This window comes from Pseudomonas sp. 25 R 14 (assembly GCF_900004755.1).
Classification (GTDB): domain Bacteria; phylum Pseudomonadota; class Gammaproteobacteria; order Pseudomonadales; family Pseudomonadaceae; genus Aquipseudomonas; species Aquipseudomonas brenneri.
This window is the reverse complement of sequence record NZ_CVTS01000051.1, coordinates 115,343-230,685: the sequence shown is the minus strand read 5'-3', so window position 1 is coordinate 230,685 and position 115,343 is coordinate 115,343. Positions and strand designations below refer to the sequence as shown.

General features: G+C 61.6%; 98 protein-coding genes and 2 pseudogenes (2 of these 100 running past the window's edge). 54 read left to right on the top strand and 46 right to left on the bottom strand.

The annotated features are described in order from the left end of the window. Positions 1–87, bottom strand: the 5' portion of a protein-coding gene (locus tag BFQ03_RS18455; protein ID WP_032861048.1) for a hydroxymethylglutaryl-CoA reductase, degradative. The gene continues 1,200 nt to the left of window position 1, outside the view; only the first 87 of its 1,287 coding nucleotides appear in the window; its start codon is at positions 85–87; its stop codon lies beyond the left edge, outside the window. Positions 88–221: 134 nt separating this feature from the next. Between BFQ03_RS18455 and BFQ03_RS18450 the strand changes: the two genes are divergently transcribed. The 6 genes from BFQ03_RS18450 to BFQ03_RS29910 all read left to right on the top strand — a co-directional run bounded on the left by BFQ03_RS18450 (position 222) and on the right by BFQ03_RS29910 (position 5,940). Then, positions 222–1,601, top strand: coding sequence for an aminotransferase-like domain-containing protein (locus BFQ03_RS18450; RefSeq protein ID WP_065943719.1), 1,380 nt, complete (start codon positions 222–224; stop codon positions 1,599–1,601). 78 nt (positions 1,602–1,679) lie between these two features. Beyond that, positions 1,680–2,399 (top strand): response regulator transcription factor, encoded by a 720-nt coding sequence (locus BFQ03_RS18445; protein ID WP_065943718.1) that lies wholly within the window; start codon positions 1,680–1,682, stop codon positions 2,397–2,399. Beyond that, positions 2,396–3,736, top strand: coding sequence for a sensor histidine kinase (locus tag BFQ03_RS18440; protein WP_065943717.1), 1,341 nt, complete (start codon positions 2,396–2,398; stop codon positions 3,734–3,736). Before BFQ03_RS18445 ends, BFQ03_RS18440 begins: the two co-directional genes overlap by 4 nt. A 110-nt stretch (positions 3,737–3,846) precedes the next feature. Continuing rightward, the gene (locus tag BFQ03_RS18435) at positions 3,847–4,134 is read left to right on the top strand and encodes a DUF3649 domain-containing protein (protein ID WP_065943716.1); all 288 of its coding nucleotides are present in this window, start codon (positions 3,847–3,849) and stop codon (positions 4,132–4,134) included. After that, positions 4,131–5,669, top strand: a complete 1,539-nt coding sequence (locus BFQ03_RS18430) for a PepSY-associated TM helix domain-containing protein (RefSeq protein WP_065943715.1) — start codon at positions 4,131–4,133, stop codon at positions 5,667–5,669. Before BFQ03_RS18435 ends, BFQ03_RS18430 begins: the two co-directional genes overlap by 4 nt. 1 nt (position 5,670) lies before the next feature. Next, a complete protein-coding gene (locus BFQ03_RS29910) occupies positions 5,671–5,940 on the top strand; it encodes a DUF3325 domain-containing protein (RefSeq protein ID WP_065943714.1) in 270 nt (89 codons plus the stop codon). Between the two features lie 673 nt (positions 5,941–6,613). Here the strand turns inward: BFQ03_RS29910 and BFQ03_RS18420 are convergent. From BFQ03_RS18420 to BFQ03_RS18390, 7 genes are read right to left on the bottom strand one after another with little or no spacing between them, the layout of a single operon-like run. Continuing rightward, positions 6,614–7,120, bottom strand: a complete 507-nt coding sequence (locus BFQ03_RS18420) for a GNAT family N-acetyltransferase (protein WP_065943713.1) — start codon at positions 7,118–7,120, stop codon at positions 6,614–6,616. A gap of 59 nt (positions 7,121–7,179) precedes the next feature. After that, a complete protein-coding gene (locus BFQ03_RS18415) occupies positions 7,180–8,202 on the bottom strand; it encodes a PLP-dependent cysteine synthase family protein (RefSeq protein WP_032861056.1) in 1,023 nt (340 codons plus the stop codon). A 37-nt stretch (positions 8,203–8,239) separates the two neighbouring features. Next, positions 8,240–9,361: a histidinol-phosphate transaminase gene (gene hisC, locus BFQ03_RS18410; protein WP_065943712.1), complete on the bottom strand. Its 1,122-nt coding sequence runs from the start codon at positions 9,359–9,361 to the stop codon at positions 8,240–8,242. A gap of 14 nt (positions 9,362–9,375) precedes the next feature. Continuing rightward, positions 9,376–10,767 carry an MATE family efflux transporter gene (locus tag BFQ03_RS18405; RefSeq protein ID WP_050593377.1) on the bottom strand — a complete coding sequence of 464 codons (1,392 nt, stop codon included), beginning with the start codon at positions 10,765–10,767 and terminating at the stop codon, positions 9,376–9,378. Further along, a complete protein-coding gene (locus tag BFQ03_RS18400; protein ID WP_065943711.1) occupies positions 10,755–11,759 on the bottom strand; it encodes an ornithine cyclodeaminase in 1,005 nt (334 codons plus the stop codon). Before BFQ03_RS18400 ends, BFQ03_RS18405 begins: the two co-directional genes overlap by 13 nt. A 30-nt stretch (positions 11,760–11,789) precedes the next feature. Beyond that, entirely contained in the window at positions 11,790–13,136 is a 1,347-nt protein-coding gene (locus tag BFQ03_RS18395; protein WP_032861059.1) for an alanine racemase, read from the bottom strand. Between the two features lie 4 nt (positions 13,137–13,140). After that, positions 13,141–15,303 (bottom strand): TonB-dependent siderophore receptor, encoded by a 2,163-nt coding sequence (locus BFQ03_RS18390; protein WP_065943710.1) that lies wholly within the window; start codon positions 15,301–15,303, stop codon positions 13,141–13,143. A 179-nt stretch (positions 15,304–15,482) separates the two neighbouring features. On the opposite strand from BFQ03_RS18390, the gene BFQ03_RS18385 reads away from it, so the two are divergent. Beyond that, positions 15,483–15,851, top strand: a complete 369-nt coding sequence (locus BFQ03_RS18385) for a cupin domain-containing protein (protein WP_090293103.1) — start codon at positions 15,483–15,485, stop codon at positions 15,849–15,851. Here BFQ03_RS18385 and BFQ03_RS18380 read toward each other — a convergent pair. Continuing rightward, a complete protein-coding gene (locus BFQ03_RS18380) occupies positions 15,848–16,411 on the bottom strand; it encodes a helix-turn-helix domain-containing protein (RefSeq protein WP_032861061.1) in 564 nt (187 codons plus the stop codon). The genes BFQ03_RS18385 and BFQ03_RS18380 overlap by 4 nt on opposite strands. Before the next feature lie 92 nt (positions 16,412–16,503). Between BFQ03_RS18380 and BFQ03_RS18375 the strand changes: the two genes are divergently transcribed. From BFQ03_RS18375 to BFQ03_RS18345, 8 genes and pseudogenes are all read left to right on the top strand, one after another. Then, complete coding sequence (locus BFQ03_RS18375; RefSeq protein WP_032861062.1) at positions 16,504–17,427, top strand: DMT family transporter; 924 nt, start codon at positions 16,504–16,506, stop codon at positions 17,425–17,427. Further along, positions 17,408–17,494: pseudogene (locus BFQ03_RS31090) on the top strand (outer membrane lipoprotein carrier protein LolA); the annotation flags it as partial. The gene BFQ03_RS18375 and the pseudogene BFQ03_RS31090, both read left to right, overlap by 20 nt. Positions 17,495–17,609: 115 nt before the next feature. Then, positions 17,610–20,534, top strand: a complete 2,925-nt coding sequence (locus tag BFQ03_RS18370; protein WP_065943709.1) for a monovalent cation/H+ antiporter subunit A — start codon at positions 17,610–17,612, stop codon at positions 20,532–20,534. Next, positions 20,534–20,878, top strand: coding sequence for a Na+/H+ antiporter subunit C (locus tag BFQ03_RS18365; RefSeq protein WP_005789164.1), 345 nt, complete (start codon positions 20,534–20,536; stop codon positions 20,876–20,878). The genes BFQ03_RS18370 and BFQ03_RS18365 overlap by 1 nt, the downstream gene beginning before the upstream one ends. Beyond that, a complete protein-coding gene (locus tag BFQ03_RS18360) occupies positions 20,875–22,557 on the top strand; it encodes a monovalent cation/H+ antiporter subunit D (RefSeq protein ID WP_065943708.1) in 1,683 nt (560 codons plus the stop codon). The genes BFQ03_RS18365 and BFQ03_RS18360 overlap by 4 nt, the downstream gene beginning before the upstream one ends. Further along, a complete protein-coding gene (locus tag BFQ03_RS18355) occupies positions 22,554–23,042 on the top strand; it encodes a Na+/H+ antiporter subunit E (RefSeq protein ID WP_065943707.1) in 489 nt (162 codons plus the stop codon). Before BFQ03_RS18360 ends, BFQ03_RS18355 begins: the two co-directional genes overlap by 4 nt. Next, entirely contained in the window at positions 23,039–23,317 is a 279-nt protein-coding gene (locus BFQ03_RS18350; protein WP_032861066.1) for a K+/H+ antiporter subunit F, read from the top strand. The genes BFQ03_RS18355 and BFQ03_RS18350 overlap by 4 nt, the downstream gene beginning before the upstream one ends. Then, positions 23,314–23,682 carry a Na+/H+ antiporter subunit G gene (locus BFQ03_RS18345; protein ID WP_065943706.1) on the top strand — a complete coding sequence of 123 codons (369 nt, stop codon included), beginning with the start codon at positions 23,314–23,316 and terminating at the stop codon, positions 23,680–23,682. Before BFQ03_RS18350 ends, BFQ03_RS18345 begins: the two co-directional genes overlap by 4 nt. A gap of 41 nt (positions 23,683–23,723) precedes the next feature. Here BFQ03_RS18345 and BFQ03_RS18340 read toward each other — a convergent pair whose 3' ends face one another. Further along, a complete protein-coding gene (locus BFQ03_RS18340) occupies positions 23,724–24,161 on the bottom strand; it encodes a DUF3995 domain-containing protein (protein WP_032861068.1) in 438 nt (145 codons plus the stop codon). Positions 24,162–24,251: 90 nt separating this feature from the next. On the opposite strand from BFQ03_RS18340, the gene BFQ03_RS18335 reads away from it, so the two are divergent. Next, entirely contained in the window at positions 24,252–24,641 is a 390-nt protein-coding gene (locus tag BFQ03_RS18335) for a DUF2946 family protein (protein WP_032861069.1), read from the top strand. 95 nt (positions 24,642–24,736) lie between these two features. Continuing rightward, positions 24,737–26,851, top strand: coding sequence for a TonB-dependent receptor (locus tag BFQ03_RS18330; protein WP_065943705.1), 2,115 nt, complete (start codon positions 24,737–24,739; stop codon positions 26,849–26,851). Positions 26,852–26,982: 131 nt separating this feature from the next. Here BFQ03_RS18330 and BFQ03_RS18325 read toward each other — a convergent pair whose 3' ends face one another. The 3 genes from BFQ03_RS18325 to BFQ03_RS18315 form a co-directional block, all read right to left on the bottom strand. After that, positions 26,983–27,999 carry an ABC transporter substrate-binding protein gene (locus BFQ03_RS18325; RefSeq protein ID WP_065943704.1) on the bottom strand — a complete coding sequence of 339 codons (1,017 nt, stop codon included), beginning with the start codon at positions 27,997–27,999 and terminating at the stop codon, positions 26,983–26,985. 116 nt (positions 28,000–28,115) lie between these two features. Beyond that, positions 28,116–28,313, bottom strand: a complete 198-nt coding sequence (locus BFQ03_RS18320; RefSeq protein WP_032861072.1) for a hypothetical protein — start codon at positions 28,311–28,313, stop codon at positions 28,116–28,118. Then, positions 28,313–28,762, bottom strand: a complete 450-nt coding sequence (locus tag BFQ03_RS18315) for a hypothetical protein (protein WP_032861073.1) — start codon at positions 28,760–28,762, stop codon at positions 28,313–28,315. Before BFQ03_RS18315 ends, BFQ03_RS18320 begins: the two co-directional genes overlap by 1 nt. 385 nt (positions 28,763–29,147) lie before the next feature. Here BFQ03_RS18315 and BFQ03_RS18310 point away from each other — a divergent pair, with 385 nt between their 5' ends. Next, positions 29,148–29,402, top strand: a complete 255-nt coding sequence (locus BFQ03_RS18310) for a hypothetical protein (RefSeq protein WP_065943703.1) — start codon at positions 29,148–29,150, stop codon at positions 29,400–29,402. A gap of 32 nt (positions 29,403–29,434) precedes the next feature. Here BFQ03_RS18310 and BFQ03_RS18305 read toward each other — a convergent pair whose 3' ends face one another. The 12 genes from BFQ03_RS18305 to iolC form a co-directional block, all read right to left on the bottom strand. Continuing rightward, positions 29,435–29,638 carry a hypothetical protein gene (locus BFQ03_RS18305; protein ID WP_032861075.1) on the bottom strand — a complete coding sequence of 68 codons (204 nt, stop codon included), beginning with the start codon at positions 29,636–29,638 and terminating at the stop codon, positions 29,435–29,437. A gap of 125 nt (positions 29,639–29,763) precedes the next feature. Then, entirely contained in the window at positions 29,764–31,359 is a 1,596-nt protein-coding gene (locus BFQ03_RS18300) for a methyl-accepting chemotaxis protein (RefSeq protein ID WP_065943702.1), read from the bottom strand. A 268-nt stretch (positions 31,360–31,627) separates the two neighbouring features. Continuing rightward, positions 31,628–32,032, bottom strand: a complete 405-nt coding sequence (locus tag BFQ03_RS18295; protein WP_010564800.1) for a TraR/DksA family transcriptional regulator — start codon at positions 32,030–32,032, stop codon at positions 31,628–31,630. A 318-nt stretch (positions 32,033–32,350) separates the two neighbouring features. Continuing rightward, positions 32,351–33,388: an ABC transporter permease gene (locus BFQ03_RS18290; protein ID WP_032861077.1), complete on the bottom strand. Its 1,038-nt coding sequence runs from the start codon at positions 33,386–33,388 to the stop codon at positions 32,351–32,353. Between the two features lie 21 nt (positions 33,389–33,409). Continuing rightward, positions 33,410–34,948 (bottom strand): sugar ABC transporter ATP-binding protein, encoded by a 1,539-nt coding sequence (locus BFQ03_RS18285; protein ID WP_032861078.1) that lies wholly within the window; start codon positions 34,946–34,948, stop codon positions 33,410–33,412. A gap of 62 nt (positions 34,949–35,010) precedes the next feature. Next, entirely contained in the window at positions 35,011–35,946 is a 936-nt protein-coding gene (locus BFQ03_RS18280; RefSeq protein ID WP_032861079.1) for a sugar ABC transporter substrate-binding protein, read from the bottom strand. A 366-nt stretch (positions 35,947–36,312) separates the two neighbouring features. Then, a complete protein-coding gene (locus BFQ03_RS18275; RefSeq protein ID WP_065943701.1) occupies positions 36,313–37,359 on the bottom strand; it encodes a Gfo/Idh/MocA family protein in 1,047 nt (348 codons plus the stop codon). Between the two features lie 159 nt (positions 37,360–37,518). Then, a complete protein-coding gene (locus tag BFQ03_RS18270) occupies positions 37,519–38,529 on the bottom strand; it encodes a bifunctional inositol 2-dehydrogenase/D-chiro-inositol 1-dehydrogenase (protein ID WP_065943700.1) in 1,011 nt (336 codons plus the stop codon). Between the two features lie 19 nt (positions 38,530–38,548). Continuing rightward, positions 38,549–40,480 (bottom strand): 3D-(3,5/4)-trihydroxycyclohexane-1,2-dione acylhydrolase (decyclizing), encoded by a 1,932-nt coding sequence (gene iolD, locus BFQ03_RS18265; RefSeq protein ID WP_065943699.1) that lies wholly within the window; start codon positions 40,478–40,480, stop codon positions 38,549–38,551. Between the two features lie 33 nt (positions 40,481–40,513). Then, a complete protein-coding gene (gene iolB, locus BFQ03_RS18260) occupies positions 40,514–41,308 on the bottom strand; it encodes a 5-deoxy-glucuronate isomerase (protein ID WP_032861085.1) in 795 nt (264 codons plus the stop codon). After that, positions 41,305–42,198, bottom strand: coding sequence for a myo-inosose-2 dehydratase (iolE, locus tag BFQ03_RS18255; RefSeq protein ID WP_032861087.1), 894 nt, complete (start codon positions 42,196–42,198; stop codon positions 41,305–41,307). Before iolE ends, iolB begins: the two co-directional genes overlap by 4 nt. An 87-nt stretch (positions 42,199–42,285) precedes the next feature. After that, on the bottom strand, positions 42,286–44,223 hold the full coding sequence (gene iolC / locus BFQ03_RS18250) for a bifunctional 5-dehydro-2-deoxygluconokinase/5-dehydro-2-deoxyphosphogluconate aldolase (protein WP_065943698.1): 1,938 nt from the start codon (positions 44,221–44,223) through the stop codon (positions 42,286–42,288). 241 nt (positions 44,224–44,464) lie between these two features. On the opposite strand from iolC, the gene BFQ03_RS18245 reads away from it, so the two are divergent. The 3 genes from BFQ03_RS18245 to BFQ03_RS18235 all read left to right on the top strand — a co-directional run bounded on the left by BFQ03_RS18245 (position 44,465) and on the right by BFQ03_RS18235 (position 47,555). Next, entirely contained in the window at positions 44,465–45,376 is a 912-nt protein-coding gene (locus BFQ03_RS18245) for a MurR/RpiR family transcriptional regulator (RefSeq protein ID WP_032861090.1), read from the top strand. A 129-nt stretch (positions 45,377–45,505) separates the two neighbouring features. After that, positions 45,506–46,189 (top strand): response regulator transcription factor, encoded by a 684-nt coding sequence (locus BFQ03_RS18240; RefSeq protein ID WP_032861091.1) that lies wholly within the window; start codon positions 45,506–45,508, stop codon positions 46,187–46,189. Continuing rightward, positions 46,167–47,555: a sensor histidine kinase gene (locus tag BFQ03_RS18235; RefSeq protein WP_065943697.1), complete on the top strand. Its 1,389-nt coding sequence runs from the start codon at positions 46,167–46,169 to the stop codon at positions 47,553–47,555. The genes BFQ03_RS18240 and BFQ03_RS18235 overlap by 23 nt, the downstream gene beginning before the upstream one ends. A gap of 26 nt (positions 47,556–47,581) precedes the next feature. Here BFQ03_RS18235 and BFQ03_RS18230 read toward each other — a convergent pair whose 3' ends face one another. From BFQ03_RS18230 to BFQ03_RS18215, 4 genes are all read right to left on the bottom strand, one after another. Continuing rightward, complete coding sequence (locus BFQ03_RS18230; protein ID WP_032861127.1) at positions 47,582–47,998, bottom strand: SRPBCC family protein; 417 nt, start codon at positions 47,996–47,998, stop codon at positions 47,582–47,584. A gap of 133 nt (positions 47,999–48,131) precedes the next feature. Further along, on the bottom strand, positions 48,132–49,451 hold the full coding sequence (locus BFQ03_RS18225) for an Nramp family divalent metal transporter (protein WP_032861093.1): 1,320 nt from the start codon (positions 49,449–49,451) through the stop codon (positions 48,132–48,134). A gap of 38 nt (positions 49,452–49,489) precedes the next feature. After that, complete coding sequence (locus BFQ03_RS18220; protein ID WP_032861094.1) at positions 49,490–51,046, bottom strand: DUF726 domain-containing protein; 1,557 nt, start codon at positions 51,044–51,046, stop codon at positions 49,490–49,492. Positions 51,047–51,215: 169 nt separating this feature from the next. Then, on the bottom strand, positions 51,216–61,826 hold the full coding sequence (locus tag BFQ03_RS18215) for an autotransporter-associated beta strand repeat-containing protein (RefSeq protein ID WP_065943696.1): 10,611 nt from the start codon (positions 61,824–61,826) through the stop codon (positions 51,216–51,218). A 314-nt stretch (positions 61,827–62,140) separates the two neighbouring features. Here BFQ03_RS18215 and BFQ03_RS18210 point away from each other — a divergent pair, with 314 nt between their 5' ends. Then, positions 62,141–63,949: a monovalent cation:proton antiporter-2 (CPA2) family protein gene (locus BFQ03_RS18210; protein ID WP_032861096.1), complete on the top strand. Its 1,809-nt coding sequence runs from the start codon at positions 62,141–62,143 to the stop codon at positions 63,947–63,949. A 73-nt stretch (positions 63,950–64,022) separates the two neighbouring features. Continuing rightward, positions 64,023–64,607, top strand: coding sequence for a DcrB/PsbP domain-containing protein (locus BFQ03_RS18205; RefSeq protein WP_065943695.1), 585 nt, complete (start codon positions 64,023–64,025; stop codon positions 64,605–64,607). A 47-nt stretch (positions 64,608–64,654) separates the two neighbouring features. On the opposite strand, the gene BFQ03_RS18200 is transcribed toward BFQ03_RS18205, so the two are convergent. The 6 genes from BFQ03_RS18200 to BFQ03_RS18175 form a co-directional block, all read right to left on the bottom strand. After that, a complete protein-coding gene (locus BFQ03_RS18200; RefSeq protein ID WP_065943694.1) occupies positions 64,655–66,916 on the bottom strand; it encodes a hybrid sensor histidine kinase/response regulator in 2,262 nt (753 codons plus the stop codon). Beyond that, positions 66,885–68,048, bottom strand: a complete 1,164-nt coding sequence (gene nosP / locus BFQ03_RS18195) for a nitric oxide-sensing protein NosP (RefSeq protein ID WP_032860167.1) — start codon at positions 68,046–68,048, stop codon at positions 66,885–66,887. Before nosP ends, BFQ03_RS18200 begins: the two co-directional genes overlap by 32 nt. A gap of 185 nt (positions 68,049–68,233) precedes the next feature. Further along, entirely contained in the window at positions 68,234–69,409 is a 1,176-nt protein-coding gene (locus tag BFQ03_RS18190) for a porin (RefSeq protein ID WP_032860168.1), read from the bottom strand. Positions 69,410–69,649: 240 nt separating this feature from the next. Then, complete coding sequence (locus tag BFQ03_RS18185; RefSeq protein WP_065943693.1) at positions 69,650–70,453, bottom strand: sulfite exporter TauE/SafE family protein; 804 nt, start codon at positions 70,451–70,453, stop codon at positions 69,650–69,652. Between the two features lie 9 nt (positions 70,454–70,462). Then, positions 70,463–71,707 (bottom strand): NAD(P)/FAD-dependent oxidoreductase, encoded by a 1,245-nt coding sequence (locus BFQ03_RS18180; protein ID WP_032860170.1) that lies wholly within the window; start codon positions 71,705–71,707, stop codon positions 70,463–70,465. A gap of 50 nt (positions 71,708–71,757) precedes the next feature. Further along, entirely contained in the window at positions 71,758–72,093 is a 336-nt protein-coding gene (locus tag BFQ03_RS18175; RefSeq protein ID WP_032860171.1) for an ArsR/SmtB family transcription factor, read from the bottom strand. 94 nt (positions 72,094–72,187) lie between these two features. On the opposite strand from BFQ03_RS18175, the gene BFQ03_RS18170 reads away from it, so the two are divergent. Then, positions 72,188–73,051 carry an MBL fold metallo-hydrolase gene (locus tag BFQ03_RS18170; protein ID WP_065943692.1) on the top strand — a complete coding sequence of 288 codons (864 nt, stop codon included), beginning with the start codon at positions 72,188–72,190 and terminating at the stop codon, positions 73,049–73,051. A gap of 122 nt (positions 73,052–73,173) precedes the next feature. On the opposite strand, the gene bkdR is transcribed toward BFQ03_RS18170, so the two are convergent. Continuing rightward, the gene (gene bkdR / locus BFQ03_RS18165) at positions 73,174–73,659 is read right to left on the bottom strand and encodes a Bkd operon transcriptional regulator BkdR (protein ID WP_032860173.1); all 486 of its coding nucleotides are present in this window, start codon (positions 73,657–73,659) and stop codon (positions 73,174–73,176) included. A gap of 196 nt (positions 73,660–73,855) precedes the next feature. Between bkdR and BFQ03_RS18160 the strand changes: the two genes are divergently transcribed. From BFQ03_RS18160 to BFQ03_RS18140, 5 genes are all read left to right on the top strand, one after another. Next, positions 73,856–75,091, top strand: a complete 1,236-nt coding sequence (locus BFQ03_RS18160; protein WP_032860174.1) for a 3-methyl-2-oxobutanoate dehydrogenase (2-methylpropanoyl-transferring) subunit alpha — start codon at positions 73,856–73,858, stop codon at positions 75,089–75,091. A gap of 1 nt (position 75,092) precedes the next feature. Next, positions 75,093–76,151, top strand: coding sequence for an alpha-ketoacid dehydrogenase subunit beta (locus BFQ03_RS18155; protein ID WP_032860175.1), 1,059 nt, complete (start codon positions 75,093–75,095; stop codon positions 76,149–76,151). Continuing rightward, complete coding sequence (locus tag BFQ03_RS18150) at positions 76,152–77,423, top strand: dihydrolipoamide acetyltransferase family protein (protein ID WP_065943691.1); 1,272 nt, start codon at positions 76,152–76,154, stop codon at positions 77,421–77,423. Between the two features lie 3 nt (positions 77,424–77,426). Next, positions 77,427–78,806: a dihydrolipoyl dehydrogenase gene (gene lpdA, locus BFQ03_RS18145; protein WP_065943690.1), complete on the top strand. Its 1,380-nt coding sequence runs from the start codon at positions 77,427–77,429 to the stop codon at positions 78,804–78,806. 230 nt (positions 78,807–79,036) lie between these two features. After that, on the top strand, positions 79,037–80,056 hold the full coding sequence (locus BFQ03_RS18140; RefSeq protein WP_065943689.1) for a branched-chain amino acid aminotransferase: 1,020 nt from the start codon (positions 79,037–79,039) through the stop codon (positions 80,054–80,056). 135 nt (positions 80,057–80,191) lie between these two features. Here BFQ03_RS18140 and BFQ03_RS29185 read toward each other — a convergent pair whose 3' ends face one another. After that, on the bottom strand, positions 80,192–81,082 hold the full coding sequence (locus tag BFQ03_RS29185; RefSeq protein WP_082445576.1) for a GNAT family acetyltransferase: 891 nt from the start codon (positions 81,080–81,082) through the stop codon (positions 80,192–80,194). A gap of 224 nt (positions 81,083–81,306) precedes the next feature. Between BFQ03_RS29185 and BFQ03_RS18130 the strand changes: the two genes are divergently transcribed. The 7 genes from BFQ03_RS18130 (at position 81,307) to BFQ03_RS18100 (ending at position 87,253) form a co-directional block, all read left to right on the top strand. Then, positions 81,307–82,233, top strand: a complete 927-nt coding sequence (locus tag BFQ03_RS18130; RefSeq protein WP_032860179.1) for a citrulline utilization hydrolase CtlX — start codon at positions 81,307–81,309, stop codon at positions 82,231–82,233. Positions 82,234–82,244: 11 nt separating this feature from the next. Next, positions 82,245–83,291: an ornithine cyclodeaminase gene (locus BFQ03_RS18125; protein ID WP_032860180.1), complete on the top strand. Its 1,047-nt coding sequence runs from the start codon at positions 82,245–82,247 to the stop codon at positions 83,289–83,291. Between the two features lie 257 nt (positions 83,292–83,548). Beyond that, positions 83,549–84,328 carry an ABC transporter substrate-binding protein gene (locus BFQ03_RS18120; protein ID WP_032860181.1) on the top strand — a complete coding sequence of 260 codons (780 nt, stop codon included), beginning with the start codon at positions 83,549–83,551 and terminating at the stop codon, positions 84,326–84,328. Positions 84,329–84,483: 155 nt separating this feature from the next. Continuing rightward, positions 84,484–85,185, top strand: a complete 702-nt coding sequence (locus tag BFQ03_RS18115) for an ABC transporter permease (RefSeq protein ID WP_065943688.1) — start codon at positions 84,484–84,486, stop codon at positions 85,183–85,185. Next, a complete protein-coding gene (locus tag BFQ03_RS18110; RefSeq protein ID WP_065943687.1) occupies positions 85,182–85,895 on the top strand; it encodes an ABC transporter permease in 714 nt (237 codons plus the stop codon). Before BFQ03_RS18115 ends, BFQ03_RS18110 begins: the two co-directional genes overlap by 4 nt. 3 nt (positions 85,896–85,898) lie before the next feature. Next, complete coding sequence (locus BFQ03_RS18105) at positions 85,899–86,741, top strand: ABC transporter ATP-binding protein (RefSeq protein WP_032860184.1); 843 nt, start codon at positions 85,899–85,901, stop codon at positions 86,739–86,741. 14 nt (positions 86,742–86,755) lie between these two features. Next, positions 86,756–87,253 carry an Lrp/AsnC family transcriptional regulator gene (locus BFQ03_RS18100; protein ID WP_029296543.1) on the top strand — a complete coding sequence of 166 codons (498 nt, stop codon included), beginning with the start codon at positions 86,756–86,758 and terminating at the stop codon, positions 87,251–87,253. A 150-nt stretch (positions 87,254–87,403) separates the two neighbouring features. Here the strand turns inward: BFQ03_RS18100 and BFQ03_RS18095 are convergent, their stop codons facing one another. The 3 genes from BFQ03_RS18095 to BFQ03_RS18085 all read right to left on the bottom strand — a co-directional run bounded on the left by BFQ03_RS18095 (position 87,404) and on the right by BFQ03_RS18085 (position 89,911). After that, positions 87,404–88,237 (bottom strand): TIGR03915 family putative DNA repair protein, encoded by an 834-nt coding sequence (locus tag BFQ03_RS18095; RefSeq protein WP_032860185.1) that lies wholly within the window; start codon positions 88,235–88,237, stop codon positions 87,404–87,406. After that, positions 88,234–89,454 carry a putative DNA modification/repair radical SAM protein gene (locus tag BFQ03_RS18090; protein ID WP_032860186.1) on the bottom strand — a complete coding sequence of 407 codons (1,221 nt, stop codon included), beginning with the start codon at positions 89,452–89,454 and terminating at the stop codon, positions 88,234–88,236. The genes BFQ03_RS18095 and BFQ03_RS18090 overlap by 4 nt, the downstream gene beginning before the upstream one ends. Before the next feature lie 112 nt (positions 89,455–89,566). After that, complete coding sequence (locus BFQ03_RS18085; protein ID WP_065943686.1) at positions 89,567–89,911, bottom strand: FKBP-type peptidyl-prolyl cis-trans isomerase; 345 nt, start codon at positions 89,909–89,911, stop codon at positions 89,567–89,569. A 181-nt stretch (positions 89,912–90,092) separates the two neighbouring features. Here BFQ03_RS18085 and BFQ03_RS18080 point away from each other — a divergent pair, with 181 nt between their 5' ends. Further along, complete coding sequence (locus BFQ03_RS18080) at positions 90,093–90,980, top strand: nitrilase family protein (RefSeq protein WP_065943685.1); 888 nt, start codon at positions 90,093–90,095, stop codon at positions 90,978–90,980. Positions 90,981–90,994: 14 nt separating this feature from the next. Beyond that, complete coding sequence (locus BFQ03_RS18075) at positions 90,995–92,164, top strand: hypothetical protein (protein ID WP_139115706.1); 1,170 nt, start codon at positions 90,995–90,997, stop codon at positions 92,162–92,164. Positions 92,165–92,202: 38 nt separating this feature from the next. Here the strand turns inward: BFQ03_RS18075 and BFQ03_RS18070 are convergent, their stop codons facing one another. The 3 genes and pseudogenes from BFQ03_RS18070 to BFQ03_RS30735 form a co-directional block, all read right to left on the bottom strand. Then, entirely contained in the window at positions 92,203–92,829 is a 627-nt protein-coding gene (locus tag BFQ03_RS18070) for a transglycosylase SLT domain-containing protein (protein ID WP_065943684.1), read from the bottom strand. A gap of 81 nt (positions 92,830–92,910) precedes the next feature. Next, positions 92,911–93,879 (bottom strand): hypothetical protein, encoded by a 969-nt coding sequence (locus BFQ03_RS18065; protein ID WP_065943683.1) that lies wholly within the window; start codon positions 93,877–93,879, stop codon positions 92,911–92,913. A gap of 172 nt (positions 93,880–94,051) precedes the next feature. Further along, positions 94,052–94,159: pseudogene (locus BFQ03_RS30735) on the bottom strand (outer membrane lipoprotein carrier protein LolA); the annotation flags it as partial. A gap of 32 nt (positions 94,160–94,191) precedes the next feature. Between BFQ03_RS30735 and BFQ03_RS18060 the strand changes: the two are divergent. The 3 genes from BFQ03_RS18060 (at position 94,192) to BFQ03_RS18050 (ending at position 96,332) form a co-directional block, all read left to right on the top strand. Next, entirely contained in the window at positions 94,192–95,688 is a 1,497-nt protein-coding gene (locus BFQ03_RS18060) for a PAS domain S-box protein (protein WP_032860205.1), read from the top strand. Positions 95,689–95,820: 132 nt separating this feature from the next. Beyond that, the gene (locus BFQ03_RS18055) at positions 95,821–96,072 is read left to right on the top strand and encodes a CsbD family protein (protein ID WP_032860206.1); all 252 of its coding nucleotides are present in this window, start codon (positions 95,821–95,823) and stop codon (positions 96,070–96,072) included. 11 nt (positions 96,073–96,083) lie between these two features. After that, positions 96,084–96,332: a DUF1652 domain-containing protein gene (locus BFQ03_RS18050; RefSeq protein ID WP_032860207.1), complete on the top strand. Its 249-nt coding sequence runs from the start codon at positions 96,084–96,086 to the stop codon at positions 96,330–96,332. Between the two features lie 106 nt (positions 96,333–96,438). On the opposite strand, the gene BFQ03_RS18045 is transcribed toward BFQ03_RS18050, so the two are convergent. Next, positions 96,439–97,644 carry an MFS transporter gene (locus BFQ03_RS18045; RefSeq protein WP_032860208.1) on the bottom strand — a complete coding sequence of 402 codons (1,206 nt, stop codon included), beginning with the start codon at positions 97,642–97,644 and terminating at the stop codon, positions 96,439–96,441. Positions 97,645–97,820: 176 nt separating this feature from the next. Between BFQ03_RS18045 and BFQ03_RS18040 the strand changes: the two genes are divergently transcribed. The 5 genes from BFQ03_RS18040 (at position 97,821) to BFQ03_RS18020 (ending at position 105,246) form a co-directional block, all read left to right on the top strand. Beyond that, positions 97,821–99,986, top strand: coding sequence for a WG repeat-containing protein (locus BFQ03_RS18040; protein WP_065943682.1), 2,166 nt, complete (start codon positions 97,821–97,823; stop codon positions 99,984–99,986). 111 nt (positions 99,987–100,097) lie between these two features. Then, the gene (locus tag BFQ03_RS18035) at positions 100,098–100,655 is read left to right on the top strand and encodes a helix-turn-helix domain-containing protein (RefSeq protein ID WP_065943681.1); all 558 of its coding nucleotides are present in this window, start codon (positions 100,098–100,100) and stop codon (positions 100,653–100,655) included. Between the two features lie 22 nt (positions 100,656–100,677). Then, positions 100,678–102,024 carry a glutamine synthetase family protein gene (locus BFQ03_RS18030; protein WP_032860211.1) on the top strand — a complete coding sequence of 449 codons (1,347 nt, stop codon included), beginning with the start codon at positions 100,678–100,680 and terminating at the stop codon, positions 102,022–102,024. 113 nt (positions 102,025–102,137) lie between these two features. After that, positions 102,138–103,235, top strand: a complete 1,098-nt coding sequence (locus tag BFQ03_RS18025; RefSeq protein WP_065943729.1) for a DNA alkylation repair protein — start codon at positions 102,138–102,140, stop codon at positions 103,233–103,235. A gap of 151 nt (positions 103,236–103,386) precedes the next feature. Further along, complete coding sequence (locus tag BFQ03_RS18020) at positions 103,387–105,246, top strand: DUF3857 domain-containing transglutaminase family protein (RefSeq protein WP_065943680.1); 1,860 nt, start codon at positions 103,387–103,389, stop codon at positions 105,244–105,246. Positions 105,247–105,318: 72 nt separating this feature from the next. On the opposite strand, the gene BFQ03_RS18015 is transcribed toward BFQ03_RS18020, so the two are convergent. Further along, positions 105,319–106,209 carry a LysR family transcriptional regulator gene (locus tag BFQ03_RS18015; protein WP_032860213.1) on the bottom strand — a complete coding sequence of 297 codons (891 nt, stop codon included), beginning with the start codon at positions 106,207–106,209 and terminating at the stop codon, positions 105,319–105,321. 129 nt (positions 106,210–106,338) lie between these two features. Here BFQ03_RS18015 and BFQ03_RS18010 point away from each other — a divergent pair, with 129 nt between their 5' ends. From BFQ03_RS18010 to BFQ03_RS17990, 6 genes are all read left to right on the top strand, one after another. Then, positions 106,339–107,985, top strand: coding sequence for a GMC family oxidoreductase (locus tag BFQ03_RS18010; RefSeq protein WP_065943679.1), 1,647 nt, complete (start codon positions 106,339–106,341; stop codon positions 107,983–107,985). A 172-nt stretch (positions 107,986–108,157) separates the two neighbouring features. After that, positions 108,158–109,783: an MFS transporter gene (locus tag BFQ03_RS18005; protein ID WP_032860215.1), complete on the top strand. Its 1,626-nt coding sequence runs from the start codon at positions 108,158–108,160 to the stop codon at positions 109,781–109,783. 229 nt (positions 109,784–110,012) lie between these two features. Beyond that, positions 110,013–111,962 (top strand): DNA topoisomerase III, encoded by a 1,950-nt coding sequence (locus BFQ03_RS18000; protein WP_032860216.1) that lies wholly within the window; start codon positions 110,013–110,015, stop codon positions 111,960–111,962. A gap of 125 nt (positions 111,963–112,087) precedes the next feature. Continuing rightward, positions 112,088–112,528 carry a CBS domain-containing protein gene (locus BFQ03_RS17995; protein WP_032860217.1) on the top strand — a complete coding sequence of 147 codons (441 nt, stop codon included), beginning with the start codon at positions 112,088–112,090 and terminating at the stop codon, positions 112,526–112,528. A gap of 88 nt (positions 112,529–112,616) precedes the next feature. Continuing rightward, on the top strand, positions 112,617–112,922 hold the full coding sequence (locus BFQ03_RS30285) for a hypothetical protein (RefSeq protein WP_156356797.1): 306 nt from the start codon (positions 112,617–112,619) through the stop codon (positions 112,920–112,922). Positions 112,923–113,148: 226 nt separating this feature from the next. Next, positions 113,149–113,478: a hypothetical protein gene (locus tag BFQ03_RS17990; protein ID WP_029296579.1), complete on the top strand. Its 330-nt coding sequence runs from the start codon at positions 113,149–113,151 to the stop codon at positions 113,476–113,478. Between the two features lie 60 nt (positions 113,479–113,538). Here the strand turns inward: BFQ03_RS17990 and BFQ03_RS17985 are convergent, their stop codons facing one another. Next, complete coding sequence (locus BFQ03_RS17985) at positions 113,539–114,441, bottom strand: LysR family transcriptional regulator (protein ID WP_032860218.1); 903 nt, start codon at positions 114,439–114,441, stop codon at positions 113,539–113,541. A 132-nt stretch (positions 114,442–114,573) separates the two neighbouring features. Here BFQ03_RS17985 and BFQ03_RS17980 point away from each other — a divergent pair, with 132 nt between their 5' ends. Together BFQ03_RS17980 and BFQ03_RS17975 are read left to right on the top strand one after the other, a co-directional pair. Then, positions 114,574–115,272, top strand: a complete 699-nt coding sequence (locus tag BFQ03_RS17980) for a CoA transferase subunit A (RefSeq protein WP_010211319.1) — start codon at positions 114,574–114,576, stop codon at positions 115,270–115,272. Positions 115,273–115,303: 31 nt separating this feature from the next. Continuing rightward, on the top strand, positions 115,304–115,343 hold the 5' portion of the coding sequence (locus tag BFQ03_RS17975; RefSeq protein ID WP_032860219.1) for a CoA transferase subunit B. Its footprint extends 620 nt past the window's final position; 40 of the gene's 660 nt are visible here — the first part of the coding sequence; it begins with the start codon at positions 115,304–115,306; its stop codon lies beyond the right edge, outside the window.

The window sequence follows — 115,343 nt, the reverse complement described above, 5'->3', positions numbered from 1 at the left end:
GCTGAGGCCCAACAGTTGCTGGAGGTGGTCAAGACGCTGGCGGGGGGACAGGCTACGAAAATTGGGCAAGCGCGAATCGATTGGCATCAGGGGCTCCTTGGGGAGTCATTTGTTATTGGATGACGCCAAATTGCCCGATCTGTAGCCTTGAAAGAAGGTACAGTTTTGCCGGACAGTTACGCGACTGTACCCATAACAAGCACCCCACGAGGAAATGCCCCATGGCGCGCTCGACCCTCGCGCAGCAGGTAGCCAGCGCCATCGCCCAGCAAATCACCGATGGCGCCCTGAAAGCCGGCGAAAAGCTGCCGTCGCTGCGCGAATACATGCGCCTGCACGGTCATTCGAAAAATACCGTGATCACCGCCTACGAACACCTGGCCGCCGAAGGCTTGGTGGAGGCCCGCCACGGCCAGGGTTTTTTTGTCATCAAGCGCGTGGCCCAGCCCCGCGAAGAAGACGACAGCCTGCCCTACAACCGGGCGCTGGATACCATCTGGATGATGCGCCAGCAGTTCCTGCGCGACCCTGGGCATTCGCCCCTGGGGGAAGGTTTCCCGCCGGTCGAATGGCTGATGGATATGCGCCTGGACAAGTTCCATCGCCAGGTGGTGCGGGCCGGTGTCACCACTTTGTTTCGCTATGGCACGCGCCTGGGCAACGCCGGGCTGCGCGCACGCCTGGTCCAGAAGCTGGCGGACTACAACATCAAGGTCTCGACCCGCCAGTTGGTCACAACGCTTGGGGCCAACCATGCCATGGACCTGATCATCCGCCGCTACGTCAACCCGGGCGACCCGGTGCTGGTGGAAGACCCGGGCTACTACCCGCTGTTCGGCAAACTGCAATTGCAAGGCGCGAGCATGCTCGGCGTGCCACGCGAGCCCGACGGGCCGAACCTGGAGGTGTTGGAACAGTTGCTCAAGGCCCATCGCCCCAAGCTGTTCTTCCTGCAATCGATCGGGCATAACCCCACGGGCTCGGACTTGTCACCGGCCAAGGCGCACCAGTTGCTGCGCATCGCCGAGACCTATGACCTGCTGCTGGTGGAAAACGACGCCATGGCCGATTTCAAACCCAGCTCGGCGATCAAACTCTCGGCCCTGGACCAACTCAACCGTACGTTGTACCTGGGCAGTTTTTCCAAGTCGGTGTCGGCGGCGCTGCGGGTGGGGTTTATCGCCGGCAGCAAGCAGCGGATCGAAGAGTTGGCCGATATCAAGATGATCCTGCATAACAGCGGCGCCGAGTACAGCGAGCGGACCATCGACGTGATTCTCGGCGAAGGTCAGTTCCTGCGGCACTTGTCGCGCCTGCAAGATCGCCTGCGCCAGGCCACCGCCCGCGGCCTGGCCTTGCTCGACGAACTGGGTGCCGAAGTATTTTGTCGCCCCGAACAAAGCCTGTACCTGTGGGCGCGTTTCCCCCAGGTCGACGACGCCAACCTGCTGACCCGCCTGTGCCTGGCCGAGGGCGTGATGCTCGCACCAGGGGCGATTTTCTCCACCCAACCCAAGAGCGTCGTGCCCTGGACCCGGCTCAACGTGGCGTATCTGGATGACCCGGTGTTCTGTCGGATCATCCGGCAAATGCAGCAATAAACCGCAATCAATAGGAATGTGCCGAAAGATTTGCCAGAATGCGTGACTTAGAAACATTCGCATTCGCAGGATATTCCCATGCACGCCCACCCTTCGCTCCCCGCTGCGCGTCGCATCCTCGCCGTCGAGGATGACCCGGTGCTCGCCGCCCATCTGGACAGCCACCTGGGCCAACGTGGCTTCGAGGTCACGTTGCGCCAGAACGGTGGAGAAATCGTCGAGTTGGTGCGCGCCCAGCCTTTTGACCTGATCCTGATGGATATCATGCTGCCAGGCAGCAGCGGCCTGGAGGTGCTCGCGCAACTACGCCGGCATCAACGGGTGCCGGTGATCCTGATGTCAGCCCTCGGCGCCGAACAGGATCGCATCACCGGGTTCAGCCAGGGGGCCGACGATTACCTGCCCAAGCCGTTCAGCATGTTGGAAATGGATGTGCGCATCGATGCGATCCTGCGCCGCGTGGCCTATGAACATGAGGTGCCCGGCACGGCGCGCAATGAGGACCCACAGCTGACGTTCGACGAGCAACGCAACGATGTCAGCCTCAATGAGCAGTGGGCCGACCTGACCACGACCGAGTATCGGGTACTGGAAACCCTGGTGACCCATGTCGATGAGGTGCTGACCAAGGCATTCCTGTACCAGCAGGTGATGCACCGCGCCTATTCGCGGCATGATCGCAGCCTGGACATGCATGTCAGCCGCATCCGCCGCAAGTTGCAGGCCATCGGCTACACCGCCGGACGCGTGGAGACGGTCAGGAGCACCGGCTACATCCTGACCCGGCTGGCGCCATGAGGCTGCCCCACCGTCATTCGCTGTTGTGGAAACTGATCGGCCTACTGGCGGTGCTGTGCCTGCTGGTGGTCAGCCTGCAAGTGGATGTGAGCCAGCGTATCCAGGAAGCCACTGCGCGCTTGCCCGCGCCCACCCGGCAGATTCTTACCGATTATGCGCAGCAGGCCGAAGCCGCCTGGCATGAGCGCGGCGCGGCGGGCGTCGACGAGTTCCTGAATACCTTGCGCGCCAGGGAGCAGGTGTGGGCGGTGGTGGTGGATGAGCACCATTCGCTGTCTTCCCAGGCACTGACCAGGCTTGAACGGCGCAAGTTGGATTTCGTGCGCCGGATCGACTGGCCGGTGGGTCGCCCCGGTGGCCGGCCAACGTTTTATATCCCGTTCAGCGATGGCCAATCGCGGCTGGTGATGGAGTTGCCCTTGCACCTGGACCCGCGCAAGGACAATGGCCGCTGGAACATCCTCTTGCAACACGTACTGCCGGCCTCACTGGCGCTGTTGTTCGGCGTGCTGTTGTACCGGGGGCTGATTTCGCCGCTGGTGATCCTGCGGCGCCAGGCCAATGCGCTGAGCGCCGGTGACCTGGCGTCACGGGTCGGGCCCCAGGTGACACGCCGCCGCGATGAGCTGGGCGAGTTGGCCCGGGCCTTCGACCATATGGCCGAGCGCCTGGAGAGCACCGTGGTCCTGCAGCGGCGCTTGCTGCGGGACTTGTCCCACGAACTGCGTACGCCCTTGAGTCGGTTGCGGGTGGCCGGTGAGCGCGAGCCCGACCCAACGGCATTGCGCCAACGCCTGGAGCGCGAAGTGCAAGGCATGGAACGTTTGATCGGCAGCACCCTGGAGCTGGTCTGGCTGGATACCGAACGCCCGTCGATGCCGGTGGAAGCGGTGGAGATGGAGCCGTTGTGGGACCTGTTGCGCGAAGACGCCTGCTTTGAAAGCGGCTGGTCGAGCGAGCGCCTGCCTTGCGAGCTGCCCGCAGGCGTTTGGGTGCTGGGCAACCTCAATGGCCTGGCCCAGGCCCTGGAAAACATCCTGCGCAATGCTATCCGCCACTCCCCAGAACAGGGTGTGGTGCGCCTGACCGGTAAGCTTGAGGGCGATTTCTGGCACCTGTGCATTCAGGATCAGGGGCCGGGGGTCGAGCCGGACAAGCTGGAGCAGATCTTCCTGCCCTTCACCCGCCTCAATGCCGCCCGCCCGGGCGGTGACGGTTATGGCCTGGGCTTGTCGATTGCGCGCAGCATCGTGCAGTTGCAGGGCGGCACGTTATGGGCGCAAAACACCACGCCCGGCCTGTGCCTGCATCTGCGGCTCAAAGTGTATAAGTTGTAAATTGCGTTTACTCCCATATGAGAATCACTAGCATTGGCGCCATGCATTACTTGTGACCAACTCGATCCCAAAGGGGTTGTGTTGCCTGATCTGGCCCCGATGAGCCCACCATGAAAAGCAAATCCCCTGCCTGGCCGACACTCTCGCGGATTGTCGCCGCGCTGATCGGCGGCTACCTGTTTACCTATGCGTTTACCGCCGCCCTGGCGCGCCTGTTGCCCATGGACAAGGTTGATGCCCTGGTCGTCGCGACCCTGCCTTCTTTCCTGATCTACACCCTGGTAATCCTCTGGGCCTTTGGCTGTCGCAACGCCTGGCGCGCCTGGGCCGGAGTGGCCCTGGCGCTGCCATTGGCCGCCATCGGGTTCTGGCCACAATGGCGCGAGGTGCTGGGATGAAACACAAGACCCTGACCCAGGCCATGGCCTGGCTGCATACCTGGAGTGGGCTGGTGTTCGGCTGGCTGCTGTTTGCGATCTTCCTCACCGGCACCCTGGCGGTGTTCGACAAGGAAATCGACGGCTGGATGCACCCGGAAGTCCCCACCACCAGCCTGTCGCAAAGCGCTGCCGCGCAGCAGGCCCTCGGCTACCTGGCGCGCCAGCATCCCGAGGCGAAGACCTGGAACATCGGCTTGCCTGGCGAGCGTTCCGACACCCTGACGGTATCGGCCGGCGAGCAACGCCGTGGCGGCGGCACCGCGCTCGACCCACACACCGGCGAGCCCCTGGCCGTGCGCGAAACTGCCGGTGGCGGGTTCTTCTTCCGCTTCCACTTCACCCTCAACCTGCCGCGTGACCTGGGGATCTGGACCGTCGGCCTGGCGGCCATGGCAATGCTGGTGGCGCTGATCAGCGGGATTGTGATTCACAAGAAGTTCTTCAAGGACTTCTTCACCTTCCGCCCCGCCAAGGGCCAACGCTCCTGGCTCGATGCGCACAATGCGACGGCGGTGCTGGTGCTGCCGTTTCACCTGATGATCACCTATACCGGGCTGGTGATTTTCTACCTGATCTACATGCCGGCGGCGGTGGATGCACTGTTTGATGGCGATCGCGACAACCTGGGCCGGGCCCTGCGCGGTGCGCCCGCCGAACAACAGGCGCGCGGCGAACGCCCCACACGTAGCGAAGCCGCCGAGTTGACGGCGCTGGAACCGCTGCTGCTCGCAGCGGAGCGAGCCATGGGGCCAGTGTCCAGTCTGTCGATCCACAACCCGGGCCGCAGCGACGCGCGTATCGAGGCGCGCCCGGTGCTGGGCAACCGCATCGAACTGACCAAGGGCCAGAGCATGCTGTTTGACGGGGTCAGCGGTGAGATTCTGCGCCAACCCGCCGTCAGCCGGCCGAGCCTGCTGACCCAAAAGGTCATGGCCGGCCTGCACTTCGCCCAGTTTGGCGGCTACTCGATGCGCTGGTTGTACTTTGTCTGCGGCCTGGCCAGTTGCGCGATGCTGGCGACCGGTGTGGTGCTGTTTACCGTCAAGCGCCGCCGTCGCCACGATGGCGAAGGGGCTGTCGGCGCCCTGCTCTACCACGTCGCCGAACGCCTGAACGTGGCGGTGGTGGCCGGTTTGACGGTGGCGTGCGTGGCCTTCCTGTGGGCCAACCGCTTGCTGCCGGTGGAACTGGCCCAACGCGGTGGCTGGGAGGTGCGGGTGTTTTTCCTGGTGTGGTTGTTGAGCCTCGGCCACGCCATTGTCCGTCCGTGGCGCAGTGCCTGGCGTGAACAACTGGCACTGGCGGCTGCGCTGTGTATCGGCCTGCCGGCGCTGAACCTGCTGGGGGGCAGCAAGGGTGATTACTTCTACCTGGAATTGACCACCGTCGCCCTCGGCCTGATGCTGGCCTGGCCGTGCTGGAAGCTGTGCCAGGCGCCCAAGGAACGTGCCCCACGGCGCGTAGGCAAGCAACCTGTGGCAGAGGCCAACTGAGATGGCATTGATAGCAGCGTTGTTGCTGGCCTGCGGTGGAATGCTGGGCTTATGCCTGGGCTTGGAACGGCACTACAAACAACTCTGGCAACGCCTGCCTTCGCCCATGCTGCGGCGTGGCTTGCGGGGGATGGGTTGGGTGCTGCTGGCGGCCAACTTTGCCGTGAGTGTGCAGGTGTGGGGCTGGGCCATGGGGCCGGTGGCGTGGTTTGGGTTGATTTCACTGGCGGGGCTGAGTGTGGCGTTTTTGCTGCCTTACAGCGCCCGCTGATTGCACGAGCTGGCTTGCCTGCGATGCCATGGGTATCTACACAGCTCTGTTCTTCTTGGCGTTGTGTACCTATCCGTTTTTTGTGTAACGGCGGCTAAGATCAACAGCAAGAGCAAAAGCAAAGTGCGGAGCTACTTACCTGTGGGAGCGGGCTTGCTCGCGAAAGCGTCAGTAAGAACGCCGCAGAGTGTCAGATACCCAACGTCATCGTTAACGACCATCGCGAGCAAGCCCGCTCCCACAGGGGTACGCGCACGATTCGACGATCAGGCCGGCTGTCAGGCCGCCTCGCTTTGTTTTTGATTTTGATCTTAGGCGCCCCGTTAAACCACGCTGGCCGTCATCCGACATTGATTTGGGGGCGCCCCCCCCCAAATCAATATCGGATGACGGGCACACCGAGCCTAGGCGAGGTGCCGAGTGGTGGGGCAAGAGCGTTTTGCTTACTTTTGCGCTGTTCAAAAGTGAGCCGCTGTAAAAGCGGAACCATTAGCCGCCGTTACACAAAAAACGGATAGGTACACAACGCCAAGAAGAAAAGAACTGTGTAGATACTCATGCCGCAATAGCGGCGGATCATTCAGCACATGTGTCGACTGACACTCTGCCATCGCGAGCAAGCCCGCTCCCACACAAGTCCTTCCTACAGGGAAAAATAACGCTTTGGGTCGGCTCAGTGAACGACAGCCCGGGTCACCAAAAAACTCAACAACTGCGGCTCGTCTTCCAGTTCAATCGCCTGCACCGGGCGCGGCAGGAGGTCCAGCACGCTGCGCCAGAACGCCTGGGAGGCCTCGTCCTGGTCGTAGAAACGCACCAGCCAGTCAGCCTCGCCGCTGGTCAATACCTGAGTGGCCACGGCACGGCCAATGCCCTTGCGGCGATAGCGCTTGAGGATAAACAGGTCCGCCAGCTCCAGGGCGTTGATTCCCGCCAGCTCGCTGCGTTCGATCAATAGAAAACCGGCGATATAACCGTCGACCAGCAACAGATTGGCGCTCCATTGCGGGTCTTGCCAGTAGCGCGACAGGTGTTCTTCGTGAATATAGAAACGGCCGTCAGCCTCGACGTCTTCCTGTTCCCAATCCGAGGATTCATAGGCATAGAACTGGTAGAGGTTGCGGATCAGCTCGGCCTGTTCAGGGCCGGTTTGGATCAGTTCAACGGTGGTGTCACTCATGGCAGGGCTCACGCGGGCGGGGCGCCACAGTAGCGAAGGGCGGCGCCCCAGGCAAGCCGCTAGCCCCCGGCGACGGCCTGCTGCCTGGCCTGGGGCGCTGCGCTCAACCACTGCTCCAACTCACGATGGACCTGTGGCGCCAGCAGTTGCCGGTCGGCCATCCATTGGTCGTTGAATACCGTGTCCAGGTACTTTTCACCGCCATCGCACACCAGCGCCACGATCACGCTGTGGGCCGGCGCGTGCCGGGCCTCGCGCAGGGCCTGGTAGACCACGCCGCCAGCCGAGCCACCCAGTAGCAAGCCGTAATGCCGGGCCAGGTAGCGTGCGGTTTCAAAGGCCTGGGCATCGCTGACGGTCAATCCTTTATCGATCAGCGCATAGTCGACCACGGCACCGATTTCCGCGCCTTCGGGGGTGCCGGTACCGGATTGGTGATACGGCGCACCGGGGCCGCCGAAGATCACCGACCCACAGGGTTCGACACCGATCACCTGCAGGCCGCGGGCATGGCGTTTCAAGGCGCGCGCAGTGCCGCACAGCGAGCCGCCGGTGCCCACGGCGCCCACCAGATAGTGGATTTCGTCCCCCAGCGCCGCGCGCAATTCCGCTGCCAGCGCCGTGTAGCCATTGGCATTCGCCGGGTTGTGGTGCTGGCGGGTCCAGTAGGCGCCCTGCTCGCTGGCGATACGTTCGGCGGTGGCATCCCGGTCGGCAGTAGCCAGCCCGCCACCGGGATCGCCAACCCGCACCAACTGCGCACCAAAGGCCTGCATGGCCCGCAGTTTGTCGGGGCTGGCGTGTTCGTCAACCACTGCGGTGAAGCTATAACCGCGCTCGGCGGCGAGCAACGCCAGGCCCAACCCGGTGTTGCCCGAGGTCGACTCGACAATCCGTCCACCCGGCTTGAGCTGCCCCGAGGCCTGTGCCTCATCGAGCATCTGCCGGGCCATGCGGATCTTGGCGGTGCCGGTGGGGTTGAATTGCTCCAGCTTGAGCAGCACGCAGCTGCCGTTTTCAGTGACGCATAATTTGAGCAGCGGCGTATCGCCGATCAGTTCGGACAGGCAAGTCTTGATCATGACAACCTCTGGGCAGTATGAAAAACAGGCGCGGCGCTTAGCCGGCCAGGGCCGCGACGGCACGTTGCAAGCTGGCGAGAAACGCCTGGTTTTGCTCGACCAGGCCCAGGGACACGCGAATGAAACCGGTGTACCCCGGCTCGCGCCAGGCCTTGACGATGATCCCGTCCTTGAGCAGTTCTTCGACCACTTCCAGGGCATTGCGGGCGGTATCGATAAACAGGAAATTGGCCTGGGACGGCGCCACGCGAAAACCCGCAGCCTGTAGTCCCTGGGTCAGGCGCTGGCGCTCGATCGTGATGAATTCGCGGCTACGCACCACGTGCGCCTGGTCAAGCCAGGCGGCCTGGGCAGCCTCCTGGGCCGGTTGATTGACGTTGTACGGCGTACGCACCCGGTGCAGCGCGTCGATCAGGCTGGGGTGCGAGGCAATGCCATAGCCGATCCGCAGCCCCGCCAGCCCGTAGGCCTTGGAGAATGTGCGCAGGATGATCCACGGCCGCGTCTGCGCGCCCAGGATCGCCAGGGCGTCGGCGCCGTCCTCGACGAATTCGAAGTACGCTTCGTCGATCACCAGCAAGGTATCGGGATGGGCGGCGGCGACCAGCTCAGTCAGTTCAACCGGCGATAGCGCTGTCCCTACCGGGTTGCAGGGCGTGCTCAGCATCAGCATCTTCGCCGGTGGCTGGAGGGCCGCAGCCCAGGCCGGCAAATTGAGGCTGAAGTCATGGTTGAGCGGCACCTTGTCCACCTGCGCCCCCATCATCAACGGCAGGCTTTCATGCAGGCTGAAACAAGGCTGCTGGGTGACGACCCGATCCTGGGGATCGAGCAGTGCCAGGCACAGCAATTCGAGGATGTTTTCCGAACCGTTGCCGAGGATGATTCTGGCCGGATCGATATCCAGCTGCCCACCGATCAGTTGCCGTAACGCCCGACCGCTGGGGTCGGGATAACGCTCCAACCCTGCCCCGCCCTGACGCGCAAGCATGGCAGCGGCGGCCGGCGACATGCCCAGGGGGTTTTCGCAGTTGGACAGCTTGGTCACCGTTGGCGTACCGAGCTTACGTGGATCGGCGCCCGGATCGTACAGGGGCAAGCGCCGCACACTGGGCCGCACCAGCGCCTCGATGCGGTGGGCGGGGTTGTCTTGATGCATTGAACACCTCCTTGTTATGACAGTGCGATGGCGCCTGCGCGGTCCAGCGCCTTGAGTTGCCGTTCAAACGAGACGATCAGCAGCAGCGCCGTGGCCGCCAGGCCTATCGCCAGCCCGGCCCATACGCCAAAGATGCCGTAGGGACTGACGATGCCCAGCAACCAGGCGGCGGGCAGCCCCACCAGCCAGTAGCCGAACAGCGAAATACGCAACGGCCCCGCCGTATCGCCGATACCGCGCAAGATGCCGTTGCCGATGTTCTGGCTGGCATCAAAGATCTGCAGGACGATGGCGATCAGCAAACCGGTAGCCATCAGGCTCACTGCATCCTGGTTGTTGGCGTGTTCGGTGCTGATAAACAGGCCGATCACCTGTTCGGGCAGCAGTGCATAGGGAATCGCAAACAGCAGCATGACCACCACTCCGAGCCCCAGCCCCAGGCGCCCCAGCTGCCGGGCGCGCTGATACTGCCCGGTGCCGCAGGCCTCGCTGATATGGATCGAGGCCGCGTGGGAGATCCCCGCCGAGAACATGAACACGATGTAGATGATCTGGTTGAGCACGGTCTGCGCCGCCAGCGCTTCCATGCCCAGGGTGCCGATCAGCAGGGTCAGCACGCTGAAGAACCCGGCCTCGCTGGCATAGGTCCCGGCAATCGGCAGTCCGAGCTTCCACACGGCCTTGATCGCCGTCGGCGAAAAACTCAGCTGTGCAAGCTTGAAGTAGCCGGCCAGGCGCCGGTGGGTCAGCACCACCACGAGGAACATCAGGAACGACAGCAGGAACACCACCGCGCTGGTGATTGCCACCCCTGCCAGCCCATAGGCCGGCAGGCCCAGTTTGCCGAACACCAGCACGTAGTTCAGTGCCGCCGTAAGAACGATCGACACCAAGGTGATTGCCAGCAACGGGCCGGGGAACTTGAGGCCGACCGTGAAGTGGCGCAGCGCCTGGAACCACAGGCACGGCAATAGGCCTGGGGCAATGATCAACAGGAAGTCCATGGCCCCCGCCACGACGCTGGCGTCCTGGCCCAGCCATGTCAGTGGTTGACGCAACGCCAACAACACGCCCATAAACACCAGGCCACTGACGGTGGCCCAGAACAGGCCCGCCACCAGCAGCGCACGCACTTGAGCTTCATCGCCCCTGGCGTTGGCTTGCGCCACCAGATTACTGACGCCCGTGACCAGCCCGGTGCCGGTGGTGCGCAACTGGTTGAACAGGGCGAGTGCCAGGCCACCGGCTGCCAGCTCCTTGGCGCCCAGGGTGCCAAGCACCACGATATCGATGGTGGTCAGGGCCACATACGCCAGGTTGGTCAGGATCAGCGGCAGTGCCAGTAGCAACAGTGCCCGGCTGTCAGCGCGCCAGGCGCCAGGTTGCGCGGTATTCAAGCCGACCATAGCTGGACCCTCTGCCCACGGTTCTGCGCCAGCGCGCGATCGGCCATCAAGCGACCGAGGGCGACATCGGTCACCACCATGCCGCTGTTGTAGGCAAACACCACATCATCGCGATGGCGCCGTGCGGGTGCCAGGCCCAGGAGGATATCCGGCAGTTCGGCGTCCACCTCGGGCAGGCTGCCGTCAGCCGCCGCCAGGTCGGCGCTGGTGACCTGCATCTGCGCGATGTCGGTGGCGATGCGGTAGTCAGCGCCATGCAGCACGTCGGCATCGATGCCATAGCCGACCAGCACTGCCACGGCGCCCGGCTTGAGCCAGGCCCGCTGCACTTGCTGGCGCGCCGAAAGCCCGGCGACGCCGAGGATGATATCGGCCTCGCCAGCCGCCGCCTGCAGGTCGTCGACCACGATCACATCGCGCAACGGATAGTGTTTGTGCAGGTTGTCCCGCACCGCGCGCAGACCCTCGGCGTAGTGCCCATAGACATACAATCGCTCCAGGTCCGGCATGGCCGCCAGCAGCATGGGCAGCGCCACCTGGCCCTGCACACCGGTGCCGACCACCAGGGCGCTGCGGGCATCCGGGCACGCGGCCCTGGCCATCAACGCCGAAGTAGCCGAGGTGCGCAGCGGCCCGAGCTTGACCACATCCATCAAGGCAATCGGACGGCCGGTGCGGTCATCACACAAGAAGATAAACGAGTGGAATTGATAGGCATCGCGGGTGCGCTGCGGATCATGTTCGTAGACCACCTTGAAACCCACGGTTTGGCTCGCGCCATCGCGGCCGACCATCGAGTAGCTGATGGAGCGCCGGTCTGTCGGTTCGACAATGGTCTTGAGCGGGTTCTGCGAGTCGCCGCTGCGCAAGGCCTTGTACGCCTGCTCGACCACCTGCAGCACTTCGCGGTAACTCACCCCCAGGTCTTCGAGCGCGGCTTGGGGCAGCACCCATAGATCAGCGGGGGCAGCGGGTTTGTTCGAACTGTTCACTCAAGGCTCCTTGTGCAATGGTTTTAACGCTCACGCCAGGCTGTCCAGCTTCCAGCGCAGGTGTTGATTACGCAGCTCCACCACCACTTTGTGGGGCAATGGGGCTTCGTGAAATGGCGACTCGTTGGAGTCCATCTGATAGCCGGCAGTATTGAGGTAGATCAGCAAGTCGCCGGCCTGGATCGGGCAGTCGAAGGCGACTTTGCGCCAGGTCAGCATGTCCGACTCCAGGCAGGTGGCTCCGCCGATACAGGCGACAAAGGGCGACGGCGCCCGTGGCGTTGCCGGCAGCAGCAGTGGGTCAGGCAGGAACTCGCTGTTGAACCATTGTTCGGAGAGGCTGAAGCTGCTGCCCTGCACGGTGACCAGTGCATACCCGTCGCTGGCGCTGCGGTCCTTGACGCCCTGCACGCGGAACACACTGATGCCGGCCTGGTCGAGCAAGGCGCGGCCAGGTTCAATGATCAGGCGCACCCCGTGTTCGATGACCTTTTGCGCCAGGCTCAGGCCGGGGCTGACGGGCGTGGCGAGGATATCGTCGAGGGCCTCGGCCCCGGCGCGCAACGCACCATAGGGATAGAACCCGGCAAACCCTTTTTCCCCGTGATAACCCTCGGCACAGTCCTCGGCCATAAAGGCCCGCCACTGCGCCGGGTCGACATAACGCACGGCAAAACCACCCCCCAGGTTGACCGTGCGGCAGTTGTCCAACTCACTGGCCTGGCACAGATCGATCAAGTGGCTGGCGACTTGCGCCCGCTGCTCGGTGTCATAACCGCCCAGGTGAAAGGAAAAGCCTTGCAAGTCCAGGTTCGCCACATGCTGGCGGCAGAACACCAGGGCCTGGTCGCATTCCCGGGCATTCAAGCCGAAGCGGCTGTGGGGCTGGCTGCTGGGGCAATAACGCAACAGCAGGTGCGCCCGTTGTCGCATCGATTGCGCCAACTGCTGGATACGCATCAGTTCCTCCAGCGAATCCACCGCCAGCAAGCACTGGTGGCTCAAGCCCAACCCCAGCAACTGATCACTCTTGCGCGGGCCGGACACGCCGATATCACCGCCGGCAACCCCGCCCGCCAAGGCCTTTTGCAGCTCACCGACGCTGGCCACATCCACGCCAATCGCACACTGCGCGCAGGCCTGGATAAAGCAGTTGGCCTTGTTGGCCTTCTTGGCAAATAACAGGCTGCCGCGCACCTGGGCGTCGGTGAAGCTGTGCTGGAAGGCTTCGACATTGGCGTGAAAGATCTGCGGGCACAGCAGATGCAATGGCGAGCCAAGGCCGTCGACCAGTTCGGTCAATCGGGTGCGGTGCTGATCGAGCAGCCGCTCGACCCACAGGTGGCGCAGGCCGGGCAATGAGCTGGAATGGGTCATCGGTCTAGAACTCGAATTTGGCCGAGAGGAACACTTCGCGCTCGCGCCCCACATCCAGCCCACCCTGGTAATAGGCGCTGGCGTAGTAGTACTTGTTGGTCAGGTTCTTGCCGTGCAGGCGGTAGGTCACCGGGGTATCCGCCAGTTTCGAGCGGTAACTGACGCCGGCATCGAGCAAGGTGTAGCTGGGGATGTAGCCGCTGTTCTGTGGATCCACCGGGCGGCTGCCGACGTAGCTCAAGGTGCTGTCCAACGACAGGCCGGGCACGGCGGCCACGCTGTACAAGGCACCGACCGCACCTTTCCACTTGGGCACACTTTCGGTGCGTTTGCCTTCTACCGTGACGTCATCGACATCTTCCATGCGCGTGGACAGATAAGCCGCATTGGCGGTGAGTGTCAGGGCATCGGTGACGCGGTTGGACAGGGTCAGCTCAGCGCCACGATGGTGAAATTCACCATCGCTGACGTAAGTGTTGCTGGTATTCAGGTAACTGGCCTTGCGCCGGATATCGAACACCGCCAGGCCCAGGTTCAGGCGATCATTGAGGTCCAGCTTCAGGCCGACTTCGTACTGCTGGGACTCGATGGCGTCGGTGGGCTGGTTGGCATTGGTCGCGTTGTAGGGTGCGTAGTCGCCCTTTTCAAAGCCTTTGGAGTAGCTGACGTAGGTCATCAGGCTGTCCCAGGGCCGATAGATCAGCGCGGCGCTGGGCACGAATACGTTGTGGCTTTGCGCCGGCGCCTTGGCCGAAAGATGATCGGCGCGGTACCAGATATAGCGCCCACCGAGCATCACCTGGAACTGTTCGTTCAGGGAAATCAGGTCGCTGGCAAAGACCGAGGTTTCCTTGATGGAGGACACAAAGTCGGTGGGCTGCTCCGGGCCGAAATGCCATTTCGGCGGGTTGACCGGGTGCAGGATGTTGCCTACCGAGACGTCACCGATGCTGATGCCCGGAGTGCCGCTGTCCACCGAGTCCCAGAACGGGCTGACATCCTTGAATTGCTTGTAGCCGGTGCCGAAGAACACGTCGTGATAGATGTTGCCGGTGGCGAACTTGCCGGCCAGGTACGACTGCAGTGACCAGGTGCTGAACACTTCGCCACGGGACACATAAAAGTCCGCCGAGCCAATATCACCATTGGGCTTGATCCCGAACAGGTCGTTGTAGCCGCCGTGGCGCTCGACCCGCGAATAGTTGCCCTGGGTCACGGACGTCCAGTTGTCATCGAGTTCGTACTCGAACTTGGCGTCGAGGTTGGCGCCTTCGGTCTGGTGGCGGAACCAGGAGCCGGTCAGCAGATCCCGGCGATTGATCTTGGGCGGCAGTACATAGCTGGACGGATCCAGCGGATTGGCGCGGCCGCTCTGGTCGGCACGCAGCAATGGGTCGGAGACCGTGGATTTGCGCGACCAGTCCGCGTTGAGTTGCAACAGCGCACGATCACTCAAGCGAAAATCGGTGGCCAGGCCAATGAACTTGCGCTCCATGTCGCGGGCGTGATCGAAGTCACCGTTTTTTTCGTAGCCCGCATTCAGGCGATAGCCAAAGGCGCCGTCGTTGAATGAGTCACTCGTATCAATCGCCACGTAGCGGCCGAGCAACGACGAGCCTTGCACGCTGACATTGAGCAGCGGCTCCAGGGTCGGGCGCTTGAGGATGTAGTTGATGGTGCCGCCCGGCGAGTTGAAACCGTAGAGAAAGCCCGACGGGCCCTTGAGCACATCGATGCGCTCGACGTTTTCCAGGGGCACATCGTGGTGCGGTGCCAGGGTCAGGCCGTCGCGGCGGATGGTGTTGAAGTTGTCCATGGCAAAGCCGCGCAGGCGGAAGTTGTCAAACCCACTACCGCCTGAAGCACTGAGCACCGAAGGGTCGAGGCTCAACACGTCCACGGCGGTGCGCGCGGAGCTGTCGGCGATGGTCTTGCTGGAGTAACTCTGGATGGCCAGGGGGATTTCCATGGCGTCCTTGGCGCCAAAACCACCGGCATTCACTTCCAGCGCCTTGTTCAGCGGTGCGCTGACCCGGGTGGCTTCAAGCTCGGTGACCAATTCTTCGCGATCTTCTGCTGCGACGGCGGGCAAGCCAGTGAGCGAGGACATCAGCCCCACTGCCAACAATGTGGGAAACCGTGGAGCAATCCCGTGCAACTGGTTCATCTGCAATCCCTTGAGCCAAAAGTAAACGAGCCGACCTCAGGCATGGAGACACATGAGAATCGTTATTGATAGATACAATATAACATTTCTATTTGCCAAACAATCGCACAATCATTCAATACCGGCTATCGCGCCGCTACTAAGCTCAGGCCTTTCCTGGATCACCTGAGATGACTGCCATGCCCTCCTACACCGCCATCAACCTTGCGCACAAATACAGCCTGTTCAGCGAGCAATGGACACCCAAGGTCGTCGCGCAGATGAACGACTACCAATTCAAGGTGGTGAAGATCGAGGGGGATTTTGTCTGGCACAGCCACGCGGATACCGATGAGACCTTCATTGTCCTCGACGGCGCGCTGCGTATTGATTTTCGCGATGGTGCGGTACAGATCGGCGCCGGTGAGATGTTTGTGGTGCCCAAGGGCGTCGAGCACAAACCGTATGCCGAGGGTGAGGTGAAATTACTGCTGGTCGAGCCCTGCGGTGTGTTGAATACCGGTGATCAGGGCGGCGAGCGGACCATGCTCAATGATGTGTGGATCTAGATCACCACATTGCGGATAAAGCGCACCGCCACGGGCCCCTCATTGCGATAGGCATGGGGCTGGTGGCTGGGGAACATAAAGAACTCGCCGGCGGCGATGGTGGTTTCGACATCGCCCACCACCAGGGTCAGGCTGCCCTCGAACACAAACAATTGCGTGCTCCAGCCTTCCAGGTCGGGGTCCGGGCAATAGCGGTCGCCCGGTTCCAGGCGCCACTCCCACAGTTCAACCTCACGCCGGGCGGTAGCCTTGGCCAGTAGCACGGCTTTGCTGCCATCGATTTCCCCGGTCCAGGCCAGTTCGTTGATGCGGCTGTGGTCACGGGCATCGGGCGCCTGGATCAGGTCGCTGAAGGCCACGTCCAGCGCTTCGGCCACACGGTCGAGGGTGGACAGGCTGACGTTCTTTTCACCCGCCTCGATGGCCACCAGCATGCGCCGGCTGACCCCGGATTTTTCCGCCAGGGCCGTCTGGCTCAATTCGGCCGCGTGGCGCAGGCGACGAACGTTCTGGCTGACGTGCTGCAGGACCGAAGCCCGTTGCGGATTTTCTTTGTGCACTATATTGCTCACTCGATGGATTTGCGCAGTATACTGCCCAGCTGCGGCGCATTGTGCGTTCCGCGCCCCTCCTGTGCAAGACCAGAGCCGCCATGACCACCTCGACCTCCTCCGCACTGTTTTCCCGTTTCAGCAAAGCCGAATGCGTGCTGGTGCTGATCACCATGATCTGGGGCGCAACCTTTATCCTGGTGCAACATGCCATGACCGTCAGCGGGCCGATGTTCTTTGTCGGCCTGCGTTTCGCGGCAGCGGCGCTGGTGGTGGGCCTATTTTCCCTGCGCAACCTGCGCGGCCTGACGTTGTTTGAACTCAAGGCCGGGGCCTTTATCGGCACCGCGATCATGTTTGGCTATGGCCTGCAAACCATTGGCTTGCAAACGATCCTCAGCAGCCAGTCGGCGTTCATCACCGCACTCTATGTGCCCTTCGTACCGCTGTTGCAATGGCTGGTGCTGGGGCGGCGCCCGGGCTTGATGCCGAGCATTGGCATCATGCTGGCGTTCGCCGGCCTGATGCTGCTGACCGGTCCCGCCGGTGCATCGCTGAACTTCAGCCCCGGTGAAATCGCGACCCTGATCGGTGCCATTGCGATTGCCGCCGAAATCATCCTGATCAGCGCCTACGCCGGCCAAGTGGATGTACGCCGGGTGACGGTGGTGCAACTGGCCACCGCGTCGCTGCTGTCGTTCCTGCTGGTGGTGCCTATGGGCGAATCGTTACCGGGCTTTTCCTGGTTACTGCTGTTCATCGCCATGGGCCTGGGCTTGACCAGCGCGGTGATTCAACTGGCGATGAACTGGGCGCAGAAAAGCGTCTCGCCGACCCGCGCCACCTTGATCTATGCCGGCGAGCCAGTCTGGGCCGGGGTGATCGGGCGGATCGCCGGTGAGCGCTTCCCGCCGATTGCCATGCTGGGGGCGGTGTTGATTGTGGCGGCGGTGATTGTCAGTGAGATGAAGACCCGGCAACAGAAGTCCACTGGTAGGAGCGAGCTTGCTCGCGAAGAGCGTTAACGATGACGCGGGTAACCTGATACCCCGCAGCGCTCTCAGGTTTTTCGCGAGCACGCTCGCTCCTACACAGGGACAGTTAAGGGTTTTCGGTGCATCTTGTAGGATCCTGCCACAGCTTGCCGTTTGGTAATCCGGTTTCCGGCACGTATGATGCATCCCAAACCACTGCAGATTAGAAGCCTATGTCCCTGATAGTTCTACTGCTTCTGCCTTTCATCGGCAGCTGTCTGGCGGCCTTGCTGCCGCACAACGCACGTAATACTGAATCCCTGCTGGCCGGCCTTGTGGCCCTGGTCGGTACTGTACAAGTCGCCCTGCTCTACCCCCAGATCGCCGACGGTGGCGTGATCCGCGAAGAATTCTCCTGGCTGCCCAGCCTGGGCCTGGATTTCGTGTTGCGCATGGATGGCTTCGCCTGGTTGTTCTCGCTGCTGGTATTGGGCATCGGCAGCCTGGTGTCTTTGTACGCCCGCTATTACATGTCGCCGGATGACCCGGTGCCGCGTTTCTTTGCGTTTTTCCTGGCGTTCATGGGCGCGATGCTCGGGTTGGTGATCTCCGGCAACCTGATCCAGATCGTGTTTTTCTGGGAACTGACCAGCCTGTTCTCGTTCCTGCTGATCGGCTATTGGCACCACCGTTCCGATGCGCGCCGTGGTGCCTATATGGCGCTGATGGTGACCGGTGCGGGTGGTTTGTGCCTGCTGGCGGGGGTCATGCTGCTCGGCCATGTCGTCGGCAGTTACGATCTGGACCAGGTGCTTGCCGCCGGCGACCAGATCCGTGCCCACTCCCTCTACCCCATCCTGCTGACGTTGATCCTGATCGGCGCCCTGAGCAAAAGCGCGCAATTCCCCTTCCACTTCTGGCTCCCCCACGCCATGGCCGCACCGACGCCCGTGTCGGCCTACCTGCACTCGGCCACGATGGTGAAGGCCGGCGTGTTCCTGCTGGCCCGCCTGTGGCCCTCGCTGTCGGGCAGCGAAGAATGGTTCTGGATGGTCGGTGGCGCCGGTGCCCTGACCCTGTTGCTCGGCGCGTATTGCGCGATGTTCCAGAACGACCTCAAGGGCCTGCTGGCCTACTCCACCATCAGCCACCTGGGCCTGATCACTCTGCTGCTGGGCCTCAACAGCCCGCTGGCTGCCGTCGCGGCGGTGTTCCATATCCTCAACCACGCCACGTTCAAGGCTTCGCTGTTCATGGCAGCAGGCATCATCGACCACGAAAGCGGCACCCGCGATATCCGCAAGCTCAGCGGCCTGGTGCGCCTGATCCCGTTTACCGCGACCCTGGCCATGGTCGCCAGCGCCTCCATGGCCGGGGTGCCGTTGCTCAACGGTTTCCTGTCCAAGGAAATGTTCTTCGCCGAAACGGTATTTATCTCCTCGACCCAGTGGGTGGAAATTGCCCTGCCGGTGATCGCGACCATCGCCGGTACCTTCAGCGTGGCCTATGCCCTGCGCTTCACCGTGGATGTGTTCTTCGGCCCGGCGGCCACTGACCTGCCGCACACCCCGCACGAACCGCCACGCTGGATGCGCGCGCCGGTGGAGCTGCTGGTGTTCACCTGCCTGCTGGTGGGGATCTTCCCGGCCCAGGTGGTGGGTTCGATCCTTGCCGCCGCCGCCCTGCCGGTAGTCGGCGGTGTATTGCCCCAGTACAGCCTGGCGATCTGGCACGGCTGGAACGCGCCGATGATCATGAGCCTGGTGGCCATGACCGGTGGCGTGGTCCTGTACCTGCTGCTGCGCAAGCAACTCAAGCGCGGGCGCTTCAAGTACCCGCCGATCATCAGCTACTTCAATGGCAAGCGCATGTTCGAGCGCTGCCTGGTGGTGATGATGCGCGGTGTGCGCCGGCTTGAAAAACACATCAGCACCAAGCGCCTGCAGACCCAGTTGTTCCTGCTGGTGCTGGCGGCGGTGGTCGTCGGGATGATCCCGATGCTGGGCAACAGCCTGAGCTGGGGCGACCGGCCGAAAATTCCCGGTTCCATCGTCTTCGTCACCCTGTGGCTGCTGGCGATTGCCTGTGCCCTGGGCGCCGCCTGGCAAGCCAAGTATCACCGGCTGGCAGCCCTGACCATGGTCAGCGTCTGCGGCCTGATGACCTGCGTGACCTTTGTCTGGTTCTCTGCGCCGGACCTGGCATTGACACAACTGGTGGTCGAAGTGGTGACCACCGTGCTGATCCTGCTGGGCCTGCGCTGGCTGCCACGGCGGATCGAAGAGGTCTCGCCGCTGCCCAACTCGCTGCGCAAGGCGCGCATTCGCCGGCTGCGCGACTTGCTGCTGTCCACTGTGGTCGGTGGCGGCATGGCGCTGTTGTCCTATGCCATGCTGACCCGCCAGACCCCCAACGACATTTCCTCGTTCTACCTCAGCCGCGCCCTGCCTGAAGGCGGCGGCAGCAATGTGGTGAATGTGATGCTGGTGGACTTCCGGGGCTTCGATACCCTGGGCGAAATCACCGTGCTGGGTGCCGTGGCCTTGACGGTCTATGCGCTGCTGCGCCGTTTCCGCCCGCCCAAGGAAAGCGAACAACTGCCCGCGCAACAGCGGCTGTTGGCACCGGACGTGGACACCGACCTGGTCAACCCACGCCAGGCCAGCGACACCGCCCTGGGCTTTATGATGGTGCCCGCCGTGCTGGTGCGCCTGCTGCTGCCGATTGCCCTGGTGGTGTCGTTCTACCTGTTCATGCGCGGCCACAACCAGCCGGGCGGCGGGTTTGTCGCAGGCCTGGTGATGTCGGTGGCGTTTATCCTGCAATACATGGTCGCCGGTACCCAGTGGGTCGAGGCGCAGATGAACCTGCGGCCGCTGCGCTGGATGGGCTTCGGCCTGTTGTCGGCGACATTGACCGGCTTGGGCGCACTGTTCTTCGGCTACCCGTTCCTCACCACCAGTACCCTGCACCTGAGCTTGCCGGTGCTGGGCGACATCCATATCGCCAGCGCGCTGTTCTTCGACGTGGGCGTATACGCGATGGTGGTCGGTTCGACCCTGCTGATGCTCACCGCCCTGGGTCACCAATCGGTGCGGGCCCATAAACCCGGCAACCAGGCGAAAGCCGCCGCCAACCCACAAGGAGCTGCCGCCTGATGGAAGAAGTCATCGCAATTGCCATTGGGGTCCTGGCGGCCTCCGGCGTCTGGCTGGTGCTGCGGCCACGGACCTTCCAGGTGGTGATGGGCCTGTGCCTGTTGTCGTATGGGGTCAACCTGTTCATCTTCAGCATGGGCAGCCTGTTTATCGGCAAGGAGCCAATCATCAAGGACGGCGTGCCCCAGGACCTGCTCAATTACACCGATCCCCTGCCCCAGGCCCTGGTGCTGACGGCGATTGTGATCAGCTTCGCCATGACTGCGCTGTTCCTGGTGGTGCTGCTGGCGTCCCGGGGCCTGACCGGCACTGACCATGTGGACGGCCGGGAGCCCAAGGAATGAGCTGGATGAACCAACTGATCATCGCGCCGATCCTGCTGCCGTTGCTGACCGCCGCGCTGATGCTGATGCTGGGCGAGAAACACCGCCCGCTCAAGGCCAAGATCAACCTGCTGTCGAGCATGACCGGCCTGGGCATCGCGGTGCTGATGCTGTACTGGACGCAAAAAGGTGGCCCCGCCTCCATCGGCGTGTACCTGCCGGGCAACTGGCAGGCGCCGTTCGGCATCGTGCTGGTGGTGGACCAACTGTCTGCGTTGATGCTGGTGCTCACCGGGATCATTGGCGTCAGCGCCCTGCTGTTCGCCATGGCCCGCTGGGACCGCGCCGGTACAAGCTTCCACGCGCTGTTCCAGATCCAGTTGATGGGCCTCTACGGCGCCTTTCTTACCGCTGACCTGTTCAACCTGTTCGTATTCTTCGAGGTGCTGCTGGCGGCCTCCTACGGCCTGATGCTCCATGGCTCGGGCCGGGCGCGAGTGTCGGCGGGGCTGCATTACATCTCGATCAACTTGCTGGCCTCGTCACTGTTCCTGATTGGCGCGGCGCTGATCTATGGCGTCACCGGCACCCTGAACTTTGCTGACCTGGCGCTGAAGATCCCGTTGGTCCCGGAAGCCGACCGCGGCCTGCTGCATGCCGGCGCGGCGATTCTCGCCACGGCGTTCCTGGCCAAGGCCGGGATGTGGCCGTTGAACTTCTGGCTGACGCCGGCCTACTCCGCGGCCAGCGCGCCGGTGGCGGCGATGTTTGCGATCATGACCAAGGTCGGCGTGTACACCGTGTTGCGCCTGTGGACCCTGCTGTTTTCCGGGCAAGCCGGCGCTTCGGCGCTGTTTGGCGGCGACTGGCTGGTGTACGGCGGCATGGCAACCATTCTCTGCGCCGCCCTGGCCATGCTCGCCGCCCAACGCCTGGAGCGCATGGCCAGCCTGAGCATCCTGGTCTCGGCCGGCATCCTGCTGTCGGCGGTAGGCTTTGCCCAGCCCAGCCTGACCGCTGGCGCGCTGTTTTACCTGGTCAGTTCGACCCTGGCCTTGAGCGCGCTGTTTTTGCTGGCCGAACTGATCGAACGCTCGCGCTCGTCCAATGAACTGCTGCTGGACGATGAAATCGAAACGTTGCCGCGCCCCATGGAAACCCCGCATCCACCCAAGGGTACCAACCTCGACGATGAACAAAAGGCCGTGGTCGGCCAAGTCATCCCGTGGACCATGGCCTTTCTCGGCCTGAGCTTTATTGCCTGTGCCCTGCTGATCATCGGCATGCCGCCGCTGTCGGGGTTTATCGGCAAGCTCAGCCTGCTCAGCGCCCTGATCAACCCGCTGGGCCTGGGCCATGCCGTAAGTGAGCCGATCCGTCCGGCAGCCTGGGGCTTGGTCGCGCTGTTGATCTTCTCGGGCCTGGCCTCGCTGATCGCCTTTGCCCGATTGGGCATCCAGCGCTTCTGGACCCCGGAAGAACGGCCTTCACCGCTGCTGCGCCGCTTGGAGTGCGTGCCGATCTTCGTCCTGCTTGGCCTGGCGATTGGCCTGACCTTCAAGGCAGAGATGCTGATGCGCTTTACCCAGGACACCGCCAACCGCCTCAATAACCCCGAGCACTATGTAATGGCCGTCATGGCCACCCGCCCAGTGCCCAGCCCGCAAGCCCAGGCCGCCGCCGTGGAGGTACAGCCATGAAACGCCTGTTTCCCGCCCCGTGGTTGTCGTTGGCATTGTGGGCACTGTGGCTGGTGCTGAACCTGTCGATCAGCCCCGGCAACCTGCTGCTGGGGGCGATCCTGGGTTTTCTCGCGCCGCTGATGATGGCGCCGCTGCGCCCGCTGCCGGTCCGTATCCGCCGCCCTGGCGTAATCATTCGTCTGTTCTTCCTGGTCGGCCGCGATGTCATCCTCTCCAACCTGCACGTGGCCTGGGGCATATTGACCTGCGGCACACGGCCGCCGCGCTCGCGTTTTGTCAAAATCCCCCTGGACCTGCGTGACGCCAACGGCCTGGCGGTACTGTCGATGATCACCAGCGTGACCCCAGGCACCGTCTGGTCGGAACTGGCCCTGGACCGCAGCATCCTGTTGCTGCACGTGTTCGACCTGGATGACGACGCGCAGTTTATCGAGCACTTCAAGCAGGCCTATGAACGGCCCCTGATGGAGATCTTCGAATGAGTGCCCTGCTCTCCAATGCGATCTTGGCCAGCCTGTTCCTGTTTTCCCTGGCCATGGTCCTGACCCTGGTACGCCTGTTCAAGGGCCCCTCGGCCCAGGACCGGGTCCTGGCCCTGGACTACCTGTATATCCTGGCGATGCTGATGATGCTGGCGTTGGGTATTCGTTACGCCAGTGATACCTACTTCGAAGCAGCGCTGCTGATTGCGCTGTTCGGCTTTGTCGGCTCATTTGCCCTGGCCAAGTTCCTGCTGCGTGGAGAGGTGATCGAATGATCAATGTCAGTGAACTGCCGCTGTGGGTGGAAGTGCTCGTGGCAATCTTGCTGCTGCTCAGCAGCCTGTTTGCGCTGCTTGGCGCGATCGGCCTGCTGCGGATGAAGGACTTTTTCCAGCGCATGCACCCACCGGCGCTGGCCTCGACCCTTGGCGCCTGGTGCGTGGCGCTGGCGTCGATTATCTATTTCTCGACCCTCAAGTCCGGGCCGGTGCTGCACGGCTGGCTGATTCCGATCCTGCTGTCGATCACCGTACCGGTGACCACCCTGTTGCTGGCGCGCACATCGCTGTTTCGCAAGCGCATGGCGGGGGAAAATGTGCCGGCCGAAGTCAGCAGCCGTCGCACCGAGAGTGGTAGCTGATCGGTAAAAAAATGTGGGAGCGGGCTTGCTCGCTCCCACATTCAGGCCCAGGCGACGACCAGCAACCCGGTGCCCAACACCAGGCACAGCGGCGAATAGAAAAACGTATCCAGCCGGGCAAACCGCGAGCCGCCAACCTTCTTGAAAAACCCCACCAGCTCCGAGTCCCCAATTGCTCGCGCAAACATGATCAAGGCAATCGCGCTGATCCCCCACTGCAAGGCCTGATGGCCCACCGGCTGGAAAAACAGCCCCGCCCGCAGGCACACCAGCAATGCAATCAGCACCAGCCCCACGGCCACCAGGAAGGTGCCCAGCGCCGACGGTTTGAACGCCGGTCGTGGCCCGCTGGCGAACTCGCCGGGCAGTTGCGGGATCGCCGCCGTGCTGCCGAACTTGCCGCCTGCGGCCCAGTACACATGGACCATGCTGATAAACGCAAATACCCCGACAACCCACCTCGCAATAACAAAGCTCATGGCTGGATACCCCTTAAAAAGTTCGAAAGAGGATAGTCCTTTTCAGATTTTTTGCAGGCATTTAGTCGTCTGGTGATAAAGTGCCGCCCCATGAAACTCGCCCGTGCCGACCGCTCGTTGATTGCCTGGATGCTCTATGGCTGCGTCCTGTTCAACGTGTTCGCCTGCAGTATTGGCCATGGGCAAATGGTCGGCATGCAGCTCAACGGCATTGGCGGCCAGTTCTGTACCGTAGACCCGCGCACCCAGGCGCCAGCCCCCGTAAACACGGGCGATGAGTCGCTGCCTACGTTGTCCAAGGCCTTCGGTTGCCCGCTGTGTTCCACCGGCGGCATGGGCCCGGCGCTCAACTCCAGCCTTAACGTTGCGGTCCTGCCCCAGCCTCACGCGCCACCGCCAGCCGTGGTGGTCACGGCTGACATTCCCACCCGTTTTACCTGGCCTGCGGCTAATCCGCGCGCCCCACCCGCCTACGCCTGATACCTGCGCTTTCTGACCCGCATACCACGCTGCTTCCCCTGGGAAGCGCGGACGGCTGTGCGTTGCTTCCAAGCCATGCTTTTCAGGATTTATCGATGAAACATTTACCTCTACTGGCGGGCCTGTGCGGCTGCCTGCCTTTTGGCGCCTGGGCCCTTGAGCTGGCCCCCACCACCATTGACGGCGCCGCCAGCAACGAGCCTGGCCTGGCCCTGGACCAATCCAGCGGCATGGCCTCGCGCCTGGGGCTGAGCGTGCGGGAAACCCCGGCCTCCATCAGCATCGCCGACCGCAATGATATCGAGCGCCGTGGCGCCAAGACCTTCCAGGATGCGGCCAATACCCTGCCCGGGGTCAACGCCAGTGCGCCGCCGGGGTTTGGTGGTTTTATCTCCTATCGGGGCTTTACCAGCAGCCAGATCACCCAGATGTTCAACGGCATCAACGTCGCCGGTGGCCTCGCACGGCCGGTGGATGCGTGGATTTATGACCGAGTGGAGCTGGTGGGCGGCCCCTCCTCGCTGATCAACGGCGCCGGCTCCGTGGGCGGCTCGCTGAACTACGTGACCAAGCTCGCCACCCGCGAAGAACAGGCCGTCGAAGGCCAGATCAACTATGGCAGCTACGACACCACCGGCATCGCCCTGGGCCTGAACCACGCCCTGACCGAGCCCGGGGCCGAGGTCCAGCACTACGCGCGCCTGGATGTCAGCCGCAACACCAACCACACCCATATCGACCGCCAGCAACGTGAGGCCTGGAGCGTGGCCTTTTCCCTGCTCAGTGACCTCACACCCAACCTGTCCCACACCCTGGCCCTGGAGTATCAGGACGAACACGAAGACAGCCCGTACTGGGGCACCCCGGTGCTCAACCCCAAGGCCGGCGAGTTGAAGATCGACAAGCACAACCGCTTCAACAACTACAACGTCGCCGATGGCCGCTACGAACAGCGGACAATCTGGGCCCGCTCGATCATCGACTACCGGATCAACGACAGCACCACCTTGCGCAACACCCTCTATCACCTGGACAGCCAGCGCGACTACCGCAACCTGGAGACCTACCAGTACAGCGCCGACAACAGCGTGGTGAACCGTTCGACGGCCTATCAGGTGCGCCATCAGGGTGAGCAGAACGGCAACCAGTTCGAGCTGCGCCATGACAACAGCCTGTTCGGCCTGGCCACCACCTGGTCCGGCGGTTTCGAATACAAGGTCAACAGCACCACCGCCAGCCCGCTGAACGTGTCCGGCAAGAACGCGGTGGACCCGAACCACTATGATCCGGGGCATTTCTACGACCTCCCTGGCACCAAACCAGGCTTTATCAAGGACAAGACCACCGAAGTGACGACCAAGGCGCTGTTCGTCGAGAACCGCCTGGGCCTGACCGACAAACTGTCACTGCTGACCGGCCTGCGCTATGACGCCATCGACCTGGACGTGACCAGCCACCGTGACAATCAACCTAACGTCAAACGCCGTTGGGAGCCGGTCACCGGACGCGTTGGCCTGACCTACCAGTTCATCCCTTCGGCCAATGTCTATGTGCAATACAGCACCGCAGCCGAACAGCCCACCAGCACCACCCAAGTGTTTGATGTGTCCACCGGCAAGCAATGGGAAGTGGGCAGCAAGTTCGATTATCTGGACGGTCGCGGCTCAGCCACCGTTGCCGCGTACCACATCGAGCGCAAGGACTTTGCCGTGACCGACCCACAAGACCCTACCCGCAGCCTTGCAGTGGGCGCACAGACGTCCAGAGGCATCGAGTTGGCCAGTTCGTTGCGTATTACTCCCAAGCTGTTGGCGGAAGGCAACTTCGCCTGGGTCGATGCGCAATACGATGACTTCAACGAGAAAATCGCCAGCGGCGCGGTGGTCTCGCGCAAGGGCAATACGCCGACCAACGTGCCGAAACGGGTGGCTAACCTGTGGCTGACCTATGACATCGCACCTGCCTGGCAAGGCGGCGTGGATGCGCGCTACGTGGCGCAGGTGTATGCCGACAACGCCAATACCCTGACTGTGCCGGCGTACACCCTGTTTGGCACGTTTTTGACCTACAAGGTCGATCAACACACCTCGGTGACAGGCCGGGTGCGCAACCTGACCAATGAGGTGTATGCGCAGTTTGCCCATGTGTCGCCGGCGTATTACCTGGGATCGCCGCGCACCTTCGAGTTGGCGGTGCAGACCAAGTTCTAAGGCTGGAATGCAGTTAAACCTGTGGGAGCGGGCTTGCTCGCGAATGCGGTGGGTCAGTCTATACATCTGGTGACTGACACTGCGCATTCGCGAGCAAGCCCGCTCCCACAGTTTGGTCTTCATATGAGAGGTTATTTGAGGCTGGCTTCGACCTTTGCGGCCACATCCTCCGTCAGCCATGCCTTCCACACCTGCGGATGCTCCTTGAGAAACGCCTGCGCCACTTCACGGGGCGGGGTGTGTTTTTCGCTCATTGTCGCCAGGGCCTGGTTGAGCGGTTCAATCGGGAAGTCGACCTTCTCAAAGAATTGCGCGATCTGCGGGTACTGCTGCTGGAACGGCGTGGACACGCCAATACTCAGCTTGGACGCCAACGACCGTGTCGGCTTGGGGTCGGGGTTGTCGGCATCGGTCAGGGTCTTCCAGGCCTCGGCATCGAACGGCGGCTCTTGCAGCTGGATCAACTTGTAGCGCCCCATCAGCGGTGTCGGCGACCAGTAGTAGAACAGGATCGGTTTGCCACGGCGGATCGACGAGGCAATTTCGGCATCCAGGGCCGCGCCTGAACCGCTGCGAAAGTTCACGTAGCTCGCGTCCAGCCCATACGCCTTGAGCTTCTGCTTGTTGACCACTTCCGACGTCCAGCCAATAGGGCTGTTGAGGAACCGCCCCTTGCCAGGTGCCTCCGGGTCCTTGAACACGTCCTTGTAGCGCGCCAGGTCCTGTACGCTGCGCAGCTCAGGAGCCAGCGGCTTGATGCCCCTGGCCGGGTCGCCCTTGACCACATATTCCGGCACCCACCAGCCTTCGGTTGCACCCTTGACGGTATCGCCCAGGCCGACCACCTTGCCCTCAGTTTCAGCCTTGACCCACACCGGGCTGCGTCCCGCCCATTCCTCGCCGATCACCTGGATATCATTTTTGGCCAGGGCGGTTTCCAGGGTGATGGTGGTACCGGGCAAGGTGTCGGTGGGCAAGTCGTAGCCCTTCTCGACGATAAACCGCAGGACTTCGGTGATCAGGCTGCCACTTTCCCAATTCAGGTCGGCAAAGTGGATAGGCGCCTGGGCAGCCGCTACCGGTACGGCCGCCATCGACAGGCCCAGAGTGGTAAGGGACGCTGCCAACAGCGCTCGAATTGCTTTCATGCCTTTGAACCTCGCGCTTACACAGCCATGACGGATGGCTTTGCTGTCACGCCGCGAAAGCCCCTGAATAATTAAGTCCACGCAACTGTAGTAGAGGTTCAAACGGTTGCCGGTATTCAGGGCTGCTGATGCAAACGCTGCAGCTCCCGGCGCACCATGCTGGCGTACTCGGCGGGCCGCAGGGCATAGAGTTGACTGGCCACCCAGTTCAGCCAGGCGCCTTGCAAGTCATCTTTGCGAGCCAGCAGTTCGGCAGCCTTGGCCTGGGCATCTGCCAGGTGCTGCTGGTGAAAACGGGCCCGGCCTTCGCTCATTATTCGCTGGCCTTGAAGGTCACCAGCTCACCCTTGCGCCACTTGGCGGCCTTGCCGGTCACGGCCTTGAGGGTTTTGCTCAGGCCTTCCTGCAACTGTTCGTGGGTGGCGAACACCAGCATCACGCTGTGGCCTTCCTTGAACACAATGCCCTCGCCCTGCGCCGTGGAAACAAACGCGTAGTCGCCCAGGCCATAGACCGTCAACTTGATATCGCGAAACTTCAGTTCGAACTTGCCACCCTCACGACTGGGCAGTACTGCCGCGCGAAAATGATCACCGACCTTGAGTTCCAACCGCGGCTTGTCATCGACCACCAGCGCTGTTTCAGTATCGATTTCAGCAATATAAATGCCTTCCGGGGTTTGTTCCGTGATGTAAACAAACCGCGATTGAAACTGTTTAACCAACTTTGCGCGCAAATCACCCAGCACGAACAATGCGTGCATATCCAGATTACTGACTGCCAAGGAAACGCCCCCACATCTAAAAAAGCGCTACCCGCCCAGGCAGGCAGCACAAAAAAGGCCGATACGGCACGACACACTGAAAAACTGAAGTTGATCCCCGCCAGACTCGTACAGCCGGGCCGGACAGGCCTTATACAAGGTCGTCAGGCATTGCAGGAAATCACAGGTTTATCGGCCAGAGAATACTGGACGCCCCACTTCAGAGAATACCCCATTTGAAAGGGTGGTTTCCGACAGCCATAAACAACGGAAAAACGTTGGATGGAACCGAACGTGGGCTGCCGACAACAATATTAGAACAGCAACACGGCTTAAAACCACCCGAAAAGCTGCACGTAGGTCAACAGATCGACAGGAGCTGGCCATGCAACGAGTTCAACGTCAACCGACACAGGCTTGCGGCACCTTGTCCCGCAAGGGTAGCGCGCTATTCTACAGTGTACATGCCAACAACGTGTGCCCGGATTTCGCGCTGTATCGGGTCGTCCCGGCTGGCAGGAATTTTTTCCATATTCTTGAAGTGCCCAGCGGTCGGGTCAAAGGCTTTCGCAGCGATCACAACAAGGCTTGCGCCTTGGCCAAAGAGTTGGAAGCCCTGCTCTGCACCACAACACCTTAAGCGTCGACTGCAACAAAGCGTGTAACCAGCACTCAATGCAAGCGATCTGATCGCTCCAGGTCCAGTAATGCCTGCCAGGCGGCGCGGCACTCCTGGGCCTCGTCACGGCTGGCAAAGGCGGTGCCGCGCTGTTCGCCATTGAGCAACACCACCCAGCAGGCCCTCAGGCCCAGCGCACGCAGGGTCTGTGGCACACCACTGCCAATCATCACCGCCACATCGACTTTGCTTTGCATGGAAGTTCTCCGCAGGATTAGTTAGCAAGCTAACAATGTGCGATATCTTAAGCTGTTCCCTACGCTGGAAAAAGCTATCGGCGTAGAAGCTTCCTTGCAGAACACGCAACAATCCGGGCCCGGACCTACTGCGCGCCAGCCTGCCCTTCAGGCTTGTAGCCCAGGCGCAAACCGCCCCAATGCCGGCCACTGACCATGATCGGCACGGACAGGTCGTGCATCAACTCCCCGGTGTCACGGGTATAGGTTTGCAACAACACGGCCTGCTGGTGACTGCCACAACGAATCCCGGTGCGGTCTTCAAACTTGCGCTTGGTCCGATTGTTCACGGCGTCCACCTGGGTATCGCCGGTCAGCGCCTGGGAAAACGCCTTGTTGTGCGTCGGCACATAACCCTGTGGCGTGCAGGCAATCGCGAACACCAAGCCTTCGTGACGGGGCAGCAAGGCTTCCTGGATAGTGGGCAATACTTGATCGGTGTAGCCGTCGAAACGGCTGTGATATTTGGTCGGGTGACTGTTGGCAATCGGTGTGTAGCTGCGATTGAACAGGTCGTCGAGGCTGATGCGGTTCTGCTGGACATCCGCTTCGAACTGCGCGGCGATCCGGCTCGCACCTTCGCGGGCCAGGTCGTAGATGCGCTGGTGATAGTCGTCCAGGCCAACTTCAGCCAGGCGCTCGCTGATCGTTTCGGCCTGCCCTTCCATTTGCACGGCGGCCTGGGCCAACTGCTGGGTCTGCTGGTCGCTGACGGTCAAGTCGCTACGCATCTGCTCCACCGCATGGAACAGGCTGTCGAGCTGCACCCGATTGGTCTCGGTACCCTGGGCAATCGCGCTGACCTGGCCCTCCACTCCCGCCGCCAACGTGGCAATGCTTTCCAGTTGCTCGCCGGCGTGCTCCACCTGCTCGACGCCAGCCTGCAAATCCACGGACAGTTGGCGAATTTGCTCCACCACCTGGGCGGTACGCTGCTGGATGTCCGCGACCATCACCCCCACTTCATCGGTGGCGGTCGCCGTACGGCCCGCCAGGCCACGCACTTCATCGGCCACCACGGCGAACCCGCGCCCATGCTCACCGGCACGGGCGGCTTCAATCGCGGCATTCAGGGCCAACAGGTTGGTCTGGCTGGCGATGGACTGAATCACCAGGGTCACGCGCTGGATTTCTTCGCTGCGCTGGCTCAGGGCCTCGATCAATTGGCGACTGTCGCTGGCGCGCTGGCTGAGTTGGTGCATGCGGCTGATGGATTCCCCCAGCACCGCCCGCCCCTCGGTACTGCGCTGATGGGCCTGGCCCGCAGCACTGAGGGCCTCACGGCTGAGCTGGGAAGTCTGTTGCTCGGTGCCAATCATCACTTCGGCACTGTTGACGATTTGCTGGGCAGCGCCCAATTGCGATTGCAGCCTGGCCGCCAGTTGCTTGACCGAATAGGCCACGCCAGCTGCTGACAACGCATTATGGCTGGTGGTGTAGGACAGATCGCGAGTCAACGCGCCCATGGCATCCTCGGCCACATCAGGCGCAAGGCTGCGGGCCGGTTTTTTCAGGCGTGGCAGCCAGACCAGCAACAGGGCGACGGGTACGCAGAGGTAGATCGACAGCTCGGCAAACGCCAGGCCCAACAGTATCAGCACCAGGGCGATGCTTTGCAGGAACGGCGTCACCCAACCAGGCAGTTGGCGGCTCACCGCATGCGGCACCACGGCGGCGCCCATCAGAGATCCATCCCCAGCCATGCTTGTCACCCCACTGTCTGTCATTATTGTGCCTGCATTAAACGCCACTAATTGGCCATTATCCATGGGCCTTTGGTGTTAGGGCTTGCAGCAGATCAATAGACTGGGGGGATGAGGTTGCTGACGCTCACCTGATGTAGGAGCGAGCTTGCTCGCGAAGAACTCAGGGACAACACGTTTATCCAGAATACACGTGTAATCGTTGACGACTTTCGCGAGCAAGCTCGCTCCTACAGGGGCGGACAGATCAGGCTTGGCGCTGATGCTTGTCGATTTGCTCGTGGCGCTCTTGCGCTTCGATGCAGTACTTGGTGGTCGGGCTGATCAGCAGGCGCTTGAGGCCGATAGGCTCGCCGCTGTCATCACACCAGCCAAAGGAATCTTCCTTGATGCGCTCCAGGGCACGCTCAAGTTGCGGCAGCATGCGCTGGTCGCGGTCGATCGCGTTTACCAGCCAGGTGCGCTCTTCTTCTACCGAAGCGGCGTCAGCCGGGTCAGCCGGGGTGTCCAGGCTTTCAATGGCGATGCGGTTCTGCTCAATGCGCTCGTGGTGTTCGACTTTCATGTCTTGCAACAACTGCTCGAAAAAAGCGTGCTGCTCGGCATTCATGTAGTCATCCGCCGGCATGGCCAGCAACTTTTCCTTTGTCATTGATTTCTCTATAAAAAATACGTGCATTAAGGCGAATAAGGGAGCGTTCCGGCCAACCTCTGCAGATCGGGGAAAGACGCCGTCCATTCCAAGCGCCACCCGGCACTCAATTTACGAGGGGCGGCAGTCTACGGCTGACTTGAGGGCGCAGCAACTGAAATGACAGGCAATTTGTCCGACATTCTCCCAAAAGGCACCAGGACGGGCTTGGCAGGCGGTTATCGGAGTGCGTTTATAGCAGGAATTTTCATAAAGCAGCTATAAGTTGCAAGCTGCAAGCGACAAGCTGTCAAGCCCGCCGCACTTGCAGCTTGAAGCTTAACGCTTGCGCTGCTTCTTATTGCGATACTGGTCGATCACCACCGCCACCACAATGATCAGGCCCTTGATGATGTCCTGGATGTAGGCATCCACCCCCACGAAGGTAAACCCGCTGGCCATCACCCCGAGAATCAGCGCGCCAATCACCGTGCCGGTGATACGCCCTACCCCGCCCGCCAGGCTGGTGCCGCCGATGACCGCCGCGGCAATCGCGTCCAGCTCGTAGGACATACCCATCCCGGCCTGCCCGGTAGCGGCCCGCGCCGATGCGACCACACCCGCAAGCCCGGCCAGCAGCCCGGCGATGCTGTAGACAATGATCAGGTGGCGCTTGACGTTGATCCCCGAAGTCCGCGCCGCCTGCATATTGCCGCCGATGGCATAGGTGTACTTGCCGTACTTGGTGTAGCGCAGGGCAATGTGAAAGATCACCGCCACCACCAGGAAGATAATGACCGGCATCGCGCCATGGCCGATGGCCGTGTAGGAATCCGACAGCATGCTCACCGGCTGGCCTTCGGTGTAATAACGCGCCAGGCCACGGGCCGAAACCATCATGCCCAGGGTGGCGATAAACGGCGGGATCCCGGTAATGGCAATGATGCTGCCGTTGATCGCCCCCGCCAACAACCCCACGCCCAGGCCGGCCACCACCGGGATCCACACTGGCAAGTCAGTCAGTGATGGAAACACCGCACGGGAAAAATCCGAGGTTTGCGCCAGACTCGCAGCAATCATCGCCGACAGCGCCAGCACCGAGCCCGAGGACAGGTCGATCCCCGTGGTGATGATCACCTGGGTCACACCAATCGCCAGCAAACCGATGATCGACACTTGCAGGATCATCAGCACCAGGCGCTGGGAGTTCATCAGGAAGCTCTGGTCACGTACGATCCAGCCAAACAATTCGAACACCAGGCCGATGCCGATCAGCACCAGGAAAATGCTCAGTTCGGTAGGAAACCGCCGCCGACTCTTGACCGGTGCCGTGGCGGGCTTCTTTTCCTCGGGTTTGCTTTCCAGTATCGCGTTCATTACCCGTCACCTTTTTATTCGTTAGTGGACTGCCGTCATACCGGAAGCCAGTTGCATGACTTTTTCCTGGGTGGCCTCGGCCCGGTCCAGGGTGCCCATCAGCTCGCCTTCGTGCATCACCATGACGCGGTCGCTCATACCCAGCACTTCCGGCAGTTCCGAAGAAATCATGATCACCGCCATGCCCTCGCTGGCCAGCAAGGCAATCAAGCGATAGATCTCGGCCTTGGCGCCGACGTCGATGCCACGGGTCGGTTCATCGAGGATCAGCAGCCGGGGATTGGTCATCAGCCAACGGGCCAGCAAGGCCTTTTGCTGATTGCCGCCGGACAGGGTGTCGATGCACTGCTCAAGGGAAGGGGTTTTCACCCGCAGTTTCTGGCACATGTCTTCGCACAAGGCCCGCAGGGCTTTTTGCTGGATGAAGCCATTGCCCGAATAGTGCGGCAGCACTGCCATTTCCATGTTTTCCAGGACCGACAGGCAGGGGAACAGGCCACTGAGCTTGCGGTCCTCGGTCAACAGTGCAAAACCCTGCTTGATGGCCAGATGCGGGTCGCTGATGCGCAGCACCTGGCCGTCGAGGCGGATTTCGCCACCGTCGCTTGGGGTAATGCCGAACAGGGTTTCGGCGACGTTGGTGCGGCCCGAGCCCATCAGCCCGGCAATACCGAGGATCTCGCCGGCATGCAGATCAAACGATACGCCCTCAAACACACCCTCCAGGCGCAGGTCGCGCACCGACAGCAGCAGCTCGCCGACGGGCTTGTCACGCACGGGAAACAGTTGGCTCAATTCACGCCCGACCATCATCGAGATCAGGCTGTCGCTGTCCATGCTGTCGGCCCGTTGCAGGCCGATATAGGCGCCGTCGCGAAACACCGCCACTTCATCGGCGATGGCAAACACTTCATTCATTTTATGGGTGATATAGATGATGCCTTTACCCTGGGCCTTGAGGTCGGCAATGATCGAAAACAGATGGGCCACTTCCTTGTCGGTAATTGCCGACGTCGGTTCGTCCATGATCAGCACGTCAGAGTCATAGGACACCGCCTTGGCAATCTCCACCATCTGCCGCTCGGCAATGCTCAGGCTGCCAACCAGTTCCTCAGGATCGAGGTTGATCCGCAACCGTGCCAGCAACTCGGCCGTGCAGCGGTGCATGGCCCGGTGATTGACCAGCCGCAGGCCATTGAGCTGCTCGCGACCGATCCAGATGTTCTCGGCGATGCTCATATGGGGCATCAGGTTGAGCTCCTGGTGAATCATCGCAATGCCCGACTGCAACGCGGCCAATGGCGTATCGAATACCACCGGCTTGCCCCGCAGGCGGATTTCTCCGGCATCGGGCTGGTAGATACCGGCGATGATTTTCATCAGCGTCGACTTGCCGGCACCGTTCTCTCCCATCAGCGCCAGGACCGAGCCGGGGCGCACCCGCAATTGCACATCGTCCAGGGCCACGACGCCGGGAAAGCCTTTGCTGATATGGGCGATTTCCAGCAGGTAGGGTTGTTCCAGGCCGGCGGGCTGCGCAGCCGTCGCTTGAGCGAGCATATCGGGGCTCCATCAGCAGGGCGACGGTGATCACCCTGCAGGCTTATTGTTGTTATTGAACGCTACTTAAATGACGCAACATTGTCCGGGGTGATCAGTTGGAAAGGCACCACGACGTTTTGCTCGACCGCCTCGCCCCTGGCCATTTTCACCGCGGCCTCCACTGAACCGACCGCCTGCCCCTTGGCATCCTGGAACACCGAGAGCGCCATCTCCCCCTTGGAAATCGCATTCAACCCGTCGGGCGTGCCATCGACACCGCCAATCAACACGCTGCCCGGTTTGACGCCGGCGGTTTTCAACGCCATGGCCGCACCAATCGCCATTTCGTCGTTGTTGGCGACCACCGCATTGAACTCGCGGCCCTGGGTCAACCAATCGTTCACCAGCGTCATGCCCTTGTCCCGCAGCCAGATCCCGGTCTGCTCCTGTTCAACCTTGATGTCCGGATATTGACCGAGGATCTCCTTGACGCCCTTGGTGCGATTGGTCGTCGAGTTGTTGGCCAGGTCACCCAGCAGAATCACGATCTTGCCTTTGCCGCCCATCTTCTCGGCCAGGTACTGCATTTGCAGTTTGCCGGCCTCGACATCATTGGACGTCACCGTCACCACCCCTTTGGGCAAGTCGGTCTGATCCGGGCGGCGGTTGACGTAGACCAGCGGGATGCCGGCCGCCACCGCAGCCTTGGTGATACGGGCGGTGGAGGCCGTATCCACCGGGTTGACCACCATGGCATCGACTTTCTGGCTGATAAAGTTCTCGACCTGGCTCAGTTGCTTGACCACGTCGGCGCGGGCATCTTCGAATTGCAGTTGCACGCCGTCGCCCTTGGGGTAGGACTTGGCTTGCTTGTCCATGTCTTCACGCAGGTAGGTCAGGAAAGTGTCGTCGAACTGCGACATGCTGACGCCAATCTTGAGATCGGCGGCGGCGGCCACACCACTGGCAAGCAGCATCGCCAAGGCCAGCGGGGCGAAACGGATCTGAGTCTTCATGAACGGTCTGTCTCCACTTTCTTGTTGGTTTTCTGGACGTAGCGTTTATCAGAGCGATGGTGTTGAAGCAGGCAGTCGCACCACTGGCGCCCCTGGGATGCAGCACACCAGGGCGCCCTTGCTTTCGACGCAAAGGACATTGAGAAAAGAGAAATAGAAGGGCCGTGCGCGGGGCAGGAAGGCAGAACGTAACACTTGCAGTACAGCGTTGGAGATTTTCATCTGACGGTACCTGGTTGTTTTTTTATCTTGTTTTTGTTGAGTCCCGCGGCTCCTTTAGAAAGGAAGGCCGAGACGGACTTTCAGCAACCTGGAATGACTTTATTGGAAAATAATTTCCATATCAACTCATTTTAGAATTTTATTCTATTTTCGTCCCCCCCCTTTCACCGCGGCCATCTCTACCACTTGCCGGTGCTCGGCGCTGAGCCTGGCGGCATCCAGCACCCGTGTGGTTTCCCAGGCATCCCGGGCCTCCACCGGCAGTGCGCCGAGGCCTTGCACAGCACGTTGCAACTGCCGGTAGAACTCGTTCCAGGCGCCCTTTTGCGAGGGGATTCGCTCGCGTTCCGCCCCTTGCTCAAACCAGCCCCAGCGCCGATGTTCTTCGGCGCCCCAGTGCTCGCCTTCAGTCTTCGGGTTCTTGCCAGCCATCAGCGCTTCTTCCTGGCCGTCCAGGCCCTCGACGGTGTAGCAGCCCGCCGTGCCATTGACCCGAAAACGCGGGGCCGGGCTGTTTTGCAGGGCGCTGCCCCACAAGTGGGAAATCACCCCATTGGCATGGGTCAGGCAGACAAAAAAGCCATGATCGACCGTGGGATGCTCGGCGCTGTACTGCAATTGCGCAAACACCCGCTCCACCGGGCCGAACAACTGCAAAGCCTGGTCCACCAAGTGGCTGCCCAGATCCCGCAGGAACCCGCCGCCGCTGGCATTGCCCACCGCTTGCGGGTTGTAGCGCTCCACTCGGGATTCAAAGCGGGTGATGGTGCCCAGGGCGCCAGCGTCGATCAGCTTGCGCAAGGTGAGGTAATCCGAGTCCCAGCGCCGGTTCTGGTAAACGCTGAGTTTCACCCCTTCACGTTCGGCTGCGGTGATCAGCGCCTGGGCCTGCTCGGCATTGCTGGCAAACGGTTTGTCGCTGACCACCGCCACACCATATTCAATGGCCTCCAGCACCAGGGCCGGGCGGCCCTTGAGTGTGGTGGAAATCACCAGCACATCCACCCCGGCCTCAACGATCTGCGCGATGCTGTCGAATGCCGGCAATCCGGGATGCTCCGTCGCCAGTTGCTGGCGCCGCTCGGGCGAGCGAGTCACCACACCGACAAACGTCGCCCCGGGCAATGTGGCGATCAGCGGGGCATGAAAAAAACGGCCACCGTGGCCGTATCCAACCAGTCCGATGCGCATGAACCAACTCCTTGCTTGAAGTGCAAACCCCATCAAAATGTAGGAGCTGGCTTGCCTGCGATGGCGGTAGATCAGTCAAGTATTTCTAACCTGATCCACCGCCATCGCAGGCAAGCCAGCTCCTACAACGACCGCGTTTCACCTGTGGAATGGGAGGCGCTAGCCGTAGAACGCAGGGCGATCCGGCAGGCTGACCTTGACGACCTGCCCACTGCCCTGGGCCTCGATACACGCATCCGCCGCCACCGCTGCGGCAAAGCCATCCCACGCCGATGGCCCACCCACCTGGCCGGCACGCACACCATCGATAAAGGCCTGCAACTCGACGTCATAGGCAGCGATAAAGCGATCTTTCCAATCCATCAGAATCGCATTCGACAGCTTGGCGCCGCTGCGCAATTGCACCTGGGACGGTTCCGGCAATTTGGCAATACCGGTCTCCCCCACCACTTCGCACTGGATGTCGTAGCCGTACTGGCAGTTCACAAACACTTCCACATCAATCCGCGTGCCCCTGGCGGTTTCCAGCAGCACGATCTGCGGGTCGCGCAAATGGCTCAGGGCCTTGCTGGTTTTACGCGGGAACACCACCTGCACCGACACATAGTCATCGGCCAACAGCCAGCGCAACACATCCAGTTCATGGATCAAGGTGTCGGTAATGGCCATGCTGGTGTTGTAGTTCTCACCCACACTCGGGTTGCGATGGGCGCAGTGCAGCATCAGCGGCTCGCCGATCTGGCCACTGTCGATCACCGCCTTGAGCGCCTGATAGCCCTGGTCGTAGGGGCGCATGAAACCGACCTGGACCAGGCGCTTGCCATGGGCCACTTCGGCCTCGACGATGTGGCGACAGCCCTGGGCTGTGACCGCCAGGGGCTTTTCACAGAACACCGGCTTGCCCGCAGCAATCGCCGCCAGCACGAACTCCTCGTGGCTCGGCCCCCAGGAGGTGACCAGCACCGCCTCGACCTGCGCCGAGTTGATCAGTGCATGACCGTCGGCGTACACCTCGGCATTGAGTTGCAGGTCCGCCACCACCTGGGCCGCCTGTTCAAGGTTGATATCGGTGACCGCCACCACCTGGCTGTTGAGCAAGGTCTGGCTGCAACGGCGAATATGGTCGCGGCCGATGGCGCCCGTACCGATCACACCCAACTTCAAAGACATGGCAACACTCCTCTTATTGTCAGTACTGCCGGGCCTTGGCCAGGCGTTCATTGAGTTGTTTGGCGCAGGCGTTGGTGCGCGCGCTGGTGGACACCTGCGCCACGCCGACCCGCCACCACGACAGGTAGCCGTGGATCATGGTCTTGGGCAAAACCTTGATGTCGATCAGGGTCGACACGCTCTGCTCGCGTGCATCGGCCAACGCGGCGTGCAGTTGCGCAACCGTCGTGACCTTATAAGTCTTGCAACCATAGGCCGCCGCACTCATGGCGAAATCCACCGGCACCAGGCCACCATCGAGCTTGCCGCTGGCAGGGTTGCGGAAACGGAATTCGGTGCCAAAGCTGTCCATGCCGTTGCCCATCTGCAGGTTGTTGATGCAACCGAAGGCCATGTTGTCCAGCAGCACCACGTTGATCTTGCGCCGCTCCTGGATCGAGGTCGCCAGCTCCGAATGCAGCATCATGTAGGAGCCATCGCCGACCAGGGCGTAGACCTCACGCGCCGGCTCGGCCAGTTTCACGCCCAGGGCCGCGTTGATCTCATAGCCCATGCACGAATAACCGTACTCGACGTGGTAGGTGTTGACCCCCTTGCTGCGCCAACTGCGCTGCAAATCCCCCGGCAGGCTGCCGGCAGCGGCGACAATCACCGCATCGTCGGCCAGGGTCTCGTTGAGCACGCCCAGTACCTGGCTTTGGGTCAGGCAGGAGCCGGTCAGTTCGATAAACTCGCGCAGTACCGCCGGGTCCATGTGGTCATTGATCTCGGGGGTGAAGTCGGCGTCGGTGTAGCGCGCCTGATAGACCCGGTCCACTTCGGCATCCAGTTGCGCACGGGCCTGGCGTGGCTGCTCGCCCCATTGCGCGCAGTAATCGCCCAGGACGCCGGTCAACTCCTGCAGCCCCAGCCTGGCATCTGCCAGCACCTGCACGCCGTCGAGCTTCAGGACATCGCCGGGGCTGATATTGAGGTTCAGAAACTGCACCTCGGGGTGTTGGAACAGCGATTTTGATGAGGTGGTGAAGTCGGTATAGCGCGTGCCAATGCCGATGATCAGGTCGGCGTCGCGGGCCAGCAGGTTGGCGGCCAGGCAACCGGTTTCACCGATACCGCCGACATTCAAGGGGTGGCTGGAGACGATTGCGCTCTTGCCGGCCTGGGTCTCGGCAAAGGGGATCTGAAAACGCTCGGCAAACGCTTGCAGCGCCGCATTCGCCCCGGCGTACTTGACCCCGCCACCGCAGATAATCAGTGGCTTGCGCTTGGACTTGAGCAGCGCGGCAGCCTCGCGCAGCATCGCTTCGGTGGCCGGGCGACGGTCCAGGCGGTGTACGCGCTTTTGCAGGAAATAATCCGGGTAGTCCCAGGCCTCTGCCTGCACGTCCTGGGGCAAGGCCAGGGTCACGGCGCCGGTTTCGGCAGGGTCAGTCAACACGCGCATGGCGTGGATTGCCGCACTCATCAACTGCTCGGGGCGGTTGATACGGTCCCAGTATTTGCTCACGGCGCGAAACGCGTCGTTGGTGCTGATGCTCAGGTCATGGAATTGCTCGATCTGCTGCAACACCGGGTCCGGCTGGCGGCAGGCATACACATCACCCGGCAGCAGCAACAGCGGGATGCGGTTGGCGGTGGCGGTCGCGGCGGCGGTGAGCATATTTGCCGCGCCGGGGCCGACCGACGCCGTACAAGCGTAGACCTTGCGCCGCAGATGCTGCTTGGCAAAGCCAATCGCGGCATGGGCCATGCCCTGTTCGTTGCGGCCCTGATGCACCACCAGGTCGCCACTGTCCTGTTCCAGGGCCTGGCCCAGGCCCAGCACATTGCCGTGGCCGAAGATGGTGAACACCCCAGCGACGAACTTGCTCTGCACGCCATCGACTTCGATGTACTGGTTATCGAGGAACTTCACCAGGGCCTGGGCCATGGTCAATCGGGTTGTGGTCATGTTTCGCACCCGTGTCTTTTGGATTTGGCGTTGTTAAAGATCCAGCAACCAACTGTGCCGGGGGTCGTTGTGAAAGTGCCAGGCGCGCTTGGGACCGGCCATCACGTTCAAGTAATACGACTCGTAGCCATACGGCACGCTGACCGGGTGATAGCCCTTGGGCACCACCACCAGGTCGTGGTTTTCCACGGCCATGGCCTGGTCGATGCTGCGGTCGTCGGTGTACACCCGCTGGAAGACAAAACCCTGGGATGGGTTGATCTGGTGGTAATAGGTTTCTTCGAGAAAGCTCTGGTGCGGCAGGTCATCGGTGTCGTGCTTGTGCGGCGGGTAGCTGGACGAATGCCCGGACGGCGTACGCACCTCCACCACCAGCAGCGAATGGGCCGGTTCGCTGTCGGGCAGGATGTCGCAGACATAGCGGGTGTTGGCCCCCTTGCCGCGCACGCTGCGCCGGCAGTGCTCGGGACGGATCAGCCGGGGCGCAAGACCGGCGGCGGCAGAGCCCGGCGCGGCACAGACGGCGATCTGCACATCGCTCAGGGCTGTCACCTGGGCCACCGTGTTGGGCGGCAGATAGGCTGCGAACGGCGATTTATCCTCGAACACTGACTGGCGATCCCCGAGGTTCTGCCAACTGAAGCCCTCGCCTTCGATCGTCACTCGGCCACTGAGCAGTACCAGGCACAACTCTTTGTCGTCGGCACTGACCGGCAGCGTTTGCCCCAGGCCCAGGCGGTAAGCGGCAAACCCCACATACTCCAGGCCGCCTGCTGGCAGCGCGACCATGGTTTGCCCGCGCGGCGTGCTTTTGACCAACAGGCTCATTGTCCAGCCCTCGCATCCAACAGCGCCCGCAAGGTATCGAAGCCTTTTTTTGCATAGATATAGCTGGGCGCCACGGCCGGATCCTGCTCAGCCTCCACCACCAGCCAACCGCTGTAACCGGCGCCCAACAGTACGTCCAGCAACTCGGCGAAGTCGATATCGCCATCTCCCGGTACGGTGAAGGTGCCGTTGACGATACAGTCGGGAAAGCTCCACATCTGGTTGCGCGCCAGTTGCACCACCGGCTTGCGCACGTCCTTGAAATGCACATGGCAGATGCGCGCCAGGTGCTTGCGCAGCACCTCGACCGGCTCGCCGCCGCCCATGTAACAGTGCCCCGAATCAAACAGCAGGCCGACCTCCGGGCCGGTGAGGCGCATCAAGGTGTCGATGTCTTCCGGGGATTCGACATAAGCGCCCATATGGTGGTGATAGGCCAGGCGCACGCCCTGGGACAGGGTAAAACGCGCAAGTTCGGTGAGCTTGTCGGCGTAGGCCTGCCACGCCTGCTCACTGTGGAAACGCGGACGTTCGATCAGGCGGACCGGCGAGCCCTGGATCGAGTCGGCCACTTCACCGTAGACCAGCACCGTGGCACCGTTCTCACGCAGCAGTTGCACATGACTGGCGATGGCGTCGATTTCCTCGGCCACCGAACGTCGGGCCAGGCGGCTGGAGTACCAGCCGGAGACCAGCGCCAGGTCGTAGGGGCGCAACACATCGCCCACGCCCTTGGCGTCCTTGGGGAACTTGCCGTTGAGCTCGAAACCTTCGTAGCCGATGGCCTTGCCTTCGCTGAGCGCGGTGCTCAAGGGCGTCTCGCCGCCCAGGGCCGGCAGGTCGTCGTTGCTCCAGGAGATGGGGTTGATGCCAATACGGATTGCGGGCATGGCTGCACCTTTTATTGTTTTAACCTGAGATCACTGGGATCTGCTTTCTGTAGGAGCTGGCTTGCCTGCTCCTACAATTGATCGTGTTTAAACTCTGGAGCTGCGCCAAGCCTGGATCAATTGCTCGAAGATCTGCTGCACTTGCTGGATCAACGTTTCGTCGTCAATTTCACCCGCCAGCCACGCCCTGCTCGGCTCCTGGAAGATCGTGCGGCCCACGGCAAACCCACGGCAGGTCCGGCTCTGGCCCGCCTGCTGGAAGCCCTCGGCCAAGGATTGCGCCGGAGCATTGAGACCCAGCAATACCACGCCCCGGCAATAGGGATCGCGCTCCTCGATCAGCTCATCGAGCTTGCGCCACTGCTCGGCAGTCTGCGCCTCGATCTTCCACCACGCCGGGTAGATGCCCAGGTTGTACAAGCGCTTGAGGCTGCGATAGAGCACATCCGGGTAGGTCGAAGGATGATCCTTGGGTGGCACCACTTCCAGCAGCAGTTCATGGCCGCTGGTTTGCGCTGCCTGGTACAGGCCCTTGAGCTGGGCTTCCTGCTCAAGGCGCAGCAACGGCTCGTCGTCGGGGTGAAACTGCACCAGGCACTTGATGATCTGCTCCTGGGGCCAGGCGATCAGGTTGCTGCCAATCGAACGGCCATGCTCGAACGCCAACGGCCGCGAGCCCTGGACCTCTACCGGGCGCGCGACCCACCAGCCACGGCCGGTGGCGGCGTTCAGCGCATCCTGGCCAAAACGCTGGTCGGCCAAAATGCCCACATCGGCCTCGACGCCCTGCTCGCGCAGCTTGCCTTCGACACGCTCGACCGCCTGGATAAACAGCTGCTTGATCGCGCTGATCCGCGCGGGGTCCTGGCCACCTTTTTGCGCCAGCTCCACCAGTTGCCAGCGATGATCGAAGGCAAACACAAACAGTTGCTTCCAGTTTTTGCGCGGCACGCTGACCTGATGCAAACGTTGCAATACCGGGTCCAGGTCCGGCCGGGTGATGGGCACCGGGCTGTTGAACAGGTATTCGAGTTCCGCCGGGGTCGGCATTGCCGGGGCGCAGGCATGGCGCGACACCACCAAACCGCCGCAGGCATTGGCCAACTGGCAGCAACGCTCATCACTGGCCTCGTTCAGCCAACCACTGAGGAAACCCGCCATAAACGCATCGCCGGCCCCCAGTACATTGAGCACTTCGACGCGCACGCCAGGGTAAATCGCACCGTCTGCCAACCGTGCCGGGATCTCGCCGTGGATCACCGTGCAACCCTGCGGGCCGAGCTTGACCACCAAGGTCGCCGTCGTCAGGCGCCGCACCGTGCGCAAGGCGCTGAGCAGATCCGCACTGCCGCCGGCAATCAGGAACTCTTCTTCGGTGCCCACAATCAGGTCGAAACGCCCGAGGATGCCCTGCACATGCTGGCTGACATTCTGGTCGGCGACAAAACGGGTCTCGCCGTCGGCCTTGCCCGCCAGCCCCCAGAGCACCGGGCGATAGTCGATATCCAGCACGCGCTTGACGCCGTGCCGCTCGGCGTAATCCAGGGCCTGGAGGCTGGCCTGGTACACGTCGCCGGTAGAAAAATGGGTGCCGGTGATCAGCAGCGCCTTGCTGCTGGCAATAAAGGCTTCGCTGATATCTTCGGCGCGCAGGGCCATGTCCGCACAGTTTTCGCGGTAGAACACCAACGGGAAGGTTTCGCGGTCCTTGAGGCCCAGCAGGACCATGGCGGTCAGGCGTTGTGGGTCGACGGTGATGCCACTCACATCACAGCCTTCACGCACCAACGACTCCACCAGGAAACGCCCCATGTGATCGTCGCCGACCCGGCTCAACATCGCCGACCTGAGCCCCAGTCGCGCCGTGCCAAAAGCGATATTGGCGGAAGATCCACCCAGGTACTTGGCGAAGCTTGAGACATCCTCCAGCCGCGCCCCGACTTGCTGCGCGTACAGGTCGACGCCCAGGCGCCCGAGACAAATCAGATCCAATTGACGCCCACTGGCAAAACGAGTCTGGCCCATGCTGGCTCCTGTTATTTTTATCAGCCCGCGCCTGCCGTCAAAACGGCGACGCTCTTGGTGGATGCAGACTAGGACGTCCGGCGCCATCAATCAATATTTATTCTATAAATATTTTATGTGGAATATATTTTCCATTAAGGTATTTTTTGGTGCCTTCCCTGTAGACTTGCGCCCATTGACCTATTGTCAGGGGCACCGTGCCTGTCACCTGCCCTGTAAGAACAAGCCAGAAGGATTGCTTATGTCCCGCACCGATCAGCAGTCTTGCGCCGAGACCGACGCTCTCGCCAATCCTCCGATCAATGCCGAACGTCTGTTGCAGTTGATCACCGACGAATACGAAAGCCTGCCCCGCCAGCTCAAGCGCATCGCCAGCTACATGAGCCAGCAGAGCGATCGGATCATGGTCGACCGCATCAGCGATATCGCCCGGGAATGCGAAGTCCACCCGTCGGCCATCGTGCGTTTTTCCCAGCGTTTTGGTTTCAGTGGCTTCAGTGAAATGCAGGCGCTGTTTCGCGAGGCGTATACCCACAAGACCACGCCGGTGCAGAACTACCAGCAGCGCATCCGCAGCATGATCGCCAACAAGTCGCAGAAAGCCAGCGGCGGCGACCTCGCCCGCGAGTGCGTGAGCGCCACGCTGTCCGGCATCGAGCGCCTGGGCCTGGAACTGGACGACGCGGCCTTCGAGAAAGCCGTGGACCTGGTGGTCAACGCCGACAATATCTACGTGGTTGGCGTACGCCGCTCGTTTGCGGTGGCCGACTACCTGGTCTACAACCTGCAACACACCAACAAGCGCATCCACCTGGTCTCGGGCCTGGGCGGCAGCTACCGCGAACAGATGCGCAGCGTACGCGCCAATGACCTGGTGATCGCCATCAGCTTCACGCCCTACGGCAAGGAAACCCAGCACTGCCTGCGCATCGCCCAGCACCACCAGGCCAAGACGCTGATCATCACCGACAGCAACCTGTCGCCGCTGGCCAAGCGGGCCAACGCGGTGTTACTGGTCAATGAAGGGTCTTCGTTCGCGTTTCGCTCGTTGAGCGCAACGCTGTGCCTGTGCCAGGCGTTGTTTATTGCCGTGGCGTACCGGCTGGAGCTGAAGGTCGATGAGATTCACGAACAGGTGGGGTTCGACGACTAAAAAGGCCTGCGCCATACCCCACATTTTGACCGAGGTGGCCCTGAGAATTGCCTACATGAATTTTCTTTTAGAAACCTCACTATCATTTCTTGGCAAAATGCTTCACTCCAGTTTGACCAGGTAGCCCCCATGACCCGTATTTTGACCATCGAAGACGACGCTGTGACGGCCCGCGAGATCGTCGCCGAGCTGAGCAGTCATGGCCTGGACGTGGACTGGGTAGATAACGGCCGCGAAGGCCTGAGCCGGGCCGTCAGCGGTGATTACGACCTGATCACCCTCGATCGCATGCTCCCGGAGCTCGATGGCCTGGCCATCGTCACCACCCTGCGCACCCTCGGCGTGTCGACGCCGATCCTGATGATCAGCGCCCTTTCCGACGTGGATGAACGGGTCCGCGGCTTGCGGGCCGGTGGGGATGACTACCTGACCAAACCCTTCGCCTCCGACGAGATGGCGGCCCGGGTCGAGGTGCTGCTGCGCCGCAACAATGCGGTGAAGGCTGCGCAAACCGCACTGCGCGTGGCCGACCTGGAATTGAACCTGATCAGCCGTGAAGCCAGCCGCGCCGAGCAGCCTTTGAGCCTGCTGCCCACCGAGTACAAGCTGCTGGAGTTCTTGATGCGCAACACCGGGCAAATCCTCTCGCGGATGATGATCTTCGAGGAAGTCTGGGGTTATCACTTCGACCCGGGCACCAACCTGATCGACGTACATATCGGCCGCCTGCGCAAGAAAATCGACCCCCCGGGCCAGACGCCGCTGATTCGCACGGTACGAGGCTCGGGCTATGTCATTGCTGAACCCGTCTAACGGCTGGCGCTCGTCCAGCAGCCGGTTGCTGGCGCTGTACAGTTCGCTGTTCGTGGCCTGGAGCTGCATCCTCATGGGGGTGTTGTACTACGAGGTCTCGGGATACCTGGGCGACCTTTCGCGCCACTCGTTGATGCAACGCCAACACCTGTTCCAGCGGTTCGAAGGCGCACAACTGGATGAAGCCCTGGCCACCAGCATGACCTTCGACATGAAGGGCATCGACGCCTATGGCCTGTTCGATGGGCAACAACGCCCACTCAGCGGCCCGATCCAGCAGATTCCAGCAGGTTTGGCCCTCGACGGGCGCATCCATGCCTTGGCCAACTGTATCGAGTCGGATGACCCGAAACTGCCCCTGGGCAGTTGCGACGCCGTGGCGACCCAGACCCAGGATGGTCGCTGGCTGGTGTTGGTACGCGATAACGGCTCGTTGCTGGGCGTGACCCGGATCATCCTGCAAGCCCTGCTTTGGGCGATCTCCCTGACCATTATCCCCGGCGTCGCCGGCTGGCATCTGCTGCGCCGGCGCCCGTTGCGCCGGATTCGCGCAATCCAGGCCAGCGCCGAAGCCATTGTCGCCGGCGACCTGACCCATCGCCTGCCGCTGTCCAACCGTCGTGACGAACTGGACATGCTGGCGGCCATCGTCAACGCCATGCTCGGGCGCATCGAAAAACTGATGAACGAGGTCAAGGGCGTGTGCGACAACATTGCCCATGACCTGCGTACCCCGCTGACCCGTTTGCGTGCGCAGTTGTACCGGATCAAGCAACAAGCCGATGAACACTCGCCCCTGGCCTTGCAACTCGATGAAGTGATCAGCGAGACCGACACACTGATGGCGCGCTTTCGCGGCTTGCTGCGCATTTCCGAACTGGAAGACCGGCAACGACGCTCCGGCTTCCTGGTGTTCGATCCCCTGCCGTTGCTTCAGGAACTCCATGACTTCTACCTGCCGTTGGCGGAAGAAGGCCAGTTGGCGCTGCTGTTGCAGGTCCCCGAAGCACTGCCGCCGATTAATGGTGACCGCGCGCTGCTGTTCGAAGCGCTGGCCAACCTGCTGAGTAACTCGATCAAGTTCACCCCACCGGGCGGCGAAGTGATTGTGCGAGGGAGCAACGAGGCTGGCAGTACGTGCATCGATGTATTGGACTCCGGCCCAGGGATTCCAGAAGCAGAACGGGCCGCGGTGTTCCAGCGTTTTTACCGGGTCGATGACGGTCAGCAACAGGGCAGCTTTGGCCTGGGCCTGTCGATTGTGGCGGCGATCATCAACCTGCATGGCTTTGGGCTGGAAGTCGGCAGCAGCGAGCGCGGCGGCGCGCGATTGACCCTGGAATGCCGCCAGAAAAACCCACTGTAGGCGCCGGCTTGCCGACGCCTACAAGATCAGGCCGGGAAATTTTTGCGCAAGGCCTCGACACCACCGGTATAAACGCCGCTGAACAGCGCTTCGACCTCAGCCTCGGTCACACCGGCGATCGGGGTGAACACACCTGACCAAGTGACTTTGGCCGAGTGTTCACCCAGCGCTTCAACCTGCAAGGTCGCCAGATACGCGCTCACCGGGAACGGCGATTCACTGATCGTGTAACTGTAGGTGCGCGCAGCGTTATCAAAGGTCTGCAGATGCTCGACCACCACCGCGCCATCCACGGTTTGCAGATGACGCACACGCCCGCCTTCGCCCGGTTCGCTCTTGGCAATCAGGGGCAGCCAATCGGGCAACGAGTTGAAGCCGCCGACCAGGTGCCAGACTTCGTCGGCCGAGGCCGGGATTTCAATAAAAGCAGCGGCTTTGGCCACGATAAAACTCCACAACATGAGGAAAAGGGAGGCCAGCTTACGCTGCCTGTCGGCGCTCGTGCCATTGGTGGGTGGCCCACCGCCTCAAGCGAAGAAGTTTGCATGCACCACCTATCTTACTGGGACCGCTGAATCAGAACAGCCACTGGCCGATCAGCCAGGCATTGGCGCCGCTGATCACGCTGAACAGACTCCAGGCCAGGATCCTGGTGGGCAGGCGATTGACGAAAGGCCCCATCAATTGCCGGTCGCCGGTCATGCGGATCAGTGGATACAGGGCAAAGGGCAACTGCAGGCTGAGCACCACCTGGCTGAGGATCAGCAACTTGCCAATGGCATCGTCCCCCATCAACCACACCCCGAGGAACGCCGGGATCAGCGCCAGGCCACGGGTGATCAGGCGGCGTTGCCAGCAGGGAATGCGCAGGTTGAGGTAGCCCTCCATGATCACCTGGCCGGCGATGGTCCCGGTGAAGGTCGAGCTTTGCCCGGACGCCAGCAAGGCAATGCCGAACAGGATACTGGCGAAGGCGCCTCCCACCAGCGGATCCAGCAGATGGTAGGCATCCTGGATCTCCACGACCTCGGTATGGCCGGTCTGGTGGAACGCCGCAGCCGCCAGCACCAGGATCGCGGCATTGACCAGCAAGGCCAGGGCCAGGGAGCCGATGGTGTCGATGCGCGCCAATTTGACCGCATCCTGGCGGCTGGCCAGGTCCTGGCCGAACAGGCGGGTTTGCACGATGGACGTGTGCAGGTACAGGTTATGGGGCATCACCGTGGCCCCGAGGATGCCGATGGCCAGGTACAGCGGCGCGGCATCGCTGATCGCCGAGAGCGACGGCGTGAAACCACGCAAGACGTCCGGCCAATAGGGTTTGATCAGCACCAGTTCGACGAAGAAGCACACGCCGATGGTCGCCACCAGCGCCAACATGATCGCCTCCAGGCGCCGGAAGCCACGGTTTTGCAGGGCCAGGATCAGCAGCGTGTCAAAGGCGGTGATGACAATGCCGGTGGTCAGCGATACCCCCAGCAGCAGGTGGAACGCCAGGGCGCAGCCGAGGACTTCGGCCAGGTCGGTGGCGATGATCGAGATTTCCGCCAGCACCCATTGCGTGCGCGCGGAGCGCTGGCTGTAGCGTTCGCGGCACAACTGCGCCAAGTCCTTGCCGGTGGCGATGCCCAGCCGTGAACACAGGCACTGCACCGCCATCCCCGCCAGGCTGGCGAGCAACACCACGAACAACAGGCTGTAGCCATAGCGCGACCCGGCCTCGATGGCCGTGGCCCAGTTGCCGGGGTCCATGTAGCCGATGGAAATCAGCAGGCCGGGGCCGGCAAACTGCAGCACCCGTTTGAAAAACGACGCGCGGGGATCAACGGGGATGGTGCCCGCCACTTCTGGCGGGCAGAACGGGGCAGTGGCAATTTTCGGCAGGCTGAATTTCACGCGGGGTACCAGGCAGACACACAGGACAAGGACGCAGCTTAGCAGTCCGGCGAGACCGTGCGCATCAGCGTTTCCCGGGGCAGGTCAAAGGCCTCGACCACCTGCACCACCAGGTCCATTTCCTGATTCAGCGCCTCACGCTCCATGCGCTGGCGAATCACCCCCAGCACCAGCACCGCCAGGGTCGTGATGGAATACGCCGGCCCGGAAAACGCCCGCACCCCGCTCACCAGCAGCATGGCCGCCGCCAGCGCCTGCCCCACCACCGGGATCGCCGTGGCCGCACCTCGGCGCAGGATAAACCCGGTCAGCCCGGCCAGCGCCGTACCGCTCAAGGCGGTGGTGGCCGAACGAGCGACATCGAAACGGTTGAAAAACCCCTGTTCCTTTTGCGCCGCAGCCCTGAGTTCGGCCTCGAACACTGCGCGGTCGGCCAGGCTGAGTTTATCCTTGTACTGCTCGATCAGGGTCTCGGCGACCCGCTCTTCGAGGCTCACCAGGGCCACACTGTCGATGGGCTGGTCAAACTTGAGACCGACGCGCAGGGCCACGTCCTGGGCCAATTGGCGATAACTCACCCCGTGCCCACGGGCCAGGTTCATAAAGCTGTCACCGCCCATACGCTGCAACTCGATAGCCAACTGCAATGGGTCGCGTACCTCGGCTTCGATGGTCGCGCTGCGCTTGGCGGCCATCAGCTCGGCGAGAAACTGCAGCTCTGGCGCCCGTGCCTGGCGCAGCACCGGGAACAGGTCCACGTCTTCCTCGGCAAAACGCACCTCGGCACTGCGCTGGTCCGCACGGATCATGCCGCGGCGCTCGTGCAGCAAGTCGGTGTACTGCACCACGGTCTGCAACTGCGGCCAGTAGGCAGCGTGGTCGAAAGTGACCAGATGCACGTTGGTCACTTTGCCCTTGAGGGATGGCGTCAAGGGAATCGCATAGCGACCAATGCAGCGCTCGGTATCCGGCTTGAGCGCCAGGGCCCAGTCCTTGCTGGAATGGCAGTTGATCACCCGCCCCTTGAGCGGCGCCGACACCTGCTCCCAGGGGCTGGAGGTGCAAATTGCGCCGCCCATCAACAACAGGTGATTGAGCGGCAGTTCCCGGGCCAGCTCGGGGCTGGCCAGCAGGCTCTTGACCAGCAGGCGGGCGCCCAGGGAATGGCCGATCAGGTTGATCTGGCGCACCTCGATTGACTCGGCGTGCAGGTAGTTGGCCAACTCCACCAGCAGTGTCCTGGCCACTTCGTCCACCCGCGCTTCGACACTTTTGTAGTGATCGAGAAAATAGCCCACCGCCTTGCCCAGGCCCACGGTCGCCGCGCCCAGGGTGCCGCCGCCGAGCATCGAGGCGATGATGTCCTTGAAGGGGGCGAACAGGTTTTCCAGGAAATGCCCGGCCGGCCAGAACAGCATCAGGTTGGTCGAACCCTCGATCGCCGCCAGTTGCGCCTGGAAACTGGCCAGCTGTTGCGGGTTGAAAAACGCGGAATAGCCATGGACATAGAGATTGAGCACCTGTCCCCGGGGCTCGCCGCACAGCACGAACGAGGGCTTGCGGGTGCGGTGCATTTCATCCCACTGGTGTTGCATGAGGCGGTGGCTCCTGGTGACGACGGAGGAGGATGGTAACAAGATTGCGAAATCCAATGTGGAAGCTGTCGAGCCCCCACAAGGGATTCGCACAGCGCTCATATACCCCGTGTGCCCTGATCCACAAAAAAAACCGCCCTCACGGGCGGCTTGAAGAACTCAGCCTTGATCAGAAGCCGAGGGAGAAACTGATGGTCATCGCATGGTCCTTGTCATTGCGTGACAACTGGCCCGAGTAACCCAGTCCCAGTTTGCCGTTAGGGCTGATCTGGTAATCCACGCCCGCTTCCACTACCGCGCTGTCCTTGGCAATCGGCACGCCTTGGGTGCTGAAGGATGCGCCACCGTTGATAAAGCTCAGGTCTGCATCCGGCTTGCTGTCACCCAAGGCATGGCGCCAGCCGATGCTGCCCCGTGGGGTGATGCTCGAACCGTTACCCAGGCTGATGGTTTTACCCAGGCGCACGCCAAGGGTGGAGAACGTGATGTCCTGGTCGGCATCACCTTTGAGCGCGGCCGAACCGCCTTTTTCCTTGAGGGTGTCGCTGTCGTAGTTGACGTAGGCCAGGCCTGCGAACGGTTCCACGGCCAGGCCGCCAGCCTCAATGGTGTAACCGACTTCACCGAACACTTGCGCACTGCGCGCCTTGTAGTCGGCTTTCAGGCGTTGGCCCTCGGTGCCCACTGCCACGTCACGTTTGCTTTCGATGTCGTGCCAGGTGTAGCCCACACCCATGCGCGCAGCGAAAGCCTCTTGCTGGTACGCGGTGTAGGCCATCAGGTGGTAGCTGTCGACATCGGCACTGGAGTTACGGCGCTTGGCGTCCAGGTCGCTACGGGTATAACCAGCAGCGATACCGGCACGCCAGGCGTCGTCCAGTTGCTTGTCAGTGCCCAACAGGAAGCCGCTGAGGTTGCGATCCAGGCGCGCGGTATCGCTGTCGCCGCCCAGGTGGCCCCAGGTACCGAGGACGCGCATCCAGCCAACCATTTCGCCGTGGCAACCGGCGCTGCTCAGGCGGTTTTCGCTGGGTGCCAGACTGTTACGCGGATCGTCCTGGCGGTAGCAACCCGGTTGACGCATGCGCTCGTTGACCGCGTCACGCACGTAGCGCGAGTCTTCAAGCATGGCGCTGGCGGTGCTGGCATGGATCTCCCCCGACAGGCTGTCGAAGGCCGCCCGCGCGCTGGCTGCATTGCCGGTCAGCAAGGCATTTTGTATCGCACTGCCGCCCACTGCCACACCGCTGCCCAATGCCGTGGCAACCGCCCGCTGGTTGCCAGTGGCCGCCACGCTGGCGAAGCTGGTGGTGTTGCGGCTCACAGCCAGCGCCACCTGGTTCGGGCTGTAGTTGAGGGCCGTATCGAGGAACGCCAGGTTCTCCAGGTTGGTGTTGCTAAAGGTGCCGGTCACGCCGCCGGCTGCCGTCAACAGGGTGTAGGTGGTGGGCCCGGTGTAAGGCACCAGGTTGACCACATTCAGGCTGCCCGCCAGGTTCGCACTACCGCCGACCGCCAAGGAGCCAGCCACCGATGGCGTAATCACCAGGTTAAGGGTGCCGTCGACAGCATTGGTGAAGTTGCCGGCAACACTGAGCTTGCCACTGTCGGGAGTGACCACGCCGTGGTTGACCAGCGAGCCGACGCTGCCATTGCCACTCAGGCCTGCGCCATTGGCGACGGTCACCTGGCCACCCAGCACGGTCCCCGGGTTGCTGGCATTGCCCACTTGCAGCAGCCCCTGGTTGACGGCCACTGCACCGCTGAAGGGCTGGTTGCCGGTCAGCAGCAGGCTGCCGTTGCCCTGCTTGAGCAGCGTGCCGGTGCCGGCGCCGGTCAGCGTGCCGTTGAACTGGCCATTGCTGTCTTGCTGGAACATCAGGTTCGCGTTGTTGGTGATTGCCCCTTGCAGGCTCGTGGTGTTCCCCGCCAACGTCCCGCCGCTGACAATGGTCCCGCCGCTGTAGGTGTTACTGCCGGTCAGCAACAAGGTACCTGCGTCGACTTTATTGATCCCTGCGCTACCCACCAGGGGCGCCGAGATTTCTGTGGTCACCCCGGCATTGATGCGTATCGCCGCCAGGCTGCCATCTGCGGCATTGGTGGGGCGGAGGCTGCCACCGGTGCCAGCGACCAGGGAGTAGCCGCTGTCCAGCACTTGCAGGCCGGTGAAGCTCTGGTTACCCGCCACGGTCACGGTCCCGCCCTGCCCGCCAAACACGGCGAACTGGTTGTTCGAGGCCTGGCCCTGGGTGCCGGTAGGATCGGTCCAGTTGGTGCCAGGGCCCCAGGTGCCGCTGCCGCCATGCACCGTGCCGTCAGGGCTGGTGGTGCCGCCGTTCCAGAACTGGATCTGCCCAGGCGTGGTTTGCACCAACAGGTTGAGCTGGTTGGCCAGCGAGGTTTGCAGGCTCAGTGCGCCCGGCACAATCCCGGTTGGCAATGTGCCCAACAGCAAGCCGTTGTCGGTCAGGCTGCCGCCGTAGCGGAACAGTTGGTAGACGCCGACGCCAAACCCGCCGGCGTCGCTGACATTGAGGGTGCCATCCAGGGTCAGGTTGCCGGCCACGTTGACCACCGTGGTCGATGAGCCCGGTGCGCCGAGGGCGAAGTCCAACCGCGTCCCCGCAGACAATGCCAGGGCTCCCACCGACAGCGGCGTCGCAGCCCCGGCAGTGAGTGTCGAACCGTCAGCCATGTTCACCGCTCCCGCCAGTTGCCCACTGCCACCCAGCGAGGCGCCGTTGGCGACTTGCACGGCAGCACTGTTCAAGGTGCCGTTGACCACCAGGCCGCCGGCCGTGACGTTAGTACTGCCGGTGAAGCTGTTGTTGCCGCTCAGCAACAGATCGCCAGTGCCGGTCTTGGTCAGCGAGCCGCTGCCTGTAAGGTTGCCGGTGTAGGTGCCATCGGCATTTTGCTCGAAGGTCAGCGCCGCGTTGTTGGCAATCGCCCCTTGCAGGCTGCTGGTGCTGCCCGTGGTGCTGCCGCCATTGAGAATTGTCCCGCCACCATAGGTGTTGGTGCCGGTGAGCAACAGCACACCATTACCGCTTTTCACCAGGGCACCGGTACCGCTGAGCGCGCCACTCAAGGTCAAGTCATTGCTGCCCAATAGCGTCAACTGCCCCCCCAGGGTAATGGCATTGGCCAGTTGCAGGGCGCTGCTGCCATCCAACTGTGCAGCGCCGCCTACGCTCAGGGCACCATTGCCCAGCGCAGCGTTGTTGCCAAGAATCAACTGCCCGGCGTTAAGGCTGGTGCCGCCGATGTAGGTGTTGACGCCATTGAGGGTCAGGCTGGATGCCCCGGTTTTGACCAGGCTGCCATTGCCACTGACCACCCCATCCAGCGTCAGGCCGTTGGCCCCGCCCACGGTCATCACGCCGTTGAGCAGCGCGTTGTTGCCCAGGGTCACAGCCGTGTTGCTGGCCAGGGTGGTGCCGTTGGCGGCGGTCAATAGACCCGTACCCAGGGCACTGTTGTTGCCCACCACCAGCGTGCCGCCATTAAGGGCGGTGCCACCGGTGTAGGCATTAGCGGCGTTGAGTACCAGGGTGCCGCTGTCCAGTTTGGCCAGGGTACCGCTGCCATTGAGGGTTACACCGAGGGTCGCGGTGACGTTGGGGTCGACCCGCACTGCGGTGTTGCCAGTGCCGCCATTGACCAGATTCAACTGGCCGGCGGTACCGGCCACCAGGTTGTAACCGTCACTGACAAATTGCATGCCCGTCAGGCTTTGGCTGCCGTCCACCGTGACCGTGCCTGCCGCGCCCTGGAACACCGCAAACTTGTCGCTCCAGTTCTGGTTGAGACTACCGTCGACATTCGCCCAATTGGTGCCACTGCCCCAGATGCCGTTGCCGCCTTCGATAGCGCCGTTGCCGATCAACTGGCCACCGTCCCAGAATTGCACGCTGGTGTTGGGCGCGATCACCACCAGGTTGACCTTGTTGTTGACCGCGGTTTGCAGTTGCAGGTCATCGGCGATCACGCTGGATGGGAGGGTACCGAGGGTCAGGCCATTATTGGTCAGGGCCCCGCTGTAGTTGATGAGGTTATAGACGCCCGTGCCAAAACCACCGAGGTCGCTGACATTGAGGTTGCCGTCCAGAGTCAGGTCGCCGCCGACATTCAGCAGCCCGCTGCCGCCACCGACTACCGGTACGCCAAGGCCCACATCCAGGTTGGCATTGCCTCCCAGCACCAGCGAGCCCAGCGTCAGCGCACTGCCGCTGTTCAGGCCCAGATGGCCGCCATCGGCCACCGTCACCGCACCCGCCAAGGTGCCACCACCGGTCAGGGTCGCACCGTTGTTGACCGTCACGCTGCCGCTGGCCAGGCTGCCGGCCACGTTGAGCGTGCCGCCCGTGACGCTGGTCGCACCGCTCAGGCTGCTATTGCCGGTCAGGTCGAGGGTGCCGGTACCAACTTTATCCAGGGCACCGCTGCCGCCCAGGCTGCCGCCGAAGGTGTTATTGCCGCCGACGGTCAGCGTATTGCCCACCGCCACTTGCAGCGCACCATTGCCGGCCAGAGTGTTGAGCGTGGCGCTACTGCCCAGGTTAAGGGTTGCACCGCTACCCACCGTGACCCCGGAAGTGTTGCCCAAGGCGCCGGCGCCGACCGTGGTCAGCGTACCGCCCAGCACATTCAACGGCCCGTTCAACAGGTTGTTGCCACTGAGGGTCAGGCTCGCCGTGCCATTTTTGATCAGCGCAGCGTTGCCGGCCAAGATGCCGGACAGGGTCAGGTCGTGGCTGCCGGCGACTGTCAGGTCGGCATTGAGGTCGATGGCATTGGCCAGCACCAGTGGTGCACTGTTATCCAGGGTGGCCACACCGCCTACGCTCAAGTTGCCGCTGCCCAGTGCAGTGCTACTGCCGACGGTAAGCGTACCGGCGTTGAGCAATGTACCCCCGCCGTAGTTGTTGGCGCCATTGAGGCTCAGGTTTGCACCACCGTTCTTGATCAACTGCGCGGCGCCGTCGACTATCCCGGCCAATGTCAGGCCATTGCTGCCGGCCACTGTCAGCGCGCCATTGAGGGTCACGGCATTGCTCAGCGTCACATTCGTGCTGCTATCGAGGGTCGCCGGGCTGTTGACCAGCAAGGTGCCAGAGCCCAGGGAGCTGTCCGTTCCGACGGTCAGGCTGCCCGCATTGAGTTGGGTACCGCCGACATAGCCGTTGCTGCCGGCGAGGGTCAGGTTGCCGATGCCGCTTTTGATCAGGCTACCGGCACCGTTCACGCTGCCCGCCAGGGTCAGGGCATTGCTACCGCCGATGGTCAGGCTACCATTGAGGTCCACACCATTGGTCAGCACCACGGCTGTGTTGCTGTCCAGGGTGGTGCCATTGGCGCTGGTTAACAGGCCCGTGCCCAGGGCGTTGTTATTGCCGACGATCAAGGTGCCGCCGTTGAGCGCCGTACCGCCCGTGTAGGCGTTGCTGCCATTGAGCACCAGGGTGCCGGTGTCGAGCTTGGCCAGAGTGCCGCCGCCATTGAGGTTCACATCCAGGGTTGCGGTGACAGTAGGATCAACCCGCACTGCCGTGTTGCCGCCGGCGCCATTGAACAGCGTCAGCCCCCCTGCCGTCCCCCCCACTAGGTTGTAGCCGTCGGTGACAAATTGCAGGCCCGTGATCGCCTGCGCGCCATCAACCGTGACCGTGCCGGCCGCACCCTGGAACACCGCCAGGCTATTGGGTGCCCAGCCCTGGTTGAGGCTGCCGTTGATCCCGGTCCAGTTGTTGGCCGCCGCGCTCCAGGTGCCGTTGCCGCCTTCGATGGTACCGTTGCCCACCAGTTGGCTGCCGTCCCAGAACTGCACATTGGTGCTGCCAGTGACCAGCAGGTTGATCTGGTTGCCAATAGCGGTTTGCAGGTCGAGGCTGCCCGGCAGGACGCCACCGGGCAGGCTGCCCAGTTGCAGGCCGTTGTTGGTCAACACGCCGGTGTAGTCGATCAGGCGATAGAGCCCGGCGCCAAATCCGCCGATATCACTGATGTTGAGAGTGCCGTCCAGGGTCAGGTTGCCCAGCACTTTGAGCAACTCGGTGCCGCCGCTGGAGGGTGCGCCGAGGCCGGCATCGAGGTTGGCATTGGCCCCCAGCACCAGCGAGCCGGTGGTCAGGGTGCTGCCGGAGTTCACCACCAGGTGGCCACCGTCGGCGATGTTCACCGCGCCCAGCAAGGTGCCCGAGCCGCCAAGGGTCGCGCTGCTGTTCACATTGACGCCGGCACTGGCCAGTTGGCCATTGACGTTCAAGGTGCCCGCGCTGACCTGGGTGTTGCCTGTCAGCGCGCTGATCCCGGACAGGGTTAGAGTACCGCTGCCAAGTTTGTCGACAGTGCCCAGGCCGGCAAGAATGCCGCCAAAGGTGTTGTTTGCGTTATTGGCACCCAGGCTCAAGGTATTGCCCAGGCCGACCACCGCTGTGCCCGCCCCTGTGAGGTTGGCCAGGCTGGCGGAACTGCCCAGGTTGAAGGTAGTGCCGGACGCCAGATTGATCCCGCTGTTGTTACCCAGCGCACCTGCGCCCAGGGTGGTCAGACTGCCCGCCTGGATATCCAGCAGACCGCTGAAGGTGTTGTTTCCCGACAATGCCAGGTCCGAAGTACCGGTCTTGATCAGGCTGCCATTGCCCGCCACCACCCCGGCCAACGTCAGGTTGTTGCTGCCACCCACGCTCAAGCCGGCGTTGACCGTCAGGTCGTTGGCCAGGACCAGCGGTGCGCTGTTGGCCAGGGTCGAATTGCCCGCCACGATCAGGCCGCCCGTGCCCAGTGCCGCAGCGTTGCCCAGGGTCAGTGTGCCCGCGTTGAGGGTCAGGCCGCCCTGGTAATTATTGAGGCCATTGAGGGTCAGGTTAGCCCCGCCATTTTTGATCAACGCACCCGTACCGCTGACCAGGCCGCCCAGGGTCAGGTCAGCGCTACCGCCAATGGCCAGGTTGCCCGCCAGGTTAATAGCATTGCCGACACTGACGGCGGTGCTGCTATCCAGGCTTGTACCGTTTGCCGCAATCAGCGCACCGCCACCCAAGGCGCCGTTGTTCGCCAGGATCAGGCCACCGGTGTTCAGCGCGGTGGGCCCGAGGTAGGTGTTCACACCGCCCAACGTGAGCTGCGACGTACCATTTTTGAGCAGGCCGCCTACGCCACTGATCACGCCATTCAAGGCCAGGGCATTGCTGCCGGCGACGCTAAGGTTGCCAGCCAGGACCACATCGTTGCCCAGGGTCACGGTTTTATTGCTGGAAAGTGCGGTGCCTGCGGCCGCGCTCAACAGGCCGCTACCCAGCGCGGTATCGCTGCCGACCACCACTGCCCCACCGTCGAGGGAAGTGCCGCCGGTGTAGCTGTTGTTGCCATTGAGCACCAGAGTGCCGCTGTCGACCTTGGCCAGGGTGCCACTACCGTCGATATTGACGCCCAGGGTCGCGGTGAGTGTCGGATCAACCCGGATTGTCGTGCTGCCGATCGCCGTCAGTTGCCCCGCCGTACCGCCCACGACGTTGTAGCCGTCGCTGGCAAATTGCAGCCCGGTGAACTGCTGCGTACCGTCCACAGTGACCGTGCCCGCCGCGCCGGTGAACACCGCAAACCCGCCGGCCCAGGCCGAGTTGGGCGTGCCGCCGATGACTGTCCAGTTACTGCCACCGACGCTCCAGGTGCCATTGCCACCCTCGACCGTGCCATTACCGGTGATCTGGCTACCGTCCCAGAACAGCATATTGGCCACCGACACCACTACATTCACCTGGTTGGCCGTGGTGACATCCACCAGCACGTCGCCGAGGTTGAAGCCCAGCGGCACACCGGTCACCGTCAAGCCCTGCCCGGCCAGGCTGCCGGTGTAGTTGATCAACCGATAGATACCCGCGCCAAAGGCTCCGCCATTGCTCACATTCAGGTTGCCATCCAGGCTCACATTGCCGCCGATATCGAGGAGTGGCGTCAGGGACGGCGCGCCGAGACTCACATCCAGGCTGGCGCCGCTGCCTACCACCAGCGAAGCAGCAGACAGCGTATCCGCGCTGTTCAAGGCCAGATGGCCGCCGCTGTTGATATTCAGCGTACCCAGCAACGAACCGCCGCCGGTCAGGGTCGCCCCGGCATTCACATCGACGATGGCACTTGCCAGGGTATTGCTCACCTTCAAGATGCCGGCATTGACCTGGGTGTTACCGCTAAGGCTGTTGACCCCGATCAGGTCGAGTTCGCCGCTGCCCACTTTGATCAGGTCGCCGCTACCAGTGAGGCTGCCGCTGAACGTGGTGTTGGTGTTGGCGCCGCCTACGGTCAAGCTGTTGTTCAAGCCCACATCGACAACACCCGCACCACTCAAGCCGCCGAGTACACCATTGCCTGCCAGGTTGAGAATGGCGCCGGCGCCGATGGTCAGCCCGGAGTTGGCCCCAAGGGCAGCGGCGCTGCTGGCGAACACGCTGCCACCCTGGATGTTCAAGGCGCCAGTAAAGGTGTTGGTGCCGGTCAGAGTCAGGTCGGCCGTACCATTTTTGACCAGGCCGCCGGCGCCACTGATTACGCCGCCCAGGGTCAGATTTTGGGTGCCGGCCAGGGCAAGGTCGGCATTGAGGGTGATGTTGTTACCCAGGGTGAACACCCCGCTGTTCTCCAGGCTCGCCGGGCCGCCGACAGTCAACGCACCGCCGCCCAGGGCCGCGGCATTGCCCAGGGTCAGGCTACCGGCATTGAGCACAGTGCCCGCCTGGTAAGTGTTGACCCCATTGAGGGTGAGATTGGTCACGCCCTCTTTGATCAGTGGACCGGCGCCGCTGAGTACGCCACCCAGGGTCAGGGCGTTGCTACCCGCCACAGTCAGGCCGGCGTTGAGGACGATGTTGTTGCCCAGGGCAACCGCTGTACTGTTGTCCAGTTTCGCGGCGCCCGCCACGGTCAAGTTACCCAGTCCCAGTGCAGAACTGCTGCCCGCCGTCAGCGTCCCGGCATTAAGGGTCAGACCGCCGAGGAAATTGTTGGCGCCAGTGAGACTCAGGTTGGCGATGCCATTTTTGATCAGGCTGCCTGCTCCGATAACCGGCCCGGCGAGCGTCAGGTCTGCGCTGCCGCCTACCGTGACCGCGCCTGCAAGGCTGACTTGGTTGCTCAGGGTTGCTGCGGCATTGGCATCCAGTGCGGTGCCTGCGGCGGCGTTCAACGCACCGGTACCCAGCGCGCCCGTTGCTCCGACCACCAGGGTGCCAGCGTTCAACTGGGTGCCACCGCTGTAGGCATTGGTATTGTTGAGGATGAGGTTGGCCGCGCCGGTCTTGACCAGGCTGCCAGTGCCGCCGATCGAGCCGCTCAGGGTAAGGTGGCTGGTCCCGTCCGCCAGCAGGCTCACCGCGCCACCCAGGGTCACGGCGTTATTGAGGGTGATCTGGCTGTTGCTGACCAGCGAAGTACTGCCCGCCGCCGTCAGCGTGCCGGTGCCCAAGGCACTGCCCGAGCCAAGCAACAGGCGGCCGCCGCTCAATGTGGTACCGCCGCCGTAGGTGTTGGTGCCACTGAGGGTCAAGTCAGCCGTACCGGTCTTGCTCAAGGCTCCCGTACCGCTGAGGTTGCCACCGAAGGTAAAGCCGTTGACGCCCTGTACCGCCAGCCCACTGGCGCCGATCACCACATCATTGGCCAGGCTCAAGTTACCGGCGCTCGCCGCCAGGGTCCCGCCATTGACGTTCAGTAAGCCGCTGCCAAACGTGGCGTTATTGTCGAACTGCACGATGCCGCCATTGAGCGCAGTCGAGCCATTGACCAGCGCCCCTAGCAGGGTCCAGGTCCCGCCATTGATCACCAGGTTGTTGAAGTTGATGTATTGGCCGCTGGATGCGGTGCCCGTCTGGATTGCGGCGTTCACCCCAGCCAACTGGTTATCGAGGATCAGGGTGTTGTTGGTCCCGCCCACACCGCCGTCGACCTTGCCGGTGGGCGCGAACGACAGGTTGATGTTGACCAGCCCACCCAGGCTGATCCCGGTACCGGCATTCACCGCAGACCCGGTAACCGCGGTAAATGTATTGCCACCGCGCCCGGCACCCAGGGAAACCCCACCGTTGAGCGTGCCGGCATTGATAAACGAGTTGCCCACCCCACCGGCGACACCTGACGCCTCAAAGCCGATCCGACCCGTGACGGTGCCACTGTTGGTCATATTGACCTGGGAGCCCCCCTGCACCACCACGACAGTTGCCTCGTCAGGTTGCAACACGGATACACCAATGCTGGAGGCACCGATGATGCCGCTGTTGTTGAGGGTGGTGGTGAAGCCTGCACCATTGGTAATACTCAGCGCCGCGCCGCCCAGCAACGAGGCCACATCCACCAGGGGAATAGTGCCCTTGATCGTGCCGCTGTTGGTCACTGACACATTGCCTGAGGTTGAGGAGTTGCCAATCACCACACCACTGGTCAAGACGCTCAGGGACAACAGGAAAGCCGGATCAATCACGCCCAGGTTGGTCAGCGATACACCGCTGCCGGTCAGGCTCAATACCGTGCCCACTAAGCTATTCATCCGCGTTGCGGCCTGGACAGTGACCTGCAGGTCATTGGCCGAACTGGCAAAACTGTTCGCTGGCGTCAGGGGCAGGCTTGGCGCCCCCGTACACGTCACCGTGACACCCACCGTCGTACACGCCGCCAACACCTCGGGGCTCACCAGGCCAACCACCAGCCCGAGCACACCGAGACGAATCGCAAGAGAGAGAGGAGAAACACGAGTTTTAGCGCCAGCAACAAGTCTTCTTTCCACGGGTCACTCCTTCGTGGTCCAAGCCTTTCGTCCGTGAATGCGTAGAAGCCCCATGTAACAGATCCAACACGCATCAAAAGCGAATTACCTGACCGTGATGACAACAATCCTGTTGTCAGAACCGTAGCTGACGCGCGTTAAAGTCATTGAAATAAATGGTATTAATACTTTCGTAAGTGCCCTGTAGGATTTGCACGACATCCAACAGGCGCTGGAGTGAAGCGCCGGAGCTCGGCAAAAATTCAGATTCAACTGCGTAAAAGCGCGCTCTAATAGCGCCCTGTCGATTCGCCTCAAAGATCCTGGAGTAAGCGATGCCCCATGAAGGCAACCTGTTACAAGCGGCCGTGGTGTTCCTGTTGGCCGCGGTGCTCACCGTGCCCCTGGCCAAGCACCTGAAACTGGGGGCGGTGCTGGGCTATCTGTTCGCCGGCGTGATTATCGGCCCCTCGGTATTGGGGCTGATAGGCAACCCGCAAAGCGTCGCGCAGTTCTCCGAGCTGGGGGTGGTGTTGTTGCTGTTCATCATCGGCCTGGAGCTGTCGCCCAAACGCCTGTGGGTGATGCGCAAGGCGGTGTTTGGCGTGGGTCTGGCGCAAGTGCTGTTGACCGCCATGGTGATGGGCGCAGTGGCACTCTGGGCCTTTGGCCAGTCGTGGAACAGCGCCATTGTGCTGGGCTTGGGCCTGGCGTTGTCCTCCACCGCCTTCGGCCTGCAAAGCCTGGCCGAACGCAAGGAACTGAACAGCCCCCACGGGCGCCTGGCCTTTGCGATCCTGCTGTTCCAGGACATCGCGGCAATCCCGCTGATCGCCATGGTGCCGCTGCTGGCCGGCAGCGACCACACCACCACCGCCGCCCAGGACCTGAACCACGGTTTGCAGGTATTGGGCAGCATCGCCGTGGTGATCATCGGCGGCCGCTACCTGCTGCGCCCGGTGTTTCGTATCGTCGCCAAGACCGGCCTGCGCGAAGTGTCTACCGCCACCGCGCTGCTGGTGGTGATCGGCACCGCCTGGCTGATGGAGCTGGTGGGGGTGTCCATGGCCCTCGGCGCGTTCCTCGCCGGCCTGCTGCTGGCCGACTCGGAATACCGCCACGAACTGGAATCGCAGATCGAACCGTTCAAGGGCCTGCTGCTGGGCTTGTTCTTTATCAGTGTGGGCATGGGTGCCAATATCGGCCTGTTGTTCAGCACACCCTTTGTGGTGCTGGGGCTGACCTTGCTGCTGATCGCTATCAAGTTGCCGCTGCTGTACGCGGTCGGGCAGATGGTCGGCGAACTGAACCGCGAGAGCGCAGTACGCCTGGGTGTGGTGCTGGCCGCCGGTGGTGAGTTTGCCTTCGTGGTGTTCAAGATCGGCCGCGACCAGGGCCTGTTCGCCCCGCACCTGTACGACGTGCTGGTGCTGACCATCACCCTGTCCATGGCCCTCACGCCCCTGCTGTTGCTGCTGTGCCCGAAACTGTTCAGGCCCAAGGCCAAGCCGGTGGAAGTGCCAGAAGAGTACCGCGCCATCGAGAGCGATGCGCCTCGGGTGGTGATCGCCGGCATGGGCCGCATGGGGCAGATCGTGGCACGGATCCTACGGGCGCAAAACATTTCGTTTATCGCCCTCGACACTTCGGTGGAAACCATCGAGCTGACCCGCAGTTTCGGCGGCATGCCGGTGTTCTACGGTGATCCGCAGCGGCCAGAGATCCTGCATGCGGCGAAGGTCGACCAGGCCGAGTACTTCGTGATCGCCATGGATGATCCCGAAATCAATATCAAGACCGCTGAACTGGTGCGCAACCTCTACCCGCACATGAAGATCATCGCCCGTGCCCGTAACCGCCAGCACGTGCATCGCCTGGTGGACCTGGACGCGTCACCGGTGCGCGAAACCTTCTATTCCAGCCTGGAAATGAGCCGCCGCACCCTGGTCGGCCTGGGACTGAGCGAAACCCAGGCCGATGCGCGGATCAACCGCTTCAAACACCATGACCTGCAACTGTTGACCGCCCAGCACGCGGTGTACGACGACGCGGCCAAGGTGATGCAGTCGGCCCAGGAGTCCCGTGCAGAATTGGCCCGTCTGTTTGAAATGGACCGTCTTGAGGAAGAGTCCGGCAAGGCTTGAGGATGGATCCGAACGAAATTGCGAATTTTCTGACAGAATAGGTCGCAATTTCGTTCACCCATTGGACCACCTCATGGCCATTCTCAGCAAAACCGCCGCCCGCCTGGCCCTGGCGCTGACCATCAGCCTGGGTGCCAGCCCGCTGTTCGCGGCAGCCAAGCCGGCCACTGCGCAACCGGACGACTTCCAGATCGTCTCGACCCTCGACGGCAAATTCACCTTCACCCTGCCCAAAGGCTATGTCGCCGACGCCTTGCCCGCTGGCGCGCAAGCCCAGGGTACCGCTGGCGCCAACGGCACGATGTACATCAACCAGGCGTCAAAAAGCGTGGTGGTCGTGGCCCAGACCCTGCGCAACGACGGCATCGACCTGAAGGACGACGAACCGCTGTTTCTCGATAGCGCGGTTGAAGGTTTCCTCAAGGACGTCGGCACCAGCCTGCCGGACTACAAAAAACTGTCGCAGAAGAAACTGCTGATCAAAGGCGTGGGCCTGCGCCAGATTGATGCCACCGCGAGCATGGGCGGCGGCAAGACCTTGAACTCGACCTTCCTGGCCGGCTCCGGCAACCGGTTGCTGGTGATCCAGGCCATTTCCCGGGCCGAGGACGTGACAGGGCATGGGCTGCTGGTAAGGCAGATTACCAGTGGCAAATAACTCTGCGCCTACAGGGGATATGACACCCACCTGTGATCGCAACAGTGTCAGGGCCGGCCGAGCAAGTGGCTCATGGCTGTCTTGAGCTTCATCGGCCGCACCGGTTTGTGCATCAACGTATGCCCCAACTCGCGGATCTGCAGTTTCAGTTCATTGCTGTAGTTGGCCGTGATCATCATCGCCGGGATCGCGCTGGCCCGCCGCGCATTGATCCTGGCCACCGCGTCCACGCCATTCTGTTCGTCATCCAGGTGATAGTCGGCAATCAGCAAATCCGCCTGGGCATGGTAGTTGTCCACCTGGCGCGCCAGGTCCTGCTCGGACAAGGCCGTCACCACCTGGCAGCCCCAGCCCTCAAGCAGCGTGCGCATGCCGGCGCAGATCGCGGCGTCGTTATCCAGCACCCACACCCGCGCGCCCTGCAAACGCTCCAGCATCGGCTCGCTCATCACCGGCTTGGGCAAAGCCTTGGGCGCGGTGCTGCTCAGCGGTACCTCCACGCTGAACATCGAGCCCCGGCCCGGCCATGAGCGTACGGTGATCCGGTGCCCGAGAATCCTGGCGATCTTCTCCACAATCGCCAGGCCCAGGCCCAGCCCGCGATCCTGATCCGGGCGTTGCACATCACCGCGCTTGAACTCCTGGAAAATCTCCTCCAGACGCTCCTCGGCGATGCCCATGCCGGTGTCCCAGACCTGGATCGACAAGCGCTGATGCTCACGCCGACAGCCCAGCAGCACACGCCCGCTAAAGGTGTAGCGAATGGCATTGCTCAACAGGTTGCGCAAGATCCTCGCCAGCAGTTGAACGTCACTGCGTACCAGTGCCGAGCAACCGATAAAATGCAATTCCAGCCCCTCACTGCGCGCCACTTGGGTGTATTCGGCGGCCAGGTTGTCCAGCAGTTCGCTCAAGGCAAACGGCGCGATATCGGCCTTGATCACCCCAGCATCGAGTTTGGAAATATCCACCAGGGTACCCAGCAGGTTTTCCACATCCTCCAGGGAGTTGCTGACGTTACGCACCAGCGTCTCGTTGGCCACCGGGTCGCGCCGTTCCAGCAAGGCGCCGGTAAACAAGCGCGCGGCATTGAGCGGTTGCAGCAGGTCATGGCTGACCGCCGCGAGAAACTTGGTTTTCGACAAATTGGCCTGCTCGGCTTCCAGCTTGGCCTCACGCAAGCGCGATTCCACGCGGCGACGCTCGTCGATTTCCTGTAACAACTGGTCGTTGAGCGAGGTCAGCTCGGCCGTACGCTCGCGTACCCGCAGCTCCAGGTTCTGATAGGCCTGGTGCAAGGCTTCGGCGGTGCGGCGGCGCTCGGTAATGTCGCGGATCAGCACAAAGATCCCCACCACTTCGCCACTGGCCAGGCGGTTGGGCACATAGGAGCGCAGCATGTAGCGCTCCTGGTGGTTGCTGTTGGTTTCGGCGAACTCAAAGGTCACGCTCTCCCCCGCCAACGCCTGCGCCACGTAGGTTTCCAGACGCTGGTAATGCTGTTCGCTGTGGGCCTGGCGCAGGCTTTTGCCGAGCATCGCGCCCTGGGGCCAGCAATACCATTGCTCGTAGACTTTATTGGTGAACTCGTAGATCAAGTCGCCATTGAGGTAGGCAATCAACGCTGGCACATGGTCGGTAATCAGGCGAATCCAGCGCTCGCTCTCCTGGGATTTCTGCGCCACGGCTTGTTCTCGGCGCAGGGTCTCGGCCAGTTTGACGTCGGTGATATCCGTAAACAGAATCACCCGGCCGCCGTCCTGGGTCGGCCGTTCGCTGACTTGCAGCCAGCGCCCGTTATCCAGGCGATAGAACAGGGTCTCATCGGCGTGCCCGTGGGCCTCTTCAGTGAACAGACCGTTGACCGTCATCAGCCGCTTGACCTCGCGCAGGCCCATGCCCGCGACAATCTGCACCGGGCTGTTGCTCCAGAACCCCTGGAAGCGGCTGTTGAACAACACAATATGTTGGTGCTGGTCGAACAGCACAAAGGCATCGGAAATGCTCTCGATGGCATCGATCAGATGCTGGTGCGCGGTTTCTGCCCGCAGTCGTGCATCACTCAGCAGATGGTTGCTGGCCTTGAGTTCGGCCATGGCCTGGTTCAACGCATCGGTACGCTCGCGGACCTGCTCGGCCAGCACCACCGAATGCTGGAACGCCGCATAAGGGTCGTTGCCACGGGTGGCACCGGACTCGATGCGTTCGATCAGCGCGGCGTTGATCCGTTGCAGCTTGTGGTTGTGCTGCTGCAGGGCGCTGATCTGCGCCTGCAGTTCAGCGCTGTCCAGGGGGACGACCACGGGCAATGGCGACCCCGGTAAAGGTCTGGTTGATGTGCATGCCATTGAACTGCTCTCCGTAGGTGTTGAACCCCATCACCCGTTGCTCACGCAAAAATGTGCCGATCGACTCCAGGGTGCCGTGGTCTTCCAGCTCCAGGCGCCTGAGGAAACAGTCGCAGCCGATGGTCAGCAGCAGGTCGCCAAGGCGTGCTTGCAGGCCGTCGAACAGGGTTTGCAGGTTGGGCAGGATCGGCCCCGGCGTCATGGCGGTGAGGACGATGCCGTTCTCTACCGCACAGTAAAAACTCAGGCTCAGGTCAGCGTGGACCCGCTGGATCGCGCGCACGTAGTACTGGTCGTTGATGCGCACCGCCAGCGGGTGGGCGGCGAAGATCCGGTGATCGAGTTGTCCCACCGCCACGCCGATGTGCCGGGCGTATTCTTCGGCGGCAGGTTCGGCATTCAGTTCGAAGACCCGCCGCGAAGGGCTGTCGGCGCCGGTCACTACCAGTTTCTGCGCCCGGGGCAGGATGTGGTGGGTGGTGAACACTTCAAAATCCAGCCAGGTATTGACCAGCACCACCACCGCCGCGCCGCTGTGAAACTCACCGTCGAAGTACACGTGAGTGTGGGTCAGGTGGTTGTCATCACCCGCCGAGCCGCCAAAGTGCGGGATATCGCCCAGAGCCGCACTCAGGGCGGCCAGGACCATTTCTTCACGGCTGGACAGGCCGTCGAGCAGGGTCAAGGCAAAGCTGTTGCCCTTGATCGGCGCCAGGCTGTTGCTGCGACAGCCACCCACCAGGCGCTCGACCATTTGCTGGGCGTCGATCAGGCTGAAGTGTTCCACCTGGTCGATCAATTCGGTAGCGATGGAAAAGTGCGCATGATCAAACCCCACCGCTGTCACGCAATTGCGCCCATAGCCCTGGGGCGTGATTTCGCCGGCACTGGTGCAACCCACCACGCGGATCCCGCCGAAACGCTGCTGCAGGGCCTGGCCAAGGGCCTTGAGGTCATAGGTGGCGGAGCAGAAGAACAGCACGAAACCCAGGTACGGGTGCAACAACTGGCTGGCCAGCTCATCAGCCACCTGCCACGCCTCGCTGGCCTGGGACATGGCTGTGACTACGCCTTCGCTGTGCATCTGTTGCATGGTCATCTCCGCCTTTGAAACTCAAGTGTACGAACGCGCGGGATGGCAACCTATGCTACTTGGGTACTGGGTCGGGGCTTCGATGGGATGAGAACGCCAGGTTGGCGAGCAATCCATGTGAAATGAGATCAAAAAATGTGGGAGCGGGCTTGCTCGCTCCCACATTTTGATCCCATTCCAAGTCATTACCAGGTGAGCACCGCACCTACGGCAAAGGTATCGGTGTCTTCGTTCTGCGCGCTGGTGTCGTGGCCGGTGATCTCGAACTGGTTGTACTCGGCCACCAGTTTCAGGTTGTCGTTGATGTCATGGAACAGGGCAATACCACGGGTTTCATAATCCGCGCCGCTGCCGACCACACCGTTGCCGTCGTCCTTGGTCTTGCCGTAGGACAGGGCCAGACGGTTCTTGCCCAGTTTGTAGGAGCCCTGCAACAGGTAGCCGTTGCTGTCGACATTACGCAGCGTCGCCTCACCCGCGTTGTTGGTGAAGAACGGGTTGATGCCCTTGGCCTGGAAGCCCGAGCCGGTCAGCGACAAGCCGCCCATCTTCGCCTGCACGCCGTAGCCCAGGCCCTTGGAGGTCACCGATTCGACGGTGGAATCGGTGTTGTCCGAAGTCTGGTAGCTGCCGTTGAGCCAGCTGTAGATCTTCGCCCCGCCGACATCGAACTGGTAGGTGATCTCGCTCTCGGTACGCGGGTTCTTCTGGTAGGCCTTGCCCAGCGTGCTGCTGTCGTTGGTATCGACCGGGTCCATGATGCCCACCGCCACGCGCAGGCCTTCCATCACCGGGGTGCGGTAGGTGATCTGCGAGGTGGGGAACGGGTACGGGTAACCACTGCCGATATTGCCGAACGACACCCCGCCGCCGTCCACCAGGCCCAGGCTGTCGCTGACCTGGCCATAACCGGCCAGCAGTTCGTCGAGCAGGATGTTGGAGCGGGCGAACAGGCCGAAGTCCTTGCCGATCAACACCTCGCCCCATTCGGGGTTGGCCACGGTGCCGTAGAACTGGCGCACGTCGATGGCGGTGTCGGTGCCGTTGGTTTCGCTGTCGTTGATGGTCACCCAGAACGAGGCCCGGGCGCCGAGCTTGAGGTCATCGACCTGCTTGCCCATGTTGAAACCCAGGTAGTTGGGCAGAAACCCCATCTTCACCCGCGACTGGCGCCGGTCGTACTGTTCGCCGGCACGGTCCACATCGCTGTTGACGTAGAAGGCGTTGATATAGCCATCGGTCGAGAATGTGGTCTCGTCCTTGTCGTACAGCACGATTTCGGCCTGGGCCACTGAGCTCAAGCCGAGGCTGGCGATAAAGACAGGCAACAAATGACGGGGGACATTCTTATTGTTATGCATGGCGCGCTCCGCGACGGGGGTCTGGGTGTCGGAGGCGATTATCGAAAGGCAGGCTGCGCGGTTAAACGCTGCCTTGGAGGGGAATGTGCGGTGCTTTGGACGGCGGCAAGGGCCCGCCACTTAAGGCTTACACCTGTAGGAGCGAGCTTGCTCGCGAAGGTCGTTAACGATGACGCGGGGTGCTTGAAAGAACGGGGGGCGTCCTTGGTTTTTTCGCGAGCAAGGTGAGCGGTGCGCAGGTTAGACAGCGTTGAGCAACATCCCGCCGGCGACCACCACACACAGGCTGGCAAAACCGACTTGCAGCACCCGCGCCGGAACCCGCGAACCCAGGCGCCGGCCAACGAGCATGCCGACAATGCTGGCGCCGATAAACACCCAGCCCAGAGGGTCGATGGTCACACCCGCATGAAACGCCCCCACCACGCCGATCAGCGAGATCAGGCTGATCACCATCAGCGACGTGGCGACGATCCCGCGCATCTGCACATCGGTCAGTTGCTTGAACGCCGGCACAATCAGAAAGCCGCCACCCACGCCGAGCAGGCCCGATACCGCCCCCGTCACCGCACCCAATGCCGCCAGGGTCGCGGTGCATTTAGCGGTCCAGGAAAAGCGCCCGGTCTGCTGATCGAGCATGCAGTTCTTCTGCCCCCAGGACGCTGCGCCGTGATCGCTGGGGCCGGCTTCGACCTTCTCGCGCCGCAGCATGCGCCACGCCACCAGCACCATCAGCGCGCTGAACAGGCCCATCAGGATCTTGTCCGGCAGTTGATGGGCAAAAAACACCCCCAGTGGTGAAAATAGCGCGCCGAGCAAGGCGATCAACAGCGCCGCGCGGTAACGCACCAGGCCATGGCGCAGGCCATCGATGGCACCGACAGCCGCCGCCGCGCCGACCGCGAACAACGACACCGGCGCCGCTTCAGTCATGCTCAAGCCCAGCCCCAGCACCAACGCCGGCACGCCGAGAATCCCGCCCCCGGCCCCGGTCAAGCCCATGACCAGGCCCATCATCACGCCAAAAAAACTTGCCAGCAGCATAGGGTTCTCTCAATCCACCTTGGCCAGACGGGTCAGCCACTCGCGGCCCTTGAGCATGCCGTTCCAGTAGAACCACGGCAGCAGCGTCGCCTTGAGCAACCACGCCGAGCGCCGCGCCACCGTCGGGTCGAGGGGGAACGTGGGCAACAGCTTGCCGCCATAGCCGAACTCGGCCAGCACCACCTTGCCCTTCTCGACCGTCAGCGGGCAGGAGCCATAGCCGTCGTACTTGAGCGGCAACGGCGCCTGCCTGCGCAGGGCCAGCAGGTTCTCGGCCACCACCACAATCTGCTTGCGCACCGCCGCCGCTGTCTTGGCATTGCTGGTGGAGCACACATCTCCAAGGGCAAAGATGTGCGGGTAGCGCACCTGCTGCAGGCTGTGAGGGTCGACTTCACACCAGCCGGCAGCATCGGCCAGCGGGCTGTGGCGAATAAAGTCCGGGGCTATTTGAGGGGGGACTACGTGCAGCAGGTCGAAGGATTTTTCCTCGACGCTGACATTGCCCTCGGCGTCCTTGACCTCGAACCAGGCCTTGCGCGCCGGGCCATCGACCTTGATCAGGTTGGAATTGAAGGCCAACCGTGCGCGGTATTTCTCGATGTACTTCATCAACGGCGGGACAAAGGTCGCGACGCCAAACAGGGCCGCGCCCGCCAGGTTGAACTCAACCTCGATGTGGTGCAGGTCGCCTTGCCTGAGCCAGTGATCACAGGACAGATACAGGGCTTTTTGCGGCGCGCCAGCACATTTGATCGGCATGGCCGGCTGGGTGAAGATCGCCTTGCCACCCTTGAGCTGCTGCACCAACTGCCAGGTGTAGGCCGCGTGCTGGTAGCTGTAATTGGAGGTGACGCCGTTGTGGCCCAGGGTCTGCTCCAGGCCTTCGATTTTCTCCCAGGCCAGGCGCAGGCCCGGGCAGACAATCAGGTTGTTCCAGGTCACGCGCTGGCCGCTGTCGAGCAGCAGGGCTTGCTCGTCGGGCAGCAGCTCGCTGACCGCCGCCTGGACCCAGGTCACGCCATCGGGCAGCACCCGGGCCATGGGCCGCATGGTTTTGCGAATGTCATGGGCGCCGCCGCCCACCAGGGTCCAGGCGGGCTGGTAGTAATGTTCGGCGCTGGGTTCGATCAGGATGATATTCAGCTGCGGGTCGCGCTTGAGCAGGCTGGCCAGCAGGCCGATGCCTGCCGAGCCGCCGCCGATGACTACGATATCGCCACTGATGGTTGGGCCACAGTGTTGCTCGTTCATGGTCTATCGCCTTTTGAATCAATGCACACAAGGGTCGCTGCCGCATGGCGTCACGCCCAGCTTTTTATCACCGCCCCGCAGTACAACCCGGAGAGGGTTTTCATCACTTGAATCACTTCGTGGCTGGCCAGCCCGTAAAAGATGTACTTGCCTTCACGGCGGGTCGCCACCAGCCCCTCATCGCGCAGGATCCCCAACTGCTGGGACAACGTTGGCTGGCGCACGCCGGTCATGGTTTCCAGCTCACCGACGTTGCGTTCACCCTGGGTCAACTGACAGAGGATCAACAGCCGGTCCTCATTGGCCAGGGCCTTGAGCAAGGTGCACGCCTTGGACGCCGATGCACGCAACTGGGCGACTTCGCCTTCACTCAGACTGGATTCCATTTGCCTCGGTCCTTTCTCTCACTTAAGCTCAAAACATTATGTTTAAATATAAAGTGAATATCACGCCTTTTTTTAGCCATCAGGGACCGCCGTCATGTCAGCGCTGATTCAACCCTTCCTGGACGAGGCCTCGTCGACCTGGACCTACATCGTCTATGAAGCCGACGGTGGCCCCTGCGCCATCGTCGATTCGGTACTCGATTACGACCCGGCGTCCGGGCGCACCAGCACCGCGCAGGCCGAGCGGCTGGTCGCTTTTGTGGTTGAGCACCGCTTGCAAGTGCAATGGCTGCTGGAAACCCACGCCCACGCCGATCACCTCTCTGCCGCGCCTTATCTGCGCCGGCAGTTGGGCGGCAAGATCGCGATTGGGCAATCCATCAGCAAGGTCCAGGATGTATTCAAGAACTTGTTCAACCTGGAGCCGGAGTTCCGCGCCGATGGCTCGCAGTTCGACCATCTGTTCGCCCCCAACGAGATCTTCCACATCGGCCAGCTCAAGGCCCAGGCCCTGCACGTGCCCGGCCACACCCCGGCGGACATGGCCTACCTGATCGACGACCAGATGATCCTGGTCGGCGACACGCTGTTCATGCCCGACGTCGGCACCGCCCGCTGCGACTTCCCCGGCGGCGATGCGCACCAGTTGTATGCCTCGATGCGCAAGCTGCTGGCCTTCCCCGACGACACACGGTTGTATGTGTGCCATGACTACCCACCGCAAGGCCGCCCGGCCAAATGCCTGACCACCGTGGCAGAGCAGCGAGCAGGCAATATTCATGTGCATGACGGGGTGGATGAGGCGGCGTTTGTGCAGATGCGCACAACGCGCGATGCCGGGCTGGGCATGCCGACGCTGTTGCTGCCGGCGATCCAGGTGAATGTGCGGGCGGGGCATATGCCGCCGGCGGAAGACAACGGGGTGGTGTACCTGAAGATCCCCCTCAACCAACTGTGAAACACCGCCCCCTGTAGGAGCTGGCTTGCCTGCGATAGCGGTGGGCCAGTTAACACAGCTTTGCCTGATCTACCGCTATCGCAGGCAAGCCTGCTCCTACATTTTCAAACGCATTCCAATCATCAACCCAGGTTGATGCCATTGGCCGGCAACGGCAGCGCCGTCTTGTAGCGCACCTGCTTGAGCGCAAAGCTCGAGCGGATGTTCGCCACCCCCGGTACCTTGGTCAGAAAGTCCATCATGAAGCGCTCCAGCGATTGGATGGTCGGCACCAGTACCCGGATCAAATAGTCGGGATCACCGGCCATCAGGTAGCACTCCATCACCTCCGGCCGGTCGGAAATCGCCCCCTCGAACTGTTGCAGCGCCAGTTCGTTCTGTTTTTCCAGGCTGACGTGGATAAACACATTGACGTGCAACCCCAGCAGGTCAGCGTCCAGCAGTGTCACCTGGTCACGGATCAGCCCCAGTTCCTCCATCGCCTTGACCCGGTTGAAACACGGTGTAGGCGACAGGTTGACCGAGCGTGCGAGGTCGGCGTTGGTGATGCGGGCGTTCTCCTGAAGACTGTTGAGAATCCCGATATCGATACGGTCCAGCTTGCGCATGAGACAAAACCACCTGTTTATTATGTTTATGCAGATTTTTTATCCTCAAATGATCTCAGGCGCAACCAAACAGAGATAAATATTCTCCCCAGCCCGGCCTATGATTGTTGTAGGACAAGATTTCCCTTACCCGGGGACTGACTGTCAGCTAAGCGCGCCCACTATAAGAAATCCACAAGATCGAGCGTAGAAAGCCATGACCCAGCACTATGAACCGCTGCGCCTGCACGTTCCCGAGCCTTCCGGCCGCCCAGGTTGCAAGACCGACTTTACCTACCTGCGTCTGACCGACGCCGGTACGGTGCGCAAACCCGCTGTTGACGTAGAACCCGCCGACACCGCCGACCTGGCCAAGGGCCTGATCCGCGTGCTCGACGACCAGGGCCAGGCCCTGGGCCCCTGGGCTGAAGGTGTGCCGGTAGAGATTTTGCGCCGCGGCATGCGTGCCATGCTCAAGACACGAATCTTCGACAACCGCATGGTGGTCGCCCAACGCCAGAAAAAAATGTCGTTCTACATGCAAAGCCTTGGCGAAGAAGCCATCGGCAGCGCCCAGGCCCTGGCCTTGAACATCGACGACATGTGCTTCCCCACCTACCGCCAGCAAAGCATCCTGATGGCCCGCGAAGTGCCGCTGGTGGACCTGATCTGCCAACTGCTGTCCAACGAGCGCGACCCGCTCAAGGGCCGCCAGTTGCCGATCATGTACTCGGTCAAGGACTTTGGTTTCTTCACCATTTCCGGCAACCTCGCCACCCAATTCGTACAGGGCGTGGGCTGGGGCATGGCCTCGGCGATCAAGGGCGATACCAAGATCGCCTCGGCGTGGATCGGCGATGGCGCCACCGCCGAATCGGACTTCCACACCGCCCTGACCTTCGCCCACGTGTACCGCGCGCCGGTGATTCTCAACGTGGTCAACAACCAGTGGGCAATCTCCACCTTCCAGGCGATTGCCGGCGGTGAGGCCACGACCTTTGCCGGACGCGGCGTGGGTTGCGGCATCGCCTCCCTGCGCGTGGACGGCAACGACTTCATCGCCGTCTACGCCGCCTCCGCCTGGGCCGCAGAACGTGCGCGACGCAACCTCGGCCCGACCCTGATCGAATGGGTCACCTACCGCGCTGGCCCGCACTCCACCTCGGATGACCCATCCAAGTACCGGCCTGCCGACGACTGGAGCCATTTCCCGCTGGGCGACCCGATTGCCCGCCTCAAGCAGCACCTGATCAAGATTGGCCAGTGGTCCGAAGAGGAACACGCCACAGTCAGTGCAGAGCTGGAAGCCGAAGTGATCAGCGCGCAGAAAGAAGCCGAACAGTACGGCACCCTGGCCGGTGGCCAGATCCCGAGCGCCGCGAGCATGTTCGAAGACGTCTATAAAGAGATGCCGGAGCACTTGAAGCGCCAGCGTCAAGAGTTGGGGATCTGACATGAACGATCACAACAATAAAATCGAGTTGGAAACCGCCATGACCACTTCCACCATGACCATGATCCAGGCCCTGCGCTCGGCCATGGATGTGATGCTTGAGCGTGACGACAACGTGGTGGTGTTCGGCCAGGACGTCGGTTATTTCGGCGGCGTGTTCCGTTGCACCGAAGGCTTGCAGACCAAATACGGCACCTCGCGGGTATTCGACGCACCGATCTCCGAAAGCGGCATCGTTGGTGTGGCCGTGGGCATGGGCGCGTATGGCTTGCGGCCGGTAGCCGAGATCCAGTTCGCCGACTATGTCTACCCCGCCACCGACCAGATCATCTCGGAAGCGGCGCGCCTGCGCTATCGCTCGGCCGGCCAGTTCACCGCGCCTTTGACCATGCGCATGCCTTGCGGCGGCGGCATCTATGGCGGCCAGACCCACAGCCAGAGTATCGAAGCGGTGTTCACCCAGGTCTGCGGCCTGCGCACGGTGATGCCGTCCAACCCGTATGACGCCAAGGGCCTGCTGATCGCCTCAATCGAAAACGATGACCCGGTGATCTTCCTGGAGCCCAAGCGCCTGTACAACGGCCCGTTCGACGGCCACCACGATCGCCCGGTAACGCCATGGTCCAAGCACCCGCAGGCGCAGGTGCCGGACGGTTACTACACCGTACCGCTGGATGTGGCCGCCATCGTGCGCCCTGGCTCGGCCGTGACCGTGCTGACCTATGGCACCACGGTGTATGTGTCGCAAGTGGCCGCCGAAGAAACCGGGATCGACGCCGAAGTCATCGACCTGCGCAGCCTGTGGCCGCTGGACCTGGAAACCATCGTCAAGTCAGTGAAAAAGACCGGCCGTTGCGTGGTGGTGCATGAAGCCACCCGTACCTGCGGCTTCGGCGCCGAGCTGGTGTCGTTGGTGCAAGAACACTGCTTCCACCACCTGGAAGCGCCAATCGAACGTGTGACCGGTTGGGACACCCCCTACCCCCACGCGCAAGAGTGGGCGTATTTCCCTGGCCCGTCCCGTGTGGGCGCGGCTTTGCAACGGGTCATGGAGGTCTGAATGGGCACGCACGTTATCAAGATGCCGGACATTGGCGAAGGCATCGCAGAGGTTGAGTTGTCGGTGTGGCACGTCAAGGTCGGCGACATGGTCGTCGAAGACCAGGTACTGGCGGATGTGATGACCGACAAGGCGATGGTGGACATCCCCTCGCCAGTCCACGGCAAGGTGATTGCCCTCGGCGGCGAGCCGGGTGAAGTCATGGCGGTGGGCAGCATCCTGATCAGCATTGAAGTGGAAGGCGCCGGCAATACCAAGGAATCGGCGCTGTCGGCGGTGGTTGCACACGCCGCGCCGGCACCGCAAGCCCAAACCAAGGCACCCGTGGTTGAAAGCAAGCCGGCAGCGACCAAGCCGGTAGTGACAACAGCGCAAGCCCCGGTGGCCCGTGACGCCGCCGAGCGCCCGCTGGCCTCCCCGGCCGTGCGCAAGCATGCGCTGGACGCCGGGATCCAGTTACGTCTGGTCCAGGGCTCGGGCCCGGCCGGGCGCATTCTGCATGAAGACCTCGATGCCTATCTGCAACAGGGTTCCACGCGGGCCTCGGCCGGCGCCAACCCGTATGCCGAACGCAACGACGAAGAGCAGATCCCGGTGATCGGCATGCGTCGCAAGATCGCCCAGCGCATGCAGGACGCGACCCGCCGCGCCGCACACTTCAGCTACGTCGAAGAAATCGACGTGACGGCCCTCGACGACTTGCGCGTACACCTCAATGAAAAACACGGTGCCAGCCGCGGCAAGCTGACCCTGTTGCCATTTTTGGTGCGGGCGATGGTCGTGGCGCTGCGTGACTTCCCGCAGATCAATGCGCGTTATGACGACGAAGCCCAGGTCATCACCCGTCTTGGCGCGGTGCATGTGGGCGTCGCCACCCAGAGCGATGTTGGGCTGATGGTGCCGGTGGTACGGCACGCCGAGGCGCGCAGCCTGTGGAGTACCGCCGAGGAAATCACCCGCCTGGCCACTGCTGCACGCAATGGCAAGGCCAGCCGCGACGAGCTGTCGGGCTCGACCATCACCCTGACCAGCCTTGGCGCGCTGGGCGGGATTGTCAGCACCCCGGTGCTGAACCTGCCGGAAGTGGCGATTGTCGGGGTCAACCGCATCGTCGAGCGGCCGATGGTGATCAAGGGGCAGATCGTGATCCGCAAGATGATGAACCTTTCCAGCTCCTTCGATCACCGGGTGGTCGATGGCATGGACGCGGCGCAATTCATCCAGGCCATCCGTGGCTTGCTCGAACAACCCGCCAGCCTGTTCCTGGAGTAAGTCATGTCGCAAGCATTGAACACCACGCTGCTGATTATCGGCGGCGGCCCTGGCGGCTATGTGGCAGCCATTCGTGCCGGCCAACTGGGCATCCCGACCATCCTGGTAGAAGGCCAGGCGTTGGGCGGCACCTGCCTGAACATCGGCTGCATTCCGTCCAAGGCGCTGATTCACGTGGCCGAACAGTTCCAGCAAACCGTACACCTGAGCCAGGGTTCGGCCCTGGGCATCGACGTGGATGTGCCGAGCCTGGATATCCGCAAGAGCGTGGAATGGAAAGACGGCATTGTCGACCGCCTGACCACTGGCGTCGCCGCGCTGCTGAAAAAGCACAAGGTCCAGGTGATCCATGGCTGGGCCAAGGTCATCGACGGCAAGACCGTGGAGGTAGGCGAGCAACGCATCCAGTGCGAACACCTGCTGCTGGCCACCGGCTCGAAAAGCATCAACCTGCCGATGCTGCCGATTGGCGGGCCGATCATCTCGTCCACCGAAGCCCTGGCGCCAACCCGCGTACCCAAACGCTTGATCGTGGTCGGTGGCGGTTACATCGGCCTGGAGCTGGGGATTGCCTATCGCAAACTGGGCGCCGAGGTCAGCGTGGTCGAAGCCCAGGATCGCATCCTGCCAGCCTACGACGCCGAGCTGACGCAACCGGTGGCCGAGTCCCTCAAGCAACTGGGGGTCAAGTTGTACCTCAAGCACAGCGTCACCGGGTTTGAAGGTGGCAGCCTGCAGGTACGCGATCCAAATGGCGACACGCTCTCTTTGGACACCGACCAGGTACTGGTCGCCGTCGGGCGCAAACCCAACACCCAGGGCTGGAACCTGGAAGCCTTGAACCTGGCGATGAACGGTGCGGCGATCAAGATCGACAACCGTTGCCAGACCAGCATGCGCAATGTCTGGGCCATCGGTGACCTGAGCGGCGAGCCGATGCTGGCGCACCGGGCCATGGCCCAGGGCGAAATGGTCGCCGAACTGATCAGCGGTAAATCCCGGGAATTCAACCCGGCGGCGATCCCGGCGGTGTGTTTTACCGACCCGGAACTGGTGGTGGTCGGCAAGACCCCGGACGAAGCCAAGGCGGCAGGCCTGGACTGCATCGTGTCGAGCTTCCCGTTCGCCGCCAATGGCCGGGCCATGACCCTGGAGTCAAAAACCGGCTTCGTGCGGGTGGTAGCGCGCCGCGACAATCACCTGATTGTCGGCTGGCAGGCAGTGGGGGTTGGCGTGTCCGAGCTGTCCACGGCGTTTGGCCTGAGCCTGGAAATGGGCGCCCGCCTGGAAGATGTGGCCGGCACCATTCATGCCCATCCAACCTTGGGCGAAGCGGTGCAGGAAGCAGCCCTGCGGGCCTTGGGGCATGCCCTGCATCTGTAAAAAGCCACACACAACCCTGTAGGAGCGAGCTTGCTCGCGAAAAACTCAAGGGCACCGCGTTTATTTTGATTATACGCGTTATCGTTGACGATTCTCGCGAGCAAGCTCGCTCCTACAGGAACCGCATGCAACTGGAAGACCAGCAGCGGAATGAAGTATTGTTGCGCCCATCCGGAAATAAACCGAAAGCCTGCCTTCGACCAGGCGGTTGCAAAGAGATAGAGGGTGTCATGAGTAACGAAAGCATCAATTGGGACAAATTGGGTTTTGACTACATCAAGACCGACAAGCGCTTCCTCCAGACCTGGAAAGACGGCGCCTGGCAAGAAGGCACCCTGACCGACGACAACGTGCTGCACATCAGCGAGGGCTCCACTGCCCTGCACTACGGCCAGCAGTGCTTTGAAGGCCTCAAGGCCTATCGCTGCAAGGACGGCTCGATCAACCTGTTCCGCCCGGACCAGAACGCCGCCCGCATGCAGCGCAGTTGCGGCCGCTTGCTGATGCCACAAGTGCCGACCGAAGCCTTTATCGAAGCCTGCAAGGAAGTGGTCCGCGCCAACGAGCGTTTCATCCCGCCGTACGGCACCGGCGGCGCGCTGTACCTGCGCCCGTTCGTGATCGGCACCGGTGACAACATCGGCGTGCGTACCGCGCCCGAGTTCATCTTCTCGATCTTCTGCATCCCGGTCGGCGCCTACTTCAAGGGCGGCCTGACCCCGCACAACTTCCTGATCTCCGGCTACGACCGCGCCGCGCCAAACGGCACCGGCGCCGCCAAGGTCGGTGGCAACTACGCGGCCAGCCTGATGCCCGGCTCCCTGGCGAAAAAAGCCAACTTTGCCGACTGCATCTACCTGGACCCGGCCACCCACTCGAAAATCGAAGAAGTCGGCTCGGCCAACTTCTTCGGGATCACCCACGACAACAAGTTCGTCACCCCGAACTCGCCGTCGGTACTGCCAGGCATCACCCGCCTGTCGCTGATCGAGCTGGCCAAGACCCGCCTGGGCCTGGAAGTGGTTGAAGGTGATGTGCTGATCGACAAACTGGCAGACTTCAAGGAAGCCGGTGCCTGTGGTACCGCTGCCGTGATCACGCCGATTGGCGGCATTGAGTACAAAGACAAGCTGCACGTGTTCTACAGCGAAAAAGACGTCGGCCCGGTCACCCAGAAGCTCTACAAAGAGCTGACCGGTGTGCAGTCCGGTGATGTCGAAGCGCCAGCGGGCTGGATCGTCAAGGTCTAAGCCAACACTGATTGCAGGAGCCGGTTTGTGTGGGAGCGGGCTTGCTCGCGAATGCGGTGGGTCAGTCACTGATGATGTTGACTGACCCACCGCATTCGCGAGCAAGCCCGCTCCCACATTTGTTTTGGGGTGACTTCAGGGTTTGGGGAGATTCTGCGCAATCTTCTTGCCCATGCTGATCCTCGGTTCCACGCCATACCCCAGCGCTTCGTAGAACCCCACCACCGTATCGTTGCCCAGATTGATCTGCAGGTTGATCTTCAGGCAGCCCAAGGCGATCAACGCCTGCTCCCCATGCCGCACCAATGACGCGCCCAGGCCCTGGCGGCGATAGTCGGGATGCACGGCCACCGAATACAACCAGCCACGATGCCCGTCGTAACCGGCCATCAAGGTACCGATCACCGCCGTCTTATCGGTAGCGACAAAAAACAGCCCATCGTCGACCGCCAGCTTTTTATCAATCGCCAGTTCCGGCCGGTTGTGTGGCGTGTCATAACCAAACGCTTGCTGCCACAGCGCTGCCACCTGGGCACGGTGCTGGCGGTCGCGATAGACGCCGATGGGATGGCGTGACGACAATACCTTCTCCATCACCAGCGTGCGCTCGTTGCCGTGATACACATCGCGCACGGTATGAAACCCCAGCCTGGTATAGAACGGCTCGGCGGTGAGGGACGACGGTACGCTCAGCACCGTGACCCCAGCTTCACGGGCCCGCTGTTCGATATCGACCATCAGTTGGCGGCCGATGCCCTGCCCTTGCAGTGCCGGGTTGACGAACACCGAACGCACGACATTGGTATCAAGGGCGGCGGTCGCGACGATTTGCTGATCCTGGAGTGCAACCAGCACGGTGCGCCGCGTGAGCAATTGCAGGACCGCCTGCGGCGTGAAGTTGCTCGCCACCCGGGCAATCACGTCCGCCGGGTAATCGCCGGCGTTGCTGCTGTGCAGGGCGGCAAGGATGACCTGGCTGATGCCTTCGGCATCCGAGGCTTGAGCAAGGCGAACGGCGGTAGACATGACTCCTCCTGACGGACGACGTTACGACAGCCACCACAATACCTATGTGTGGGCTTGTGTGGGAGCTCCCACATTTTGAGCGGCGCTCGACGCTACAGCCGATTCGGCTGCCTCACCCCTCTTTTCAGCTTTCCCGGCTGAGGCGCGACCTTGTTTCAGCCGGGATTCTGCAACCAGAGCGCACACAATAGCCTCAATGCCCAACCTCATGGACTCGTGCCCCCATGCAAACCACCAATACCGTCTTGATGATCCGCCCGGCACACTTTGCCTTTAACCCGGACACCGCGATCAACAACCGCTTCCAGCGCGCGCCCGCCGATCCCCAGGCCGCACAGCACAAAGCGCTGGAAGAGTTCGACGGTTACGTCGACACCCTGCGCAAGCATGGCGTGGAAGTGCTGGTGGTACAGGACACCCCCGCGCCCCACACTCCGGATTCGATCTTCCCCAACAACTGGTGGAGCAGCCACGCCGACGGCAGCCTGGTGCTGTACCCGATGGAAGGACAGAACCGCCGCCTGGAACGCAACAAAGGCGTGCTGCAAGTGCTGGAGCAACGCTTCGCAATCAAAGGCACCATCGACTTCAGCCACCTCGAACAACAGAACATGTTCCTCGAAGGCACCGGCAGCATGGTCCTCGACCGCCAGCATCGCATCAGCTATGCCTGCCATTCCGGGCGCACCCACCATGACGCCCTGCGCCAGTTCGCCGAGCGCCTGGACTATCAGGTCTGCGCCTTCCATGCCGTCGACCGTCATCACGCGCCGATCTATCACAGCAACGTGATGATGAGCGTGGGCCGCGACCTGTCGGTGGTGTGCCTGCAAGCGTTGCCCGAAGAGCACGAACGCCAGGGCCTGGAACGCTCCCTGCGCGATACCGGCAAGGACATCCTGCCCCTGGACTTCGACCAATTGGAAGCCTTCGCCGGCAACATGCTGGAAGTCCACGACCGCGACGGCCAGCCGCTATTGGTGATGTCCAACAGCGCCTGGCAATCGCTCAAGCCCGCGCAGCGCCAGCATGTGGAGCGCCATACCCACCCGGTGGTGGTGAATATCGACAATATCGAACGCATCGGCGGCGGCAGTGCCCGCTGCATGTTGGCCGAAGTGCATCTGCCGGCCCGCGCCTCATTCCAATAAGGAGTTTTTCCATGACCCGTTATATCGACGTCAACGACCTCAGCTACCTGGTATCGCAAAAGGGCCTGCAAACCTGCATCACCGAGATGGCCGAGTACATCCGCGCCGACTACCTGCGCTGGAATGACTTTGAGAAATGCGCACGCCTGGCCAACCACTCGCCCGAGGGTGTGATCGAACTGATGCCGGTCTCGGATGCTTCGCTGTATGCCTTCAAATACGTCAATGGCCACCCGAAAAACACCCAGAGCGGCATGCTCACCGTCATGGCCTTTGGCGCCCTGGGGGATGTGGATACGGGCAAACCGGTATTGCTCAGCGAGATGACCCTGACCACCGCAATTCGCACCGCCGCCACCTCGGCCCTGGTCGCGCGCTACCTGGCCCGCGACAACAGCCGCAGCATGGCGCTGATCGGCAACGGCTCGCAGAGTGAATTCCAGGCCCTGGCGTTCCACGCCATGCTCGGGATCACAGAAATCCGCCTGTTCGATATCGACGCCAAGGCCATGGCCAAACTGGCAAACAATCTCAAGGCCTTCCCGGCGATCAAGGTGATCCTGGCCGGCAGCGTGGCCGAAGCGGTCAAAGGCGCCGATATCGTCACCACCGTCACCGCCGACAAGGCCTACGCCACCATCCTCACCGACGAGATGATCGAGCCGGGCATGCACCTCAATGCCGTCGGCGGCGACTGCCCCGGCAAGACCGAGCTGGACCGCCGTATCGTCGAGCGCGCGCGGGTGATCGTCGAGTACGAACCACAAAGCCGTATCGAGGGCGAAATCCAGCATATGCCCGAGGATTCGCCAGTCACCGAGCTGTGGCAAGTGATCAACGGCCAGAAGCCGGGCCGGGAAAACGCACGCCAGGTCACCCTGTTCGACTCGGTGGGTTTTGCCCTCGAAGACTACTCGGCCCTGCGTTATGTGCTGGACGTGGCCAAGGCCCTCGACGTGGGCAGCGAGCTGGAGTTGGTGCCAGACCTGGCCGACCCCAAGGACCTGTTCGCACGCCTGGCGCAGCAACCAGCCGCACAGCATAAAAAGCGCGCCTGAAACCGCTCTGGCCTGCTGCTTTGCGCAAGTAGCAGGCCGAGATAGGCGGTTTGAAAAGCCGATATACCGGGTCTTGCAGCCGATTCCGCTGCCGCCCGCGTTTTAACAGCGTATTCCGCATGCCAACACCCCGGTAAACGACACAAAAAACGCACCACCATGAAGCATTCTGAGCGCGACCAAAGAGTCAGCAAATGAATGCATGCAGCACCCTTTCTACTGCCCTGACATCAATTACAAAATATAGGGAAAACACCATGACTCCGCTCCGATCACTCATCGCCGCGCTGCTCCTGCCTTTGTGCGCCACCGCCGTCCAGGCCCAGGAATGGAAAGAAATCCGTTTCGGCGTGTTCCCCGAGTACCCACCCTTTGAATCCGTGGCCGCCGATGGCAGCCTGCAAGGTTTCGACATTGAACTGGGCAACGCCATCTGCGCCAAGCTCGAAGTCAAATGCACCTGGGTCCACAACGAATTCGACGGCATGATCCCGGCGCTGCGTGCGCGCAAGTTCGACGCCATCATGTCCTCCATGGCCGTGACCCCGGCCCGGCAAAAACAGATCGACTTCAGCGACCGCCTGTTCCTCAGCCCCACCTCGGTGATCACCCGCAAGGGCGCCGGCTTCGGCGACACCCCGGAATCGCTCAAAGGCAAGCAAGTCGGTGTGCTCCAGGGCTCGCTACAGGAAGCCTACGCCCGCGCGCACCTGGCCAAGCTCGGCGCCCAGGTCAAGGCGTATCAGTCCCAGGACCAGAACTATGCCGACCTGCAAAACGGTCGCCTCGACGCGACGCTGACCGACAAACTCGAAGCCCAGCTCAACTTCCTGTCCAAGCCTGAAGGCGCCGACTACCAGTCCGGCCCGGCCTTCAAGGATCCGACCTTGCCGCTGGACATTGCCATGGGCCTGCGCAAGAACGACCAGGAGCTACTGGCGCTGATCAACAAGGGCATTGCTGCCATCCAGGCTGATGGTACTTACGCGCTGATCCAGAAGAAGTACTTCGGCGACGACGATATCTACCACGAATAACGTCCTCAAATCGCCTCTCCCCTGTAGGAGCGAGCTTGCTCGCGAAAAACGTCAACGATAACGCGTAAAACCAGATTAAACGCGGTGCCCTTGAGTTCTTCGCGAGCAAGCTCGCTCCTACAAAAGGGAAACCGTGCCCATCGAGATCTCCCTCCATGAATGAACTCCTCAACCTGCAAGGCTTCGGCCCGCTGCTGGCCCAGGGCGCCTGGATGACCATCAAACTGGCGTTCCTGGCGCTGGTGCTGAGCCTGGCCCTGGGCCTGATCGCTGCGGGTGCCAAGCTGTCCAGCCACAAGCTGCTGCGTATCCCGGCCACGCTCTACACCACCTTGATCCGCAGTGTGCCGGACCTGGTGCTGATCCTGCTGATCTTCTACAGCCTGCAACTGTGGCTCAATGACCTGACCGAAATGCTCGGCTGGAACTACTTCGAAATCGATCCGTTCACTGCCGGCGTGATCACCCTGGGCTTTATCTACGGGGCATATTTCACCGAAAACTTTCGCGGCGCGATGCTCAGTGTGCCCGTGGGCCAACTGGAAGCGGCAACGGCCTACGGCTTGAGTCGCTGGCAGCGCTTCAGGCTGGTGATGTTCCCGCAATTGATGCGCTTTGCGCTGCCGGGGTTGGGCAATAACTGGCTGGTGCTGCTCAAGTCCACGGCGCTGGTGTCGATCATCGGCCTGGCAGACCTGGTCAAGGCTGCGCAGAACGCCGGCAAGACCACCAATGACCCGCTGTACTTCCTGATCCTCGCGGGCTTGGTGTACCTGTTGATCACCACCCTCTCCAACCGCATCTTCAAACGCCTGGAACGGCGCTACAACGTCGGCATCAAGGGGCTCGCGCGATGATTGAACTGATCCAGCAATACGGCCTGGCGTACCTGTGGACCGATGGCTCGGGCTTTTCCGGGGTGGCCATGACCTTGTGGCTGTTTATTGTGTCGGTGATCCTCGGGTTTTTCCTGTCGATCCCGCTGGCGATTGCCCGCGTCAGCGAGCACTTCTGGCTACGCTGGCCGGTGGAGGTCTACACCTACCTGTTTCGCGGCACGCCGCTGTATATCCAATTGCTGATTTGCTACACCGGCCTGTACAGCCTGGAAATGGTGCAGGACAACGCCCTGCTCAATCAGTTTTTCCGCAACGCGCTGAACTGCACGCTGCTGGCGTTTGTACTCAATACCTGTGCCTACACCGTGGAGATCTTCGCCGGGGCCATTCGCAATATTCCCCATGGCGAGATTGAAGCCGCGCGGGCCTATGGCCTGCACGGCTGGCGGATGAACCTGTTCGTGGTGATTCCCGCTGCACTGCGCCGCGCGTTGCCGGCCTACAGCAACGAAATGATCCTGATGCTGCACGCCACGTCCCTGGCGTTTACCGCAACCATCGCCGACATCCTCAAGGTGGCCCGCGATGCCAATGCCGAGACGTTCATGACGTTCCAGGCTTTCGGCATTGCCGCGCTGCTGTACATGCTGCTGTCCTTTGCATTGGTGGGCCTGTTCCGACTGGCCGAACGACGCTGGATGCGCTTTCTTGTCCCGACCCGAGGCTAACCCATGAACCAGTCCGCACAGGCCCTGGCCGCTCACCCTGCTGACCTTGCCGTCTCCCGCCCGACGGCTGTTGCGGCCAGCGCCAGCGTCAAGCTCAAGGTCCAAGACCTGCATAAAAGCTACGGCGAGCATGAAGTGCTCAAGGGCGTTTCGCTCAACGCCAGCAAGGGCGATGTGATCAGCCTGATCGGTGCCAGCGGCTCCGGCAAAAGCACCCTGCTGCGCTGCATCAACTTCCTCGAACAACCCGACGCCGGGGTGATTACCCTGGATGGCATCAGCATTGAAATGCGCCGGGGCCGCGCCGGCGTACAGGCGCCGCACCAGGCACAACTGCAGAACCTGCGTACGCGCCTGGCCATGGTGTTCCAGCACTTCAACCTGTGGAGCCACATGACGGTACTGGAAAACATCTGCATGGCGCCGCGCCGGGTGCTGGGCGTGAGTGCCGCCGAAGCGGAAAAACGCGCGCGGATGTACCTGGACAAAGTCGGCCTGCCGGGCCGGGTCGCTGATCAATACCCGGCGTTTCTCTCCGGGGGCCAGCAACAGCGGGTGGCTATCGCGCGGGCCCTGGCCATGGAGCCGGAGATTATCCTGTTCGACGAACCGACCTCGGCGCTGGATCCAGAGCTTGTAGGAGAAGTCCTCAAAGTCATACAGACGTTGGCCGAGGAAGGTCGTACCATGCTCATGGTCACCCACGAAATGGGCTTCGCCCGGCAAGTCTCCAGCCAGGTGTTGTTCCTGCACCAGGGCCGCGTCGAAGAGCAAGGCAGTGCCGAGATCCTCGACCATCCCAACAGCGAACGCTTGCAGCAATTTCTCTCCAACCGCTTGAAGTGAATACAGAATCGACCATGGATACCAAGGCCAACGGACCCCACTCCTCCCCTGCGCTGGATCGCATTGATGAAGCCATCATCGATGTCCTGCGCCATCAGGGGCGTATCACCTACGAAAAGCTCTCTTCGCTGGTGCATCTGACGCCCAGGCCCTGCCTGGAACGGGTGCGCAAGCTGGAGCGACGCGGGGTGATTCGTGGCTATGGCGCGATCATCGATGTGCAGATGGTCTCGCCGGGGTTGTCGCTGCTGGTGCTGGTGGCCCTGTCCAACCAGAGCGGGCGCTCGGCGCAAAAGGCCTTCGAAGCCTGCGTCAAGGCGTGCCCGCAGGTGTTCGAATGCCAGTTGATCAGCGGGCCGTTCGACTACAGCCTGCGCATGCGCTGCCGGGACATGGAGCACTACCGCGTGTTGACGGAAACCTGGTTGAACAATGACGAGCTGCACATTGATAAATTGGTGGCACATCCGGAGTTGGCGGTGGTGAAAAACACCGCGACTGAGTTGGCCTAATCACCACCCCCTGACACAACAGAGATCAACTGTGGGAGCAAGCTTGTGTGGGAGCTGGCTTGCCTGCGATGCAGACGCCTCGGTCTATCAGTTATACCGAGGTGATGCTATCGCAGGCAAGCCAGCTCCCACACAAGCCCGCTCCCACATTTAACTGTGCCCGCTTGATATTTTCTTACCTCGCCGAGCCGCCACGAGGCTCGCCTGTCCATCCCGCTGCTTCCCCGTCCGCGCCTCGCTGATCAACCCCGGTATCAACTTGCCCTCCGGCAGATTCTTCCAGAACCGGCTCGGCAAGTGCCCTTCCATGACCTTGGGATTCAACCGCGCCGGGTTGAAGATATGGCTGTAGTAGGTCAGCCACATGGCACTGTGTGGATCCTCGACATTCCGTGCCAATTGCTGCCATTGCTCCGGGCACTGGCGTTGATGAATCAACTGCTCACCGTCGTAATACACCCCATCCAGTGGCGTGGCGATCATCCAGCGATGACGGCCCATGCGCCCGACAAAGTGCTGGCTGGCGCTGTGCAGGATATCGTGGGCCGGCTCATGCCACGCCACGTACTCCGGCATCTGCGGGCCCACTGCCGCCGGCAGGGCGATAAAGCGCACAAACGCATGCAGGTGGTGGGCTTCGCGTCGTACCTGCTTGATCCGTCGTTGCAGTTCGCTGCCCAGTTGATCCCCCGCCATCATCGCCGTGCGGTCGCCATGGCTGACACGCCACAGCACTTCGTACAGCAGGCTCCAGCGTTGTTCGCCGTGGTAACAGGCGGCACTTTCCAGCAGCTCCAGCAGGGCCTTGGGAATACGCGCCTGGAACGGGCCATTGTGGGTCGGATAGTGCTCATCGGTGGCGAACAGGTCGGCCACTTCCACTTCGCCCCAACTCACATGGCTGGGGTCGATCTGATGGCTGAGCAACCAGCGCGCCTGCTCGCGCCAGGTGCTGAACAGGTTGTCGCACTCCAGGCTGATCATCCCCATAACCCCATCTGTTGCGGTTGCGGACGATCACGCAGTTGCTCGCGCAACAGCACGCTGGTGCTTTCGGCCTGCTGGGGATGGTAGTCACTGGTGATGAAAAACGGCTTGGCCTTGGTCAGCACGCAGCGCATGCGCGCCAGGTCCTCAAAGCGGATCTTGCGTTGCCGGCGCAGTTCCACCAGACGCTCGGTGGTGCGCAGGCCAATCCCCGGGATACGCGCGATCAAGGTCGCCTCGGCACGGTTCAGGTCCAGCGGGAACACCTCGCGATGCTCCAGGGCCCAGGCCAGCTTGGGGTCGATATCCAGCGCCAGATCCCCCGGCCCCGCGAACAGTTCATTGGCGCGAAAACCATAACTGCGCAGCAGGAAATCCGCTTGATACAAGCGGTGCTCACGCATCAACGGCGGCGCCGCCAGAGGCACGCTTTTCGGGCTATTGGGAATCGGGCTGAACGCCGAGTAATAGACCCGGCGCAACTTGAAGTTGCCATACAACGCCTCGGCGCCGTGGAGGATGGTGCTGTCGTCCGTGTCATCGGCACCGACAATCATCTGCGTGCTTTGCCCCGCTGGCGCAAAACGCGGTGCACGGGGTTCGTTGAGCACGGTTTGCTCGCCGGTGAAAATCGTCTGCATCGCCTGCTTTATCGAGCCGATCTGCTTTTCCGGCGCCAGGATCTGCAGGCTTTTATCGGTGGGCAGTTCAATGTTCACGCTCAAGCGATCGGCGTAACGCCCGGCCTCGGCAATCAATGCAGGATCCGCTTCGGGAATGGTCTTGAGGTGGATATAACCGCGAAAGTCATGCACCTCGCGCAGCAACTTGGCGACCCGTACCAGTTGCTCCATGGTGTAGTCCGCCGAACGGATGATCCCCGAACTGAGAAACAACCCGCTGACACAATTACGCCGATAGAAGTCCAGGGTCAGCGTCACCACCTCCTCCGGGCTGAACCGCGCACGGGGCACGTCGCTGGAGCGGCGGTTGACGCAGTATTGGCAGTCGTAGAGGCAGAAATTGGTCAGCAATACCTTGAGCAACGACACACAGCGCCCGTCCGGGGTGTAGCTGTGACAGATGCCCATGCCGTCGGTCGAGCCCAGCCCCGCCTTGCCCTCGGAACTGCGCTTGGGCGCACCGCTGCTGGCGCATGACGCGTCGTACTTGGCGGCATCGGCGAGGATGCTGAGTTTTTCGATCAACTGCATGGCGGGATACCGAATACTGTATTTTTATACAGTATCAGCAGCAGCACCCGCCATTCAAGGGGAGACAGGCGAACGGTAGGACAAATCACTGTAGGAGTCGGGTCTTGGACCTTCAATCATCGCGCGTCAGCACTTCCAGCAACTCGATCTCAAAATGCAGATTGCTATGGGGCTTTATATGCGCACCCATCGTCCGCTCGCCATAGGCCAGATGCGCCGGCACAAACAGCTTGCGCACACCACCGACCTGCATGCCCATCAAGCCCTGGTCCCAACCCTTAATCACTCGACCGGTACCGATCACACATTGGAACGGCTTGCCCCGCTCCCAGGAGGAATCAAACACCGTACCGTCTTCCAGGGTGCCGGTGTATTGGGTGGTGATCAGCGCCCCCTTGACCACGGTTTTTCCGTCGCCTTGGCGCAGGTCGGTGATTTGCAGTTCTTCGTTGCTCATGGGGGTCTCGTTGGGTTCATACAGGCTGGCTTTTTCCCAGAATCAAGCGCCTTTGGCAAGCGCCCTCTAAAGGATCCAGGCTACAGCTCAGCCAGAAGCATCTGACTTAACCTCACCCATTTTTTCCCCTCTTATGAAAAACCAACCACCCCGGTTGCATAACAATAAGAGGTCACCCGCAATGAGCGAACCAACAAGCCCTGTCCGCGTCGCTGTCGTGCAGTTCGCCCCCCAGGTCGGCCTGGATAACCGCGAAAGCAATCTACGCCGCAGCCTGGCGTTGGCCGCCGAGGCCGTCAACGGTGGGGCTAACCTGATCGTACTGCCCGAGTTGTCGAACTGCGGCTATTTCTTCAGCAGTCGCCAGGATGCATTCGAGCATGCCGAGGTCATTCCAGGCGGCGCCAGTGTGCAGGCCTGGATGGCGTTTGCCGCCACGCACCAGGTGTATCTGGTGGCGGGCCTGAATGAGATCGATGGCCGGCAACTGTTTAATACCGCGGTATTGCTGGGGCCGGATGGGTTGATCGGCAAATACCGCAAGGCTCATCTGTGGAACCTGGAAAAACTCTGGTTCACCCCCGGCAACCTGGGGTTTCCGGTGTTTGAAACACCTATCGGGCGGATTGGCCTGTTGATCTGCTGGGATATCTGGTTCCCGGAAGTACCACGCATCCTCAGCCAACAAGGCGCCGACATTATTTGCAGCCTCAACAACTGGGTCTGGACACCGCCGCCGCTGTTCGATGAGGCCGGCAAATGCATGGCGTCCTATCTGACCATGACTGCGGCACACGTCAACAACGTGTTCATCGCCGCTGCCAGTCGTATCGGTGAAGAGCGCGACGCGCGCTACCTGGGCTGCTCGTTGATTGCCGGGACCAATGGCTGGCCCATCGGCAAAGTGGCGTCAGCCGATCGCCAGGAAATTCTGTTCGCCGATATCGACCTGACCAGTGCCCGCAGTGCGCCGATCTGGAACAGCCTCAATGACCTGCAACGTGACCGGCGCAATGATCTTTACGATCAGATGCTCGGGTATTCCCAACACCCCGCCCTGCCACGCTAAAAGGACGGTGGATCATGGAAAACCTGTTCCTGAAACCCGGCACCGAACGATCATCGGTCGATAAGGCGGTAATCACACTAGGGCTCATCAGCGCCTTGCTGATCCTCTGGATTGCATTCACACACCCAGGCTCCTGGCCCGGCTACAACGATATGGTGGAGGGCTTTCCGGAGCCCATCGCCTGGCTACGCTGGGTAGTGGGGGATATCAGCGAGGTGGCCTTCTACAAACATGAACTGGCCTCCCTCGGTTTGTTGGCGGGTGCATACCTGGCCTGGTGGGCCAGCCGAACCGGCAAGCGCTGGCAGGGTTTTGCGATTTGCTACGGCAGTGGGTTATGGCCGTGGCTGGTAACCAGTTCCCTGCTGGGCCTGCTGCTGAGTAACCTGCTGTGGGGGTGGACGGTCACCGCCGCTACCTGGCAGCCGACCTTTGCGGCGTTTGTGTCATTGCCGGCGGCAATGGTGCTGATGTTTGGCGGCGGCTGGAAGGTCACGCTCAACGGCGCGTTGCTGGGTGCGCTACTGGTCACGCCAACGTGCTTGCTGATCGTCAATTTTGTCTGTGTCCCGCTGGGTTTGCCTGTCGTGATTGGCAACGTACTGGGCATGGCGGTGGGCAGCGTGATTGCCTTTGTAGTGTGCCGACGCGTACCGGTGCTGGTGCGTTCCGGCTATATCGCCCCGCCCAGGCCGGCCCCGGCCAAGCCACCGTCTTATGGCGTGGCCTGGAGCCTGCGCAGGGTGTTGGCTGATTTTTCCGAAGCGCCGTTTTTCGGTAATGAGTGGGCCAGCCTCGGCCTGCTGGCCGGGGTCATGCTGGCGTATGCCTTGAACCCCGTGAGCGCCGCCTATGGCTCGGGATTGGTGCTGCAACTGGTCGGCGCCCAGGCGCTGACTTCGGCACTGGGCGTGGTGATCTGGCGCAGCCAGTGGATCAAGCGCGGTTGGTATCCCACCTATGTGCCGTTGGTGTCGGTCGTGCCAGCGGCAGTGCTGACCCATGGCGGCAGTTGGATGGTGATCGGCTCAAGTGCATTGCTCGGGGCGCTGGTTGCGCCGCCATTGGCCTGCGCAATTGCAGGACGGATGCCGGCGCACTTTCATCCTTACATCGGCAATGTGATTTCGATGGCGCTGAGCACCTTGTTGATTGTGCCTTTGGTTGGAAGATTGGTCGCGTAAACACGCGGGTAAGGCCCATGAGTCTTACCCGCGCTCACTCACAGCCACCGCCAAAACCGGCTCCAGAACCCCCGCTCCAGGTCCGCCTTGCACCCCGCATATTGGCGTGCATACATATCGGAGCGGGCCTTGACCTTGCCGGCAACCGGCAACAGCCACGCCTTGCTGGCATAGGTGCGGTTACGGTAACCGCCCCAGCCTTCGTGGTAGTTCAGGTATTGGCCATAGGCGTCATATTTGTACACGCCGTTGATGGTGGCGGTCTTGTCCATGTACCAACCGACAAAGTCGATGGCATCGTCGAAGTCCTGGCGGCTGGCCCAGTTGCGGCCGGTGCTTTTCTGGTAGTCGCCCCACACTTCATCCTTGGCCTGGGCGTAGCCGGCGGCGGTGCTGACACGGCCCCAGGGAATGATCCACAACAGGTATTTGCGCGGGGTCTTGGCGTTCTGCCGGAAGCCCGACTCCTGATACATGATGGCAAACGGCACCTGGATCGGCACACCCCAGCGCTTCTGGGTGACTTTGGCCGCGTCGTACCAGTCATCCTTTTCGCGGAAGATGCCACAGATGTCATTGGGCGTGCGTGGCGGTGAAGTGCCGCACGCTGCCAGCAGGAGGGTGAGTAACAGCAGGGTTGTGGTTTTTAGCAGGGTCAAAAGCATACCTTTGCGTGATGCGCGTAAAAGGTCGACAGTTTACGCGCTCACGCAAGGTGATGCCGCTAAGACATCAATTGGCCTTGATCAAGCCATTGGCACTTTACGAGTCGAAATGGCCAGGCGCCCCATACCAAAGCTCAATGCAGCCCCCAACAGCAACATCAGCAATGTGCTCCAGGCCGCGCGGGACAGTTGCTGGGCCGCGATTTCACCGGCTTCGCGGGCCTTTTGTTCAGCCTGGGCCTTGAGCTCTTCGACTTTCTGCACGGCCTGCTGATATGCCTGGGCATAGTTCTCGACAATCTGGCTGGCCTCGGCCTGGCTCTTGCCGGTGCGGGCCGCGACAATGTTGACCAGCGCTTCTTTGTCCGCCGCATTCAACGCAGGCTCACCGGAAGCCTTGACGCGCTCGAACCATTGCTTGAGTTCGGTCGCAGCCTGGGCCGGGTCGGTTGCTGCATCGGTGGCCGATTGCTTGCCATCAGCACCAATCTGCTCGGCTTTCTGCTCGACCGTGGCCGGATCCAGCTCAGCCTTGCCGCTTTGCTTGAGCAAGGTGTCGAGTTCGCCCTGCAAGCTGTCCCAATCCAGGCTGATGCCCTGTTCGTTCAACTGCTGCTTGACGCTGTCGCTGATACCCGGCGCCACGGCGGCAATCCCGCTGCCCGCCGCCGACAGGCCTTTGCCTACGACATTGCCCGCTGCGCCGACAACGCTGGTGGCCAACGCCGCCAGCAGCCAGGTGGTCAGCAAGGTGGTGATGGTCCAGCTCAGGATGCCATGCAGGCCACCGCGATCCGGGGCCGTGCGCCCGGCAACGAAGGCACCCACGCCAATCGCCAGCAGCGTGGAGACAAACAGCCAGATACCAGCGCCGGTACCAAAGCCACTCAACGGGTTACCGGCCTGCATCGCGTCGACCGCGCTGGCGCCGATGGCGGTGCCCAGTACGCTCAGTACCAGAGAGGTCACCAGGGCAATTGCACTACCGGCCAGTACCGAGCCCCAAGACACGCGAAACGGCGAACGGTTGGTTTCATAGAGGGTGGTCATGATCGATCCTTGGACAAATGAGTAGGCCTTCAGTGTGTCCAGGTCGGTGGCTGCGGTCTCGGCACAATTGCACTAGGTACACTGGTGCATTCGCACCCTGCCAGGGTGATTGGCTCTGCACTATGCTCAGGCTCTGTTGTCGTACTCCACATGTGCCAGACACGCCCTGTTTTGTAGGCGCGAGCTTGCTCGCGAAGAACCTGAGGGCGCCGCGTTCTTCCAGGGCGCGCGCGTTACCGTTGGAGACCTTCGCGAGCAAGCTCGCGCCTACAGGAGACACGGTTGTCCTTACCTACCCATTTTGGAGAAACCATGAGCCAGGCCGTCCTCGCCCAAGAAACCAATCGCCGCCAATTGCAGCAGATCATCTCCGGGCTGTCCGATGGGGTGATTCTCGCCGAGGTCGACCAGAGCATTCTCTGGGCCAACGAAGCCGCGCTGGCCATGCATGGCCTGGATGACATTGCCGGGCTCGGTGCCAACACCGCCGAATACGCCGAGCGCTTTGCCCTGCGCTATCGCAACAATCACCCGCTGGCCCTGGAGGCCTATCCGCTGAGCCGGGTGGCCAACGGCGAAGCGTTCAGTGACGTGATAGTCGAAGTCACCCCCACCGCCGACGCCGACCGCACCTGGGTTCATCGCTTGCGCAGCCTGGCGCTCACCGACAGCGCCGGCAAGCCGGAACTGCTGGTGCTGATCCTCAGCGACGCCACCGAATGGGCCAGCGCCGAGCAGCGCTTTGAAAAGACCTTCAACGCCAACCCGGCACCGGCGGTGATCTGCCGCTTGAGCGATTTGCGCTATATCAAGGTCAACCAGGGTTTCCTCGAAATGACCGGTCACAACCGCGATCAGGTGATCGGCCGCTCGGTATACGAACTGGATGTGCTGGAACAGGCCGAACGCAAGGAGCTGGCGATCCAGCGCCTGGGCGAAGGGGCGACCATCCCGCAGATGCAAGCCGAGCTCAAGCTGCCTGAAGGCGGCAGCAAGCTGGTGATTGTCGCCGGCCAGCCGCTGGATATGAACGATGAGGAATGCATGTTGTTTTCCTTCACTGACCTTGAGCCCCGGCGCAAGGCCGAAACCGCCCTGCGCCAGAGCGAGGAGCGGTTTGCCAAGTCTTTCCGCCTGACACCGGTGCCGACCCTGGTGTGCGATGCGGGCAATCAGCAAGTGGTGGACGTCAACGACGCGTTCATGAGCATCACCGGCTACACCAGTGAAGAACTGATCGGCAAGTCCATCACCGAGATCAACTTTATCGACAGCAGCGAGGCCTGCACGCAGTTGTTCGCCACCCTGGAAAAGGCCGGCAACCTCGATGGCCAGGATCTGAAGATCCGCAAGAAAGGCAACGAAGTGATTGATTGCGTGGTGTCGGCCGACACCGTGAGCATTCAGGACACCACCTGTTACCTGCTGGTGATGATGAACATCACCGAACGCAAACGCTCGGAGCTGGAGTTGGTATCGGCCATCGAAGAAGTGATGAAGGACGCGTCCTGGTTCAGTCAGACCCTGATTGAAAAACTGGCCAACGCCAAGAGCGTCAACAGCCCCAACCTGCCGAACATCGCGTTCACCGACTTGACCGCCCGTGAGCGGGATGTACTGGGGCTGATCTGTGAAGGCCTGGCCGACAAGGAAATCGCCTCGCGCCTGAAGCTGGCGCCCAACACCGTGCGCAATCATGTGGCTACGGTCTATTCCAAACTCAACGTACACAGCCGCAGTGCCGCCATCGTCTGGGCCCGCGAACGAGGGTTGTTTGCCGGGGAGCGGCGGGCAAAAAACCCGAAATAAGGTGCAAATGCACTAGGACTACCAGTGCAAATTCGCCTTATTGCACACCGCTGCGCTGCTTAACCTTGAAGGGTAGGCACTGGGTTTGACGCCCTGTGCCATGGCGATTTTTTTGCCCTTCAAGGAGGCATCATGAACAGTGAACAGGTCAAAGGCCGCATCGCAAAAGCAGCGGGCAAAGCTCAGGACTTTCTCGGCGACATGACCGACGACGAACAGCTCCAGGCCAAGGGCGTAGCGCGCCAGGCGGCCGGCCAACTGCAACAGACCTATGGCGATGTGCTGGACAATGTCGGTGACTTTGCCCAACGCAAACCCCTGGCCACTGTGGCAATCGTGGCGGGCGTGGGTCTGCTCCTGGGTCTGTTGCTGCGTCGTCGTTAATGGGGGCTGGCATGTTTACCTTGGCCCAACTGCGCAATTGCATCGAGGAAGCCTTGTTGCCGCTGACCTGCGAGTTCACCCTGTGTCGCGACTCGTCACTGACCTTGAAGGTGTTTGACGCCGAGAGCGGCCGGGTGGACCTGGTCGTCACCGGGATCAGCGTGAATAAGCTCAAGACCCCGCAGGACGTCGCGACGATGGTCGAGGAATTGCGCTATGAGTTGCACAGCAACACCGTGGGCGAGACAGTGTCCATCTGACACCCCACCTCTGTAGGAGCTGGCTTGCCAGCGAAAAACGCCAGGGCACCGCGTTTTGCCTGGTTGTGCTCATCATCGCTCACCCCCTTCACCGGCAAGCCGGCTCCTACAGGGGGTGTGCGGTGTCAGGACGCGGTTTCAACGACGCGCCGATAAAATAGAACAGCCCGCCGGCCACGATAAACCCCGCCAGCATGTAGAACATGTAGTGCGCCGGCAGGCTGGCCAGCACCAGCCCGCACAACACCGGCCCCAGGGCGGCACCGAGGTTGGAGAGGTTTTGCGCGCCGTAGTACATGCCCCGCAGGTGATCCGGGGCAATGCGGTCGATAAACATGTATTCAGCGGGGAATACGATGATTTCCCCCACGGTAAAGATCGCCATCGACACCACCCACCACCACACGCTGGTGGACAGCGCAAAGCCAATCACCCCCAGCATGAACATGCCCAGCCCGAGAATCAGCCAGCGGCTCAGGTGACGGTGGCTGATCTGCCGGCCAATCACGTATTGCAGGGCGATCACCAATAGTGCGTTGGTGGTCAGAATCGCGCTGATGACCTTGTAGGTGTACTCCGCACTTGAGGTCGTCACCAGGTACTGCGACAGGTACGCAGTGAACTGTCCAAAGACTACTGCGCTGAGCAAGCCGCCCACGGTAAAGCACACCAGCCGATGATCACGCAGCAACACCCGGCCAACGGCAAGGAACGACACCGGTTTTTGCGCCGTGTCAACCGTCGCCAGGGTGCGGTCGCCCCAACGCCAGTAGAGTAGGAAAAACCCAGCCCCCAGTACCGCCGACAATACAAACGGCAGGCTGATATCGGCCTTGGCGATCATCGCACCAAAAAACGGCCCTACCGCGTAACCGATATTGGTCAGGGTGTATTTGATGGAAAACACTTCGCTGCGCGCATCCTCGGGCAACAGGCTGGCAAACCCGGCCTTGACCGCAATATCGATCACCGCATAGGCCAGGTTGATCAGGATCAGGCAGGCATAGAACAACCACAGGTCACGCGCCAGCAGCGTGCCGACAAACCCCAGGACAAACAGCAGGCTCAGGCCCAGCAACAAGCGATAACTGTTGACCCGGTCCACCAGGAAGCCGCCGTACACACTCAGCAGGGAGCCGACGATCAGCGAACTGCCAATCACCAGGCCTACCTGGCTGATGCCCAGGGCAAAGTGACTCGTAAGGTAGATCACCATGTACGGAAAGGTAATCGCCTTGGCCAGCGTCAGAATCAGCGTGGCTGACAGCAGCAGGTTCACGGTGCGGGGGTAACTTTTTATTGTGGTCAGCATCCTGCTCTCTTTCTCTGAAGGCATTCGTTGCAATGGGGCCAGTCGCTACCTTAACGCAGGATGAGCGGCAAAAAATGCTGCTTTATGCATTTATGCAAAAATTAAATCCACAATTCTGAATAACGTGTATACGGTACTACTCTCCTTGCGCCAGCCTACTGACGAGTCCAAGCACGATGAAAACAGCTCTGTCCCGAACCAAACTATTGGCTAGCGCCTTGATTGTGATCGCGGTGATCGGCGGCGCAACGTATTACCTGCTGGGCCGCAATGCTGACACCGAGTTGCTTGAAGACGCCGAGTACAGCGAGGCACAGCTCAATGAAGGCGGTGTGGATGGCATTCGGGACCTGCCCTTGGCGGAAGCGAAAAAGCGCCTGAATTACCTGATCCTCGATATGCGCGACAGCCTCAACCGCATTGCGGTGATCGAAAGTATGCGCCTGGAAATCGGCCCGGCCACCCCCACGCCCGGCGAGCCCCAGGCGCACAAAGAACTGAGCTACGACAAGCCGTTCGTGCCCTTCCCCGATCAGCAATTGAAGGCTGCGTTAACCACCCTCAAGCAAACACCGCTGCACTTCCAACAGGTGTTTTTCGACAATGGCTCCGGGCTCAATCTGGATGTCGAAACGATCCGCGACACCCTCAAGCTTGGCGCGCTGCCGGATCAGGAAAGCACAGGCAGCTACCAGATCCAGACCGTGCATTTTCGCGATGGCACCCAACAGCCGTTTGCCGAGGTGGTCCTTGAGGACGCCAATAGCGAAGAAGAACCAAACCACACCAGCACCGAGCTGAAGGTCAACAAGCCGGTTGAGCGCATCAGTGTTGCCCTGCACTACCAGGCTTACCCTGGCTTCAAGAAAATCCTGCTGGACCAGGCCAACCCGAAAGTCACCGGTGAAAACGGCGAGACTTACCAACTGACCGCCCTCGGCGACTCACGCGCGGCCCTGCAACTGGCCACGCCCAAGCACAAGTCCTATGTGATCCAGGGCCTGACCGCCGACGGCAAGACCCTGTACAGCGGCGGCAGCAGCTCCAACACCTCGCCCACGGCCGCACAAAAGGCCAACCTGAAGGCGTACTACAACGAACTGCTGCGCATGGAAGACCATTTCGACGATTTCAAAAATGCCGCAGCCGTGCAGGATCACCTGGAAAAATTCGCCAGCAGCCTGCCCAGCTCAGACAGCGACCTGAGCAATGTCCAGGTGACTTACCAGTTCGAAGACACGCCTGCCAGTGTGGTCATCTACCTGCTGGAACCGGCGCAACCACAAACGATTGATCTGGAAATGAGCAACAACCTGGCGCCCCGTGATCGCTACATTGCCTTCGACAGCGCCAGCGAAAAAAAGGGGTTTATCGATAACCAGGGACAATGGGTGGTCAAGCCACGCTTCGAGCGTATCGAGTACACCCAAATGCCTGATGTCTACCAGATGATGGTCGGCGAGAAGTCCTCTGGCGAGGGCTGGAGCCAGTTGCTGTTCAAGTACTTTGCCTTTGTGCCTGGCACGCACACGCTCAATGAACTGCCCTTCGAAAGCATCGAACAGCAGATCAACGACCGGTTGATGGTGGTCCAGCGCGAGACCAATGGCCCCTACGGTATCTACGACGTCAAGAAGTTGCAGGTCGTGGTGCCGATGAAGTACGTCAACCCCAGTGTCGTCGGCGAGGTGTTCATCGCCCGTCCGGGCCAGAAAACCTATGGCTCGGACTCGCTATACGGTGCCTGGAACCTGAGCGGCAAGGAGCTGCTGGCGCCACGCTACTCCAGCGTTAACGGCGCGGGAGCCTTTATCTACGCCACCTCTGCCGACAAGCATCAAACCGACGTCTACGACCTGGGCATGAAAAAACTCAATCCGGCCGGCGCAACGGTCTTCGGACAGTTTGTGCAGGGCCAGCCGTTATTGATCCAGGACCGTAAAAGCAACAAATACAGCTTCATCAATGAACAGGGCAAGGCGCTGCCGTTCAGCCTGCCATTCGATGACGTGAATACGTTCTCCAACGGCATGGCGGTGGTGCAAAAAGGCAGCCGTTACGGCGCCATTGATATGAACGGCAAACTTCGCGTGCCCGTGACCTACACCAAGCTCACCCCCTTCCAGAAGAACCTGGCCGCTGCAGAAATGGATGGGTTTGAGGGCTTGGTGCTGATCGACAAGAACAACCGCGTGGCGAAGAAACTGGGCTCCTATACCAGCTACAGCTACCCGTCCAACAGCAACGATGCGACCTACAGCATTTGGGATGCGCAGGTGCCGAACCGGGTCAATGTGTTCGATGCTGACGGTAACCAGACAAGCAGTTTTGAGCGCGAGTAAGGTTCAAACCGTTCAATCAAGCCAGACAGGGCGCTTGTCCGTTGCGCCCATGAAATTAATCATGTATTTTTTCATGAAATTTAAAGATAAGAATTTCACGAAAATACTCCCATGGACAAACAAGAAGAACTGGACGCCCTGGCGACCCTGATCCACGACCTGCGCAAGTACAAGAAACTCACCCTGACCCAGCTGGCGCAAAAGATCGAACGCTCGGTGGGTTTCCTGTCCCAGGTCGAACGCGGTTTGTCGCGCCCCACCGTGGCAGACCTGACTGCTATCAGCCACGCCCTCGATGTGCCCACCACTTATTTCTACAGCGTACCCAAGCCCAAGGCCGTGGATTGGGTCACGCGGCCCAACGAGCGGCGCACGGTGTACTACGCCAATGGCATTACCGACATCCTCGTCTCACCGAGCATGAACGGGGCGTTCTCGATGCTCGACAGCTGGTTGGCCCCTGGCGCCAACAGCGGTGAACAGACCATGAGCGACCGCGCCGAACAGGCCGGGTTTGTGCTTGAAGGCCACCTGACGCTATGGGTCGAAGGCGAGGCCGACGCGGTCACCCTGGGCCCCGGCGACAGCTTTCACCTGGCCAGTTTCGCCCACTGCCGCTACGGCAACCTGACTGACCTGCCGGCCCGCGTGCTGTGGGTCTACAACTGAGGCACACCAAGGAGCGTCACCCGTGAAAAGCCATTCCTCCACGTTACTGGCCGAAGTGCGGACCTTTCGCCAGAACCATCCGGATGTACGTTACGTCGACCTGATTTCCCTGGACATTCCCGGGCGGTTCTACGGCAAGCGCTACCCGGTTGAAATGTTGGAAAAAGTCGCCGCCGGCAGCCCTCTGAAACTGCCACAGAACGCCGTGCTGCTAGGCGCCCAGGGCGGTTTGTTCAAGATCGGCGACTACTGCTTCCATGACGGCGACCCGGACGCCAACCGCCGCCTGGTGCCCGGCACGCTCAAACCGGTGAGCTGGGAGGCGCAGCCCCTGGGACAGATGCTGATCACCTCCGACGGTACCGAGGCGCCCATCGAATTCGAACCCCGCGAAGTGCTGGCCAAGGTCCTCGAACGCCTGCACGGCAAGGGTATTCACCCGGTGGTGGCGTTTGAACTGGAGTTCTACCTTTTCGACAGAAAACTCGCCGACGGCCTGCCGCAATTTGCCCGCGACCCGTTGAGCGATGACCCGGACGACCAGCCCACCCTGCATATCGAGCGGCTGTCACGGTTTGCCCCGGTGCTCGATGACATGGTGCAGACCGCCCAGGCACAGGGCATCGATATTACGGTGATCACTGCCGAGTTGGGCCCCGGCCAGTTCGAAATCAATTTCGGCCACCTCGACGATGGCCTGCGCGCCGCCGACTGGGCCGCCCTGTTCTGCCGCAGTACCCGTGGCGTGGCCCTCAAGCATGGCTATCGCGCCAGTTTCATGGCCAAGCCCTACCTGCAACATCCGGGCAGCGGCATGCATGTGCATGTCAGCCTGTACGATGGCGCCGGTAATAACCTGCTGGCGGCGCATCAGCAGCAACCGTTGCGCCACGCGGTGGCAGGTTGCCTGGAACTGCTGCCCCATTGCATGCCGATTTTCTCGCCCAACCACAACGCCTTCAGGCGCCTGGGCGGTACGGTCAACGCAGCGACCAAGGCCTGCTGGGGCTATGAAGACCGTGACGCCTGCGTGCGTATCCCCGAGTCTGATCCGCGCAACCTGCGGATCGAGCATCGCCTGGCCAGTGCCGACGCCAATCCCTACCTGGTGCTGGCGGCCATCCTGGTCGGGCTCGAACATGGCCTGGAGGCTGCACGCGAACCCATCGCACCGTTGAACGAGGACCGTGACAGCGGCCACGACTTCCCCCTGGAAATGCTTGAGGCCGTGCGCGCCATGCAGGCACAACCGGCCCTGCGCAAGGGCCTGGGCGCGGAGTTTGTCGACGTGTATTGCGAGAACAAACGCCAGGATCACCTGGCCTTCCAGCAGGAGATCAATGCACGGGAATATCGCTGGTATCTGTAGCGACCGCCCCCTGTAGGAGCTGGCAAGCCAGCGCCTACATTTTGATCTTCGCGGCCTTGAGCAAGGTGTTACCTTGCAAAGGTCTTATGATCGCCCTCTCCTGCGGACTGCCCATGACCGACCAAAGCCCCCCTGCCCTCAAGGAAATCTTCAACCTCGAACGCCTGCAACACATCGCCGATGAAATGCGTGCGGTGTACCCGGCGTTTGACGCCAAGGGGTTTCTCAAGCACGCCACGCAGGGTTTGGCCCAGTTGTCGGTGATGCAGCGCATGGCCCGTGTCAGCGAAAGCCTGCACGCGGTCATCCCCCTGGACTATGCGCATACCCTCAAGCATCTGTATGCCTTGGCTCCGCGCCTGAACAGCAGCTTTGTCAGCCTGTTCCTGCCGCACTTTGTGGCCTGCTACGGCCAGGATGACTTCAAGCGCTCGATGGCAGCGCTCAAGTACTTCACCACCTTTGGTTCTGCCGAGTTTGCCGTGCGGCCTTTTCTGCTCAAGGGTTTGGAACCCACGCTGGCGGTGATGCAGCAGTGGTCGCTGGACGACAATGAGCACGTGCGCCGCCTCGCCAGTGAGGGCTCGCGGCCGAGGCTGCCGTGGTCGTTTCGCCTGGCCCGGGTGCAGGCCGATCCGCGCCTGTGCGCGTCGATCCTGGATAACCTCAAGGCCGACAACAGCCTGTATGTACGCAAGTCCGTGGCCAACCACCTCAACGACATCACCAAGGACCATCCGGACTGGGTGCTGGATGTTATCGAGAGTTGGTCACTGGACAACCCTCACACCGCCTGGATCGCTCGCCACGCCCTGCGCAGCCTGATCAAGCAAGGCAATACCCGTGCATTGACGATCATGGGCGCAGGCGCGCGTGCCGAAGTGAAGATCCAGCACTTGAAGGTCGAGCCCGCGGTGATTCGCCTGGGTGAGCGCATCAACCTGTCGTTTACCCTGCAATCCATGGCCAGCACCTCACAAAAACTGGTGGTGGACTACGCCATCGACTATGTAAAAAGCGCCGGCCATAGCGCCGCCAAGGTGTTCAAGCTCAAGACCTTTACCCTCGGCGCGGATGAGCGGCATACAGTTTTACGTCGCCAACACATCCGCGACATGACCACGCGCAAGCACTACCCCGGCCAGCACACCGTGCATGTACTTGTGAACGGTGAACGCCTGGCAAGCAGTGAATTTGAGCTGATCGACTGACCCTTCCCACCAAACAAAAGGCTCTATCTCGGGCCTTTCAGCGATATTTATTGTCCTACAATGCTGGTCTTTGGTGTTGCGATCCATTATCATCTGCCGCCTTCTTGGTACCCGCGAGGGTATCTGTGTCAACGTTCCACCTGAGGCGCCCATGCACTGTTTTTCGTTTTACCGCCCTTTGATTTGCGCAAGTCTGGGGCTTGTTTCGCACCACGCTTACGCCGCGCCGCAACCCATGGCCGAAGCTGCACTTGCCAACGAATCCGAGCTGCACTGCCACTTCAACCGTGACGCCAGCACCGATTGCACCACCACCTACCGCTACACCATCCTCAAGCCCAGTGGCCGGGAAATATTGTCGCGAATCGACTTCAACTATGCCGAGGGCGATGGTTTTGAAGTACTGCACGCCGAGTCCACCCAGCCCGGCGGCAAGCCGCAGCCCCTCGACGAAGCGCAGATCGATACGCGCACCGCGCCCAACCCTGACCAGGGGTTTTCCCGGCTCAAGCAAACGTCCCTGGCCTTTCCCAACCTGCGGGTCGGCACGCAAATCCGCTACACCGTGCGCGAACATCACGCCGCCAAGCCGCTGATGACCGAGTTCCACTACGCCCTGCAGTTCGGCACCAGCACTGCCCGTCGCGACCGCCTCAAGGCACGGTTCACGGCTGAACGGCCAATCGAGTGGCGCGCGGAGTTGATGGACGGTTTCACCATCACCCCCTCGGTCAATCGCAAGACCCTGGATATCGAACTGAAGGCGCCGACCTATCTCAATTACATCAACGAATCGAGTCACGCCTACCTGCGGTTGATCCCACGTATCGAAGTGGGCAGCAGCCTTGATGTGCAAAAGCATTTCGGTGGTTTTGCCCAGCGCTACAACCAGATCCTCGCGGCCAAGCTACCGGCAGGCAGTGCCGCCGCCGTGGCTACGGTGAAAGACTTGGCCCCGGCGCAACAAGTGGCCGGCCTGATGCAGTACATCAACGATCACTACCGTTACCTGGGTGACTGGCGCGCCACGGATCGCGGCTATGTGCCGTTTAACCTGGCAGAGATCGAACAGCACGGTTATGGCGACTGCAAGGACCTCGCGATCCTCCTGACCGCCATGCTCAAGGCCAGCGGGATCAAGGCCGAGACCGCCTGGGTCAGCCGTGGGGATGTGGTGGATTCACTGCTGATTCCGGGCACCGGCGCGCCCAACCACGCCATCGTGCGTGCCGAAGTAGCCGGCCAGGTGTGGTGGCTGGACCCAACCAACCCGGTGTTCGCCCCGGGCCAGGCCATGCCCGACATCCAGGATCGCTGGGTACTCGTCAACGACACCCAGGGCCAGGTACGCGAGGAACATATCCCCCTGGCGCGCCCTGAAACCAGCATCCGCCTGGACAAACAAGTGCATTACGACAAACAGGGCAACGGTGCGACCCGCGCCAGCGTCACCTTCAGCCGCCTGACACTGATGCAATTGAGCGTCGCTGACCGCGAGCAAGGCGCTACCGCCACCGACCAGAACATCTGCGACAACTTCGGCCGGGAAATCAGCGATTGCCAGGTCACCCGCCCGCCCACCGGTTTCGTGGTGCCCGACACCTACACCGTCAACGCCAGCATGACCGACCTGCGCGCCCTGGAGAAACTCGACAACGGCTACGTCTATACCGACCAATCGCTGAAAGAGAAGTGGGATGACCTGTTCAACTACCGCCGCAACGGGCAACAGGGCGACCTGTACCTGGGCAATCCGGACACTGTCGACTACACCTTTACCTTGACCGGCGGGAAGATGGACAAACCGGTGCAGGGCTGCAAGATCAGCTCGCCCTGGTATGACCTGGAACTCGATGGCGAACCGCTCAAGGACGGCTTGCGCTATCACTATCGGCTGACCCAGAAAGTGCGCTGGTTGAGCCATGATGAAATCGTCAGTGCGCCGTTTGAAAAGATGATCAACGATGCCCGTGCGTGTGGTGAACAGGTGCATCAGACCGTGAAACTGTAGGAGCCGGCTTGCCGGCGATGAGGTCCTTGAGTCCCGCGCAAACCTATTGGACGCCATCGCCGGCAAGCCGCCCTACAGTCCGCCCAACAGCAGCCCCTGCTCCTTGGCACACAACTCCACCACGTAATCCCACAACACCCGCAACCGCACCGACTTGTGCAGTTCGCGCCGGGAACTGATCCAGTAACTGCGCTGGATGCCCTCCTGCGGCAACAACGGCACCAGGTCCGGGTCGCCTGCGGCCATAAAGCACGGCAGCACGGCAATCCCCAGGCCCGAACGCGCCGCCTGGTGCTGGGCGATCACGCTGGTGCTGTGGAACACCACCCTGGGGTTGCGGCAAAAACTGCTGAGGAGCTTGAGCTCCTGACTGAACAACAGGTCGTCGACGTAATCGATCCAGGCATGGGCGACCAGGTCTTCGCGCTTCTCGATAGGCGGCGTGCGGGCCAGGTAGCTGCGGCTGGCATAGAGCGCCAGGCGGTAGTCGGTGAGTTTGCGCGTAACCAGTTGGTCGACGCTGGGCCGCTCCAGGTGGATGCTGATCTCGGCCTCGCGGTTAAGGATGCTGACAAACCGCGGCACCGCCACCAACTCCACTTCCAACCCTGGATAACGCTCGAACAGGCCACCCATGCGCCCGGCCAGGAACATCACCCCCAGCCCTTCGGCCACTCCCAGGCGAATCTTACCCAGGGGCGCGGCGGAATGGGTCAGTTCCTCCTCAGCCATCAGCGCGACGTTTTCCATGGCCTCGGCATGCTTGAGCAGCGCCTCACCCGACGGCGTCAGTTCATAACCCTGGGCATGCTGCACAAACAGCGCAGTGCCGAGGCTTTTCTCAATGGCCTCGATATGCCGGGCCACGGTCGCATGCGTGGTTTTCAGGCGCTGGGCAGCGGTCAGCAGGCGCCCGCTGCGCTGTAACTCAAGAAAATACCGCAGGTCATTCCAGTCGAACATGTCGCCTCCCTTCCCGGCCATGAGAACAGCGCTGTTTAAAAACGCACAGCAGCTGGGTAAAAACTAACATTTTTAAGACGAAAACTAACAACTAGGATGGAGCCAATAAGAAAAACAAGCGAGACCCAGATGACTATTGCAACTGAGCAATACGATTACGTGGTAGTAGGTGCCGGCCCTGCGGGCTGCCTGCTGGCCAATCGACTGTCTGCCAACCCCGCCCATCGCGTGCTGCTGCTCGAAGCCGGTGGCCGCGACAATTACCCCTGGATCCATATCCCCGTCGGCTACCTGTTCTGCATCGGCAACCCGCGCACCGACTGGTGCTTCAAGACCGAAGCCCAGGAAGGCCTGCAAGGCCGCGCCTTGAGCTATCCACGGGGCAAGGTGCTGGGCGGCTGCTCGTCGATCAACGGCATGATCTACATGCGTGGCCAGGCCAACGACTACGACGGCTGGGCCGCCGAAGGCAACCCGGGATGGGCCTGGGACGATGTACTGCCGCTGTTCAAGCAAAGCGAAAACCATTTTGCCGGTGCCTCGCCCCTGCATGGCGACAGCGGCGAGTGGCGCGTGGAGCAACAGCGCCTGCACTGGCCAATCCTCGACGCGTTCCGCGAAGCGGCCAAGCAAAGTGGCATCGCCAATATCGACGACTTCAACCAGGGCGATAACGAAGGCTGTGGTTACTTCCAGGTCAACCAGAAAAGCGGCGTGCGCTGGAACGCGGCCAAGGCGTTTCTCAAGCCAATTCGCCAGCGCCCCAACCTGACGGTGCTGACCGAAGTCGAGGTCGATCGTGTGTTATTGAACGACGGCCGCGCCAGTGCCGTGGTTGGCCGCCAGCATGGGCAAGCCATCACCTGGAAAACACGCGAGGAAATCATCCTGTGCGCCGGTGCCGTGGGTTCGCCCGGCATCCTGCAACGCTCCGGCATCGGCCCTTCCAGCGTCCTCAAGCCCTTGGGCATCGAGGTGCTGCACGAGTTGCCCGGAGTCGGCGGCAACCTGCAGGACCACCTGCAACTGCGCCTGATCTACAAACTGGAAAACGCCCGCACCCTGAACCAGATCGCCGGCTCCGTATGGGGCAAGCTGGGCATGGGCCTGCAATACCTGTATGACCGCAGCGGCCCGTTGTCCATGGCCCCCAGCCAACTCGGCGCCTTTGCCCGCTCGGGGCCGGAACAGGCCACGGCCAACCTCGAATACCATGTGCAACCACTGTCACTGGAACGCTTTGGCGAGCCGCTGCACGCGTTCCCGGCGTTTACCGCGTCGGTCTGCGACTTGCGCCCACAGAGTCGTGGGCGCATTGATATCCGCTCGGCAGATCCTTCTGTGCCGCCGCTGATCCAACCCAACTACCTGAGCCATCCTGAGGATTTACGCGTGGCCGCCGCTGCCATCCGCCTGACCCGGCGCATTGTCGGCGCCCAGGCCCTGCGCCCCTTCAACCCGGTGGAATACTTGCCCGGTGAAGCCCTGCAGAGCGACGAACAATTGCAGGAAGCCGCAGCGCGGATCGGCACCACGATCTTCCATCCGGTGGGTACCTGCCGCATGGGCCACGATAAGGACGCGGTGGTCGATGCCCAGTTGCGCGTGCACGGAGTTCCCGGCCTGCGCATCGCCGATGCCTCGATCATGCCGCGCATCACCTCCGGCAACACCTGCTCACCCACACTGATGATCGCGGAAAAAGCCGCGCAACTGATCCTGTCCCCTTCAACGAGGAACCTCACCCCCCAACGAGAACAGACAACACCGGCATGACCTGTAGGAGCGAGCTTGCTCGCGAAAATCGCCAACGATAACGCGGGCATCCTGGATAAACGCGTTGCTCTCAGGCTTTTCGCGAGCAAGCATGCTCCTACAGGGTAAAAGCGGCGCTGAAGTTGGCGCCGACAGTGGAACAACAATAAATAATCACTGTGAGGGCTACCCCATGTCAGAACGTGCTCAACCCCTGGACGCCACCGTCGGCGCCACTGTCACCAGCAAAGAGTCGCAAAAGGTCATCTTCGCCTCGTCCCTGGGGACGGTGTTCGAGTGGTATGACTTTTTCCTCTATGGCGCCCTCGCGGCAGTCATCAGCAAGCAGTTCTTTGCCGGGGTCAACGACACCACGGCTTTTATCTTCGCCTTGATGGCCTTTGCCGCCGGCTTTGTGGTGCGACCCTTCGGCGCGCTGGTGTTCGGCCGCCTGGGGGACATGATCGGACGTAAATATACGTTCCTGGCCACCATCGTCCTGATGGGCGTGGCAACCTTCTGTGTGGGCCTGCTACCGACCTACGCCAGCATCGGCATCGCCGCACCGATCATCCTGGTGGTGTTGCGCATGCTCCAGGGCCTGGCCCTGGGCGGTGAATACGGCGGCGCCGCAACCTATGTGGCCGAACACGCGCCACAAGGCAAACGCGGGTTCCACACCAGTTGGATTCAGTCCACCGCAACCCTCGGCCTGCTGCTGTCACTGCTGGTGGTACTGGCCTGCCGGTATTTCACCGGCGATCAGTTTGAAGTCTGGGGCTGGCGCCTGCCGTTCCTGCTGTCGATCGTGCTGCTGGGGATTTCCACCTGGATCCGCATGAGCCTGCACGAATCCCCCGCGTTCCTGAAAATGAAAGAGGAAGGCAAGGCCAGCAAGGCGCCGATCCGCGAGTCGTTCGGCAACTGGGAAAACCTCAAGGTGGTGCTGATTGCGCTGTTCAGCATCAACGCCGGCCAGGCCGTGACCTTCTACGCCGCACAGTTCTATGTGCTGTTCTTCCTCACCCAGTTCCTGAAGATGGACCCGGCCCTGGCCAATATGCTGCTGATCATCAGCGTGGTGATTGGCGCGCCGTTCTTTATCTTCTTCGGCTGGCTGTCGGACAAGCTGGGGCGCAAGCCGGTGCTGATGGTCGGCCTGCTGCTGGCCACCGCGCTGTACTTCCCGATCTTCAAGGGCCTGGCCCACTACACCAACCCGGCGATGGACCAGGCCAGCCGCCAGGCGCCGATCACCGTGCTGGCCGACCCGGCTACCTGCACCTTCCAGTTCGACCCGGTGGGCAAGGCGCGGTTTGACAGCCCCTGCGACAAGGTCAAGACCTTCCTGGTCAAACAGGGCCTGCCCTACAGCAGCGAAGCCGCACCTGCCGGCAGCGCAGTGCAGGTCAGCGTGGGCGATGTGCGCATCGACGGCTATGACGAAGACGCCCTGCGCGGCGCCGTGACCCTGGCCGGCTACCCGAAATCGGCGGACGTGGCCCAGGTCAACAAAACCATGGTGGTGGTGCTGATCGTCGCCCTGATCCTGATCGCTGCGATGTGCTACGGCCCACTCGCCGCGCTGATGGTGGAACTGTTCCCGACGCGCATCCGCTACACCTCCATGTCCCTGCCCTACCACATCGGCAACGGCTGGTTTGGCGGGTTCCTGCCAACCGTGTCGTTTGCCCTGGTGGTGTACACCGGCGATATCTTCTACGGGCTGTGGTACCCAGTGGTGATTACCGGGGTCAGCCTGATTGTCGGGCTGCTGTGCCTGAAGGAAACCAAGAACGTGGATATCGACAACAACTAAATATCCCGCAAACACTGTAGATCCCTTGTGGGAGCGGGCTTGCTCGCGATGGCGGTGGATCAGTCAATACATCTAGTGACTGACACAGCATCATCGCGGGCAAGCCCGCTCCCACATTGGTTCCCGGCGCTCACACAAATTGCTGTATATCCATCCAGATAAAGGTTGCTCAATCCCCTTCTTTTGCCCATCCTGCTTCCCATTCAACTGCGTAACGAATGGGCTGAGCATGCGGCTGTACCTCTGTGAAAAACCCTCCCAGGCCAAGGATATCGCGGCCGTGCTCGGCGCCAGGCGCCGGGGCGACGGCTGCTGGCTGGGAACCGACGTCACAGTCACCTGGTGCATCGGCCACCTGCTGGAAACCGCCCCGCCCGACGCCTACGACGCCAAGTACAAACGCTGGGTGCTGGCCGACCTGCCCATTGTCCCGGAAAAATGGAAGATGACGGTCAAGCCCAAGACCGCCAGCCAGTACAAGGCCGTCAAGCGCCTGCTGGGCGAGGCCCGGGAACTGGTGATTGCCACCGACGCCGACCGCGAAGGCGAGATGATCGCCCGGGAACTGGTCGAACATTGCCGCTATCGCGGGCCGATCCAGCGGTTGTGGTTGTCGGCACTGGACGATGCCTCGATCCGCAAGGCGCTGGCGTCGTTGAAGCCTGGCGCAGAGACCTTCAACCTCTACCATTCGGCCCTGGGTCGCTCCCGCGCCGACTGGCTGATCGGCATGAACATGAGCCGCCTGTTTACCCTGCTCGGCCGCCAGTCCGGCTACCAGGGCGTGCTGCCGGTGGGTCGGGTGCAAACCCCGACCCTGCGCCTGGTGGTGGACCGTGACCGTAGCATTGCCGACTTTGTCCCCGTGGCGTACTGGGCCATTGATGTCGAATTGCGCCATCAGTCGATGAGCTTTATCGCACAATGGCGCGCCGCCGACGATATCTGCGACGACCAGGGCCGCTGCCTCAACCCGCAACGCGCGCAACAGGCCGCCAGCGCGATGAGCAACGCGGCCAGCGCCCGGCTGGTGAAGTTGCGCACAGAGCGCATGCGCGAAGTGGCGCCGCTGCCCTTCGACCTGGGCACCCTGCAGGAAATCTGCTCGAAAAAACTCGGCCTCGGCGCCCAGGAAACCCTGGATATCGCCCAGTCCCTCTACGAAACCCACAAGGTCATCACCTATCCACGCAGTGACTGCGGCTATCTGCCCGTCAGCCAGCATGGCGACGCACCAAGCATTCTCGCGGCATTGGGCCGGGCCGATCCGGCGGTCAATGCGCTGATGCCGCACATCGATGCGCAACGCCGCTCCCGCGCCTGGAACGACGCCAAGGTCAGTGCCCACCACGGCATTATCCCCACTGGGGCCGGCAAGGACCTGGCACAGTTGGCCGGCAAGCACCGCGCCGTCTACACCTTGATCCGCGCCCGTTACCTGGCGCAGTTCCTGCCCAACCACGAATACGACCGCACCCAGGCGGACTTCAACTGTGCCGGCGAAGCCTTGCGCGCCGTGGGCAAAGTGGTGGTGGAGCCAGGCTGGAAGCGGGCCTTGCCCGAAGCCCTGGCGCCAAGCAAGGGTCGCGAGGCGCCGGCCCCACAACCCTTGCCACCATTGGTGCAAGGCCAGGACTACGCAGTGGCCAAGGTCAACCTCAAAGACTTGTGGACCCAGCCGCCCAAACCCTTCACTGAGGGCGACTTGATCAAGGCCATGAAAAACGTCGCCAAGCTGGTGGACGACCCGCTGCTCAAGCAGAAACTCAAGGACACCACCGGTATCGGCACCGAAGCGACACGGGCCGGGATTATCCAGGGCCTGCTGGACCGCGGTTACCTGGTAAAAAATGGCAAGGCATTGTCAGCCACACCGGCGGCCTTCAGCCTGATCGACGCGGTGCCCAGGGCCATTGCCGACCCTGGCACCACCGCCATTTGGGAACAGGCCCTGGATATGGTGCAAAGCGGTGAGATGAGCCTGGAGGAATTCGTCGCCAAACAGGCAGCCTGGATGAGTAAACAAGTGGCGCGCTGCAATGGCCTGCAAATGACCATCAGCGGCCCGGCCAGCCCGGCAGGTCGTGCTGCCACGCCCTGGAAAAACAAACGCAAGCCGGCCAAGCGCAAGACTGGCACCAGCCCGAAACGGGCGGCAAAACCGGCAAGCAAGGGCTAATTGGGTGAAAAAATCCATAAAATGACGCTTTTTGACGGGATATACGCCGCTTTGGGTCTTGCTCCAGCGCCTGCGGTCTAGGATTCTGTAGGCACAGCCCTAATAACAACACCAGAGTGGCCGCCATGAAAACCGTCGCACAGTTGCTCAAGTCCAAGGACCAGAAGAATCAGGAAGTGCATACCATCCAGTGGAATCACACCGTGTTTGAAGCGCTGGTGGTGATGGCAGCGAAGAACGTCGGCGCTTTGCCGGTGGTCAAGGACAACAAAGTCGTCGGCATCATCAGTGAGCGCGACTACGCGCGCAAACTGATTCTCCACGGACTGTCCTCGACGAGCACACAGGTACACCAAGTGATGAGCTCACCGGCGATCACCGTGGACACCCACAAAAGCGTCGAAGACTGCATGGGCATCATGACCGACGGCCACCTGCGTCATCTGCCGGTGGTGGAAGACGGAGAACTGCTGGGCCTGCTGTCCATCGGTGACCTGGTCAAGGAAGCCATCGCTGAGCAGGCGGCCCTGATCCAGCAACTGGAGCAGTACATCCGCGGCGAATGACCCTACTCTCGACACCACCACGCCCCCGGTGAGAACTGGCTTATGTAGGAGCTGGCTTGCCTGCGATGGCATCACCTCGGTGTAACTGATGCACCGAGGCGCCTGCATCGCAGGCAAGCCAGCTCCTACATGGATCACTGCTGAACCCGGCCTTGCATGCGACCCACCGGCACAAAAAGTGACGCACAAGTCACCTTTCCCGCATCCTCCCCTGCACAAAAAAAATTATGTAGTGAGTAAAAATAATCACTACATAACCGTTGACGTAACCATTTTGACCTTGCATGATTCAGACGTCTCCCGGATCGGGAGCGTTGGCAACAAGCGTTTTGAACAGGCTCGTCTGACCGCCGAGCTGTTTTTCCGGATGTGCACTGCCCACAAGGCAGATTGATGAAGCTGACCGGCCCGCAAGGATCGGTACAAGAAGCTCAAATGCTGCTTGTCTTCGTTATGAAACCATTGCGTAGCAGGTCATCAGCAACACTACATGCATCAGGTTCAAGACCCTGCCCGTATTCGGCAGACCGTTACTGACGCCCGGTTTTCGGAACCGGAGACAACTTAAAAGTGTATTAACGAATCAACTGAAGATCGCCAACTGGTCAAGGGGCTTACACATGAATCTGAACAACCAACCAACTATCGACGAATTGGCTGAGATGTTCGCAGCGCAGAAAGACACACTCGACGACCATATCCTGTGGATTGGCAAATCGGGCGAAGTGCAAATTGACTGCCTGGCGCCCCATACCGAAGAAGCCGAGTTCGACCGCAATAACCGCGAACTGGCGGCGCGCCTGAAGATGTACCGCCGCGGCCAGGGTTATGTCGGCAAGAAAGCGGCAGCCGATCGCAACTTTATCGAGCAAGTGTTCGATACACTTAACAATGCCTGGGAGTCTTTCAAGGACAACTCGCAAGTTAAAGTAATCGACCGCTACTACTAAGAATAACGCTACCTTTGTGGGAGCTGGCTTGCCGGCTCCCACATTTGTTTATGTGCAACTTCAACTGTTGGGGTAATGCCCCTTCCCCGCCTCAGCCAGAAAGATATCGAACAGTGCCTGCGCCGCCGCCGACAGCTCATGCCCCGGCTTGGTCAGCACACCAATCGGCCGCTCGATCACCGGCCCGGTCAAGGTGATGCAATGAGCGCCCGCCTCCTCCATCTGCTGCGCGCATAACGCCGGCACCGCGCTGACCCCCAAGCCATTGGCAACCATCTTGCCCACTGTGGCCAGTTGATGACTTTCGAGGGCCACGGGTAACTTCATTTGCAAGGCACCGAGGTGTTCTTCCAGCATCACCCGCACAGTGGAAGGCCGCTGCAGGGTGATAAAAGGTTGCACCAGCAGGGTTTTCCAATCGATCTCGGCCATTTGCGCCAATGGCGAATCGCCGGGCACGACGGCGATAAAGCGGTCCAGGTACAGCGGGGTGAATGCCAGCGACGACCCCGGCGCCGGTTCGAACGCTACCCCCAACTCCACCTGGCGATCACGGACCATTTCCAGCACTTGTTCGTTGATCAGGTCATGCACCGTCACGTTGACCTGAGGAAAGCACGCGCGAAAGATCTTCAAGATCGGCGGCAGCAGGTTGCCGGCAAACGACGGCATCGCCGCCACCGTTACCCGCCCACGTTGCAGGGTAAAACGCTGGCGCAATTCATCTTCGGCATTGTCCCAATCGGCAATCAGACGACGCGCAAGCGGCAACAAGGATTCACCTTCAGGGGTCAGTGCCACGTTACGGGTATTGCGGCTGAAAAGGCGCCCGCCCAAGCCCTCTTCCAGGCCCTTGATGGTCAGGCTCAGGGCCGACTGGGACAAATGCAGGCGCTCACAGGCGGCGGCAAAACTCAGGCTTTGGGCCACGGCAAGGAAGGCCCGCATCTGTTTAACTGTCATGACGCTGCTCCAACGCATGGGTAATTGTGCTGTTTTTTAAATCAATCAACCTTAAAAAACAACTTAACAAATCAATCCGTCGGCGCAACACTCGGTTCACTGGCTGGACCACAAACAATAAAAGAGGTGCATATGGCAGGTTTCGATAAACGCGTGGCGTCCTATGAAGAAGCGCTGGCAGGCCTGGAAGATGGCATGACCGTACTCTCCGGTGGTTTTGGCCTGTGTGGCATCCCGGAAAACCTCATCGCCGAAATCAAGCGCAAAGGCACCCGCGACCTGACGGTGGTTTCCAACAATTGCGGCGTCGACGGTTTCGGCCTGGGCGTGTTGCTGGAAGAAAAACAGATCAGTAAGGTCATCGCCTCCTACGTCGGTGAAAACGCCCTGTTCGAGAAGCAACTGCTCAGCGGCGAAATCGAAGTGGTGTTGACGCCCCAAGGCACCCTGGCGGAAAAAATGCGCGCAGGCGGCGCCGGCATCCCGGCCTTCTTTACCGCCACCGGCGTCGGTACCCCGGTCGCCGAAGGCAAGGAAACCCGTGAATTCAACGGTCGCCCGTACCTGATGGAAGAATCCATTACCGGCGACTTCGCCATCGTCAAAGGTTGGAAAGCCGACCATTTCGGCAACGTGATCTACCGCCACACGGCGCAAAACTTCAACCCGCTGGCGGCCACCGCCGGCAAGATCACCGTGGTTGAAGTCGAGGAAATCGTCGAACCGGGCGAGTTGGACCCGGCGCAGATCCACACCCCTGGCATCTACGTCGACCGGATCATCTGCGGCACATTCGAGAAGCGCATCGAACAGCGCACCGTCCGCAAGTAATCCTCTAGCCCGAATAATAAGGACACATAAAATGGCTCTTACCCGCGAACAAATGGCTCAACGCGTCGCCC

What these genes read in the sequence shown, in the direction of transcription:
- BFQ03_RS18450 (WP_065943719.1), top strand. Translation starts at nt 222, where the DNA reads ATGGCGCGCTCGACCCTCGCGCAGCAGGTAGCCAGCGCCATCGCCCAG.
- BFQ03_RS18445 (WP_065943718.1), top strand. Translation starts at nt 1,680, where the DNA reads ATGCACGCCCACCCTTCGCTCCCCGCTGCGCGTCGCATCCTCGCCGTC.
- BFQ03_RS18440 (WP_065943717.1), top strand. Translation starts at nt 2,396, where the DNA reads ATGAGGCTGCCCCACCGTCATTCGCTGTTGTGGAAACTGATCGGCCTA.
- BFQ03_RS18435 (WP_065943716.1), top strand. Translation starts at nt 3,847, where the DNA reads ATGAAAAGCAAATCCCCTGCCTGGCCGACACTCTCGCGGATTGTCGCC.
- BFQ03_RS18430 (WP_065943715.1), top strand. Translation starts at nt 4,131, where the DNA reads ATGAAACACAAGACCCTGACCCAGGCCATGGCCTGGCTGCATACCTGG.
- BFQ03_RS29910 (WP_065943714.1), top strand. Translation starts at nt 5,671, where the DNA reads ATGGCATTGATAGCAGCGTTGTTGCTGGCCTGCGGTGGAATGCTGGGC.
- BFQ03_RS18420 (WP_065943713.1), bottom strand. Translation starts at nt 7,120, where the DNA reads ATGAGTGACACCACCGTTGAACTGATCCAAACCGGCCCTGAACAGGCC.
- BFQ03_RS18415 (WP_032861056.1), bottom strand. Translation starts at nt 8,202, where the DNA reads ATGATCAAGACTTGCCTGTCCGAACTGATCGGCGATACGCCGCTGCTC.
- hisC (WP_065943712.1), bottom strand. Translation starts at nt 9,361, where the DNA reads ATGCATCAAGACAACCCCGCCCACCGCATCGAGGCGCTGGTGCGGCCC.
- BFQ03_RS18405 (WP_050593377.1), bottom strand. Translation starts at nt 10,767, where the DNA reads ATGGTCGGCTTGAATACCGCGCAACCTGGCGCCTGGCGCGCTGACAGC.
- BFQ03_RS18395 (WP_032861059.1), bottom strand. Translation starts at nt 13,136, where the DNA reads ATGACCCATTCCAGCTCATTGCCCGGCCTGCGCCACCTGTGGGTCGAG.
- BFQ03_RS18390 (WP_065943710.1), bottom strand. Translation starts at nt 15,303, where the DNA reads ATGAACCAGTTGCACGGGATTGCTCCACGGTTTCCCACATTGTTGGCA.
- BFQ03_RS18385 (WP_090293103.1), top strand. Translation starts at nt 15,483, where the DNA reads ATGCCCTCCTACACCGCCATCAACCTTGCGCACAAATACAGCCTGTTC.
- BFQ03_RS18375 (WP_032861062.1), top strand. Translation starts at nt 16,504, where the DNA reads ATGACCACCTCGACCTCCTCCGCACTGTTTTCCCGTTTCAGCAAAGCC.
- BFQ03_RS18370 (WP_065943709.1), top strand. Translation starts at nt 17,610, where the DNA reads ATGTCCCTGATAGTTCTACTGCTTCTGCCTTTCATCGGCAGCTGTCTG.
- BFQ03_RS18365 (WP_005789164.1), top strand. Translation starts at nt 20,534, where the DNA reads ATGGAAGAAGTCATCGCAATTGCCATTGGGGTCCTGGCGGCCTCCGGC.
- BFQ03_RS18360 (WP_065943708.1), top strand. Translation starts at nt 20,875, where the DNA reads ATGAGCTGGATGAACCAACTGATCATCGCGCCGATCCTGCTGCCGTTG.
- BFQ03_RS18355 (WP_065943707.1), top strand. Translation starts at nt 22,554, where the DNA reads ATGAAACGCCTGTTTCCCGCCCCGTGGTTGTCGTTGGCATTGTGGGCA.
- BFQ03_RS18350 (WP_032861066.1), top strand. Translation starts at nt 23,039, where the DNA reads ATGAGTGCCCTGCTCTCCAATGCGATCTTGGCCAGCCTGTTCCTGTTT.
- BFQ03_RS18345 (WP_065943706.1), top strand. Translation starts at nt 23,314, where the DNA reads ATGATCAATGTCAGTGAACTGCCGCTGTGGGTGGAAGTGCTCGTGGCA.
- BFQ03_RS18340 (WP_032861068.1), bottom strand. Translation starts at nt 24,161, where the DNA reads ATGAGCTTTGTTATTGCGAGGTGGGTTGTCGGGGTATTTGCGTTTATC.
- BFQ03_RS18335 (WP_032861069.1), top strand. Translation starts at nt 24,252, where the DNA reads ATGAAACTCGCCCGTGCCGACCGCTCGTTGATTGCCTGGATGCTCTAT.
- BFQ03_RS18330 (WP_065943705.1), top strand. Translation starts at nt 24,737, where the DNA reads ATGAAACATTTACCTCTACTGGCGGGCCTGTGCGGCTGCCTGCCTTTT.
- BFQ03_RS18325 (WP_065943704.1), bottom strand. Translation starts at nt 27,999, where the DNA reads ATGAAAGCAATTCGAGCGCTGTTGGCAGCGTCCCTTACCACTCTGGGC.
- BFQ03_RS18320 (WP_032861072.1), bottom strand. Translation starts at nt 28,313, where the DNA reads ATGAGCGAAGGCCGGGCCCGTTTTCACCAGCAGCACCTGGCAGATGCC.
- BFQ03_RS18315 (WP_032861073.1), bottom strand. Translation starts at nt 28,762, where the DNA reads ATGCACGCATTGTTCGTGCTGGGTGATTTGCGCGCAAAGTTGGTTAAA.
- BFQ03_RS18310 (WP_065943703.1), top strand. Translation starts at nt 29,148, where the DNA reads ATGCAACGAGTTCAACGTCAACCGACACAGGCTTGCGGCACCTTGTCC.
- BFQ03_RS18305 (WP_032861075.1), bottom strand. Translation starts at nt 29,638, where the DNA reads ATGCAAAGCAAAGTCGATGTGGCGGTGATGATTGGCAGTGGTGTGCCA.
- BFQ03_RS18300 (WP_065943702.1), bottom strand. Translation starts at nt 31,359, where the DNA reads ATGGGCGCCGCCGTGGTGCCGCATGCGGTGAGCCGCCAACTGCCTGGT.
- BFQ03_RS18295 (WP_010564800.1), bottom strand. Translation starts at nt 32,032, where the DNA reads ATGACAAAGGAAAAGTTGCTGGCCATGCCGGCGGATGACTACATGAAT.
- BFQ03_RS18290 (WP_032861077.1), bottom strand. Translation starts at nt 33,388, where the DNA reads ATGAACGCGATACTGGAAAGCAAACCCGAGGAAAAGAAGCCCGCCACG.
- BFQ03_RS18285 (WP_032861078.1), bottom strand. Translation starts at nt 34,948, where the DNA reads ATGCTCGCTCAAGCGACGGCTGCGCAGCCCGCCGGCCTGGAACAACCC.
- BFQ03_RS18280 (WP_032861079.1), bottom strand. Translation starts at nt 35,946, where the DNA reads ATGAAGACTCAGATCCGTTTCGCCCCGCTGGCCTTGGCGATGCTGCTT.
- BFQ03_RS18275 (WP_065943701.1), bottom strand. Translation starts at nt 37,359, where the DNA reads ATGCGCATCGGACTGGTTGGATACGGCCACGGTGGCCGTTTTTTTCAT.
- BFQ03_RS18270 (WP_065943700.1), bottom strand. Translation starts at nt 38,529, where the DNA reads ATGTCTTTGAAGTTGGGTGTGATCGGTACGGGCGCCATCGGCCGCGAC.
- iolD (WP_065943699.1), bottom strand. Translation starts at nt 40,480, where the DNA reads ATGACCACAACCCGATTGACCATGGCCCAGGCCCTGGTGAAGTTCCTC.
- iolB (WP_032861085.1), bottom strand. Translation starts at nt 41,308, where the DNA reads ATGAGCCTGTTGGTCAAAAGCACGCCGCGCGGGCAAACCATGGTCGCG.
- iolE (WP_032861087.1), bottom strand. Translation starts at nt 42,198, where the DNA reads ATGCCCGCAATCCGTATTGGCATCAACCCCATCTCCTGGAGCAACGAC.
- iolC (WP_065943698.1), bottom strand. Translation starts at nt 44,223, where the DNA reads ATGGGCCAGACTCGTTTTGCCAGTGGGCGTCAATTGGATCTGATTTGT.
- BFQ03_RS18245 (WP_032861090.1), top strand. Translation starts at nt 44,465, where the DNA reads ATGTCCCGCACCGATCAGCAGTCTTGCGCCGAGACCGACGCTCTCGCC.
- BFQ03_RS18240 (WP_032861091.1), top strand. Translation starts at nt 45,506, where the DNA reads ATGACCCGTATTTTGACCATCGAAGACGACGCTGTGACGGCCCGCGAG.
- BFQ03_RS18235 (WP_065943697.1), top strand. Translation starts at nt 46,167, where the DNA reads ATGTCATTGCTGAACCCGTCTAACGGCTGGCGCTCGTCCAGCAGCCGG.
- BFQ03_RS18220 (WP_032861094.1), bottom strand. Translation starts at nt 51,046, where the DNA reads ATGCAACACCAGTGGGATGAAATGCACCGCACCCGCAAGCCCTCGTTC.
- BFQ03_RS18210 (WP_032861096.1), top strand. Translation starts at nt 62,141, where the DNA reads ATGCCCCATGAAGGCAACCTGTTACAAGCGGCCGTGGTGTTCCTGTTG.
- BFQ03_RS18205 (WP_065943695.1), top strand. Translation starts at nt 64,023, where the DNA reads ATGGCCATTCTCAGCAAAACCGCCGCCCGCCTGGCCCTGGCGCTGACC.
- nosP (WP_032860167.1), bottom strand. Translation starts at nt 68,048, where the DNA reads ATGCAACAGATGCACAGCGAAGGCGTAGTCACAGCCATGTCCCAGGCC.
- BFQ03_RS18190 (WP_032860168.1), bottom strand. Translation starts at nt 69,409, where the DNA reads ATGCATAACAATAAGAATGTCCCCCGTCATTTGTTGCCTGTCTTTATC.
- BFQ03_RS18185 (WP_065943693.1), bottom strand. Translation starts at nt 70,453, where the DNA reads ATGCTGCTGGCAAGTTTTTTTGGCGTGATGATGGGCCTGGTCATGGGC.
- BFQ03_RS18180 (WP_032860170.1), bottom strand. Translation starts at nt 71,707, where the DNA reads ATGAACGAGCAACACTGTGGCCCAACCATCAGTGGCGATATCGTAGTC.
- BFQ03_RS18175 (WP_032860171.1), bottom strand. Translation starts at nt 72,093, where the DNA reads ATGGAATCCAGTCTGAGTGAAGGCGAAGTCGCCCAGTTGCGTGCATCG.
- BFQ03_RS18170 (WP_065943692.1), top strand. Translation starts at nt 72,188, where the DNA reads ATGTCAGCGCTGATTCAACCCTTCCTGGACGAGGCCTCGTCGACCTGG.
- bkdR (WP_032860173.1), bottom strand. Translation starts at nt 73,659, where the DNA reads ATGCGCAAGCTGGACCGTATCGATATCGGGATTCTCAACAGTCTTCAG.
- BFQ03_RS18160 (WP_032860174.1), top strand. Translation starts at nt 73,856, where the DNA reads ATGACCCAGCACTATGAACCGCTGCGCCTGCACGTTCCCGAGCCTTCC.
- BFQ03_RS18155 (WP_032860175.1), top strand. Translation starts at nt 75,093, where the DNA reads ATGAACGATCACAACAATAAAATCGAGTTGGAAACCGCCATGACCACT.
- BFQ03_RS18150 (WP_065943691.1), top strand. Translation starts at nt 76,152, where the DNA reads ATGGGCACGCACGTTATCAAGATGCCGGACATTGGCGAAGGCATCGCA.
- lpdA (WP_065943690.1), top strand. Translation starts at nt 77,427, where the DNA reads ATGTCGCAAGCATTGAACACCACGCTGCTGATTATCGGCGGCGGCCCT.
- BFQ03_RS18140 (WP_065943689.1), top strand. Translation starts at nt 79,037, where the DNA reads ATGAGTAACGAAAGCATCAATTGGGACAAATTGGGTTTTGACTACATC.
- BFQ03_RS29185 (WP_082445576.1), bottom strand. Translation starts at nt 81,082, where the DNA reads ATGTCTACCGCCGTTCGCCTTGCTCAAGCCTCGGATGCCGAAGGCATC.
- BFQ03_RS18130 (WP_032860179.1), top strand. Translation starts at nt 81,307, where the DNA reads ATGCAAACCACCAATACCGTCTTGATGATCCGCCCGGCACACTTTGCC.
- BFQ03_RS18125 (WP_032860180.1), top strand. Translation starts at nt 82,245, where the DNA reads ATGACCCGTTATATCGACGTCAACGACCTCAGCTACCTGGTATCGCAA.
- BFQ03_RS18120 (WP_032860181.1), top strand. Translation starts at nt 83,549, where the DNA reads ATGACTCCGCTCCGATCACTCATCGCCGCGCTGCTCCTGCCTTTGTGC.
- BFQ03_RS18115 (WP_065943688.1), top strand. Translation starts at nt 84,484, where the DNA reads ATGAATGAACTCCTCAACCTGCAAGGCTTCGGCCCGCTGCTGGCCCAG.
- BFQ03_RS18110 (WP_065943687.1), top strand. Translation starts at nt 85,182, where the DNA reads ATGATTGAACTGATCCAGCAATACGGCCTGGCGTACCTGTGGACCGAT.
- BFQ03_RS18105 (WP_032860184.1), top strand. Translation starts at nt 85,899, where the DNA reads ATGAACCAGTCCGCACAGGCCCTGGCCGCTCACCCTGCTGACCTTGCC.
- BFQ03_RS18100 (WP_029296543.1), top strand. Translation starts at nt 86,756, where the DNA reads ATGGATACCAAGGCCAACGGACCCCACTCCTCCCCTGCGCTGGATCGC.
- BFQ03_RS18095 (WP_032860185.1), bottom strand. Translation starts at nt 88,237, where the DNA reads ATGATCAGCCTGGAGTGCGACAACCTGTTCAGCACCTGGCGCGAGCAG.
- BFQ03_RS18090 (WP_032860186.1), bottom strand. Translation starts at nt 89,454, where the DNA reads ATGCAGTTGATCGAAAAACTCAGCATCCTCGCCGATGCCGCCAAGTAC.
- BFQ03_RS18085 (WP_065943686.1), bottom strand. Translation starts at nt 89,911, where the DNA reads ATGAGCAACGAAGAACTGCAAATCACCGACCTGCGCCAAGGCGACGGA.
- BFQ03_RS18080 (WP_065943685.1), top strand. Translation starts at nt 90,093, where the DNA reads ATGAGCGAACCAACAAGCCCTGTCCGCGTCGCTGTCGTGCAGTTCGCC.
- BFQ03_RS18075 (WP_139115706.1), top strand. Translation starts at nt 90,995, where the DNA reads ATGGAAAACCTGTTCCTGAAACCCGGCACCGAACGATCATCGGTCGAT.
- BFQ03_RS18070 (WP_065943684.1), bottom strand. Translation starts at nt 92,829, where the DNA reads ATGCTTTTGACCCTGCTAAAAACCACAACCCTGCTGTTACTCACCCTC.
- BFQ03_RS18065 (WP_065943683.1), bottom strand. Translation starts at nt 93,879, where the DNA reads ATGACCACCCTCTATGAAACCAACCGTTCGCCGTTTCGCGTGTCTTGG.
- BFQ03_RS18060 (WP_032860205.1), top strand. Translation starts at nt 94,192, where the DNA reads ATGAGCCAGGCCGTCCTCGCCCAAGAAACCAATCGCCGCCAATTGCAG.
- BFQ03_RS18055 (WP_032860206.1), top strand. Translation starts at nt 95,821, where the DNA reads ATGAACAGTGAACAGGTCAAAGGCCGCATCGCAAAAGCAGCGGGCAAA.
- BFQ03_RS18050 (WP_032860207.1), top strand. Translation starts at nt 96,084, where the DNA reads ATGTTTACCTTGGCCCAACTGCGCAATTGCATCGAGGAAGCCTTGTTG.
- BFQ03_RS18045 (WP_032860208.1), bottom strand. Translation starts at nt 97,644, where the DNA reads ATGCTGACCACAATAAAAAGTTACCCCCGCACCGTGAACCTGCTGCTG.
- BFQ03_RS18040 (WP_065943682.1), top strand. Translation starts at nt 97,821, where the DNA reads ATGAAAACAGCTCTGTCCCGAACCAAACTATTGGCTAGCGCCTTGATT.
- BFQ03_RS18035 (WP_065943681.1), top strand. Translation starts at nt 100,098, where the DNA reads ATGGACAAACAAGAAGAACTGGACGCCCTGGCGACCCTGATCCACGAC.
- BFQ03_RS18025 (WP_065943729.1), top strand. Translation starts at nt 102,138, where the DNA reads ATGACCGACCAAAGCCCCCCTGCCCTCAAGGAAATCTTCAACCTCGAA.
- BFQ03_RS18020 (WP_065943680.1), top strand. Translation starts at nt 103,387, where the DNA reads ATGCACTGTTTTTCGTTTTACCGCCCTTTGATTTGCGCAAGTCTGGGG.
- BFQ03_RS18015 (WP_032860213.1), bottom strand. Translation starts at nt 106,209, where the DNA reads ATGTTCGACTGGAATGACCTGCGGTATTTTCTTGAGTTACAGCGCAGC.
- BFQ03_RS18010 (WP_065943679.1), top strand. Translation starts at nt 106,339, where the DNA reads ATGACTATTGCAACTGAGCAATACGATTACGTGGTAGTAGGTGCCGGC.
- BFQ03_RS18005 (WP_032860215.1), top strand. Translation starts at nt 108,158, where the DNA reads ATGTCAGAACGTGCTCAACCCCTGGACGCCACCGTCGGCGCCACTGTC.
- BFQ03_RS18000 (WP_032860216.1), top strand. Translation starts at nt 110,013, where the DNA reads ATGCGGCTGTACCTCTGTGAAAAACCCTCCCAGGCCAAGGATATCGCG.
- BFQ03_RS17995 (WP_032860217.1), top strand. Translation starts at nt 112,088, where the DNA reads ATGAAAACCGTCGCACAGTTGCTCAAGTCCAAGGACCAGAAGAATCAG.
- BFQ03_RS30285 (WP_156356797.1), top strand. Translation starts at nt 112,617, where the DNA reads ATGCACCGAGGCGCCTGCATCGCAGGCAAGCCAGCTCCTACATGGATC.
- BFQ03_RS17990 (WP_029296579.1), top strand. Translation starts at nt 113,149, where the DNA reads ATGAATCTGAACAACCAACCAACTATCGACGAATTGGCTGAGATGTTC.
- BFQ03_RS17985 (WP_032860218.1), bottom strand. Translation starts at nt 114,441, where the DNA reads ATGACAGTTAAACAGATGCGGGCCTTCCTTGCCGTGGCCCAAAGCCTG.
- BFQ03_RS17980 (WP_010211319.1), top strand. Translation starts at nt 114,574, where the DNA reads ATGGCAGGTTTCGATAAACGCGTGGCGTCCTATGAAGAAGCGCTGGCA.